At 54.2% G+C, this 115,343-nt stretch carries 106 protein-coding genes, 2 tRNA genes, 1 pseudogene and 1 riboswitch (1 of these 110 only partly in view); of the genes and pseudogenes, 37 read left to right on the plus strand and 72 right to left on the minus strand.

Going from position 1 to position 115,343, the window contains the following annotated elements:
- From QWY30_RS04225 to QWY30_RS04250, 6 genes are all read right to left on the minus strand, one after another.
- On the minus strand, window positions 1-1,649 hold the 5' portion of the coding sequence (locus tag QWY30_RS04225) for a type III restriction-modification system endonuclease (protein WP_290238480.1). 1,387 nt of this gene lie to the left of the window's left edge; the window shows 1,649 of its 3,036 coding nt (coding positions 1-1,649); it begins with the start codon at window positions 1,647-1,649; its stop codon lies off the left edge, out of view.
- Window positions 1,650-1,782: 133 nt separating this feature from the next.
- Window positions 1,783-2,898, minus strand: a complete 1,116-nt coding sequence (locus QWY30_RS04230; protein ID WP_290238481.1) for a Fic family protein — start codon at window positions 2,896-2,898, stop codon at window positions 1,783-1,785.
- Window positions 2,899-2,907: 9 nt separating this feature from the next.
- Complete coding sequence (locus QWY30_RS04235) at window positions 2,908-4,851, minus strand: site-specific DNA-methyltransferase (protein WP_290238482.1); 1,944 nt, start codon at window positions 4,849-4,851, stop codon at window positions 2,908-2,910.
- 50 nt (window positions 4,852-4,901) lie between these two features.
- The gene (locus QWY30_RS04240; protein WP_353958794.1) at window positions 4,902-5,702 is read right to left on the minus strand and encodes a DUF4391 domain-containing protein; all 801 of its coding nucleotides are present in this window, start codon (window positions 5,700-5,702) and stop codon (window positions 4,902-4,904) included.
- Window positions 5,699-8,923, minus strand: coding sequence for a helicase-related protein (locus tag QWY30_RS04245; RefSeq protein ID WP_290238483.1), 3,225 nt, complete (start codon window positions 8,921-8,923; stop codon window positions 5,699-5,701). Before QWY30_RS04245 ends, QWY30_RS04240 begins: the two co-directional genes overlap by 4 nt.
- Window positions 8,920-9,069: a UvrD-helicase domain-containing protein gene (locus QWY30_RS04250; RefSeq protein WP_290238484.1), complete on the minus strand. Its 150-nt coding sequence runs from the start codon at window positions 9,067-9,069 to the stop codon at window positions 8,920-8,922. The genes QWY30_RS04245 and QWY30_RS04250 overlap by 4 nt, the downstream gene beginning before the upstream one ends.
- 1,114 nt (window positions 9,070-10,183) lie before the next feature.
- Here QWY30_RS04250 and QWY30_RS04255 point away from each other — a divergent pair.
- The gene (locus QWY30_RS04255; protein WP_290238485.1) at window positions 10,184-10,426 is read left to right on the plus strand and encodes a helix-turn-helix domain-containing protein; all 243 of its coding nucleotides are present in this window, start codon (window positions 10,184-10,186) and stop codon (window positions 10,424-10,426) included.
- Window positions 10,427-10,603: 177 nt separating this feature from the next.
- Here QWY30_RS04255 and QWY30_RS04260 read toward each other — a convergent pair.
- From QWY30_RS04260 to tyrS, 6 genes are all read right to left on the minus strand, one after another.
- Window positions 10,604-10,694, minus strand: a tRNA-Ser gene (locus QWY30_RS04260).
- A gap of 46 nt (window positions 10,695-10,740) precedes the next feature.
- The gene (locus tag QWY30_RS04265; RefSeq protein ID WP_290238486.1) at window positions 10,741-11,358 is read right to left on the minus strand and encodes a riboflavin synthase; all 618 of its coding nucleotides are present in this window, start codon (window positions 11,356-11,358) and stop codon (window positions 10,741-10,743) included.
- Window positions 11,358-12,563: a bifunctional diaminohydroxyphosphoribosylaminopyrimidine deaminase/5-amino-6-(5-phosphoribosylamino)uracil reductase RibD gene (gene ribD / locus QWY30_RS04270; RefSeq protein ID WP_290238487.1), complete on the minus strand. Its 1,206-nt coding sequence runs from the start codon at window positions 12,561-12,563 to the stop codon at window positions 11,358-11,360. Before ribD ends, QWY30_RS04265 begins: the two co-directional genes overlap by 1 nt.
- Before the next feature lie 2 nt (window positions 12,564-12,565).
- On the minus strand, window positions 12,566-13,036 hold the full coding sequence (gene nrdR / locus QWY30_RS04275) for a transcriptional regulator NrdR (protein WP_290238488.1): 471 nt from the start codon (window positions 13,034-13,036) through the stop codon (window positions 12,566-12,568).
- A 51-nt stretch (window positions 13,037-13,087) separates the two neighbouring features.
- Entirely contained in the window at window positions 13,088-14,332 is a 1,245-nt protein-coding gene (glyA, locus tag QWY30_RS04280) for a serine hydroxymethyltransferase (protein WP_290238489.1), read from the minus strand.
- 90 nt (window positions 14,333-14,422) lie between these two features.
- Window positions 14,423-15,649 (minus strand): tyrosine--tRNA ligase, encoded by a 1,227-nt coding sequence (gene tyrS, locus QWY30_RS04285; RefSeq protein WP_290238491.1) that lies wholly within the window; start codon window positions 15,647-15,649, stop codon window positions 14,423-14,425.
- Between the two features lie 236 nt (window positions 15,650-15,885).
- On the opposite strand from tyrS, the gene QWY30_RS04290 reads away from it, so the two are divergent.
- Both QWY30_RS04290 and QWY30_RS04295 read left to right on the plus strand, forming a co-directional pair.
- Complete coding sequence (locus QWY30_RS04290; RefSeq protein ID WP_290238493.1) at window positions 15,886-17,337, plus strand: M23 family metallopeptidase; 1,452 nt, start codon at window positions 15,886-15,888, stop codon at window positions 17,335-17,337.
- 15 nt (window positions 17,338-17,352) lie between these two features.
- Complete coding sequence (locus QWY30_RS04295; protein ID WP_290238495.1) at window positions 17,353-18,489, plus strand: anhydro-N-acetylmuramic acid kinase; 1,137 nt, start codon at window positions 17,353-17,355, stop codon at window positions 18,487-18,489.
- 40 nt (window positions 18,490-18,529) lie between these two features.
- Here QWY30_RS04295 and erpA read toward each other — a convergent pair whose 3' ends face one another.
- The 6 genes from erpA to pmbA form a co-directional block, all read right to left on the minus strand.
- Window positions 18,530-18,898, minus strand: a complete 369-nt coding sequence (gene erpA / locus QWY30_RS04300; protein WP_290193913.1) for an iron-sulfur cluster insertion protein ErpA — start codon at window positions 18,896-18,898, stop codon at window positions 18,530-18,532.
- Window positions 18,899-18,997: 99 nt separating this feature from the next.
- Window positions 18,998-19,738, minus strand: a complete 741-nt coding sequence (locus QWY30_RS04305; protein WP_290238497.1) for a DUF6776 family protein — start codon at window positions 19,736-19,738, stop codon at window positions 18,998-19,000.
- Between the two features lie 10 nt (window positions 19,739-19,748).
- Window positions 19,749-20,810 (minus strand): N-acetyl-gamma-glutamyl-phosphate reductase, encoded by a 1,062-nt coding sequence (gene argC, locus QWY30_RS04310; protein WP_290238498.1) that lies wholly within the window; start codon window positions 20,808-20,810, stop codon window positions 19,749-19,751.
- A gap of 129 nt (window positions 20,811-20,939) precedes the next feature.
- On the minus strand, window positions 20,940-21,332 hold the full coding sequence (gene rpsI / locus QWY30_RS04315; RefSeq protein WP_290193916.1) for a 30S ribosomal protein S9: 393 nt from the start codon (window positions 21,330-21,332) through the stop codon (window positions 20,940-20,942).
- 9 nt (window positions 21,333-21,341) lie between these two features.
- Window positions 21,342-21,770 carry a 50S ribosomal protein L13 gene (gene rplM / locus QWY30_RS04320; RefSeq protein WP_290238500.1) on the minus strand — a complete coding sequence of 143 codons (429 nt, stop codon included), beginning with the start codon at window positions 21,768-21,770 and terminating at the stop codon, window positions 21,342-21,344.
- A 215-nt stretch (window positions 21,771-21,985) separates the two neighbouring features.
- The gene (gene pmbA, locus QWY30_RS04325; RefSeq protein WP_290238502.1) at window positions 21,986-23,353 is read right to left on the minus strand and encodes a metalloprotease PmbA; all 1,368 of its coding nucleotides are present in this window, start codon (window positions 23,351-23,353) and stop codon (window positions 21,986-21,988) included.
- A gap of 35 nt (window positions 23,354-23,388) precedes the next feature.
- Here pmbA and yjgA point away from each other — a divergent pair, with 35 nt between their 5' ends.
- The 3 genes from yjgA to gltX are packed head-to-tail and all read left to right on the plus strand — an operon-like array spanning window position 23,389 to window position 26,036.
- The gene (gene yjgA / locus QWY30_RS04330) at window positions 23,389-23,949 is read left to right on the plus strand and encodes a ribosome biogenesis factor YjgA (protein ID WP_290238504.1); all 561 of its coding nucleotides are present in this window, start codon (window positions 23,389-23,391) and stop codon (window positions 23,947-23,949) included.
- The gene (locus QWY30_RS04335) at window positions 23,946-24,620 is read left to right on the plus strand and encodes an alpha/beta hydrolase (protein ID WP_290238506.1); all 675 of its coding nucleotides are present in this window, start codon (window positions 23,946-23,948) and stop codon (window positions 24,618-24,620) included. The genes yjgA and QWY30_RS04335 overlap by 4 nt, the downstream gene beginning before the upstream one ends.
- 12 nt (window positions 24,621-24,632) lie before the next feature.
- A complete protein-coding gene (gene gltX / locus QWY30_RS04340; protein ID WP_290238508.1) occupies window positions 24,633-26,036 on the plus strand; it encodes a glutamate--tRNA ligase in 1,404 nt (467 codons plus the stop codon).
- Here the strand turns inward: gltX and QWY30_RS04345 are convergent.
- Window positions 26,023-26,526 (minus strand): hypothetical protein, encoded by a 504-nt coding sequence (locus QWY30_RS04345; protein ID WP_290238510.1) that lies wholly within the window; start codon window positions 26,524-26,526, stop codon window positions 26,023-26,025. The two genes, gltX and QWY30_RS04345, sit on opposite strands and share 14 nt — an antisense overlap.
- A 364-nt stretch (window positions 26,527-26,890) precedes the next feature.
- Here QWY30_RS04345 and QWY30_RS04350 point away from each other — a divergent pair, with 364 nt between their 5' ends.
- The 4 genes and pseudogenes from QWY30_RS04350 (at window position 26,891) to QWY30_RS04365 (ending at window position 32,490) form a co-directional block, all read left to right on the plus strand.
- Window positions 26,891-29,812 (plus strand): ribonucleoside-diphosphate reductase subunit alpha, encoded by a 2,922-nt coding sequence (locus QWY30_RS04350; RefSeq protein WP_290238511.1) that lies wholly within the window; start codon window positions 26,891-26,893, stop codon window positions 29,810-29,812.
- Between the two features lie 21 nt (window positions 29,813-29,833).
- On the plus strand, window positions 29,834-31,039 hold the full coding sequence (locus QWY30_RS04355) for a ribonucleotide-diphosphate reductase subunit beta (protein WP_290238513.1): 1,206 nt from the start codon (window positions 29,834-29,836) through the stop codon (window positions 31,037-31,039).
- A gap of 275 nt (window positions 31,040-31,314) precedes the next feature.
- A pseudogene (locus QWY30_RS04360) lies at window positions 31,315-31,775 on the plus strand (histone H1-like DNA-binding protein).
- Between the two features lie 142 nt (window positions 31,776-31,917).
- A complete protein-coding gene (locus tag QWY30_RS04365) occupies window positions 31,918-32,490 on the plus strand; it encodes a YggT family protein (RefSeq protein WP_290238515.1) in 573 nt (190 codons plus the stop codon).
- Window positions 32,491-32,519: 29 nt separating this feature from the next.
- On the opposite strand, the gene QWY30_RS04370 is transcribed toward QWY30_RS04365, so the two are convergent.
- The 8 genes from QWY30_RS04370 to QWY30_RS04405 form a co-directional block, all read right to left on the minus strand.
- Window positions 32,520-33,026, minus strand: coding sequence for an outer membrane lipoprotein (locus tag QWY30_RS04370; protein WP_290238517.1), 507 nt, complete (start codon window positions 33,024-33,026; stop codon window positions 32,520-32,522).
- A gap of 23 nt (window positions 33,027-33,049) precedes the next feature.
- Window positions 33,050-33,991 carry a carbohydrate kinase family protein gene (locus QWY30_RS04375; RefSeq protein ID WP_290238518.1) on the minus strand — a complete coding sequence of 314 codons (942 nt, stop codon included), beginning with the start codon at window positions 33,989-33,991 and terminating at the stop codon, window positions 33,050-33,052.
- A 10-nt stretch (window positions 33,992-34,001) separates the two neighbouring features.
- Window positions 34,002-35,006: a zinc-ribbon and DUF3426 domain-containing protein gene (locus QWY30_RS04380; RefSeq protein WP_290238520.1), complete on the minus strand. Its 1,005-nt coding sequence runs from the start codon at window positions 35,004-35,006 to the stop codon at window positions 34,002-34,004.
- 9 nt (window positions 35,007-35,015) lie between these two features.
- Window positions 35,016-35,918 carry a 50S ribosomal protein L11 methyltransferase gene (gene prmA / locus QWY30_RS04385; protein ID WP_290238523.1) on the minus strand — a complete coding sequence of 301 codons (903 nt, stop codon included), beginning with the start codon at window positions 35,916-35,918 and terminating at the stop codon, window positions 35,016-35,018.
- A gap of 11 nt (window positions 35,919-35,929) precedes the next feature.
- Window positions 35,930-37,279, minus strand: a complete 1,350-nt coding sequence (gene accC, locus QWY30_RS04390) for an acetyl-CoA carboxylase biotin carboxylase subunit (protein ID WP_290238525.1) — start codon at window positions 37,277-37,279, stop codon at window positions 35,930-35,932.
- A gap of 1 nt (window position 37,280) precedes the next feature.
- A complete protein-coding gene (gene accB / locus QWY30_RS04395) occupies window positions 37,281-37,730 on the minus strand; it encodes an acetyl-CoA carboxylase biotin carboxyl carrier protein (RefSeq protein WP_290238527.1) in 450 nt (149 codons plus the stop codon).
- A gap of 17 nt (window positions 37,731-37,747) precedes the next feature.
- Window positions 37,748-38,191 (minus strand): type II 3-dehydroquinate dehydratase, encoded by a 444-nt coding sequence (gene aroQ, locus QWY30_RS04400; protein ID WP_290238529.1) that lies wholly within the window; start codon window positions 38,189-38,191, stop codon window positions 37,748-37,750.
- Window positions 38,192-38,254: 63 nt separating this feature from the next.
- Window positions 38,255-38,953 (minus strand): TlpA family protein disulfide reductase, encoded by a 699-nt coding sequence (locus QWY30_RS04405; RefSeq protein ID WP_290238532.1) that lies wholly within the window; start codon window positions 38,951-38,953, stop codon window positions 38,255-38,257.
- Here QWY30_RS04405 and mpl point away from each other — a divergent pair.
- The 6 genes from mpl to QWY30_RS04435 are packed head-to-tail and all read left to right on the plus strand — an operon-like array spanning window position 38,942 to window position 46,093.
- Window positions 38,942-40,312, plus strand: a complete 1,371-nt coding sequence (gene mpl, locus QWY30_RS04410; RefSeq protein ID WP_290238534.1) for a UDP-N-acetylmuramate:L-alanyl-gamma-D-glutamyl-meso-diaminopimelate ligase — start codon at window positions 38,942-38,944, stop codon at window positions 40,310-40,312. The genes QWY30_RS04405 and mpl overlap by 12 nt on opposite strands.
- Before the next feature lie 36 nt (window positions 40,313-40,348).
- The gene (locus QWY30_RS04415; protein ID WP_290238535.1) at window positions 40,349-42,265 is read left to right on the plus strand and encodes a ribonuclease catalytic domain-containing protein; all 1,917 of its coding nucleotides are present in this window, start codon (window positions 40,349-40,351) and stop codon (window positions 42,263-42,265) included.
- Entirely contained in the window at window positions 42,262-43,164 is a 903-nt protein-coding gene (locus QWY30_RS04420) for a TonB family protein (RefSeq protein WP_290238536.1), read from the plus strand. The genes QWY30_RS04415 and QWY30_RS04420 overlap by 4 nt, the downstream gene beginning before the upstream one ends.
- A gap of 29 nt (window positions 43,165-43,193) precedes the next feature.
- The gene (gene aroE, locus QWY30_RS04425) at window positions 43,194-44,060 is read left to right on the plus strand and encodes a shikimate dehydrogenase (RefSeq protein WP_290238738.1); all 867 of its coding nucleotides are present in this window, start codon (window positions 43,194-43,196) and stop codon (window positions 44,058-44,060) included.
- 21 nt (window positions 44,061-44,081) lie between these two features.
- Window positions 44,082-45,260 carry an LPS export ABC transporter permease LptG gene (gene lptG / locus QWY30_RS04430; RefSeq protein WP_290238537.1) on the plus strand — a complete coding sequence of 393 codons (1,179 nt, stop codon included), beginning with the start codon at window positions 44,082-44,084 and terminating at the stop codon, window positions 45,258-45,260.
- Window positions 45,257-46,093: a symmetrical bis(5'-nucleosyl)-tetraphosphatase gene (locus tag QWY30_RS04435; RefSeq protein WP_290238538.1), complete on the plus strand. Its 837-nt coding sequence runs from the start codon at window positions 45,257-45,259 to the stop codon at window positions 46,091-46,093. The genes lptG and QWY30_RS04435 overlap by 4 nt, the downstream gene beginning before the upstream one ends.
- A 17-nt stretch (window positions 46,094-46,110) precedes the next feature.
- Here QWY30_RS04435 and QWY30_RS04440 read toward each other — a convergent pair whose 3' ends face one another.
- A complete protein-coding gene (locus tag QWY30_RS04440; protein ID WP_290238539.1) occupies window positions 46,111-46,965 on the minus strand; it encodes an alpha/beta fold hydrolase in 855 nt (284 codons plus the stop codon).
- 126 nt (window positions 46,966-47,091) lie between these two features.
- Here QWY30_RS04440 and QWY30_RS04445 point away from each other — a divergent pair, with 126 nt between their 5' ends.
- Window positions 47,092-48,126: an amidohydrolase family protein gene (locus QWY30_RS04445; protein ID WP_290238540.1), complete on the plus strand. Its 1,035-nt coding sequence runs from the start codon at window positions 47,092-47,094 to the stop codon at window positions 48,124-48,126.
- Here QWY30_RS04445 and QWY30_RS04450 read toward each other — a convergent pair whose 3' ends face one another.
- The 6 genes from QWY30_RS04450 to QWY30_RS04475 are packed head-to-tail and all read right to left on the minus strand — an operon-like array spanning window position 48,127 to window position 52,133.
- On the minus strand, window positions 48,127-48,873 hold the full coding sequence (locus QWY30_RS04450; RefSeq protein WP_290238541.1) for a lysophospholipid acyltransferase family protein: 747 nt from the start codon (window positions 48,871-48,873) through the stop codon (window positions 48,127-48,129).
- Window positions 48,870-50,141, minus strand: coding sequence for a dihydroorotase (locus tag QWY30_RS04455; protein ID WP_290238542.1), 1,272 nt, complete (start codon window positions 50,139-50,141; stop codon window positions 48,870-48,872). The genes QWY30_RS04450 and QWY30_RS04455 overlap by 4 nt, the downstream gene beginning before the upstream one ends.
- A complete protein-coding gene (locus tag QWY30_RS04460) occupies window positions 50,138-50,929 on the minus strand; it encodes an aspartate carbamoyltransferase (RefSeq protein ID WP_290238543.1) in 792 nt (263 codons plus the stop codon). Before QWY30_RS04460 ends, QWY30_RS04455 begins: the two co-directional genes overlap by 4 nt.
- 39 nt (window positions 50,930-50,968) lie before the next feature.
- On the minus strand, window positions 50,969-51,361 hold the full coding sequence (gene ruvX, locus QWY30_RS04465) for a Holliday junction resolvase RuvX (RefSeq protein WP_290238545.1): 393 nt from the start codon (window positions 51,359-51,361) through the stop codon (window positions 50,969-50,971).
- Window positions 51,354-51,959: a YqgE/AlgH family protein gene (locus QWY30_RS04470; protein WP_290238547.1), complete on the minus strand. Its 606-nt coding sequence runs from the start codon at window positions 51,957-51,959 to the stop codon at window positions 51,354-51,356. The genes ruvX and QWY30_RS04470 overlap by 8 nt, the downstream gene beginning before the upstream one ends.
- Before the next feature lie 9 nt (window positions 51,960-51,968).
- The gene (locus tag QWY30_RS04475; RefSeq protein ID WP_028816113.1) at window positions 51,969-52,133 is read right to left on the minus strand and encodes a rubredoxin; all 165 of its coding nucleotides are present in this window, start codon (window positions 52,131-52,133) and stop codon (window positions 51,969-51,971) included.
- A gap of 129 nt (window positions 52,134-52,262) precedes the next feature.
- Here QWY30_RS04475 and thiD point away from each other — a divergent pair, with 129 nt between their 5' ends.
- From thiD to hemL, 3 genes are read left to right on the plus strand one after another with little or no spacing between them, the layout of a single operon-like run.
- Window positions 52,263-53,081, plus strand: coding sequence for a bifunctional hydroxymethylpyrimidine kinase/phosphomethylpyrimidine kinase (thiD, locus tag QWY30_RS04480; RefSeq protein WP_290238550.1), 819 nt, complete (start codon window positions 52,263-52,265; stop codon window positions 53,079-53,081).
- 19 nt (window positions 53,082-53,100) lie between these two features.
- Window positions 53,101-53,793: a thiamine phosphate synthase gene (thiE, locus tag QWY30_RS04485; protein WP_290238551.1), complete on the plus strand. Its 693-nt coding sequence runs from the start codon at window positions 53,101-53,103 to the stop codon at window positions 53,791-53,793.
- A gap of 14 nt (window positions 53,794-53,807) precedes the next feature.
- Window positions 53,808-55,094: a glutamate-1-semialdehyde 2,1-aminomutase gene (hemL, locus tag QWY30_RS04490; protein WP_290238553.1), complete on the plus strand. Its 1,287-nt coding sequence runs from the start codon at window positions 53,808-53,810 to the stop codon at window positions 55,092-55,094.
- A gap of 17 nt (window positions 55,095-55,111) precedes the next feature.
- Here hemL and QWY30_RS04495 read toward each other — a convergent pair whose 3' ends face one another.
- From QWY30_RS04495 to QWY30_RS04515, 5 genes are read right to left on the minus strand one after another with little or no spacing between them, the layout of a single operon-like run.
- A complete protein-coding gene (locus tag QWY30_RS04495) occupies window positions 55,112-55,816 on the minus strand; it encodes an ABC transporter ATP-binding protein (RefSeq protein WP_290238554.1) in 705 nt (234 codons plus the stop codon).
- The gene (locus QWY30_RS04500) at window positions 55,816-56,583 is read right to left on the minus strand and encodes an ABC transporter ATP-binding protein (RefSeq protein WP_290238555.1); all 768 of its coding nucleotides are present in this window, start codon (window positions 56,581-56,583) and stop codon (window positions 55,816-55,818) included. The genes QWY30_RS04495 and QWY30_RS04500 overlap by 1 nt, the downstream gene beginning before the upstream one ends.
- On the minus strand, window positions 56,580-57,521 hold the full coding sequence (locus QWY30_RS04505; RefSeq protein WP_290238556.1) for a branched-chain amino acid ABC transporter permease: 942 nt from the start codon (window positions 57,519-57,521) through the stop codon (window positions 56,580-56,582). The genes QWY30_RS04500 and QWY30_RS04505 overlap by 4 nt, the downstream gene beginning before the upstream one ends.
- A 2-nt stretch (window positions 57,522-57,523) precedes the next feature.
- Window positions 57,524-58,444 (minus strand): branched-chain amino acid ABC transporter permease, encoded by a 921-nt coding sequence (locus QWY30_RS04510; RefSeq protein WP_290238557.1) that lies wholly within the window; start codon window positions 58,442-58,444, stop codon window positions 57,524-57,526.
- Between the two features lies 1 nt (window position 58,445).
- Window positions 58,446-59,612, minus strand: a complete 1,167-nt coding sequence (locus tag QWY30_RS04515; protein WP_290238558.1) for an ABC transporter substrate-binding protein — start codon at window positions 59,610-59,612, stop codon at window positions 58,446-58,448.
- A 179-nt stretch (window positions 59,613-59,791) separates the two neighbouring features.
- Between QWY30_RS04515 and argJ the strand changes: the two genes are divergently transcribed.
- Genes argJ through QWY30_RS04530 form a run of 3 tightly spaced genes read left to right on the plus strand, consistent with a single transcriptional unit; the run spans window position 59,792 to window position 62,863 of the window.
- Window positions 59,792-61,018 (plus strand): bifunctional glutamate N-acetyltransferase/amino-acid acetyltransferase ArgJ, encoded by a 1,227-nt coding sequence (gene argJ / locus QWY30_RS04520; RefSeq protein WP_290238559.1) that lies wholly within the window; start codon window positions 59,792-59,794, stop codon window positions 61,016-61,018.
- Window positions 61,018-61,905, plus strand: coding sequence for an ATP-binding protein (locus QWY30_RS04525; protein WP_290238560.1), 888 nt, complete (start codon window positions 61,018-61,020; stop codon window positions 61,903-61,905). Before argJ ends, QWY30_RS04525 begins: the two co-directional genes overlap by 1 nt.
- Complete coding sequence (locus QWY30_RS04530) at window positions 61,898-62,863, plus strand: Nudix family hydrolase (RefSeq protein ID WP_290238561.1); 966 nt, start codon at window positions 61,898-61,900, stop codon at window positions 62,861-62,863. Before QWY30_RS04525 ends, QWY30_RS04530 begins: the two co-directional genes overlap by 8 nt.
- Here QWY30_RS04530 and QWY30_RS04535 read toward each other — a convergent pair.
- Genes QWY30_RS04535 through QWY30_RS04565 form a run of 7 tightly spaced genes read right to left on the minus strand, consistent with a single transcriptional unit; the run spans window position 62,816 to window position 73,935 of the window.
- Window positions 62,816-64,303: an efflux transporter outer membrane subunit gene (locus QWY30_RS04535; protein WP_435433361.1), complete on the minus strand. Its 1,488-nt coding sequence runs from the start codon at window positions 64,301-64,303 to the stop codon at window positions 62,816-62,818. The two genes, QWY30_RS04530 and QWY30_RS04535, sit on opposite strands and share 48 nt — an antisense overlap.
- A gap of 8 nt (window positions 64,304-64,311) precedes the next feature.
- Window positions 64,312-67,428 carry an efflux RND transporter permease subunit gene (locus tag QWY30_RS04540; RefSeq protein ID WP_290238563.1) on the minus strand — a complete coding sequence of 1,039 codons (3,117 nt, stop codon included), beginning with the start codon at window positions 67,426-67,428 and terminating at the stop codon, window positions 64,312-64,314.
- Window positions 67,425-70,517, minus strand: coding sequence for a multidrug efflux RND transporter permease subunit (locus tag QWY30_RS04545; RefSeq protein ID WP_290238565.1), 3,093 nt, complete (start codon window positions 70,515-70,517; stop codon window positions 67,425-67,427). Before QWY30_RS04545 ends, QWY30_RS04540 begins: the two co-directional genes overlap by 4 nt.
- A gap of 12 nt (window positions 70,518-70,529) precedes the next feature.
- Entirely contained in the window at window positions 70,530-71,756 is a 1,227-nt protein-coding gene (locus QWY30_RS04550) for an MdtA/MuxA family multidrug efflux RND transporter periplasmic adaptor subunit (RefSeq protein WP_290238567.1), read from the minus strand.
- Window positions 71,757-71,774: 18 nt separating this feature from the next.
- On the minus strand, window positions 71,775-72,527 hold the full coding sequence (gene zapD, locus QWY30_RS04555) for a cell division protein ZapD (RefSeq protein WP_290238569.1): 753 nt from the start codon (window positions 72,525-72,527) through the stop codon (window positions 71,775-71,777).
- A 57-nt stretch (window positions 72,528-72,584) separates the two neighbouring features.
- Window positions 72,585-73,184, minus strand: a complete 600-nt coding sequence (gene coaE / locus QWY30_RS04560) for a dephospho-CoA kinase (RefSeq protein WP_290238571.1) — start codon at window positions 73,182-73,184, stop codon at window positions 72,585-72,587.
- A gap of 10 nt (window positions 73,185-73,194) precedes the next feature.
- Entirely contained in the window at window positions 73,195-73,935 is a 741-nt protein-coding gene (locus QWY30_RS04565; RefSeq protein ID WP_290238573.1) for a prepilin peptidase, read from the minus strand.
- Between the two features lie 55 nt (window positions 73,936-73,990).
- On the opposite strand from QWY30_RS04565, the gene QWY30_RS04570 reads away from it, so the two are divergent.
- Complete coding sequence (locus QWY30_RS04570) at window positions 73,991-74,755, plus strand: copper resistance protein NlpE N-terminal domain-containing protein (RefSeq protein WP_290238575.1); 765 nt, start codon at window positions 73,991-73,993, stop codon at window positions 74,753-74,755.
- Between the two features lie 10 nt (window positions 74,756-74,765).
- On the opposite strand, the gene QWY30_RS04575 is transcribed toward QWY30_RS04570, so the two are convergent.
- The 4 genes from QWY30_RS04575 to QWY30_RS04590 form a co-directional block, all read right to left on the minus strand.
- Window positions 74,766-74,996, minus strand: a complete 231-nt coding sequence (locus QWY30_RS04575) for a response regulator transcription factor (RefSeq protein ID WP_290238578.1) — start codon at window positions 74,994-74,996, stop codon at window positions 74,766-74,768.
- Between the two features lie 128 nt (window positions 74,997-75,124).
- A complete protein-coding gene (panC, locus tag QWY30_RS04580) occupies window positions 75,125-75,967 on the minus strand; it encodes a pantoate--beta-alanine ligase (protein ID WP_290238580.1) in 843 nt (280 codons plus the stop codon).
- 30 nt (window positions 75,968-75,997) lie between these two features.
- A complete protein-coding gene (locus QWY30_RS04585; RefSeq protein WP_290238582.1) occupies window positions 75,998-76,876 on the minus strand; it encodes a segregation and condensation protein A in 879 nt (292 codons plus the stop codon).
- A gap of 5 nt (window positions 76,877-76,881) precedes the next feature.
- Window positions 76,882-77,070 (minus strand): DUF3460 family protein, encoded by a 189-nt coding sequence (locus QWY30_RS04590; protein ID WP_290238584.1) that lies wholly within the window; start codon window positions 77,068-77,070, stop codon window positions 76,882-76,884.
- A 51-nt stretch (window positions 77,071-77,121) separates the two neighbouring features.
- On the opposite strand from QWY30_RS04590, the gene QWY30_RS04595 reads away from it, so the two are divergent.
- Window positions 77,122-78,531, plus strand: a complete 1,410-nt coding sequence (locus tag QWY30_RS04595) for a DHA2 family efflux MFS transporter permease subunit (RefSeq protein WP_290238586.1) — start codon at window positions 77,122-77,124, stop codon at window positions 78,529-78,531.
- Here QWY30_RS04595 and QWY30_RS04600 read toward each other — a convergent pair.
- The 5 genes from QWY30_RS04600 to QWY30_RS04620 are packed head-to-tail and all read right to left on the minus strand — an operon-like array spanning window position 78,528 to window position 83,690.
- Entirely contained in the window at window positions 78,528-79,538 is a 1,011-nt protein-coding gene (locus QWY30_RS04600; protein WP_290238587.1) for a Bug family tripartite tricarboxylate transporter substrate binding protein, read from the minus strand. The two genes, QWY30_RS04595 and QWY30_RS04600, sit on opposite strands and share 4 nt — an antisense overlap.
- An 11-nt stretch (window positions 79,539-79,549) precedes the next feature.
- Window positions 79,550-80,290, minus strand: coding sequence for an amino acid ABC transporter ATP-binding protein (locus QWY30_RS04605; RefSeq protein WP_290238590.1), 741 nt, complete (start codon window positions 80,288-80,290; stop codon window positions 79,550-79,552).
- Window positions 80,291-80,337: 47 nt separating this feature from the next.
- Window positions 80,338-81,435, minus strand: a complete 1,098-nt coding sequence (locus tag QWY30_RS04610) for an amino acid ABC transporter permease (protein ID WP_290238592.1) — start codon at window positions 81,433-81,435, stop codon at window positions 80,338-80,340.
- 1 nt (window position 81,436) lies between these two features.
- A complete protein-coding gene (locus QWY30_RS04615) occupies window positions 81,437-82,627 on the minus strand; it encodes an amino acid ABC transporter permease (RefSeq protein ID WP_290238594.1) in 1,191 nt (396 codons plus the stop codon).
- Window positions 82,628-82,673: 46 nt separating this feature from the next.
- The gene (locus QWY30_RS04620) at window positions 82,674-83,690 is read right to left on the minus strand and encodes an amino acid ABC transporter substrate-binding protein (protein ID WP_290238597.1); all 1,017 of its coding nucleotides are present in this window, start codon (window positions 83,688-83,690) and stop codon (window positions 82,674-82,676) included.
- Window positions 83,691-83,889: 199 nt separating this feature from the next.
- On the opposite strand from QWY30_RS04620, the gene QWY30_RS04625 reads away from it, so the two are divergent.
- The 3 genes from QWY30_RS04625 to mutY are packed head-to-tail and all read left to right on the plus strand — an operon-like array spanning window position 83,890 to window position 86,630.
- Window positions 83,890-84,630, plus strand: a complete 741-nt coding sequence (locus tag QWY30_RS04625) for a cell division ATP-binding protein FtsE (RefSeq protein ID WP_290238600.1) — start codon at window positions 83,890-83,892, stop codon at window positions 84,628-84,630.
- Window positions 84,627-85,535, plus strand: coding sequence for a cell division protein FtsX (locus QWY30_RS04630; RefSeq protein WP_290238602.1), 909 nt, complete (start codon window positions 84,627-84,629; stop codon window positions 85,533-85,535). The genes QWY30_RS04625 and QWY30_RS04630 overlap by 4 nt, the downstream gene beginning before the upstream one ends.
- Before the next feature lie 18 nt (window positions 85,536-85,553).
- Window positions 85,554-86,630 carry an A/G-specific adenine glycosylase gene (gene mutY / locus QWY30_RS04635; protein WP_290238603.1) on the plus strand — a complete coding sequence of 359 codons (1,077 nt, stop codon included), beginning with the start codon at window positions 85,554-85,556 and terminating at the stop codon, window positions 86,628-86,630.
- Between the two features lie 31 nt (window positions 86,631-86,661).
- Here mutY and rodA read toward each other — a convergent pair whose 3' ends face one another.
- Genes rodA through QWY30_RS04660 form a run of 5 tightly spaced genes read right to left on the minus strand, consistent with a single transcriptional unit; the run spans window position 86,662 to window position 92,221 of the window.
- A complete protein-coding gene (gene rodA / locus QWY30_RS04640; RefSeq protein WP_290238604.1) occupies window positions 86,662-87,801 on the minus strand; it encodes a rod shape-determining protein RodA in 1,140 nt (379 codons plus the stop codon).
- On the minus strand, window positions 87,798-89,666 hold the full coding sequence (gene mrdA, locus QWY30_RS04645) for a penicillin-binding protein 2 (protein ID WP_290238605.1): 1,869 nt from the start codon (window positions 89,664-89,666) through the stop codon (window positions 87,798-87,800). Before mrdA ends, rodA begins: the two co-directional genes overlap by 4 nt.
- A 12-nt stretch (window positions 89,667-89,678) precedes the next feature.
- Window positions 89,679-90,203 carry a rod shape-determining protein MreD gene (mreD, locus tag QWY30_RS04650; protein WP_435433367.1) on the minus strand — a complete coding sequence of 175 codons (525 nt, stop codon included), beginning with the start codon at window positions 90,201-90,203 and terminating at the stop codon, window positions 89,679-89,681.
- Between the two features lie 10 nt (window positions 90,204-90,213).
- Window positions 90,214-91,131, minus strand: a complete 918-nt coding sequence (gene mreC / locus QWY30_RS04655) for a rod shape-determining protein MreC (protein ID WP_290238608.1) — start codon at window positions 91,129-91,131, stop codon at window positions 90,214-90,216.
- Window positions 91,132-91,177: 46 nt separating this feature from the next.
- Entirely contained in the window at window positions 91,178-92,221 is a 1,044-nt protein-coding gene (locus QWY30_RS04660; protein ID WP_028816863.1) for a rod shape-determining protein, read from the minus strand.
- 149 nt (window positions 92,222-92,370) lie between these two features.
- On the opposite strand from QWY30_RS04660, the gene gatC reads away from it, so the two are divergent.
- Genes gatC through gatB form a run of 3 tightly spaced genes read left to right on the plus strand, consistent with a single transcriptional unit; the run spans window position 92,371 to window position 95,670 of the window.
- Window positions 92,371-92,679, plus strand: coding sequence for an Asp-tRNA(Asn)/Glu-tRNA(Gln) amidotransferase subunit GatC (gene gatC, locus QWY30_RS04665; RefSeq protein WP_290238611.1), 309 nt, complete (start codon window positions 92,371-92,373; stop codon window positions 92,677-92,679).
- A 1-nt stretch (window position 92,680) separates the two neighbouring features.
- Window positions 92,681-94,213 (plus strand): Asp-tRNA(Asn)/Glu-tRNA(Gln) amidotransferase subunit GatA, encoded by a 1,533-nt coding sequence (gatA, locus tag QWY30_RS04670; RefSeq protein WP_290238613.1) that lies wholly within the window; start codon window positions 92,681-92,683, stop codon window positions 94,211-94,213.
- Window positions 94,213-95,670, plus strand: a complete 1,458-nt coding sequence (gene gatB, locus QWY30_RS04675) for an Asp-tRNA(Asn)/Glu-tRNA(Gln) amidotransferase subunit GatB (protein WP_290238615.1) — start codon at window positions 94,213-94,215, stop codon at window positions 95,668-95,670. The genes gatA and gatB overlap by 1 nt, the downstream gene beginning before the upstream one ends.
- A gap of 31 nt (window positions 95,671-95,701) precedes the next feature.
- Here gatB and pyrE read toward each other — a convergent pair whose 3' ends face one another.
- The gene (gene pyrE, locus QWY30_RS04680; protein ID WP_290238617.1) at window positions 95,702-96,373 is read right to left on the minus strand and encodes an orotate phosphoribosyltransferase; all 672 of its coding nucleotides are present in this window, start codon (window positions 96,371-96,373) and stop codon (window positions 95,702-95,704) included.
- Between the two features lie 67 nt (window positions 96,374-96,440).
- Here pyrE and QWY30_RS04685 point away from each other — a divergent pair, with 67 nt between their 5' ends.
- On the plus strand, window positions 96,441-97,235 hold the full coding sequence (locus QWY30_RS04685) for an exodeoxyribonuclease III (RefSeq protein ID WP_290238619.1): 795 nt from the start codon (window positions 96,441-96,443) through the stop codon (window positions 97,233-97,235).
- Window positions 97,236-97,252: 17 nt separating this feature from the next.
- Here QWY30_RS04685 and QWY30_RS04690 read toward each other — a convergent pair whose 3' ends face one another.
- From QWY30_RS04690 to metX, 3 genes are all read right to left on the minus strand, one after another.
- Window positions 97,253-98,539: a muropeptide transporter gene (locus QWY30_RS04690; RefSeq protein WP_290238622.1), complete on the minus strand. Its 1,287-nt coding sequence runs from the start codon at window positions 98,537-98,539 to the stop codon at window positions 97,253-97,255.
- The gene (gene metW / locus QWY30_RS04695) at window positions 98,536-99,168 is read right to left on the minus strand and encodes a methionine biosynthesis protein MetW (RefSeq protein WP_290238623.1); all 633 of its coding nucleotides are present in this window, start codon (window positions 99,166-99,168) and stop codon (window positions 98,536-98,538) included. The genes QWY30_RS04690 and metW overlap by 4 nt, the downstream gene beginning before the upstream one ends.
- Window positions 99,165-100,403: a homoserine O-succinyltransferase MetX gene (metX, locus tag QWY30_RS04700; RefSeq protein ID WP_290238624.1), complete on the minus strand. Its 1,239-nt coding sequence runs from the start codon at window positions 100,401-100,403 to the stop codon at window positions 99,165-99,167. The genes metW and metX overlap by 4 nt, the downstream gene beginning before the upstream one ends.
- Window positions 100,393-100,472: riboswitch (SAM riboswitch) on the minus strand. It overlaps the preceding gene by 11 nt.
- 196 nt (window positions 100,473-100,668) lie before the next feature.
- Here metX and QWY30_RS04705 point away from each other — a divergent pair.
- A complete protein-coding gene (locus tag QWY30_RS04705; protein ID WP_290238627.1) occupies window positions 100,669-100,959 on the plus strand; it encodes a helix-turn-helix domain-containing protein in 291 nt (96 codons plus the stop codon).
- Here QWY30_RS04705 and QWY30_RS04710 read toward each other — a convergent pair.
- Window positions 100,878-101,396 carry a hypothetical protein gene (locus QWY30_RS04710; RefSeq protein ID WP_290238629.1) on the minus strand — a complete coding sequence of 173 codons (519 nt, stop codon included), beginning with the start codon at window positions 101,394-101,396 and terminating at the stop codon, window positions 100,878-100,880. The genes QWY30_RS04705 and QWY30_RS04710 overlap by 82 nt on opposite strands.
- A gap of 132 nt (window positions 101,397-101,528) precedes the next feature.
- Here QWY30_RS04710 and gshA point away from each other — a divergent pair, with 132 nt between their 5' ends.
- On the plus strand, window positions 101,529-103,094 hold the full coding sequence (gene gshA / locus QWY30_RS04715; protein WP_290238632.1) for a glutamate--cysteine ligase: 1,566 nt from the start codon (window positions 101,529-101,531) through the stop codon (window positions 103,092-103,094).
- An 18-nt stretch (window positions 103,095-103,112) separates the two neighbouring features.
- Here the strand turns inward: gshA and QWY30_RS04720 are convergent.
- Window positions 103,113-103,187: transfer RNA gene (locus tag QWY30_RS04720), tRNA-Arg, on the minus strand.
- Between the two features lie 209 nt (window positions 103,188-103,396).
- Here QWY30_RS04720 and QWY30_RS04725 point away from each other — a divergent pair.
- Window positions 103,397-104,278 carry a c-type cytochrome gene (locus tag QWY30_RS04725; RefSeq protein WP_290238633.1) on the plus strand — a complete coding sequence of 294 codons (882 nt, stop codon included), beginning with the start codon at window positions 103,397-103,399 and terminating at the stop codon, window positions 104,276-104,278.
- A gap of 121 nt (window positions 104,279-104,399) precedes the next feature.
- On the opposite strand, the gene QWY30_RS04730 is transcribed toward QWY30_RS04725, so the two are convergent.
- Window positions 104,400-105,920, minus strand: coding sequence for a 3-hydroxyacyl-CoA dehydrogenase (locus QWY30_RS04730; protein ID WP_290238635.1), 1,521 nt, complete (start codon window positions 105,918-105,920; stop codon window positions 104,400-104,402).
- Window positions 105,921-106,043: 123 nt separating this feature from the next.
- On the opposite strand from QWY30_RS04730, the gene QWY30_RS04735 reads away from it, so the two are divergent.
- A complete protein-coding gene (locus tag QWY30_RS04735) occupies window positions 106,044-106,922 on the plus strand; it encodes an NAD(P)H-hydrate dehydratase (protein WP_290238636.1) in 879 nt (292 codons plus the stop codon).
- A 21-nt stretch (window positions 106,923-106,943) separates the two neighbouring features.
- The gene (locus tag QWY30_RS04740) at window positions 106,944-108,107 is read left to right on the plus strand and encodes a M20 family metallopeptidase (protein WP_435433362.1); all 1,164 of its coding nucleotides are present in this window, start codon (window positions 106,944-106,946) and stop codon (window positions 108,105-108,107) included.
- Between the two features lie 9 nt (window positions 108,108-108,116).
- Here QWY30_RS04740 and QWY30_RS04745 read toward each other — a convergent pair whose 3' ends face one another.
- The 5 genes from QWY30_RS04745 to QWY30_RS04765 all read right to left on the minus strand — a co-directional run bounded on the left by QWY30_RS04745 (window position 108,117) and on the right by QWY30_RS04765 (window position 115,343).
- The gene (locus QWY30_RS04745; RefSeq protein WP_290238639.1) at window positions 108,117-110,171 is read right to left on the minus strand and encodes a UvrD-helicase domain-containing protein; all 2,055 of its coding nucleotides are present in this window, start codon (window positions 110,169-110,171) and stop codon (window positions 108,117-108,119) included.
- Between the two features lie 8 nt (window positions 110,172-110,179).
- Window positions 110,180-112,273 (minus strand): primosomal protein N', encoded by a 2,094-nt coding sequence (locus QWY30_RS04750; RefSeq protein ID WP_290238641.1) that lies wholly within the window; start codon window positions 112,271-112,273, stop codon window positions 110,180-110,182.
- 317 nt (window positions 112,274-112,590) lie between these two features.
- Window positions 112,591-113,679 (minus strand): uroporphyrinogen decarboxylase, encoded by a 1,089-nt coding sequence (hemE, locus tag QWY30_RS04755; RefSeq protein WP_290238643.1) that lies wholly within the window; start codon window positions 113,677-113,679, stop codon window positions 112,591-112,593.
- Window positions 113,680-113,781: 102 nt separating this feature from the next.
- Complete coding sequence (locus QWY30_RS04760; protein WP_290238645.1) at window positions 113,782-114,639, minus strand: helix-turn-helix domain-containing protein; 858 nt, start codon at window positions 114,637-114,639, stop codon at window positions 113,782-113,784.
- Window positions 114,640-114,917: 278 nt separating this feature from the next.
- Window positions 114,918-115,343 (minus strand): F0F1 ATP synthase subunit epsilon, encoded by a 426-nt coding sequence (locus QWY30_RS04765; protein WP_290238647.1) that lies wholly within the window; start codon window positions 115,341-115,343, stop codon window positions 114,918-114,920.

Here is a 115,343-nt window from a genome sequence, read left to right on the forward strand (position 1 = left end):
AACGTACAAATTTGGAAAACATTGGGGTTGTCCCAGCCTTCCTTTAGCGCAGAATGCGAAAAGATGAATTTCAGTGGCGTATCAGAGGAGAGCAGCTTTTCTTTCTCCTTCATGATCAGGCTGTACGCGCGTTCGGCATTCTCGCGATTGGCAGCATTGTTTTCGGCTGTATCCGTCCAGCCTCCCTTTTTGTCTATAGAAAAGTAGCCATCGTGTACTTGCTCGGCAGCCGTTTCCAAGTCAATCTCAGCAAAAAGGCACTGATACGCCGGCAACTTCGCGGCCCTTTTATATTCCTCTTCAAAAATATGAGCGTACTCACCTTTGACCGAGTTACCGTTTGCATCGTACTGACGGTACTTATCCACAGCATCAATGAAAAATAAAGACAACACCTTGATGCCTAATGGCCGAAGGCGTTTCTCTTTGTCCAAATGCTCCCGAATTGTGCGACGAATCATTTGCCGTTGTACAGCTAGCGCATCCACATCGCCATGAGCCTGGCCCGGTTTTAGAAAAACCTCACCGCCTGGGTAACGTAACTCCATGAACTCATCACCCTTGGCAGTGTTGATTTCACCAACCCGAAAATCTGCATAGATGGGGCGCTTAGCAGCCTGTTCGAGATCATCACCATCTGAGGCGACCATTTCTTGTCGCCTCACACCAGAAGCCGTGTGCACATCTAGCTCGACCTTAGCGCTGATAGTCCCTCGCTTGTTGCTAAGAGAAACTAGCCGAACGAAAGGTTTGTTGTGCGCATCCTCGACCGTGGCTGAGGCCACCTCGATCTGCTTGACCAACTTACGCTCATACGCGTCGACTGCATCGAGGCGATACACCATGTGGTGCTTATTTACGTGCGTCGCAGAATAGCGGAGTGTGCATAGTGGGTTCATGGCATCTAGAGCCTCTTTACCCCGCCCATCGAGGCCCCCGTCAACGCTTTGAGGCTCATCCACAATCACAATCGGTCGGGTAGCTTTTATCAAGTCGATAGGCTTTTCCCCGCCAGTCTTCTCGCTGTCCTTGTATAGATTGTTCACGTCCTTTTTATTGATGGCACCAACAGTCACCACCATAATCTGGATGTTGGAGCTAGTCGCGAAATTGCGCACCTGCCCAAGCTTGCTTGAGTCATAAAGGAAATAGTCGAATGGAACGCCCGCATACAGCCCTTTGAAGTGATCCTCGGTAATCTGAAGGGTTTTATAGACGCCCTCCTTGATCGCGACTGACGGCACCACAATCACAAACTTGGTGAAACCGTAACGCTTGTTTAACTCCAGAATAGTGCGCAGGTAGACATAAGTCTTACCTGTGCCAGTCTCCATCTCAACCGTGAAGTCACCAGACGCCAAACTACCGGACGGTGGAAGGCCATGACGTAACTGAATTTCGGCAAGATTTTTTTCCAGTTCATCATCCAACAGGGTCAAACGGTTGCCAACCCCTAAGTCAGACTCAGCCATCCCCAAGATCAGTTGCTCTGACTTCGTGCCGGGGAAGAGGTCTGAGCTTTCATGCACCGGTGCTCTCATCGTCACGGTAAATTCAGTGCGACAGACCTCCTGACCCCGAAACAAGTCACACACAGCCTCAATGGCCTGCATCTGATGGTCAAGGTTTGGTTCAAAATGTAGTTTCATGAGGCTGTCCCGCTATTGATAGTCTTTCAGACCGTTGTGGAGTTTGTGCATTCCACAAATAGACTAGTGGAGTCTAAATCATAAAATGGACTCCACAAATAATCTAGTGGAGTACAACCGTTCCTTAAAAATTTCATAGTATTTCCCGGCCCTCGGCCAGGTTGATCAATCTCGGAAAGCACAGGGTGGCAGCGCGGCGGCCGCTCCCCGAGCGCAACTCTCGCAGGATCCCAGCGTCACGTAGTTGTCTTAGCAATGCTGGCGCGGTCTTTTCATGAATACCGAAGTCAGTAACAAGTTTGTGCGCTAGATCCGAGGTGCGAAAAATGGGCTTGAAAAAAATAGCATCCAACAAATGAACCGAATATTGCGAGCGCGTAGTTTCCTGGATGGAAAGCTTCATTTCATCGTACAGAGACTTTATTGCCTCAACCCGCGCTATGTTCTGACCCGCCTGCTCAATAATGGCTCGCAAAAAGAACGCGATCCAACCGTCCCAATCACGAATAGCCGAGATTGCCTTAAGCCTTTGGTAATACTCATCTCGATGATTCTCTAGGTACTCTGACAAGTAAAACATGGGCTGTGACAGTACCCGCTTCTGATATAGGAACAACGGAATCAAAATTCGTCCTATCCGCCCGTTCCCGTCTTTGAAAGGGTGCAGCAACTCGAACTGCGCATGAACGATTGCAGCCTGGACTAAGAAGTCAATGTCGTCGCCGTTGAGGTACTCCTCCCATGCCCCCAGATAATCAGGCAGTTGAACAGGATTCGGCGGCACAAACGTAGCTTGTTCTAATGTGCAACCTTGGCGCCCGATCCAATTTTGATCACGCCGGAATTCGCCGGGGGTTTTGTCTTGACCACGCACACTGTCCATCAAAATCCGATGAAGCTCCCGCACAAAACCGAGTCGGATAGGATACGTCTCCAATTGTTCTCGTGCTTTGAATAGGGCTTGTCGATAATTGGAAATCTCTTGTATGTCCTTGTACTTTTCGCCCTCTTTAAGCAAGCCGGCTTCTTGCTCTAGCACTTCATCTACCGTCGCTTGTGTGCCTTCAATTCGAGAGGAAAGTACGGCTTCCTGAGTAGTCAGTGGTGAGAGCATGACAGCTGGATTGGGAATGGCGGCAAGCAAACCATCGTAGCGGGCTAGAGCCGCATTGGCTTGGCCGACTAGCGGCAAAAGCGAACGGTAGTCGAGCTCGTCCAAAGGTAAGTCGTCAGGTACGTAAGGCTGCATGTTTTGAACTCACAAACTACGAATATTTTGGATACCGTTCTGTTCAAGAATGGCGGCTAGGTTGGTCTTGGCTACATCGTCAGCGAATGCACTATCGCGAAATACACAAGTCGTGTCACCAACTGGTGTCAACTCTTTGTGCCACTCAATAATGCCTTGAGCCAAAGACTCTACCGCATCCCGAGAAATTTGTTGACTCAAACACGCCATTAACACACCACCGCCTACGGAATGCACGTTGAAACCTGCAATGACTCGCCGCTCAATCGGCACGCAAAGGTCTAGACCAAGCTTTAAGAGCAATTCGTAAAGAACGTCAGTTTCAGATCGACCTTCAACTAGATGATCCTGGTGCTCAAATAGCGTAACCTCCAGGTCAGCCGGGTTTGGATTCCACGCGCGAATGTTGGAATGGTCAAGTTTGAAGACACGAAAGCCAGTATCTCCAGAGAATAATGGATTGTCCACTTTCACCTTTGCAGCTGCACGACGAAGGCGTTCTTTGGTTAGTTCGGCGATCGTGCGTGGCTTACCTAGCTTGTCGCAAAAATCAGCTGCAGCCTTTTGATCATTATTGGTAGGATCAAGCAGCTCCGGCAATTGGGCAAGAATGAAGCGCCGACTACCATTGTCGAGAGCGTTTTGGGACATAACCGCATGAGCAGTCGTTCCGGAACCTGCAAAGAAATCGAGAATTATCGCGGACTTGTCGTTTGCGGCCATTTCGATAATGTGACGAATTAGACCTACCGGTTTTGGAAAGCTAAACACCTTTTCACCGTCAAAAAGCGTTTTCAACTCTCTGGTTGCCTTTTTGTTGCCTTCGAGCTCTGACCACAAGTTCGAGGGCTGTTTTAGTCTTCCTTCGAGATAGAACTTCTGATACACCTGCCAAACTTCTCGACCATCCCTAGTCACTTTCTGCCACTCAATAAGTCCGGCTGAAACCATCTCCTTGTATCGCTCTTTCCCGCAAATCCACCGACTATCGTATCCAGCGGGTGATACCGGAAAAATTTGTTGCCCATCGGGTGCTGTTAAGGCGTAGTACATACTAGGACGATCCTCACGCCTATCCTCCCCTCCAGTTCGACGTAACGACCTCGTGAGATATTTGCCGTTCGCATCTTCCTTGTCATAGATGGCAGCATCTTCGTCTGTGAATTCAACTCCATGTATTTCAACGTCTGGATGGCGAAGATAGATCAATATGTTGTCAGTCTCATTGACCAATGCGCGGAAACCACCACCCGTAGGGGTTCCAGTAACCCTTGCAACACATCCTGCGTAACACTCCTGACCGAAGATATCGTCGCAGATCGCTTTGAGGTTTGCTAGTTCGTTATCGTCGATTGAAATAAAAATTGCGCCGAGCGGGCACATGAGGTTTCTCACTAATTTCAATCTCGGATACATCATATTGAGCCAGTCGGTATGAAACCGCCCACTGGCCTCTGTGTTGCTGCTGACCTTCTGCCCGCCTTCTACCTGCCCAGTCACCTCAAGATAATTCTTGATGTTGTCTTGAAAGTTATCTGGATACACGAAATCCTTGCCCGTGTTGTACGGGGGATCAATGTAGATCAGCTTGACCTTCCCGGCATAACTTTTCTGCAACAGCTTCAGGACCTCAAGATTGTCACCTTCAATCATCAAGTTCTGTGTAGTCTCCCAGTCTACGCTCTCCTCTGGGAAAGGCCGCAACGTACCTGTGCTTGGGGTGAGTGCTAGCTGACGCGCTCGCCTTTTGCCATGCCAGGCAAGACCGTATTTCTCGTCCGCATCCGTAACAGTGAAATCACCCACCAGCGTTTTGAGAACATCAACGTTCACTGAGGTCCCATTTGGACCCTCAGTAATCAGTTCTGGGAATAAGGCTTTCAACTGATCAATATTACCTGCCACTAGATCCGCTGATTTTGCTTCAGGGCTACTTTTACTGATTTTTTTCATTGTCTTTTCCATCTATCGTTCGTATGTCCGAATTTCATGTCTAGAATGAATCAAAGCTGTTGTTGCGCGGCGAAAAGCTCAGCTCTTATGCATTTGATCGTCAGGTTCAATTCAACCTGTCTTGATAGTTGCTTTTCTTTCGCAGCCTGTTTCTGCAGACGGTTGATCTCGGCGCTGATGCGTTCGCAATCAAGCAACGCCTGCCGTCGCGCCACAGCCTGCTCGCGGGACAATGGGATACGGTAGCTTCCCGTGAGACGGGCAGCAGTAAGAGTCAGCAGCCGATCGATCCAACCTTGATACAGCTCATGCAAATTAGTTTGAGGCTGACGCGATACAGCCATTGACTCAATAAATGCAGCCTCGATCTCAGCCGTATCAGCAAGTTTTTGATCAGTGACGCTTCCCGACTCTTCCGCGAGAAGAGAGACACTAGTTACGGCATCATCGAGCACAACTTTGCCAGCCTCATTCTGTGCCCAACGCTTGTGAGCAACGGATAGCATGAGTGTTTGACCGTCAACCATTAACAAAAGCAGTGGATACGGTACAGCCCGATGGACCAGCTCGGCCAAACGGGATTTGCCGGCTATCTTGATGGTACCCCGTAACGTGATCGACAAGACTGTAATTTCAAGATATTCACGCACTGGGTCCCGATACTCTGGCACGCCGATGGTGGTGGGCTTAAGTGCAGCGACCCATTGAATCTCTTGAACCGCGTCAGTTAATAATCGTTTATCGGCTGCGGTTGGTGCGCCATTCTCTATAAATAACTTCTTTGGGACGCGCTGCTCCACTCGAGCACTGACAGGAACAGATAAGGCATCAATAACATCCTGCGTATTCATGACCCGTATTCCGATAGTCCCGACTCATCAGGAAGCACGGCTATAAATGCCACCACCTCAAAATCATTACTACCGGCGAACTCACCTTTGATCGCATGTGTACCGCCGGGCGAGAATAGGCTTTGGACAGCTCGTTCTTCATTTTTGCCTGCAACCGAGGCCACTGCTGCAGCAAGCAACTTTTGAGCACTACGCATATCCTCGCCCTGCTTAGTCATCCTGTCGAATCGATTGCAGGCTCCCAGGTCTGGGGCTTCCCGTCCTAGCGATAGTCGCTTCAGTCGATCTAGTGCACGCTTTGCTTGCGGATAAGGTAACAACACGGCGCCATCATCGCCAACATGCACTAGGTAATGAGGCGCTAATGGGTAATCGGCCTCTTGGCCTTTGAGAGCAGCAGGGCCACAAGCCTGGAGACAAAAAATAATGCCCGGTGGGATATCAGCATCCAAGGTTGTCGTAACAGCAAAGGTGCCAAGTGGCTGAGCGTCGATTTTGCCGGGGTTTGCCTTTACATATTGGGCCAGGTCAATGCGGAAATCAGTCAGAGTTAAATCCGTGATCGAGACCCCCGTGGAAAGATCCTCCATGTCGATCACTGTATCTTGCAATTTAAGCAGTTGCTTTCGGCGATACTCCAGATCATTCATCGGGTTTCCTGATTGCTGCTCAATCAGGTTTTCTTCACCGGTCGCCGAAATATCCAGAAGCACCATCCGGCCGCTTACCCGCTGCTCGAGGTTGATGTATTCCTCTAACTGCATGTTGGGCCAAAAATTGACCAGTTGAATACACTGGTTTGGTGACCCGATTCGGTCGATTCGACCAAACCGCTGAATGATCCTCACCGGGTTCCAATGAATGTCGTAGTTGATTAACCAGTCACAATCCTGGAGGTTCTGACCTTCAGAAATACAATCTGTGGCGATCAACAAATTAATCTCACCTTCCGCTGCGAGCTCTTCGGGACGCTCCTTAGCGCGGGGTGCAAATGCCGACAAAACGCTGCCCATGTTCTTACGCAAACCAGACAAAGTTGTCTGTATGCCAGCGCTGCCAGTCACTAAAGCGGCGTCGATTCCCAGTATGCTTTTCGCCCAGGGTGCAAGCTGTGTATAAAGATAATGTGCTGTATCCGAGAAGGCGGTGAAAACAATTATTTTCCGATTGCCGCTGTTGATAGGACGATGGCATTTATCTTCGATCATCTGACGAAGGGCAGCTAGTTTTGCGTCACGGCTAGCGTCAACCTGTTTTGCGGCCGCGAGCAATGTTGCGAGCCTATTACGGTCTTCGATTAGATCCTGTTTCCAGCGAATTAGGTCTACATCACTGAGCAACACTTTGACTTTGCGGCCTACGAGCAAGGCCTCGAAAGCGGGGTCGTCTATGTCAATATCGGCGATATCAATTTCTTCCAGCTGGTTGCTGTGTGACTCGATATGCGCCAATGTAGCTTCCACATCTTTAAGCTGCCTTTGCACGGTCAATGTAAATGACGAAACTGCACTTTCCATGCGCTTGAGAACATTGACGCGCAGCAGGTGAATGAGACTTTCTTCACGGTCTACTTGGCGAAAAAATCCCTCACCACCTCTGACCTGCATACTGTATTTCTCATCGTAGGCCGACTGCTTGTGTGGCAGGACGTAACGCAGCGGTGCATAACTGGCCAAAGTTAAGCGGCGAATTTCCAAGTTAATTTCACGGATGGCGCGAAACTGACCGGCTAGGTCCACGTCTGCTTTGATATTGATGGGAGGTAACCGGTCGGGGAAGCGCCCAGTTTCACTGGTTCCGTAATATTTCTCGACGTGTCGCCGAGATCGCGCGATTGTCAGATGATCCAGCAGCGTGAAATAGTCAAAACCGAGCATTTCAACCAATTTTGACGGCGTCTTCTCGGACTCGTCTATCGCTAACCAGCGATTGAACTGGGCTTGAGCCTTGCGAGTAGTAGCATCAATACTGGCGATGCCATGCTCTGCCAACGCAGTGTCATCACCTTCGGTGACAAAGGCTATTTGGTTGCGTAAATCAGCCAGTCGATTATTGACTGGGGTGGCCGAAAGCATTAGCACTCGGGTCTTGACCCCCTCCTTGATGATGCGACGCATCAGCCGGTCATAGCGTGATTCCTTGCCTTTGTGCGTTGCCTTGTTGCGAAAGTTGTGTGACTCGTCGATAACCACCAGATCATAGTTACCCCAGTTAACGTGTGACAGATCAATATCGCCTGAGGTACCACCGTCTCGTGATAGGTCGGTGTGGTTTAGTACGTCGTAGTTAAACCGGTCTGCCGCGAGAATATTGCGCTTATCGTTTGCCTTATACAGCGTCCAGTTATCTCTAAGACGCTTGGGTGCGAGTACAAGAACACGATCGTTACGAAGTTCGTGATATTTGATGATCGCCAGCGCCTCAAAGGTTTTTCCTAGACCAACGCTGTCGGCAATGATGCAACCTCCAAATCGGTTGAGCTTATCAATGGCGCCAACCACCCCGTCACGCTGAAACTTAAACAGCTTTTTCCAAACAACCGTTTTCCGGATACCAGTCGCGGATTTGACGATCTGATCCTCATCCATATCGTCACTGTTATCACGGAAAAGATTGTGCAATATCAAGGCATAGACTGAGTAGGGATCACGATGTTCACCAATGGCTTGCAAATCCTTGACCAGAGGCTCAATTGCACTGCCCAAATTCTTGCTACTGCCTTCTAAGCTCGCCCACTGTATATCAAACCACTGCGCGAGTTGAACAGCCTCTTCACCAGACTCGGACGCCTGGATCAAGCTCAACGGATTCCCTGGAGCAATCCCCAGGCCAGCCGTACTAAAAGCAAGTGACCCTAGAATGACTTGCTTCGGATTCCCGTCAGAAGTACGTGTCACCACCGCACCTTGCGGCACCGGCCCGAGCGCACGTCGAATGTCTACTTTTTCAGTCAACCATTTTGAACACTGATTGGCCAACCAACGAGCCTGCAACCGGTTACGAGCAGCACGGTCCCCGTCGCTACCCAGAAGCTCGAGCGACCCTCCGTCCGACGGCAGGATCAACTGGGTGCGACTCAAATCAACCAAGGAACTACGCAATTGCTCAAACGCAAATAACGAAAACGTCGGCGTAATTAATTCGAGCTGGTTCCCTGGCCCCAGGTGCGGCTTGATTAGATCGATAACTCGGTCTGTCCCAGTATTGCGGATCAGCTTCATAAATGACAATCCTGTGTCAGCGATTCCGAAGCTACACCTTGGTGAGTAATTAGGTACACAATTCTTTCGACGAGGGTGAATGTTCTGCCAGAGCCTGGGCGTGCAATGATCAATAGGGGATCTTCAGTTGCAAGTACTGCTTGCATCTGGCTTGGATTTGCTCTCTTGTTGATAGCAGGAGTCTTCAAAGAATTGTGGCTAATTTATATTTAATCTGGAGTTGCCCTCACGTTACCAGATGTAAGCAAAAAAATGAATCATCGCTATGTGCAAGGGATATAAAAACAGCACCGTGACAGCGTTGTGAGTAAATCAGTGGATGAATTTTTTGCTCTCAGGGCTAATTTTTATATTGGCGCTTGAAATGTTGCCAAAGAAGTGAAAAAAATTGTAAACAAAGTTCTTGCTGAGAAAGTTTTCAAACACTGTTCTTTCATATAACCATTGCTAATCAGCTCATCAGCTCATCAGCTCACTTTATTCTCGACGTAGAGCCCTTCAAGTTTCTATCCTTAAAGGGTGTTGCGCTGTTGCGGATGGTTCGTTAAACCACAATAGAAAATTACTGCAGCACGCTAAGGGGGATTTCTTAAATCTTCGCCTCTGAAGTTAAGTGACTATTTAGTATTCATTTTTCAATTTGAAAAAGACCCATACTCCTGCGCGCATCCTGTGCCAGGTTTCTTTAAAGTCATTTAAAAGACTGTCGAGATCCGCTCTTAAAACATTTATTAACTCAGCGCTTCATTAAAGCGCTTAAGTATTACGTTCCAAAGATCATGGGCCTGTATTCAAAAGTTAAAAATCCCTTGAAAATGAACTGGGTGCAATTCATTTTCCGGCCTAAGAGCAAAGTAATGATTCGGACAGTTGAGAGGCATCAACAATTAAACCTTGACTGTTAACGTGCAAACCTCTCCGACACGTGGCTCGACTTGGCGCATTAGCTGAGCCATATTGCTCTTCCCAAACATATATCGTTATGCCGTCAGGTAACCTTACGGTTCGACTTGGCGGGCCATATGTAGAAATAGCTTGGCTAATGTTTTTGCCTTGCCATCGTGCTGAAACTGTCTGGCTGTTTGGGACAGAACAGCCGCTGATTCCCCATGTGATTGCGAGAAGTGCTGAAAAGATCTTGATGTGGTGAACAGGTTTCAACTCAGAGTCCTTTTGTTTTTACTCAAGGCATAGAACTAATTGTCATTTTGTAGACTATAGTACGTGGACTGTCAATCCACATCGACCGATAGTTGTCGGGTGAAAAGACAGTTCCAATCCATCAAATCAACTCTTGCTAATCGCGTACGTGATCGGCGGAAAGAACTCGGCTTGTCTCAAGAAGCGATGGCGGATCTGACTGGGATCGATCGCACTTATGCGAGTCAAATTGAGCGAGCAGTTGCGAACCCTTCACTTGAAGTTCTCGTCAACATAGGCAACGCATTAGATCTTGATGTCGTTGACTTGCTGCTTGACCAAGCCCGCGGGCGAAACAGTTAGTACTGGAGTCCTCATACCCCGGGGGTACGTATCTGATAGTCCCGTGGGGGGGAGCGCCTCATAAGCCAATCTTTGCATACGGCCAACACTTGAGGCCGGTATCAAATACGACATGAGGGAACGATTGAGGGAACCAAAAACAAAACCCCCAGCAAATGCACTAGGGGCTTGACAATTTGGCGGACAGAGGGGGATTCGAACCCCCGATACGCTTTGAACGTATACACGCTTTCCAGGCGTGCGCCTTCAACCACTCGGCCACCTGTCCGTTTTACTTCAAGCCCGCTATTCTAGCATTAACGGCATCAATGCCATTACCGGGGAAAAGACAGCATCCTTTGGACATACCGTGCGATGGTGTCAACCTCCAGGTTAACCTTCTGACCAACCTTCAAGTACTGCAGGGTGGTGACAGCGATTGTATGGGGGATAAGATTGATACTGAACTGCGTCCCGCCCGCCAAATCTTCGACTCGGTTCACCGTCAAGCTCACACCGTTCACTGTGATGGAGCCTTTATAGGCTAAAAATGGTCCCAGAGACGCGGGCGCCTGCACGATCAGCTCCCAGGACTCACCGACGGGTTCGAACTTGACGACCTCGCCCAGACCATCCACGTGACCGGACACGATATGGCCACCGATCTGGTCGCCCACGCGCAGGGACTTTTCCAGATTGACTGGACCAGGCACATCCAGCCCCATCGTCAAGCGCAAACTTTCCCTTGAAACATCTACGGCAAAACCCTCGGCATGCTTGGACACCACCGTCATGCAGGCACCTTGAATCGCGATCGAATCACCCAGCCCCACATCGCTCAGATCCAATCCTCCCGCGTGAATGACCAAATGCACACCCGCATCGGCCTGACCGCCTGCGAGAGGCTCAATTTTTTCAATGCGACCTACGGCCGCGACAATTCCTGTAAACATTAAAGTGCCTGTCCTGTGGTGTATTCGGTCAGATGAATTTTTTGCATGAGCTCGCGCCAATGTTCGGGCAAACGCGCCCGTAATCGAACATCGGCACCGAGCTGCTTGAGATCGGTGAATTCAAAGCGCTGCACGCCCTCGAGCTTGGTCAAGGCAGGTAATTGCGCCATCCCCATGCCTTCACCCAGCAACACAGGCGCAAGATAGACCAATAATTCATCGACACAATCCGCGTTGAGCAAGGCACCGTTCAACCCGGAGCCCGCCTCGATATGAACCTCGTTGGTGTCATGCTCGCCAAGCCATTTCATCATGGCGCGCATGTCGACGCGTCGTCGCACTCGTCCCGCGACAGGCGCAGACTCTTCGGGCACGTACACGACCTGCACGCCGCGATCCGTCAGACGGGCATATTTTTCGGCGTTTTGATCACCCGTAAAAATAATCGCGCCTTCGCCCTTCAGAATAGCGGCGTCTTCGCTGATTTCAAACCCGGGATCAATGACGGCGCGACGCGGTTGACGAACTGTTGCGACATGTCGGACGTTCATTTGCGGATCATCTGCGCGAACGGTCCCGATGCCAGTCAACACGACGCAACTGCGCGCGCGCCAGTGGTGGCCATCCGCACGGGCCTCGAGTCCAGTGATCCACTGTGATACGCCATTGGACAGCGCAGTACGACCATCGAGCGAGGCGGCGATTTTCATCCATACATACGGAACGCCACGCGTCATACGAGAAACAAAACCCGGATTGACAGCGAGCGCAAGATCCGCACAAACACCGACATTCACCTCGATGCCTGCTTCGCGTAATAAACGCATGCCACGACCTGCGACATGGGGATTGGGATCAAAATGAGCAAAGACCACGCGTTCGGGTCGAGCCATGATCAAGGCATCGACACAGGGTGGCGTGCGGCCATGATGGCTGCACGGCTCGAGTGTGATGTAGACCGTCGCACCCTCGGCATTCAACCCGCGTGCCTGCATATCGTGCAGTGCCATGATCTCGGCGTGATGCGAACCAACCGCCTGAGTGGCGCCACGACCAATGACCTGCGCATTACGCACGATCACGCAACCCACTCGCGGATTAGGTGACGGCACATAAAGCGCCTCCTCTGCGAGTGCGAGCGCCTGACGCATGAAAAAGACATCTTGGTCGGGATTACGCAATTCGAGAGACTGGGAAGATTTCATATTCAAGTTTTGCGCTGCGCGGGCGGACCCTGCATTTCGCGTATTGCCTCGACAAACTCACCGATGTCTTCGAAACTTTTGTAAACGGAGGCAAAGCGCACGTAAGCAACCTTGTCGAGCTTTTTTAATTCGTTCATGACCAGCTCACCCAGGAACTCGGTCGAGACTTCTCTTTGCCCACTCGTCAAGAGTCGCTCCTCAATTCGAGCAACGACTGCATCGACCTCTTCAGTGCTGACAGGTCTTTTGCGTAGCGCAAGTGACAAGCTCGCACGCAACTTGGACGCTTCATAATCATTACGGCTGCCGTTGCGCTTAACGATCGTTGGCATCTCGAGCTCAGCACGCTCGTAAGTCGTAAAACGTCGATCGCAAGAAGGACAGCGCCGACGCCGACGGATGAAATCACCCTCATCCGCACCTCTGGAGTCGACTACCTGCGTATCGGCATGCCCACAAAAGGGACACTTCATAGGGTCGCCTTGATCAAAACACTCGGGGCAACGCTCTGCGTTGCCCGAAGATTAACGGTAGACCGGAAACGCAGCTGTCAACGCATTGACGCGCTCGCGCACAGATGCGATGTTCGCTGGATCCCTTGGATTGTCCAGCACGTCAGCAATCAAATTGCCTGTCAGCTGAGCTTCGGTTTCTTTGAATCCACGTGTCGTCATCGCAGGTGTGCCTAAACGAATGCCACTCGTCACAAAGGGCTTTTCCGGGTCGTTTGGAATCGCATTTTTATTAACAGTGATATGTGCTTCGCCCAAAACAGCTTCGGCTTCCTTGCCCGTAATGCCCTTGGCACGCAGGTCGACCAGCATGACATGGCTTTCAGTTCGGCCAGAGACGATCCGCAAACCGCGCTTGACCAATGTCTCGGCCAATACTTGAGCATTTTTGACGACCTGGGCGGCATAAGCCTTGAACTCAGGCGTCGCAGCTTCACGGAACGCGACAGCTTTGGCGGCAATCACATGCATCAGCGGACCACCCTGAATGCCCGGGAAAATAGCGGAGTTGATCGCCTTTTCATATTCAGCTTTCATCATGATCACGCCACCGCGGGGACCGCGCAAGGACTTGTGCGTCGTAGAGGTGACGAAATCAGCGTGAGGAACAGGGTTGGGATAGGCACCGCCTGCCACCAATCCCGAATAATGGGCCACATCAACCAGGAGGAGTGCGCCGTTGTCCTTGGCAATGCGCGCCAGACGCTCGAAGTCCATACGCAACGAATAAGCCGAAGCACCCGCCACGATCAATTTGGGTTTTTGCGTTTTGGCGAGCTGCTCCACCTTGTCGTAGTCCAGGACCTCGTTGGCATCCAGACCGTACTGATGGAAATTGTAGAGTTTGCCCGAAGCATTGACAGATGCGCCGTGCGTCAAATGGCCGCCCTCTGCCAGACTCATACCCAATACAGAGTCGCCGGGCTTGAGTACGGCCAGATAAACAGCCTGATTGGCCTGGGAGCCAGAGTTGGGTTGCACGTTCGCCGCCTCGGCACCGAACAGTGACTTGAGACGATCGATCGCGAGTTGCTCGACGATATCCACATATTCGCAGCCACCGTAGTAACGCTTGCCTGGGTAGCCTTCGGCATATTTATTGGTGAGTTGTGTCCCCTGTGCTTGCATGACCGCAGGGCTGGCGTAGTTTTCTGACGCGATCAGCTCGATATGCTGCTCTTGCCGCGTATCTTCTTTCTGAATGGCTGCCCAGACATCGGGGTCAACACGGTCTAGAGTGAGTTTGCGATCAAACATAGGAATCCTGGCTAAATTAAAGGCGAATATTGAATACCATTAGTGTACTGCGCCTCGCCCATGTAAAAGGGGGAGTGCGCAGAAGGGGGATTAAGCGACAGTGACGCGGGCGAACTTGCGCTTGCCAACCTGAATCACATAAGTACCCGGGACAACTTGCAAACCTTTGTCTTCCACCCGGTTGCCATCGATCCGGACGCCGCCTTGCTCAACGTTACGTTGCGCTTCAGCACCGGACGCAACGAGCCCGGCCTCGCGCAAGAGCTTCAAAATCCCGACAGGGGCACCCGCAACGGTGACTTCAGGCATATTTTCCGGAATGGCACCATCCCGGAAGCGTGCCTCAAAGGCGGAAAGTGCCGACTCGGCAGCCGATTGCGAATGGAAACGCGCGACAATTTCCTGTCCCAGCATCACTTTAGCATCGCGGGGATTACGCCCAGCTTCAATCTCGGCACGAAGTGCGGCAACTTCCTCAATGCTTCTGAACGATAGCAAATCAAAATATTTCCACATCATCGTGTCTGAAATCGACATGATTTTGCCAAAAATGGACTCGGGGGCCTCGCCAATACCAATGTAGTTGTTCTTGGACTTCGACATCTTTTCGACGCCATCCGTCCCCTCGAGCAAGGGCATCGTCAAAATACACTGAGGCTCTTGCCCATACTCTTTTTGAAGCTCTCGGCCGACCAACAGGTTGAACTTCTGGTCCGTACCGCCCAGTTCAAGGTCGGATTTCAACGCAACCGAGTCGTAGCCCTGCATCAAGGGGTACAAAAACTCGTGGACAGATATCGGCACACCAGCCTTGAAACGCTTGGTGAAATCATCGCGCTCCATCATGCGGGCAACGGTATAGCGTGAAGCCAACTGAATCATTCCGCGGGCGCCCAGCGGATCGCACCACTCGGAGTTGTAACGGATCTCGGTTCGAGCCGGATCAAGCACCAGGCTCGCCTGTGCGTAATAGGTACGGGCGTTTTCCTCGATCTGCTCACGTGTGAGCGGCGGACGTGTCGAATTACGCCCCGAGGGATCACCGATCATGGACGTAAAGTCGCCAATCAGAAAAATCACGGTATGACCAAGATTCTGCAATTGCCGCATTTTGTTGAGCACGACAGTATGCCCAAGGTGGATGTCCGGAGCCGTAGGATCCAGACCTAGCTTGACTCTGAGGGGAACACCGGTTGCCTGGCTACGCGCCATTTTTTGGGCAAACTCTGTTTTAACCAGCAGCTCGTCGCAGCCGCGCTCAACTATTCGTAAGTTAGCTTCAACTTCTGGTGTAATCGCGTATTTTGAGGGCAACATAAAAGAAGTAAGCCAATTTGATCGGTGAAAGTGACAAAAAAAGCTGTTGGATCGCTCGAAATCGGCTAACATACTTTTTTACAAGACTGACATCATACGCAAACTAATGTTGCTCTGCCACGCAAAAGCCGGCTTGAGTGTGGCGTATAAGCATCGTTTTCCAAAAACGATGCCCTGAATGATGGGGTCTTGCGTAATGAATCTACGACTAAAGTTGTACACAGGATATTGACTTGATGCAATTTAAAAACCAAACCACTCCGCCGCACGCTTTCAACACCTCGGCTCAGGTGCCGACTGGTCAACAAGAAAGTCGTTCAGGCATGGTACGTGGTTTGGTTTTTAGCGCCATCCTGATCCTTGGCCTGGGCGCCGTTGCCTTTGGAGTGATTCAGCCCTCCCAGGTTGACGCAGCCGACGGTAAAACTTCGTCTGCAAACGCAACCCCGCCGGAACAAAAACTCGTTCTCAATGTCGTGGAAGTCCCAACGCCGGCTGAAACACCCGTTGTCGAACAGGCTCCCGAAGAGAACCCCTACATCACCGAAACCCGGATTCGCTCAGGCGATACCCTTGCGACCGTCCTCAAACGGCTTGAAGTCACCGATTCCGCGCTATTGAATTTTCTGACTCGCGAGCCCAAGGCACGCTCTTTTTACAGGTTGAATGTGGGTCGCTCCGTACAAGCCGCCACCAATGACAACGGTGACTTGCTGTGGGTTCGTTATTACCATACTCCCAACTCCGATTCGAACGGAAAAGGGATCGCCAAGACGCTCCAGATCACCGCGACCAAGTCTGGATATGTGGCCGAAGAGCTTTTACAACCTCTTGAGACACACGTAGAAGTCGCAGTTGGAACGATCCGGTCCTCGCTCTTCGCGGCAACAGATATCGCAGGCATTCCTGATCCCATCACCTCTCAAATGGCTGAAATTCTCAGCAGCAAGGTCGATTTCCTCCGAGGTCTTCGCCCCGGCGATCAGTTCCGCGTGGTGTACGAAACGAGAACGATTGGCGGACGTCCAGCCGGTTCTGGTCGAGTGTTAGCCCTTGAGTTCGTCAATGGCGGAAAAACGCATAACGCAGTCTGGTTTAGCCCCGATGGTCAAACAGGCAGCTATTACAACCTCGAAGGTGAAAGCCTGAAGGGCGCGTTTCTGCGCAGCGCGCTCAAATTCTCCCGTATCAGCTCGACTTTCGGCATGCGCAAATTACCGGGACTTCAAGCCTGGTCTGGCCACCATCCAGGCGTCGACTACGCCGCGCCAATGGGTACGCCCATTTATGCCACGGCAGATGGAACTGTCGAGTTTGTGGGCTGGAGAAATGGCTATGGAAACACTGTCATTCTCAAGCACCACAGCAAAATCACCACGCTGTATGCGCACCAAAGCCGCTTTGCTGACGGTCTCAAAGCCGGCAGTAAAGTTTCACAGGGCGATCTGATCGGTTATGTCGGTTCGACTGGCTGGTCCACTGGACCTCATCTGCACTACGAATTCCGTGTCGCTGAAAAACCCATCGACCCTTTGACTGCCACAGCAAACATGCCAACAGCCCAACCGCTGGCTGAAGAGCACCGGGAAAAGTTCGCCCAGGCAGTGGCGCCCTACAAGCAACAGTTGCAAGTCCTTGCAAAGTTCCAGGATGCTGTTCCTGAAATGAGCAACGTTGCAAGCCGCTAAAGCATCGCTGCTTCTTTGACAAAGCCTGATCTATATATTGGACTCATGTCAGGCACCAGCCTGGATGGTGTGGATGCTGTTCTTGCCCGCTTCGATGCAAACGGCTCACCCTCCCTGCTGGCACGCGCTTCTGTCGACTTCCCATCGACCCTTCATGACGAGCTTCTCGCTCTGAATATAGCCGGTGCCAATGAGCTCGAACGCTCCGCGCTTGCAGCCAACAGTCTTGCACGACTGTATGCACAGGCCGTGGAAGCATTACTCGGTCAGGCACGTATTTCACCCAAGCAAGTCGCCGCACTCGGCGCGCACGGACAAACTGTCAGACACAGACCAGACCTTGGCTTTACAGTCCAACTCAACTCTCCTGCTTTGTTAGCCGAACTCACCGGAATTAGCGTCATTGCAGACTTTCGCAGCCGCGATGTCGCGGCAGGTGGTCAGGGCGCCCCTCTTGTTCCGATTTTTCATGCCGGTGTCTTCAAAGCGCCCCACACGCGCGTGATTCTGAATCTTGGGGGAATTGCCAACATCACGATTCTGCGCCCCAATGAGGCACCCAAGGGCTTTGATACCGGTCCCGCAAATATGCTGATGGATCTTTGGTGCGCGAAACACACGGGATGTGCCTTCGACGAGGATGGCGCCTGGGGTGCCCAGGGCGAACATGACGCTTCGTTGCTAGCGTTTCTACTGAACTCTGAGCCTTGGTTCGCCATGCCTGCACCAAAATCAACCGGAAGAGACTTGTTCAGTCAGGAATGGCTAGAAACGCGCCTGACAGAATACAGAATGAACGCCGGGCTGAACAAACAGTTACTGACTCAACGTGAAGCACAAAATATCCAGGCTACGCTCAGGCGTCTCACAGCTGAAACCATTGCTCAGTCTGTTCGCGCTTATGCAGCCGATGCGGAGGAAGTTCTCGTGTGCGGTGGGGGCGCGCGTAATGCGGCATTGATGCTTGATCTACAAAAGATCATGCCCTCACCCGTGAGAACCACGGAAAGCGAGGGCATCGGTACTCAGGATGTAGAGGCGCTAGCGTTTGCCTGGCTTGCATGGGCGCACCAGCAAGGCATCACAGCCGGACATCCCGACGTGACAGGAGCCCGCGGGCATCGCATACTGGGTGCTTGCTGGCCAGCTTGATCGGAGAGCCTGACAGCTTGAGCCGCAGGCATCAGGAAAATCAGACTGAGAACGAAGAACCGCAGCCACAGGTTGTCGTCGCATTTGGATTGCGAATGACAAATTGCGAACCCTCGATGTCTTCTTTGTAATCGATTTCCGCACCAACCAAGTATTGAAAACTCATTGGGTCAACCAGCAATGCCACGCCGTTTTTTTCAAGTGTGGTGTCATCTTCATTGACGTCCTCGTCAAAAGTGAAACCGTACTGAAAACCCGAACAACCACCGCCTTGCACAAAGACACGCAGCTTGAGATTGGCGTTACCTTCCTCAATCAGCAAATCTTTGACCTTTGCGGCAGCAGAGTCGGTAAAAAGGATAGGCGTGGGTGGTGCCTGAAGATCGACGGTTTGGCTCAATGTGCTCATGTTTAGCTCCTGCCCTGCTTAAGGGCGACTATCGCAGTAAAACTGGTGTCAGGGATACCCGACTAAGTTGCTCAACTATAACGCAACTTGCAGGTGAAACTAAAGATCAACCTTGCGCGAAGCAAGGACAATTTCACCCGACAAAATACTCACCACCACGGAAGTTGGCTGAAAATCCGTGGGCAAAGCCAACACGCCCTGACTGCGCTGAAACTGGTCAAAACTCAATTTGAGACTGTCCTCACCCTGCGTCGCAGCGCCAAGCGTATTAAGCGGGGATTTTGATGCGCCAGCATTGGCGACCCGCTGAGAGGGCTGCAACACGGCACTTACCTCTTGTCCATCCTTGATTCCACTGGCCACGAATTGCAATCGACCGTTGAAGCGCTCCCCGGGCTTGCCACTGCGCATTAAAAGCACTCTGAACGCCAAGGTCTGATCTTGTCTCTCCAGCTCGACTGCGCGTAAAGCAATCGCACCTTGAGGACCAGGTGGCAGGAGCTGCTCGTAAAAAGCCAGATGATCCTGAGTGCGACCCAGCTCCTCCTGAAGGCCTGCCAAACTTTTCTCGAGCTCGGCGCGTGCGGCTTTCTCTATCGTCAACTCATTGCGCAGCTGCTGCGTGGCAGCGTTGGCCGCCGTGACCTGCCCCTCGAACTCGAGGCGCATCTGCGCCTGAGCAGCCTGTTGCGTTCGCAGCTCAATCTCAAGCGAATCCGGGCCCGAACGCTGGGTCAAAAAAAGACCCGCCCCCAACCCGGAAGCAATCAACGCGATGGCTCCCAACACCCAAAAAACCAAGGTTTTGAAGGGAAACTTGCCGCCAGAAAGTCCGCTCAAAAGAAAATCCTCAAGGCAAAATCGCAACCTGATTCAGACCGACCGTATCGGGCAAGCCAAACATCAGATTCATATTTTGAATTGCCTGACCCGCTGCACCTTTAACGAGGTTGTCCTGCACGACCAGAATGATTAAACGATCCCCATTGCCCGGACGATGCAAAGCGATACGCAATGCATTGGAGGCACGGACCGAACGTGTATCAGGCAGGCTGCCAGCCGGCATGACATCCACAAACGCTTCGTTGGCGTAGCGCTTTTCAAACAAGGCCTGAAAATCAGTATCGCGCGCCTCAGGCAAAATCCGGACATAAATGGTACTCAACATACCGCGAATCATCGGCACAAGGTGGGGCACAAAAGTCAGGCCAACTGAAGTGCCGGCCATGCGATCGAGCTGGGCTTTAATTTCCGGATGATGACGATGTCCGGCAACACCATAGGCTTTGAAATTATCCCCCGCTTCGGAAAACAGCATCCCGACCTCGGCCTTGCGACCTGCTCCGCTCACGCCGGACTTGGAGTCGGAGATGATGTCTGTCGTATCAATCAACGGCTTGCCGCCTAGCAAGGGGGCCAAGCCTAGCAAGATCGTCGTCGGGTAGCATCCGGGATTGCCAATCACACGGGCACGTGAAATCGCTTCGCGGTTGAGCTCAACCAAACCATAAACGGCTTCATCGAGCACTTCTGGGCAGGTGTGCGGTATCTTGTACCAATGCTCAAAGGTCGCAATATCTTTGAGACGAAAATCAGAGGCCAAGTCGATGATGCGCACGCCAGCCTCGAGAAGCTCTTTGGCCTGACTCATCGCCACACCGTGAGGCGTCGCGAAAAACACCACATCGCAACCGGTCAACGGTGCTTTTTCAGGTGAAGAAAAAGCCAAATTCACATGTCCCCTCAAATTGGGAAACATCTCGGCGACAGGCATGCCGTCTTCTTTGCGAGAGGTGATCGCATGGAGATCGACCTGGGGGTGCTGCGACAAAATACGCAGGAGTTCGACACCGGTATAACCAGTGCCGCCAACAATACCGACTTTGATGCGTTTGGATGAGTTTTGTGTCATGTATGTGCTCCTGAGAATGATGCCTGCATTATCCCATGCGGGGAAGAAACTATCAGCCCGCTTTCAAGACCAAAGCCTGCAAAACAAACAGGCCGCTTGCGCGGCCTGTCGTGTCGTCTGCATGCGTGATTAACGCTTGCTGAACTGTTTCCGGCGACGTGCTTTGTGGAAACCGACTTTCTTACGTTCGACTTCACGTGCATCGCGTGTGACAAAGCCGGCTTTCGACAGCGCGGACTTGAGCGTTGCATCATAGTCAATCAGCGCACGGGTAATGCCATGACGCACTGCGCCGGCTTGACCGCTTTCGCCGCCGCCATGCACATTGATATGGAAGTCAAAAGAAGCAGTATGACCTGTCAGCTCAAGAGGCTGACGAACCACCATGCGACCTGTTTCACGGGCGAAGTACTCGTCAACGGGTTTGCCGTTCACGACGATCTTGCCTGCACCTTTTTTCATGAAGACGCGAGCCACCGAAGTCTTGCGGCGGCCGGTTCCGTAATTCCAATTACCGATCATGGCCTGTCCTTAAAATTCGAGGGGCTGTGGCTGTTGGGCAGAGTGCGGATGCTCGGCACCAGCATAAACCTTCAGCTTTTTGATCATCGCGTAACCCAAAGGACCCTTGGGCAACATGCCCTTGACGGCCTTCTGGACTGCACGACCCGGAAAACGCTCTTGCATTTTTGCAAAATTCGTTTCGCGAATACCACCTGGGTATGTCGTGTGACGGAAATACTTTTTGTCTTGCGACTTATTACCGGTTACGACGATCTCAGCGGCGTTGATGATGACGATGTAATCGCCAGTATCAACGTGGGGCGTGAATTCTGGTTTGTGTTTACCGCGCAAACGACGTGCGACTTCGCTGGCCACACGACCGAGGACTTTGCCCTTCGCGTCAATCACGAACCAGTCACGCTTGACTTCATGCGGCTTGGCCACAAATGTCTTCATGATTGGATCCTAATAATTTTCCTTCCGGGACCATCCCGGAAAGACTTCCCTGATTTTTAAAAAAGCGATTTGCCAAAACGTTATTTGCCAAAGCGTTGTTACCCGCCCGTGCAAAAACCAGCAAACACCCATAAAAATCAAAGTTTCGACCCCAAAAAGGAGGCGTTACTCGGGGAAAGCCTTTGATTCTACAACAAAATCCGGCCAGAAGCCAACTAGGTGCCTGCAATCGCCATGCGCTCAATCAGAATGGAGCCCGTGGTTTTACTGCCTCGGGTGATCGCATCCGCGCCGACAGCGACGATTTGAGCAAACATATCCTTCAGGTTGCCGGCAATGGTGATTTCCTCGACAGCATGCTGAATCTGTCCATTTTGCACCCAATAGCCAAACGCTCCCCGGGAGTAGTCGCCTGTCACGTAGTTGACGCCCTGACCGATCAGCTCCGTCACTAAAAGACCTGTCCCCATTTTGCGCAACATCGCCTCGAAGTCGTCTTTGCGTTTCGTCTGCGAAGATCTCAACACCAGATTATGAGAGCCGCCAGCATTGCCAGTGGTCTGCATGCCTAGTTTGCGGGCTGTATAAGACGATAAAAAGTAACCCTGCAACACTCCCGCGCTCACGACCTCACGGGCCTGAGTTTTGACACCCTCCTCGTCAAAAGGCGAGCTGCCCATCGCGCCTTTGATGTGCGGATCTTCCAACACGTTGATGTGGCTCGGAAAAAGCTGGCGACCCAGCGAATCAAGCAGAAAACTCGTCTGGCGGTACAGCGCGCCGCCGCTGGTCGCGTGTGTCAACGCACCAAGCAAGCCTAGTGCGAGTGGTGCCTCAAACAATACAGGAAAGTGGCCGGTAGGAATTCTTTTGGCCGACAAGCGCGAAAGCGCACGCTCTGCGGCGTAGCGACCCACTGCAGCCGGATCCGCCAAACGATCCGCCCGACGATCGCTCGTGTACCAATAGTCACGCTGCATGGATTGACCTCGTCCCGCAATCGGCGAGACCGATAAACCATGTCTTGAATACGCATATCCATCTAGAAATCCGCGCGTATTTCCCAGCACAAAGTGGCCCTCGTGCGTATCCACCCCTGCGCCTTCGGTATTCGTGATGCGCTTGTCGGTCGCCAAGGCGGCACGCTCTGCTTCTACCGCGATTTCGGTGGCTTGCTCGACAGAGATCGCCCAGGGATGATGGAGCTGAAGGTTGTTTTTGACACCAATGGCCAGTTGGTCCGCGTCGGGAAGCCCCGCGGCCGGATCCTCAGCCGTATAGCGGGCAATATGCCAGGCAGCCTCGACCGTCTCGCGCAACGCTTGAGCTGAAAAGTCAGAGGTCGAGGCGGATCCGCGGCGCTGACCGGCAAAGACCGTCACATCCAGAGAACGATCACGAGTCTGCTCGACCGTCTCGACTTTGCCCTTACGGACCGAAACTGCCAGGCCACGACCCTCGGAAACCTCGGCGGCAGCGTCGCTGGCACCCAAACTTTGGGCATGTTTAAGCGCCTGAGTCACTAAATCTTCGAAAATCGGTCGATTTTCAGCAACTGGAAGAAAAGAAATTGATGTAGCCATATTAGTCCGTTAGCGTGAGGCTTTATGATAGCTCTATGACACAAGAATTACCTCAAACACCTGACGGGACCGATGAGTCCCCATATGACGGCCCAAGCAAGTCGCAACTTAAACGCGAAATGCATGCTTTGGTCGACCTTGGACGCGACCTGGTGGACTTGTCCCCGGAGCGTCTTAAACAATTGCCTTTATCTGAACGTCTTTACGATGCGATTCGTCTGGCTCAGCGCACAACGAGTCGCGAAGGCCTGCGCCGACAGATTCACTATGTTGGCAAGCTCATGCGCGATGCGCCGGCAGACGAAATCCGCACGCTGCTCGATACGTGGAAAAACGGCTCGCGCGAACAAACCCAGGCCATGCACCGGCTCGAAGCCCTGCGAGACCGTTTGCTCAAAGACGACAACGCATTCACCGCGTTTCTACAAAAATATCCGCATGCGGATATTCAGCACATTCGCACACTCATTCGCGAAGGGCGCAAAGAAGCCGCCGCGAACGAGTCTTTGCGCCAAGGCCAGGAGCCGCAACGTAAACATTATCGTGCGCTGTTTCAGGCGCTCAAAGCCCTTCAGGATCCGGATACAGAAGCATGACCACACACGCTTTGCTTGAATGCGTCGAACACATCACTGGGACACAACCCACACACTCTGTGATCTGGCTGCACGGCCTGGGCGCAGACGGTCACGACTTCGCGCCGATCGTGCCTGAGCTGCGTTTGCCGAACTCCCTTTCGGTACGCTTTGTTTTCCCGCATGCCACTATTCAACCTGTCACCATTAATGGTGGCATGGCGATGCGCGCTTGGTACGACATCCTGACACCGAGTCTCGTCAAGCGCGAGGATGAGCAAGGGATTCGCGCCTCCGAGCGCGCCATCCAGGCCTTGATCGCGCGAGAAAATGCGCGTGGTATTCCCAGCGAGCGCATTGTGCTGGCTGGCTTTTCCCAGGGCTGCGCCATGACCCTCCACACAGGCTTGCGCCTGCCTGAAAAACTGGCAGGTCTGATGGGACTGTCAGGCTATTTACCTTTGCTTGATATAGCCGATCACGAACGTCACTCGGCCAATGCCAATACGCCCATCTTTTTGGCGCACGGCACCCACGATCCCGTGGTCACGCTTGAACGCGCCGAAGCGTCCAGAGCCAAACTCGCAGCGCTTGGCTACTCCGTTGAGTGGCACACCTATCCGATGCAGCACTCCGTGTGCGCACAGGAAATTCACGATATTTCTCGCTTTTTACAAAGCGTGCTGATTTAAAAGGTTTGATTCATGTCCCCCGCTTCAACACCCGTTCGCACTCGTTTTGCGCCCTCGCCTACAGGCTTTCTGCACCTGGGCGGCGCGCGTACTGCCTTGTTTTCCTGGGCCTACGCCAGACACTTCGGCGGCACGTTCATTTTGCGTGTCGAGGACACCGATCTGGAACGCTCAACGCCAGAGGCTGTACAGGCTATTTTGGACGGTATGGCCTGGTTGGGGCTGACGCCCGACGAAGGCCCCTTCTACCAAATGCAGCATATGGATCGCTACCGCGAGGTGGTTGCCAACATGCTGGCCGACGGAACTGCATACTACTGCTACAGCTCGCCTGCCGAGGTGGACGAAATGCGCGAACGCGCGCGGGCCAAAGGTCAGAAGCCACGCTACGACGGAACCTGGCGACCTGAGCCAGGAAAAACCTTGCCACCCATCCCATCGGATCGCAAACCTGTCGTGCGTTTCAAAAGCCCACAAGAGGGCACCACTGGCTGGGTGGATATGGTCAAAGGTCCGATCACATTCGACAATAGCGAACTTGATGATCTGGTCATCGCCCGTCCCGACGGTACGCCCACTTACAATTTTTGCGTAGTCGTCGATGACTGGGATATGCGTATCACGCATGTCTTGCGTGGCGACGACCATGTCAACAACACCCCTCGCCAGATCACGATTTTGCGTGCGCTCGGCGCACCCGTTCCCGAGTACGGTCACGTTCCAATGATTCTGGGGCCGGATGGAGAAAAACTCTCCAAGCGACATGGCGCCGTGAGCGTGATGGAGTATGACCGGGATGGTTATCTGCCGGAGGCGATGGTTAATTATCTGGCTCGTTTGGGTTGGAGTCACGGCGATGACGAGCTATTTTCACGCGAGCAACTCGTCGCATGGTTTGATTCGCAACATCTATCAAAGTCGGCGGCGCAATGGGACCCCAAAAAACTAAACTGGGTCAATGCCCACTACATCAAGCATAGTGACGACGCCGCACTTGCCAGGGCAGTCGCGCCGCGCATCGCGGCGCGTGGCGGAGACACGGAAAAAGTGGATCTGACCCAGGTTGTGGCTTTACTCAAAGACCGTGCCGAAACGCTTGAGCAACTCGCCGATGGCGCCATGTTGTTTTGTGGCGCACACACACCTGCCTCGCCCGAACTCGCCACACAGCACCTGACAGATGCCGCACGAACTGTTCTTAAAGACTTTGCCACGCAGGCCGCGGGGCTCGAATGGAACCGCGCGGCGCTGAGCGGTTTGATCAAAGCCACACTGGCCGCGCACGGACTCAAAATGCCACAGCTTGCCATCCCGTTGCGTGTAGCCGTCGCGGGCGCCACGCAAACGCCCGCGATCGATGCGGTTCTGGAAATTCTCGGCAAGCAAACGGTGCTAGAACGACTTACATCAATCTAAAACTGTCCTGGACGCGCTGACCGGTGATCGGTCGGCTGTCAGGCTTGTCCTCACGAAACACGACCCGACGGTTGTCCACACGCTCGATTAGATAGGTGAGTGTGTACATCGATTCGCGGTAGTCGATTTTTTCACCGTTGGAACGACCAATTCGCAACACAAGTTTTCCTTGAGGCGCATCCCAGCAACCTGTTTCTCTGAGCTCAGATCGAACATTGCGCCCCTGTTTGACACGGATCTGCTGCCGCATTTTGCCGTCCGGAGATAACGTCAAAAGCGTCTGAACCTCGCCGGCCACGCCTGGTTGTTTACGCACGACATACCAGACGCCAGTCAAAGGCTGTCCGGCAGAAGGCGCCTGACAGACCAGTTCGGGCAAGTTTTCAGGCGCAATCACAAGCGGAGAATCGGATGGACGCGGAATCCCGCAGCCAGCCAGAACCAGACAGGCCGCGACAGTACTCCAGCGAAAAAGACCACTTTTGGACATGAGTCCCCCTGGACAACTATTAAGAATATTCAAAGTGGAATAGTGCTACATATTTAGGGCAAATCACGCACCCAATCGCGCTATTTAGCAAAAACACCCTGTCCGCCACCCAACGGCTTTGCGTTTACACCACACTTTTCAAATGCATAGGGTTAACGATAGTAAAAAAAGGTGAAATTTATCTATTGCCTAGTGGTGCCACAAACACTAGAATTAGTATCCAACTATGTACAAAACACTACATGTAGTGGTCACTTGCCAAGATGCCAAACAGCTCAACGCACATGTCACCTGATTGTCTACATGCTTGGCCATGACCGAATTCGAGTGGGGCGTGTGCCCCATTCACCTTGCAGGAGCCCATATGCAAACTTCCACCAGCTCAGTGTCGCACCGCGAAGCCGCACCGCAGTTTTCTCATACAGACGCGCCCATTACCGAGGCCACCTGGACTCAATATCACATCATTCGCCGCAACGGCGCGGTGGTCAATTTCGAGCCGAGCAAAATCGGCATCGCCATGACCAAGGCATTCTTAGCTGTCAATGGCGGTCAGGGTGCCGCATCGGCCCGCGTACGCGAGCTTGTTGACTCCCTGACTCGCCAAGTTGTTCAAGCCTTGGTGCGCAGCCGTCCCAATGGCGGCACCTTTCATATAGAAGACGTCCAGGATGCCGTCGAGCTCGCACTGATGCGCTCAGGCGAGCACGATGTCGCCAGATCCTACGTGTTGTATCGCGAACGTCGCGCCCAAGAGCGTGCCAAGTCCAATATTGAACAGGCTCCCGCCGAAGCCTCCACGCTGCACGTCGTAGACGGCGGCGTACGCAAGCCTCTGGATCTGGCCAAGCTGCAAGCCACGATCGAGTCTGCCTGCTTTGGTTTAGGCGATTTCGTTGACACGGCCGCCATTCAAAAAGAAACGCTCAAGAACCTGTATGACGGTGTACCCGTCGACGAGGTCTACAAATCAGCGATCCTCGCCGCGCGCGCCATGGTTGAAAACGATCCTGCCTACAGCAAGGTCACTGCGCGCCTGCTGTTGCATACGATCCGCAAAGAAGTCCTATCTGACGAAACGTCCCAAGAAGACATGGCGACGCGCTATGCGACGTACTTCCCGACCTTCATCAAGCGCGGCGTCGAAGCTGGACTGCTGAACTCCGAGCTTTCCCGCTACGACTTGCCCCGACTGGCCGCAGCGCTGGATTCCAGCCGGGATATGCAGTTTGATTACCTGGGCCTGCAGACGCTGTATGACCGCTACTTCCTGCACATTCGGGGTCAGCGCATTGAGCTCCCACAAGTCTTTTTCATGCGCGTCGCAATGGGACTGGCAATCGGTGAAGTCGATCGCGAAACGCGCGCCATCGAGTTCTACCAGATCCTGTCGTCCTTTGATTTCATGAGTTCGACGCCCACACTGTTCAATGCCGGCACACTGCATTCACAGCTGTCATCCTGCTATCTCACGACCGTATCAGACGATCTGGACGGCATCTACGAAGCCATCAAAGAAAACGCCTTGCTGGCGAAATATGCGGGCGGCCTGGGCAACGACTGGACACCTGTGCGCGCCATGCGTAGCCACATTAAAGGCACCAACGGCGAAAGCCAGGGTGTGGTGCCTTTCCTGAAAGTCGTCAACGACACTGCAGTCGCCGTCAACCAGGGTGGCAAGCGCAAAGGCGCTGTTTGTTGCTACCTCGAGTCCTGGCACCTGGATATTGAAGAATTTCTGGAGTTGCGCAAGAACACCGGTGACGAGCGTCGCCGCACGCACGACATGAATACAGCCAACTGGATTCCAGACTTGTTCATGAAGCGCGTGATCGAAGGCGGTGATTGGACTTTGTTCTCTCCCTCCGACTGCCCTGACTTGCACGACAAAGTCGGCGTCGCGTTCGAAAAAGCCTACGTTGGTTACGAAGAAAAAGCGGCTCGCGGCGAATTGACCTTGTTCAAGAAAATGCCCGCGATCAATTTGTGGCGCAAGATGCTCTCAATGCTGTTTGAAACGGGTCACCCATGGATCACGTTCAAAGATCCTTGCAACATCCGCTCACCACAGCAACACGTTGGCGTGGTTCACAGCTCGAACCTGTGCACAGAGATCACGCTCAACACGAATGACTCCGAAATCGCTGTCTGCAATCTGGGTTCCGTGAACTTGCCTGCGCACCTCAAGCAAAACGCCGATGGGTCCATGACTCTCGACCACGACAAACTGCAGCGCACGATCAAAATCGCGATGCGCATGCTCGACAACGTGATCGACATCAATTACTACGCCGTCGCGAAAGCCCGCAACTCCAACGTTCGTCATCGTCCAGTCGGTCTTGGCATGATGGGCTTCCAGGATTGCCTGCACTTGATGCGCGTCCCTTACGCATCACAAGCTGCGATCGAATTCGCCGATCGTTCGATGGAAGCTGTTTGCTATTACGCGTACAGTGCGTCCAGCGATCTCGCGGCAGAGCGTGGTCGTTACGCAAGCTTCGAAGGTTCATTGTGGTCGCGTGGCATCTTGCCGCATGACTCCATCGCACTGCTTCGTGAACATCGCGGTGGCTATGTTGAAGTCGATGAGTCGATGACGATGGATTGGGATTCGTTGCGTGAACGCATCAAACGACAGGGCATGCGCAATTCAAATTGCGTTGCAATTGCCCCAACTGCAACAATTTCGAATATTATTGGCGTGTCTGCGTGCATTGAACCAACATATCAAAACTTGTACGTTAAATCGAACCTCTCCGGCGAGTTCACTGTTGTCAACGAACACCTTGTTCGTGACCTCAAGAAACTGGGCCTCTGGGATGAAGTGATGGTCGCCGATCTTAAATATTTCGATGGCAGCTTGTCCCGCATAGATCGCGTTCCGGCCGATTTGCGCACCCTATACGCTACAGCTTTTGAAGTCGAACCCACCTGGATCGTCGAGTGCGCCGCACGCCGCCAGAAATGGATCGATCAAGCGCAGTCACTGAACATCTATATGGCCGGTGCCTCCGGCAAGAAACTCGATGACACATACAAGCTTGCCTGGTTGCGTGGCCTCAAGACCACTTACTACCTCCGTACGCTTGGTGCCACGAGCGCTGAAAAATCAACTGGACGTGGCGGTGAGCTCAACGCAGTGAACGTTTCTGGCGCTGGTTCGACCAGCGGCACATTCGCCTCTGCAGCGGCAACTCCCGCTTTGCCCGACCCTGAAATTCTCGGGGCGGCCTGCACCATGAGACCTGGCGATCCAGGTTTCGAAGAGTGCGAAGCCTGCCAATAAACCGCCACCGGAAAAAATATTATGCTTAGCTGGAACGACGAACCTACAACCACTACCGCCCCGCCAGTTGGCTCGGGTGGAGCACTTTCCTCGGTGCTACCCGCATCGCTCGCTGCCACCATGTCTGCGCGCGCAGCCACTGGAGTATTTGGCGATGCAGCTTTACCAACACCCGGACTGACGCAGTCACCTGTGGCCACCAACCCAGCCACACGTGTCAACGTTGCCGACAAGCGCATCATCAACGGACAGACCGACGTCAACCAACTCGTGCCCTTTAAATACAAGTGGGCCTGGGAAAAGTACATCGCGACCTGCGCCAACCACTGGATGCCACAAGAGATCAATATGTCGCGCGACATCGCTCTTTGGAAAAATCCAAACGGATTGACTGAAGACGAGCGTCGCATTATCAAGCGCAACCTTGGTTTCTTTGTGACTGCCGACTCGCTGGCGGCCAACAACATCGTCCTGGGCACCTATCGCCACATCACGGCACCCGAGTGCCGTCAGTTCTTGTTGCGCCAGGCTTTCGAAGAAGCGATCCACACGCACGCTTATCAGTACATCGTCGAGAGCCTGGATCTCGACGAATCAGAAATTTTCAACGCATACAACGAAGTTCCCTCGATTCGCGCCAAGGATCAGTTCCTGATTCCGTTTATTGACGCCATCGCAGACCCGAATTTCAAAACCGGCACACTCGAAGCGGATCAGAAGCTGTTGAAGTCCCTGATTGTGTTTGCCTGCCTGATGGAAGGCCTGTTCTTTTATGTTGGTTTTACCCAGATTCTCGCTTTGGGTCGCCAAAACAAAATGACTGGCGCCGCTGAACAGTACATGTACATCCTGCGTGATGAATCCATGCACTGCAATTTCGGCATTGATCTGATCAACACCATCAAGCTCGAAAATCCTCAACTCTGGACACCAGCCTTCCGCGAAGAAATTCGCGCGCTGTTCGCCAAAGCGGTTGATCTTGAATACGCTTACGCCGAAGACACCATGCCCCGTGGCGTGTTGGGTCTGAATGCGCCCATGTTCAAGTCTTACCTGCGCTTTATCGCTAATCGCCGCTGCCAGCAGATCGGCATCGAGCCCCTGTTCGCCCAGGAGGAGAATCCATTCCCCTGGATGGCAGAAATGATTGACTTAAAAAAGGAACGGAATTTCTTTGAAACACGTGTGATTGAATATCAGACTGGTGGCGCCCTCAATTGGGAATAAGCCAATTGGAAATCAGCCCCTAGTCAGAGTTTCAGTCTCACTTTGTACTTGCCAGTCGGCGGCTTCGGTCGCCAACTGGTGCCATTTGAATTGGTTCGCGTCCGAACGAGAGGCAGTTCAAATGGCTGTGCCGGATTCATCAGCACAAATCAACATGCTATCGATGTCTGGTAGTGGCTTGTGACGATGAATAACTCGGGCGAAACATCCTCCCATGGTGGGCGGAGTCGAGCACGGGTTTTAATGTTTGGGACCCTGAACTAAGGAGTATTACCATGGCAACAGCCAAAAAAGCAGCAAAAAAGGCAGTAAAAAAAGCAGCAGCTAAGAAGCCCGCAGCAGCAGCCAAGAAAGTCGCTGCTAAGAAGCCTGCAGTGAAGAAAGTTGCTGCTAAGAAGCCTGCAGCAAAGAAAGTAGCAAAGAAGGCAGTCAAGAAAGTAGCGAAAAAAGCCGCGGCCAAAAAGCCAGCAGCTAAAAAAGTCGCTGCCAAAAAGCCTGCTGCTAAAAAAGTAGCAAAGAAAGCAGTCAAGAAAGTTGCAGCTAAGAAGCCAGCGGCCAAAAAAGCCGCCGCTAAAAAGCCAGCAGCTACCAAAGTTGCTGCAAAAAAAAAATAGTTAAAAAACCCGCCGCTAAAAAGCCGGCAGCCGCTGCCCCCTCGACAGCCGCAGCTCCAGGTGCAAAAACTGCCCTGAATCCTGCAGCGTCTTGGCCCTTCCCTACGGGTGGCCGTCCCTGAGCTTTTAGCTGAGGTCAGTTAGACCTAGCCGCCTGGTTCGCCAGGCGGCTTTTTCGTTTTTGAGTTGTTGTTCTTTATGTCACGCGCAGATCATCGCATGAGACAATAACGCTCTCGTTTCTATATTCGGAGCAGATTTCTTATGATTGGTGAAATACTCCGCTTCCTGCTTGATGTTGGCTTTACGCTGATCGGCGCTGTGCTTTTGGCGCGCGCCTGGTTGCAAGCGGTCAAGCTCCATCCATTCAACCCGATTGCACAAGCGGTGTATCAGGCCACGAACTGGTTAGTCACGCCACTGCGACGGATCGTACCCACAGGTGGCGGCACCGACTGGGCGAGCCTACTCGGGGCGCTTCTCGTCGCGATCCTCTATCTTGTGCTGATATGGCTTGTCTCCACCGCGAGCATGCTCCCGGTCAAACTGATACCGGGCGTGATTGGCGCGGGCCTGGCGACTGTCGGGCGCTGGGCGCTCAACCTGATCATCTGGCTCACTTTGATTCAGGCCGTCTTGTCCTGGATCAACCCGATGGCGACGATCATGCCGGTATTGCGTATTTTGACAGCGCCATTGCTGGAGCCGATCCGACGCATCATGCCTAGCTTGGGCGGACTGGATCTCTCTGCGCTTGTTTTGTTGATACTGGCCCAGATCGCCATCATGGTGTTGAACCGGATTACGTATCAACTATTTCCAGTTTTCGTACTATAAATCTGTCGCCTTCTGCAGACCTGTCAGCCTTAATTTTGTGACAGCGGGACCACGCGCGAGGGACCCGCACCACTGACGACTTGCACGCGCTGATTCATCATGATCGGTAGATCAGCCTCTTGGGCGATCACGCGTGTTTCACCGTTATCGAGGCGAACGGTAATCTCAAGACCGTCTTTTTTACCCATCTGGTCCTCGACAGCATTACCCGCCAAGGCACCCAGAATGGCACCGCCAATAATTGCCAGGGTGCGCCCTGTCCCGCCACCGACCGCACTGCCCGCGACACCGCCCACAGCACCACCTGCGATGGCACCGGCACCTGAAGTTTGATCACGCTCGATCGTGATGGGTCGCACGTTGATGACCGTGCCATTGCGCACGATTTGATCGCGCTGGGTCTGGTTGTAGTTATAGACGTTCGCGGAGGCAGAGGGCTTGGCGCAGCCAGAAATCAAGACGACAGCGGAGAGACCTGCGGTGACGAGCAACATGCGCGCACCGAACATGGAACTGCGAAAAAATGTTTTTCTCATCACGAAACTCCCTTCAAACGCGCTCACGCAGGCAATTGCAAATTGAAATGCCCTTTGAGCATCGCACTGATTTCAGCGCGGGTCGGCGCATGATTTTGCGGACCACGCGAAGCGATCTTGATCGAACCCATCAAGTTGCCAAGTTTACAGGCATCCGCCCAGGTCCATCCTTGCGTTAAACCATACAACAAACCAGCGCGATGGGCATCTCCACAGCCTGTGGGGTCTACCATGCCCTGTGGTTTAACGGGATCAATGTGATGCTCTTGACCTTCGGTGTAAAGCGTCGCGCCTTCAGCGCCTCGTGTCACAACGACCGCACGCAAATTCTTGGCCAACTCGGCGATGCTTTTTCCAGTGCGCTGCTCAACCACACTGGCTTCGTAATCATTCACTGTCAATGCCTGTGCGAGGCTCAGCATTACTGTGATGTCTGCGCCATCAAACAGAGGCATCGCCTGACCCAGATCAAAAATAAAAGGCGTACCTTGGGCATGCAGCCGCTTGGCATGGGTCATCATGCCTGCTTTTGAATCGGGCGCAACAATCGCCCAGGCGGCCTGATGACCAGACAAATCATTTTCTGAAGAACGATCCATGGCACCGGGGTGGAAGGCAGTGATTTGATTATCATCCAGGTCGGTGGTGATGAAACACTGAGCCGTCAAGGTGTCTGGCAAACTACGGATCATCTTGACCTCGATCCCGAGCTGCTTGAAGCGCTGCAAATAATCGGAGGCATCTTCGCCAACTGTTGCCACGGGAATCGGATGACCACCGAGGAGCTTGAGGTTATAGGCGATATTTCCCGCACAGCCGCCGAACTCGCGACGCATGCGAGGCACCAGGAAAGACACACTCAGCGCATGGATGCGATCGGGCAAGATGTGCTCTTTGAATTGCCCTTCAAAGACTGCGATCGTATCGAAAGCGACGGAACCACAAATCAAAACTGACGCTGTCATGCTGAATGCCTCAAGGAAAAAATGGTTTAAGCGTATAGCCGTTGATCTGCAACCCAGTCACAGTCACGGGCAAAACAAGATTGACTTCCTGACTCGCAGCGAAAGGCTTGTCGACCAGTGCGGCGGGCAGGTACTCGTTCGGCCTGAGTCTCTTACGCAAGACGACAGTGCCAGAGGCGTCCGTCAGCTCCAAAGATAAATCAGGCCAAGGTTGTGCTTGGTTAAAGCGATTGCGCAAAGAAAATCTCAAGGTCATCTCGACTGCTTTGCCTTCTTGACTACCCCCGGATTGTCTTTCAAACGAAACCACGGAGACTGAAATACGCTCAAGATGACGGCGCAAACTGACTTCACACTTCAGTTTTCCACAAAGAGATTCCAGCGCAGGACGAAGAGAAGGAAAGTGTGTTGCCAGGTCGTTTCGATAAATATACGCAAGCTGCACAACGACTAATGCGAGTGCCAGGACACTCGCGAGACTCCATAGCAACATCATGAGTCTGGGAGTGTCGACCTCATCGACCAGGAACTCAGGCTGCGTGCGTCCGACAGAAGGGCCTTCGCCCCGCAGTCGGGCCTCGCCGGCAATCATCACCGGTGAGGTTTCGGGGGCCGAACGCAATGAAAATGCAGTCGGCCCGAATGGTTCGGACAAACCGCGCGGCTCAGGTGTTTTAAGTGGCTCGGTGCGCTCGCCGCGCTCGGCACGATGCCTCAATACTGAAGGCTGTGCAGCCAGGCTCGGTGGTGTAGAGGGCGTGGAGGCAGATACGGATGTAGATGGGTATGTAGATGCGTATGTAGGAGCAGAGGTGGTGGCAGGCGCGGATGAGCTTGCAGAAACACCCATACCGGGACGTTGAGTCAGCGTCGGCAATTGGCTTTGCAAAGCCTCAAAACCATTGAATATATGCGTGCATTCGCCGCAACGCACCAGGCCATCAAGCGCTTGCAATTGCTCAAGCTTGACAACAAAGTCACTGTGGCACTTTGGGCAGCGCGTCACAAGACTCATTTTGACACCTTAGGGCTTGCGACCCGCCAGGCACACCCAACCATCGCGGGCCTGCCAGACAGCCATCTGCAACCAGGGCGCATAAGCCTGCGCAACCTCCAAAGCCTGCCGCTCCAGGACTCCCGATAACACCAGGTGACCACCTGATTTCACGCGCGTTGACAGCATGGGCGCAAGGACTTTGAGCGGATTGGACAAAATGTTTGCGACAACCACATCGAATTGTCCATCTTTCAAACCTTCGGGTAACAGGGCATCAACCTCGGTATGATTTGCCAAAGCATTCGACGCGGTCGCCGAAACTGCCTGCTCGTCGATGTCCACGCCAATCACTTTGGCGGCACCCAGCATTTTCGCGGCGATCGCCAAAATGCCGGAGCCGCAGCCATAATCAAGAACAGTTGAGCCCGCGGGTAATTCTTGGGCCAACCACTCCAGACAAAGATGCGTGGTCGAATGACTACCGGTGCCAAAAGCAAGTCCTGGATCAAGCTGAATCGCGATTCGACCGGCGACTGGCGCAACCGGCATCTGGTCGGCATGCCAGCTCGGGACGATCAGAATGTGTTCGCCCACGGAAATCGGACCGAACTGTGACTGAGTGAGTCGAACCCAATCTGCATCCGGAACCTGTCGCAAATGCCAGGGCAAATCTGTCTCAGTATCTAGATCTTCTCTCGCACTCGCCAGCAACTGCTCAGGATCGGTTCCGTCCGCTAAAAGCACGACTAATCGGTTGCGCGCCCATGCCTGCGTATTTGGCTCGCTGCCGGGTTCACCGAAGAGAGGCTGCTCCTCGTCGGTATCGAGGTCTGCGTCTTCGACAGACACAGACAATGCCCCCGACTCCAGCAAGCCATCGGAGAGGGGTTCTGCAAGAAACCCTGGGCACAACAAAACCAATTCACGCATCGTGATTTCCGTTACTCGGGCTGGGAAGCGAGTTTATGCTCGAGGTAATGAATACTGGTGCCCCCCTCCACGAATTTTGCATCGGCCATCAATTCGCGGTGCAGAGGTATGTTGGTTTTAATCCCCTCGACGACCATTTCCGACAGCGCGATCGACATGCGTGCGACAGCTTGAGCGCGCGTGTCTCCATAGGTGATCACTTTGGCGATCATGGAGTCGTAGTTGGGTGGCACGAAATAACCATTGAACACATGCGAATCAATACGCACCCCTGGACCACCTGGCGTGTGCCAATTGGTGATGCGCCCGGGGCTTGGCATGAAGGTGTAGGGATCTTCAGCGTTGATTCGACACTCGACAGCATGGCCTCGGAACGTGATGTCCTTTTGCCGCAAGAGGAACTTCTCTCCAGCGGCGACGCGAATCTGCTGTTGCACCAAGTCGATACCCGTGATGAGCTCGGTCACAGGATGTTCAACCTGGATGCGGGTATTCATTTCAATAAAATAAAACTCGCCGTTTTCATATAAAAACTCAAACGTGCCGGCGCCTCGATACTCAATCTTGCGGCAAGCCTCGGCACAACGCTCACCGATTTTTTCAATCAGTTTGCGATCGATACCGGGCGCGGGCGCCTCTTCGATGACCTTTTGGTGACGTCGTTGCATGGAGCAATCGCGCTCACCGAGCCAGACGGCATTTTTACCGCCATCGGCCAAAACCTGAATTTCGATATGTCGCGGGTTTTCCAAGAACTTCTCGAGGTAAACCTCGGGGTTGTTGAAGGCGGCGCCCGCTTCTGACTTAGTCATCGTGACGGCATTGAGCAAGGCGGCTTCGGTGTGCACCACGCGCATGCCTCGTCCACCCCCGCCCCCTGCGGCCTTAATGATGACGGGATAACCAACTTCCCTGGCGATACGCAAAATTTCGTTGGAATCATCCGGCAACGCGCCCGCCGAGCCAGGTACAACAGGTACGCCTGCTTCGATCATGGCTTGTTTCGCGCTGACCTTGTCTCCCATCAACCGAATCGATTCGGGTCGGGGGCCGATGAAAACAAAACCACTCTTTTCCACACGATCCGCGAAGTCGGCGTTCTCGGACAAGAAACCATAGCCGGGATGAATCGCCTCGGCATCCGTCACTTCGGCAGCCGCGATAATCGCTGGCATATTCAAGTAACTGTCGCGCGAAGCGGGTGGACCAATACAAACAGACTCGTCAGCCAGACGCACATACTTGGCATCACGATCAGCCTCGGAGTGGACCACGACGGTTTTAATGCCCATTTCGCGGCATGCGCGTTGAATGCGCAGTGCGATTTCGCCTCGATTGGCGATCAGAATCTTTTCAAACATATCAGGCGATCACAAAAAGTGGCTGGCCGTATTCGACTGGCTCACCGTTTTGAACCAAGATCTCTTTGATCACACCGGACTTGTCCGCTTCGATTTCATTCAAAAGCTTCATCGCCTCAATAATGCACAAGGGCTCGCCTTCTTTGACTGTCTGACCGACCTCGACAAACGCGGGTGAGTTCGGATTGGGCGCGCGGTAAAAGGTTCCAACCATCGGCGCTTTGACAGTGTGGCCTACGGCGGCAGCGGGCACAACCGCTGCGGGGGCCGCGGCGGGAGCGGCTTCGGCAGCGGCAGGGGCATACTGAGGAGCCGGCGCATAGGCAACTGGCTGCACAGCCTGCGAAAACTTGACAATACGGACCTTGCCTTCGCCCTCGGTAATTTCGAGTTCGGCGATGCCGGACTCGGCGACTAAGTCAATCAAGGTTTTCAGTTTTCTCAGATCCATAGTATTTCCGTAAGGTTCTAGATGAGCTCGTATTGAGCGGCAAAACGAACAGCTGCCTCGTACCCTGCCGGGCCGAGACCTGCCACCACACCCACTGCCAAATCGGACAGATAGGAGTGATGACGAAATTCTTCACGTTTGTAGACGTTGGAAAGATGAACCTCTACAAATGCGATCTTGACACCGGCCAGCGCATCGCGGATCGCAACGCTCGTATGCGTATAGGCGCCCGCATTCAAGATAATGAAGTCGGTGCCGTCGGTACGTGCCTCTTGGATGCGGTCGACAAGCGCCCCCTCATGATTGCTCTGGAATGTGGACAAGTTGACGCCTAGTGTCTTGGCCAACGTCATCAGCCCTGCCTCGAGTTCGGGCAAAGTCGTGTGCCCGTAGAGGTGCGGCTCTCTCAACCCGAGCAAATTCAAGTTGGGGCCATTCAAAACGAGGAGGTGATGTGCCATGCCGTATCGCCAAAAGCAATGATCAGGTGCGCATTTTTACGCCAATTCACGCCATTTGTCTATCTACGTCTTTGATTTTGCTACTAAGCGCTCAATACGCAAACTTAAATCTTCGGGGGAGACCTGACCAAGTATTGTGTCGAAAATGCGGCCTTCTGCATCCAACAGTACGGTAAAAGGCAGCCCACCTGCGGCATTACCTAACTCCCTGACCAGGCCAATCCCGGCATGACCTGCAACATAAAGCGGATAAGAAACAGGTATTTTAGTGATGAATTGAGAGATATTAGCAGCAGTATCGATACCAATACCAACAAATTGAATATTGGGTAAAGATTTTGACAAGGCATCGAGATGCGGCATCTCCTCGACACAGGGCGCACACCATGTTGCCCAGAAATTCGCGACGATCGGACGCCCTTTGAGCTGACGCAAGGCCACCTGCTGTCCTGCAAGGTCAGGGAAGGCGGCCTCGTAAAAGGCCTCGGGATTAGGGTCGGATTTGCGCGTGGCCGCACCAGGCAAACCCACCGCACGATTGGCGGCGGGCGCACGCCGCGAGGTGGATTGCCAGGCCAGCCAGGCGGTTGTGCCAATGGCAAACAATCCCGCGGCTCCAAAGATGACGGTTCTTCTCTTCATACGTACATCATAGCGCTCCGGTGGCCGAAACGTTGCACCTGTCACGGTCGTGCATTCGCTGCGGAACTTGTCGATTTCTGCCTCTACAATGCCGGACGGAGGTTGTTCATGCATCTGCATATATTGGGTATCTGCGGCACATTCATGGGTGGACTCGCGCTGATCGCGCGGGCCGCCGGGCACCGTGTGACCGGTTGTGACGCAGGCGTCTACCCGCCCATGAGTACCCAGCTTCAAGAGCAGGGCATCGATCTGATCGAAGGATTTGAGCCCGACCAGCTTGCGCTGAGGCCGGATTTATTCGTGATCGGCAACGTGGTGTCGCGTGGCAACCCGCTCATGGAAGCCATTCTGGATGCGGGTCTGCCTTACACATCAGGTCCCCAGTGGCTGGGAGAGTTCGTCTTGCAAGGACAGCATGTCATGGCTGTGGCTGGTACGCACGGTAAAACCACGACGAGCTCAATGCTGGCCTGGATTTTGCAATCGGTCGGAAAAAATCCTAATTTTCTGATTGGTGGTGTTGCGCCGGGCCTGGAAGTTTCCGCGCGTTTTAATGACAAACAACATTTATTTGTCATTGAGGCAGATGAATATGACACTGCCTTTTTCGACAAACGCTCAAAATTCGTTCATTACCGTCCCCGCACGGCTATTCTGAACAATCTTGAATATGATCACGCAGATATTTTTCCCGATCTCGCCGCGATCGAAACCCAATTCCATCACCTGCTGCGCACCGTTGCGCGCAGCGGCCTGGTCATCACACCCGCCCGGGACGAAGCGCTAGCACGGGTCATCGCGCGGGGCTGCTGGGCCTCCCACAGCAATATCAACACACCTGAAGGTTGGCATACTCGCACAATCGATGCACTGTCTTTCGACGTGTGCATGGGCGAAAAAAATCTGGGAACCATTGCCTGGACCCATACTGGCGCCCACAATCAACACAATGCGCTCGCGGCCATCGTCGCCGCCGCGCATGTCGGCGTCTCTCCCGAAACAAGTATCGCTGCGCTTTGTCGTTTCAGTGGCGTCAAAAGACGGATGGAGATCCGGGGCACCGTTCGCGGTATCACTGTCTATGATGACTTTGCGCATCATCCTACAGCGATCGCGACAACATTGGCGGGTTTACGCGCGAGTATCGGTCCTCAACGTCTCATCGCCATACTGGAGCCGCGCTCAAACACGATGAAACTCGGCACGATGGCTGCGCGTCTTCCTGCGGCACTATCCGACGCAGACCTGGTTTTTTGTTATGGACAACGCGATGGCAAGCAGGCGCTCGGCTGGGATCCCGCCGAAGTTCTGGCTTCGCTGGGTTCACGCATGCAGGCGCACCACGAAATCGACACCCTCGTCCAGGCCGTGAGTCGTTGCGCGCGACCCGGCGATCACATCGTCATCATGAGCAATGGCGGCTTTGCCGGCGTGCATGATCGGCTTCTTGAGACGCTCGCCTCTTCGCCGGCCTGAAGGGCCCTTGACTGATTCACCGGAATACCCAAACCCATGTACGTTTTATATGAAGAAGATGGCGCTTTTAAAACAGGCCACATCATGACTGAGGCCGACGCCACGCTTCAAATCGAGTCGGAGTCCGGCAAGCGAAGCAAGGTCAAGCGCGCGAACTGCATTTTCACCTTCGCGAGTCCATCGCCTGATATTTTGATTTCCCAAGCTGAGAATCTTGCCGCAGAAATCGATTTGCCTTTTTTGTGGGAATGCGCGCCCGCCGATGAGTTTGATATCGACACGATGGGGGCTGAGTACTTCGGTCATCCGCCAGACACCCTCGAAAAAACAACGCTTTTGTTCAGACTGCACAGTGCGCCGATTTATTTTCATCGGCGCGGTCGCGGCCGTTATCGTGCCGCGCCACCAGACATCCTGAGTGCGGCGCTCGCCGCACAAGAAAAGAAACAACGTGCGGCAGCGCAAACAGAAGAATGGGCGCAGGCAATCGCTGCGGGACAACTACCCGATGAGGTCGCGCAAGCCGCGATGAGCCTGGTGACCAAACCAGATAAGAATTCCCAAGCATGGAAAGCACTCGAGGCAGCCTGCGCGATGCGCCAAACAACGCCCGAGAGGCTGCTTCTGGATTCCGGTGCGTGGCCGCATGCGCTGGCGCTGCACAAAGGCCGTTTCCTGGCGACGCATTTTCCTCGCGGTACGGCCTTCGCACCCTGCGAAGTACCCGGCATCGGGCGTGAACTGCCTCTCGCAGAGGTCGATGCCTATTCTGTCGACGACATCAGTACAACAGAGATCGATGACGCACTGTCCGTCACCCGACTCCCGGATGGCAACTTGCGCGTGGGTATCCATATCGCCGCCCCCGGTCTATCAGTGACCAAAGACAGCATGCTCGACAAGCTCGCACGCGCGCGAATGTCAACTGTTTACATGCCCGGGGACAAGATCCCGATGCAACCCGATGAGGTGATTGCAGCATTTTCTCTGGATGAAGGACGACCTGTTCCCGCCCTTTCGCTGTATGTCGTGGCCAACCCTGAAACAGGCGAAATCCTCTCGCATGAGAGTCGGCTTGAGCGCGTGGTCGTGCGCGCCAACTTGCGCCATAACTCGCTTGACGCACTGATCACGGAAGAGTCGCTCGCGGATTCGAGCATCGAACTGCCACACAATGACTGGATCCGGCCTCTCTGGCAACTTGCGCTCGCGCTTTGCAAGCAAAGAGAAACTGTGCGGGGTAAGCCTGAAAACAATAATCGGGTCGAATACAGCTTCTACGTCGAAGGCGACCCAGACAATCCGGATTCGACTGTCCGTATCGTGCCGCGTTTGCGCAATGCGCCCCTGGACAGACTCGTTGCCGAGTACATGATTCTGGCCAACAGTACCTGGGGTGGCTTACTCGCGACACATGGTTTGCCGGGCATTTACCGCTCGCAGCAAACTGGACGCGTGCGCATGAGCACACACGCGCTCCCCCACGAAGCAATTGGGGTTCCGCAGTACGCCTGGTGCACTTCTCCGTTGAGACGGTACGTCGACTTGGTCAACCAGTGGCAATTGATCGCTGCCATCGAACATGGCGTGTCCGCACCTTTGGTTGCACCTTTCAAGCCGCGCGATGCTGATTTATTCGCCATCATTGGCGGGTTTGAGTCACAATATGTCGCATGGCATGATTTCCAGAACAACATGGAACGCTTCTGGTGCATGCGCTGGCTCCAGCAGCAGCAAATCACCGAGTGCGAGGCTACTGTCCTGAAAGAAGATCTTGTGCGCCTGAGCCATGCGCCAATGATCGTGCGACTCAATGGACTCCCCTCTCTCGACAGAGGACAGCGCATCAAGCTACAAATCAATCGCTTCGATGAGCTGGCACTCGAGATGGACTGCCAGTACCTCTCGAGTATTGAAAACGAGCAACCCGAGGACCCTATAGAAGCAACGTGAACGACACACACTCCGTCCCAGCGAAGGCGCATTCGCCAGGTATTGCAAACTGGCTAGTCGCTCAGCAGCGTTTTTTTCGCTGGGGCTTGTTGCTGTCTGTTGCCTTGCACCTGGGATTGCTTGCGTGGCATAGAGCCTCACCTCCTGTGGCTCTACCCAAACCATCTGAACTTGAAATCGTGATGGTCAATGCGGCAACTGAGAGCGAACCCAGCCAAGCGAAGCTGCTCGCCCAGAATAACGTCGACGGCGGCGGGCAAGCAGACGATGGGTATATGACCACGCTTGTGCCCTACTCAGGTAACGCCGCTGACCCCGTCATGCTCGAAACACTGATTCAACAACGGCAACAGCTCGAAACACAGCAACAACAATTGCTGACACAACTGATTGCGCAACAAAAAACGGCACAGGGTCGTCCCGCACGCAAACCGGCCGAATCAAGCGATTTAGCCGGCGAAGATGAAGTCGATCAAGAAAGTATTGTGTTGAATGGAAAAATTGCCGCACTGACACAAAAGATTGAGCGAGAGAATGCCAAACCCCGTCAGTACTTTGACTCGCCTTCGACACGTAAAACAGCCTTTGCCCCTTACATCGACCAATGGCGACAACGAATCGAACAAGTCGGCACTCAACACTATCCGACAGGTGTGGGGGGAAAGTCTTATGGAAGCGTTCAAGCCACGCTCACCATACGTTCGGATGGAACGATCGCCGACATCACCATTAATCGTCCGTCCAACCAAGCCATATTGAACCAAGCAGTGAGGCGTATTGCGCAACTCTCTGCCCCTTTCGCCCCTTTCCCACCCGACATGGCCAGACAAATTGATCAGATTGTCCTCACTCGGACCTGGCATTTCGTCAATGGCGCACTGGAGACCCGATCACCATGACACTGACCGTCAAAATCAGACCGACCCCCATTTCCTCTAGTCGCGCACCTGCGCGCTTTGCCGTGATCGGTAACCCGGTCAAGCACAGCCGATCCCCTTCTATTCATGAACAATTTGCGGCGCAAACACACATTTCTCTTTCATATGAGCGTCTGGAAGCGCCGCTCGATGGTTTCAAAGAAACCGTCACACAATTCTTTGCAAGTGGTGGACGAGGTTTGAATGTCACCGTGCCCTTCAAGCTGGAGGCCTGGGAACTGGCACGCGAACATCTCAGCGCGCGAGCTCGCCAAGCACAAGCGGTCAACACCCTTTGGATGCATCAGGGCGCCTTGCACGGTTGCAATACCGACGGCGTGGGCCTGGTCTCCGACCTCAAACGCTTGGGTGTATCCGGTGAGGGTGCGAGGATCCTGATCGTTGGCGCGGGTGGCGCCGCACGTGGGGTGATGGGCCCCCTGCTTGAGACAGGGTGTCGTCAGCTCCATATTGTTAATCGCACAGCTGAACGTGCGCATCAGCTGATCGCGGAGTGGAAGGCCAGCAACTCCAGTAACACCCCGCATCAGATACTCACTTCGGGTGGTCTGAACGATGCTGCCAGCCCTGCAGGGTGGGATGTTGTCATCAACGCCACCGCAAGCAGTCTGGGCGGTCAGGCACCCGAATTACCTTCAGGCCTCTATGCACCGGGTGCCTGGGCATACGACATGATGTATGCCGCGCAGCCAACGCCCTTTATGGAACAAGCGCGGGCCGATGGCGCCGCACACACCAGCGATGGACTCGGGATGCTGGTTGGTCAGGCCGCCGAAAGTTTTTTCCTCTGGCACGGAAAAAGACCGGATATCCTGCCCGTTCTGGCCTCTTTACGCGCGGAACTCAATGGTTCGTAATTGGGCATTACACTTGAGACTATGAGAACTGCCCGACGTTACCTCGCCCGAGAGATTTACCGCTCCACTTCCGTGGTGTTGATCGCTTTGCTCGGCCTCTTTACTTTTTTCACCTTGGTCGACGAGCTTGATACGGTCGGTGACAAATTTCCGCTTGCCGCGCTGTTCTATCTGCAGGTGTTGTCGATTCCAACGCGACTCTACGATTTGCTGCCGATTGGGGTGCTAATCGGTGCAATTTTGGCGCTCTCCAGCCTTGCTCAACGTAATGAGCTTGTGATTTTGCGAGTGTCGGGGGTCAGTGGTTTTGGTCTGTTGAAGATGCTCTGGACCGTCTCCCTTCCGATCATTTTCGGCGCTCTCGTCCTCTCCGAATTTCTTACGCCCATCGCTGAAATCAAAAGCAGTGAAACGAACTTGCTGATGCGAGGAAAAGTCGAGGGCGGCCGGCTGGCCAGTGGTTACTGGTTCAAGGAACCAATCGCTCAGGGCGGCACCCGTATCATCAACGTGGGAAATCTGCTTTCCTCGGGCAACGTCGCCAACCTGCGCGTCTATGAGTATCCGGATGGCCTGACACTTTCACTTGTCGCGCAATCCGAAGGCGGACGCTTTTCAGACGGCAAACTGGTGATGCAAAAAGTCACGGAAAATCACATTGCGCCATCGATCGAGCAAACCCTGTCAGACGCCAAGGTATCAAAAACGCCTTCTGTGACAGTCACGCATTCAGCTGAGCGCAGCTTTGATACCTCGCTGACAGCAGAGCGCCTGGTGGCCCGGATTTTGACCCCAGAACGCATGTCCTTGCTCGCTCTGCACGACTACATTGACTACCTCAACCGAAACCAGCTGCAAGCCGATCGTCAAGTCGTCGCCATCTGGCGCAAACTTGCTTACCCGTTCACTCTTTTGGTGATGCTGACCATTGCGGCGCCGATTAGTTTTATGCAGACCAGGCGTGGGGGTGTTGGCGCCAAAGTTTTCCTCGGCATTCTCCTCGGCACTGGATTTTTTATGATTAACCAGCTGGCGCTCAACGTGAGTCTGCTCTATAACTGGTCGCCCATCGTCACTGCGCTATTACCGAATATTGGAGCGATGATTCTCGCCTTGTCGGCGGTATTCACGATGGAAAATCGTAACGCCATCGCCAACCGCAATCGCACGCGTTCATTTTGGAAAAAATCACCCATATGAGTATGCCTAGCATCTGGATGATTGGTGATATTCAAGGTTGCTGCGGCTCTCTTGAGACCTTGTTGTCACAGCCTGATATTCAAGAGGACCCCGACGCACACTTCTGGTTTGCCGGCGACCTGGTAAACCGGGGCCCACAATCGCTGGCCACCCTGCGACGCATCATGTCTTTGGGCGACCGTGCGACGGTCGTATTGGGTAATCACGATCTGCATTTATTAGCCATGGCTGCGGGTGTGCGCAAAACGGGTAAAAAAGACACCCTGGACGAAATACTCGCTGCAGACGATGCGCAAGACATCATCGACTGGCTGCGTTTTCAACCGCTCGCTCACTACGAGTTCGGTCACTTGCTCGTGCATGCGGGCGTGCTTCCACAGTGGGATGCCGAACAAACGATCGAGCTCGCCTGCGAAGTTGAAGATGCGCTCCAAAGTCCCGACTGGAAAAAACACCTGCAACTCATGTACGGTAATTCTCCGGATCAATGGGATGAACGCCTGAAAGGTCCCGACCGTTTGCGGGTGATCATCAATGCCCTGACACGCGTGCGCTTTTGCGACAAACAGGGTCGCATGCTGTTGAACGTCAAGACCGAACCTTCACCAGAGGATAAGTCACTCATTCCCTGGTTCAATCTGTCCAAACGCGCGACTCGTGATGTCACGGTGGTGTTCGGTCATTGGTCAACACTCGGACTCAAACTCGACAACGATGTGATTTGCCTGGATAGCGGTTGCCTGTGGGGCGGCCATCTCACTGCGGTGCGCCTGCAAGATCACGCCGTCGTTCAGGTGCCTTGCGCGCAGACACTGGATCCACGAGAGGACTGAGCACGGCAGGCAGGAGATTAAAGCCCTACCCGCCCTTCTTTAAACCAGTTTTTCAGTAAAGCGTTGACAGGCTCAGACGCTTCGTAATTCACCCAATGCCCGACATCAGGCAGTATCACGCCCTGACGTCCGGAATGTCCCTCAATCATATGCGTCATCAGATACTCGGGGGTACATGTGATGTCATGTTCACCCCAAATGATCATGGTCTCTCCGCTGTAGTCATCCAGAGCAGGACCGAGCAACCCCCTGCCTGAAATCCCTCTGCTACGAAAGCGTGTGTGGATGCAGGAATAGGTATGAATACCCATCGCGAAAGGGTCGATCTGCTCATCGGCGTAAATCATATGCGCCCAGAGATTGAATCGCATGGCTTCGATCAGTGCTTCCTCCGTCTCGGCACGTTTCCAGTTGATGAGCTTGCCGCGCTCGCGACGTGGACCGCCATGACCACCTGGACCCAGTAAAGCCAATCGACGCACAGGCAAACCTTTGGCGGCAACGTTGGCCGACACCAAACCGCCAAAAGAAAAACCGGCCAGGTCAAAAGACGAACCGGTGCCGAATAATTGCGTCAGACACTCGGCCGTGACATCCACCATCGTGGGAAAATCGTCGAACCGCGGGTCGCTGGAGTCGCCATAACCCGCGAGATTCGGAATCCACAAAGAAAAATCCTTGGAAAGCGCTTCGATATTGCGTGCCCAATGGAGCCAGCTGCCATGACCGCCATGGATCAACACCAGTGGCGAACCCGAACCGAACTGCCGCCAAACCACCTGGTGCTCGCCGACCGTGACCACGTGGCGACTGCCGCTTTTCTCGCGCTCAGCCATCCATTCCAGGGTTTGCTGATTCACGGGGCTGGACATAACGGGTTTCCTGTTTGATGAGAAAAAAGAATAATCAACCCGCAAGATAATATCCCAAGGGACAACGCCGTCAAACTCAGGAAAATTGTGTAAAGTGCTCATTTTCATCGTTTACAGAGCCTAAACATGATTATCGATTGCCACGGTCACTTCACCACCACACCGCCTCAGGTCGCCAAATTCCGGGCGGAGCAGATCGCCGAGTTTCAACGCACAGGCAAGGCGCCTACTACGCCTCCACCGGCCGTCTCCGACGATGAGATCCGTCACGGCATCGACAATAATCAGCTGCGCATCATGAAAGAGCGCGGGATTGACATGACGATTTTCTCGCCTAAAGCGGTGGCCATGGATCACCACATGGGCAATGAAGACACGAACGTCGTCTGGGCTCGCTACAACAACGAGCTCATCAATCGCGTCTGCAAACTTTACCCGGATCACTTTATCGGCGTGTGCCAGCTGCCTCAGGCGGCAGGTGTTCAGCCCGGCAAGCGCGTCATCGAAGAACTTGAGCGTTGCGTCAAAGAGTTCGGTTTTATCGGCGCCAACCTTAATCCCGATCCGACAGGTGGGCGCTGGACCGACCCACCGCTCTGGGATAAAAAATGGTGGTACCCCCTGTACGAAAAAATGGTCGAGCTCGATGTGCCAGCGATGATCCATGTGAGTGGTTCATGCAATCCGCATTTCAACGCCGTGGCGACCCATTACATCAATGGCGACACCACAGCCTTTGTGCAGTTCATGACCTCGGATATTTTCAAAGACTTTCCAACACTCAAATTCATCATCCCGCACGGTGGCGGCGCAGCACCCTATCACTGGGGCCGCTATCGCGGCATGGCGCTCGATATGGGTATCCCCTCGCTCGAGGAAAAAGTTCTGAACAACGTGTTTTTCGATACGTGCGTCTATCACCAACCCGGTATCGACTTGCTGCTGCGAGTCGTGCCCAATAAAAATATATTGTTTGCGTCGGAAACTGTTGGTGCAGTCCAAGGCATTGATCCGCTCACGAACTTTTATTTTGACGACACACGCCGCTACATCGAAGCCTCACCCTCGGCTGACGCATCACAGAAAAAGAAGATCTTTGCCAACAATGCGCTCGGCGTCTATCCTCGCCTGCGCGCGCATCCACGCTGCCAGAGTTGCTAGCTATCGCTTTTGGACGACTTGCCTAAGCATTTGATGGGCTTGTCGTCCAAGCTCGGCTCGCGTCGGGGCCGGCGTGGTTTCGGGCGTCCATACCGGCGGTAAAAACTCGACCTCGATGAGAACACCCTTGCCTCCCAATACTCTCCACAGGTTTTGCATCAGATTTTCCTCGCCCACAAAAGCGGCGAAATCACTGCGGACGCCATGATGGAAAAACAAAAGTGCGACAGGTTGAATCGGGACTCCTGCACGCCGAGCAGGTTCAAAGAGATTGGCATAAAAGGGTAACAAGTCGTAACCCTGAGAGGTTGTCCCCTCGGGAAACAACCCCACCACCTGACCTCGCTCAAATGTATCCTGCATTGCCCGACCAACTTTCTGCACAGCATGCCGCGATGCACGCTCGATAAAAATCGTGTCCGCTCCTGCGACGAGCCAACCCAGCAAGGGCCAGCGGCGGATTTCACTTTTTGCGATAAAAACTGCTGCGCGCACGTGATTGATAGCAAAAATATCCAGCCACGAGACATGATTGATGACCCAAAGAGCCGGCCCTTGAGAAATCGGCAAACCTGAATGCGAAACTTCCACGCCACAAAGCGTTAAAAGGACACCAGACCAGCGTCTCTTGATTTCAAGCCGGGCGCGCTGACCCACGAATGGAGAGACCAGGATCAAGGTCAGTAAGCCGATCAGTACCCAGGACAATGCGAGGGTGGCTCGAAATGTAAAGCGCAAAACATTCACGTCGTTCGTTCCCAGACGATTTCACCGCGCAAGACAGTGGTTTGAACACGTCCCGGCAACTCCCTGCCTAAAAACGGCGTATGCACACTCTCGCCAACAAGCGTGTCACGCCCCACCAACCAATACGCCTCAGGATCAACAAGACATAAATCCGCCGACTCACCGACAGATAAAGAGCCAGCCTGAGCGCCCAATATCTTTGCAGGGCCACACGTGACCCGACTGAATGCATCGACCCAATCGATACGCGCCTCTTGCGCCCATTTCAGGGTCAGCGACAACAAAAGCTCCAAACCGATCGATCCAGGTACAGCCTGGGCAAACGGCAAGTCCTTGTCACGGTCACTCAACGCGATGTGGTCTGAGCACACTGCATCAATCGTGCCATCCAGCAGACCACCGCGCAACGCATCGCGATCTCGCTGACCACGCAGTGGCGGATCCAGGCGAAAATGACTGTCGTAAAAGCCGATATCGACATCGGTCAGGTGAAGGTTGTTTGCGGCGACATCACATGTCACCGGAAGTCCTTCTTTTTTTGCGCTGCGAACGATCGCAACGGACTCTAAGCAGGACAAGCGGCAAAAATGCATGCGCACACCGGTCGCGCGCTGCAACGCGAGTAGTGTGTGTAATCCGATCGTTTCCGCCTCCGCGGGGATACCCTGCAGACCCAAACGCGTCGCGTAAGCTCCACTCGCGATTACGCCACCTTGAGACAACCAAAAATCCTGAGGGCGAAACCACATCGCATAGTCAAAGGTTTTTGAATATTGCAGCGCGCGTAAAAGCACCGAGGTGTCTTGCACCGGCACAAGACCTTGAGAAAAAGCCACACACCCCGCCAGCTTGAGCGCCACCATTTCGGTGAATGCACGGCCATTCAAACCAGAAGTCATCGCACCCAAAGGATGCAATCTGAGTCCGTGACTCTGACGCAGAAGGGATTGAACACGCGCGACCGTATCCAGTACAGGCACGGTGTCAGGTGGAACCACCACACTGGTCACCCCACCGGCAAATGCAGCCCGTATTTCTGCTGGAATGGTCGCGTTGGTGGGCACGCTAGACGGACTCAGGCGCGCGGCAAGATCGACCAAACCGGGCAAAACAAGTTTTCCTGTCGCATCAAGCACCCGGTCTGCGACAAACCCCTGCGGTATCGTCCCGACCGCGACCACCACACCATCCGCGATACACACCTGCGCAAGTCGGTCGATCCGGTTCACCGGATCAAGCACGCGTCCATGCTGGATCAAAAGTTTCACGACTTCGCCTCCGCGACGATGCTCATCGCCGCCTGCTGAACGGCAAGACGCAAAACCTCTCGGCTCTCTTGACGATGGATGACTAGACAAGCTGATTGAGCGCAAGCAAGATTGATCGCAGTCAGTCCATAACACTGCAAATACTCATTCTCGGAGGGTAGCTCAGCGCCACGCATCTCGTCTGGTTCAAACCCAAGCATGATGATGACATCAGCTTCTCCGAGACCCTGTTTCATTTCCGTGAATGCTTGCACTCCGAGTTGCGCAAGCCCCTCGGGTAACAGCGTCAGTGGCCCCACTACGCGCACTTGCGCCGTCCCCAGAGTAGTGAGCGCATGAATGTTGGAGCGTGCGACAGGGGAGTGCAAAATATCACCCACGATCGCGACGGTCAGATTGGAAAAATCTTTTTTAACCTGGCGGATCGTCAACATGTCCATCAACGCGTCGATGGGAGCGGCATGGCAACCATCTCTTTCGTTCATGACATGCACTCGGGGACCGACCTGCTGCGCGACCCAGTAGGGCAGACCACTCACCGAGGATTTCACCATCAAAATATCAGCCTCACGCGCAAGGCGATGGATATCGCTTAACGGCGCATGGTCAGTATCGAAAGTCAGTACCCTCTTGCCATGCAACGCGGAAACTTTTTCACACCCAGCATCAGCCTGGGAGAGAAACATCTCCGCCGTGTCGAGAAGTCGCGTCAACATGACACGCGACAGTCCTTCAGTCGTGATCAGATGCGTGAGCTCTCCGCGCGAGTTGAGTTGAGGATGACGCATGTCTTGCTTGAGCTCGTGTCCGTTTAAGTCAGTGCATGTTTAAGTCAGCGCATCAAAATATCGCTGCAAGATGATAGCTGCCGCGACGGCATCATCAGGTTCATGACCCGTTATTTTTTGGGCTTCGACGCTTGAGCCCCTTTCGTCGACCAAAACAACGGGCACCCCAAAGCGCCCCTCAAGCTGACGCGCAAAACGTCGGCAATGCTGACTGGCGTATTGTTCGCCACCATCAGTCGCGAGCGCCAGACCCACTACCAGTCTTTCCGGCTGCCAGCGCTTGAGCAAAGCTTCGATTCTGGCAAACCGTCCATCGCGCGTGGCTTCTAAAATGATTTCCAGGGGCCGCGCCTGTTTGAGCAGGGTGTTACCCATGGCGACGCCCAATTTCTTGGCGCCGTAATCAAAAGCAAGAAGGGTTTCCTCAGGCATGCCCCGCCGCGCCGGTCAGCATGACCGGATCAATCCCGAGAAGCTTGAGTGCCGCGGGGTAACGCTCCTGAGGCGGAATGTCAAAAATGATATTTTCTTGCGCAGGAACGCTCAGCCAGGCGTTTTGAGCCAGTTCGTTTTCGAGCTGACCCGCCCCCCAGCCTGCGAAACCCAAGGTCACCAACAAGTGTTCCGGACCGTTACCATGCGCGACAGCCTCCAGTACATCCCGGGAGGTGGTCAGTGCCATTCGACCAAGTTTGATGCTGGAACTGTAATCACCGGCCGGCGAATGCAACACGAAACCGCGATCAGTCTGAACCGGACCACCGAAAAAAACTGCGGGTTGATGAGCGGGATGCTGATCAGCGGTTTGTCCTGGGGCGATTTCGAGCTTGAGTTCAAGCTTTTCCAGCAATCCAGCCAAACTCAAGTCGGTTGGACGGTTGATCACAAGGCCTAACGCGCCCTTAGGGCTGTGTTCGCACAAGTAAATCACAGTACCCGCCAAATCACCGGTCACCATACCCGGCATCGCCATCAAAAATTGATTGGAGAGGTCTGTCACTGTCTCGGGGGTGGGCTGCGATGAATCCATATGCGCAGTTCAGATCTCCATCAGTTCAAAGTCTTCTTTGCGGGCACCGCACTCAGGGCAGACCCAGTTAGGGGGTACGTCTTCCCAGCGCGTACCAGCGGGAATGCCCTCTTCGGGTACGCCGGTTTCTTCGTCATAAATCCAACCACAAATCAAACACATCCAAGTACGCATCATTCTCTCTTCTGGTGGAACCCGTCTGGCCTAAAGGAAAAGGACAGCTAAAACAGGTCATCTCTTACAATGGGGTCAATCTTACCGAAACCAACCCATGCGTGCCTACACATCGCTTGTCGTTTTGACATGAATCAACAGATTTCAACACCTGTCACCCTTATTTTTGGCCCGTTTGACCCCACCGGATCAGACGGATTGCCTGCGGACGCGATTACCTGCGCGGCTTTAGGCGGTCATGCCATCTCCGCTCTGACAGCCATTACCATTCAGGACAGCGCCAAAAGCGAATCGGTTTTGCCTTGCTCGGCAGAGCAAATCGATGATCAAGCCAGATGCCTTCTTGAAGACATCCCTGTCCAGGCAATCAAAGTCGGGGCGCTTTCCTCGGTCGAATCAGTGAGCGCAGTCGCTCAAATCGCCGCCGATTACAGCCAGATCCCTCTTGTCTTGCATCTCGGCGCCCAGGAAATCGATACCGAAACCGGCGCTGAAGAGGAAGACGAGGTCGATGATCTCGTAGGTGCCGTCATCGAATTGCTCGTTCCTCAGGCTCACATTGTCGTCATCGAAGCGCGCCGACTCACGCAATGGATCACAGAAGAGGTGATGGAAGCCTCGGGACATGCAGGCGGTGCCCAAGCGCTCCAAGCGATTGGCGCGCAATGGGTGCTGATCACGGGCGTCAAACAACGCCCCGGGCATCAAGCCAACGTTCTGACCGGACCCGAAAGTGAAACCATTGCCTGGCCAAGCCCGTTGTCACCGGAGCGTACCCGTGACTCCGGCGGGCTGGTGGCCACCGCACTCGCCAGTTTGCTTGCGCGGGGGCTCAGTGTGCCCAAAGCCGCCGAGCAGGCCTGCGCCCACGCAAGTCAAGCCCTGTTACAGTCCTTTCAGCCAGGCATGGGTCAGATGATTGCCCGACGCATTCCGATCGCCCCTTAACCCGAGACTCCAGCAGCTCATGGACAACACGCTCAAATTCCCCGTCGGCCTATATGGTGTGACCCCTGACTGGGATGATGCCGCGCGACTCGAGCACGCCGTGCGCGCGGCGGCGCGAGGCGGCATGAAAGCACTGCAGCTGCGCCACAAAACTGCCGCGCCTGCGCTTCGCCGCCATCTTGCGCAAACTCTTCTGGACGTCTGCAACGAGCTTGGTATTGTTTTTTTAATCAACGATGACTGGCGTCTCGCGCTTGAAATCGGCGCGCATGGCGTGCATGTGGGACAGCACGACGATGATCCCGAGCGCGTGCGTCGCGAAATCGGATCGCAGATGTTGCTGGGCGTATCCTGTTATGCCGATCCGCAACGCGCCCAGAAACTGCTTGCGCATCAAGTCGCCTACATTGCCTTTGGCGCCATGTATGCCTCCTCGACCAAACCGCATGCCCCGACCGCACCGCTCGAGGTACTGGGCGCCGGTCAGGCGCTTTGCCAGGCGCTTGCCGCGCCACGTCCCGCAGTAGTGGCGATCGGTGGCATCGGCGTGACGCAAGCAGCCATACTCGCCAAGGCGGGCGCGGACAGCATCGCCGTGGTCGGGAGTCTGTTTCTGGCACCCGACATCGAAGCCGCGGCGCGCGCGCTCTCCGCACCGTTTGCAGACGCTCCGCCTGCTCAACCCTTTTCCACACTATCCTCTCCTGTCTGAACGGAGTATTTTTTATGTCACGCAACGTAGAACTTTTCGAACGCGCCTGTCGCAGCATTCCCGGTGGCGTTAACTCTCCTGTTCGGGCCTTTCGCTCAGTCGGCGGCACGCCCCGCTTTGTCGCGCGCGCCCAAGGCCCCTACTTCTGGGACGCCGATGACAAGCGCTATATCGACTATATCGGCTCCTGGGGTCCAGCCATCCTCGGACATGCGCATCCAGAAGTGGTCAAAGCCGTCCAGGAAGCAGCCGTGCATGGTTTGTCATACGGCGCCCCGACAGAAACGGAAATCGTCATCGCCGAAATGCTGATCGAGCGCATGCCCTCCATCGAGCAGGTTCGTTTGGTGAGCTCCGGCACCGAAGCCACCATGACAGCAATTCGTCTGGCACGAGGCGCGACGGGTCGCAACAAAATCATCAAATTTGAAGGCTGCTACCACGGCCATGCCGACAGCTTGCTGGTGAAAGCGGGCTCAGGCTTGTTAACCTTTGGCAACCCAACTTCGGCGGGCGTCCCGCCAGAATTTGTCGCGCACACCATCGTGCTCGACTACAACGATATCGCGGGTGTCAAGGCGGCTTTTGCCCAACACGGCAAAGAAATCGCCTGTGTCATCGTCGAGCCGATTGCCGGCAACATGAACATGGTTAAACCGATTGCGGGCTTTCTTGAAACGCTGCGCAGCGAATGCACCGCGCACGGTTCATTGCTGATTTTCGATGAGGTGATGACAGGTTTTCGTGTGGGTCCTCAAGGCGTCCAAGGTCTGAGCGGAATCAAACCCGACATCACCACACTCGCCAAAGTGATCGGTGGCGGCATGCCAATCGGTGCATTTGGTGGCAGCGCCGAAGTCATGAAAAATATCGCGCCATTGGGTGGCGTTTATCAGGCAGGTACTCTCTCAGGCAACCCCGTTGCAGTCGCTGCCGGCATCACCACACTCAAACTGTTGTCCAAACCGGGCTTTTACGAAGCACTGGACAAACAAACACGCGCACTGACCAAGGGTCTCACCGAGCGCGCGCATGCGCACGGCATCCCGTTCAGCGCGGACAGCGAGGGCGGCATGTTCGGTTTGTATTTCTCGAACAAGATCCCGACCACACTGGCCGAAGTGTCCGCCAGCAATATCGAGATGTTCAAGGTGTTTTTCCATGCGATGCTGGATGAGGGCGTGTATTTTGCGCCATCGGCTTACGAGGCGGGCTTCGTGTCTTCCACGCACGATGACAGTGTGATTGCCGCGACAGTCGCTGCAGCTGACAAAGTGTTTGCTCGACTCGCGAAAGGCTAAGCGCTAAACGCTAAACGCTAAACGCCCAAGTATCGTGTCCACAGGCTCCGCTGCGCATCCAGCTCGGCGGAGCTTCCCTGCCACACCACTGCGCCCCGCTCCAGAATCACATGGCGATCAGCGAGCTTCATCAGACGTTCAACATATTTGTCGATCACCAGAATAGTCTGACCGCTTTCGCGCAATCGCGCGATACATTGCCATATTTCTTCGCGCACCAGAGGTGCAAGTCCCTCGGTCGCCTCATCCAGCACCAGTAACTTGGGATTGGTCACGAGCGCCCGACCAATCGCGAGCATTTGCTGCTCGCCACCCGATAACTGATTGCCCATATTGCGCGCCCGCTCGCGCAAGCGAGGAAACATCTCGAATACCCGCTCGACATCCCAAGGCGTCCTGATTTCAGGATTGCGATGGGCAGCGAACGCCGTGAGATGCTCTCTCACGGTGAGATTGGGAAAACATTGACGACCTTCGGGGACAATCGCCAAACCCAAACGTGCGATACGGTCCGAATCCCAGCCCGCAATGCTTTGCCCTTCAAAAGTCAGCGTGCCAGCCGTGAGCGGAATCTGGCCAAACAACGTTTTGATCAACGTGCTTTTGCCCATACCATTGCGCCCCAGCAGAGCGACGACTTCGCCTCGCTGAATATCAAGCGAGACATTGAATAGCACCTGACTGAGGCCATAACCGCTCTGTAGTTGATGTGCATGCAGCATCAGGCCTGCTCCTCACCCAGATAAGCTTCTCGCACGCCGGCATGATTGCGGATTTCCTCGGGTGAACCCGTCGCAATGATGCGACCATAAACCAGGACAGAGATGCGGTCTGCCAGCCTGAACACCGCCTGCATATCATGCTCCACCAGCAACATCGTGGTGCGTCCGCGCATTGAGGCAATCAGTTCTGTCAGCTTGAGTGTCTCATCCGGACCCATTCCCGCCATGGGCTCATCGAGCAACAGCACGGAGGGTTTAGAGGCCAACGCCAGCGCAAACTCCAGCTTGCGTTGCTCGCCATGCGGCAACGTACCTGCAGTGACATGCCAGACCTCCGCGGCGATGGCACAGTCCCGCGCCAAATTCTCCGCAGCTTCGTATAAAACCCTGTCCTGCGAACGCGAACGCCAGAAGCTGAAACTACTCCCAGCGCCTGCTTGCACCGCAAGCAGCAAATTTTCAAACACACTGAATTGTTTAAAAATATTGGTGATTTGATATGAACGCGATAGCCCGGCTTTCACGCGCTGATGAAGACCCTCGCGTGTCACATCACGGCCTTCCAGCACCAGTCGGCCGCTGTCGGCCGCCACCGAACCCGAAAGCAAATGAATCAAGGTGGACTTGCCTGCACCATTCGGTCCGATCAACGCATGAATTTCACCAGGCAAGAGCCCAAGCGACACCTGATCACACGCCACCAATGCGCCATAGCGCTTGGTCAGCTGATGCGCCTCTAAGATGGGATGACTTTGGAGAGCATTCATCGTGTCACGCTCTGCTTAAACATCCCAGCAAGACCGCGCGGTGCGAACAACACAATCGCAAGCAGCAAGACACCCAACGGCAAGTGCCAATAGTCTGTATATAGACGCAAAATTTCTTCGAGCCACAACATGACCGCAGCACCCACCAGACCGCCATAGCGCAAGCCAATCCCGCCAACAATCACCATGATGATCAGGTTAGCCGAGGCCGTCCAGTGCATGAGACTGGGCGAAACAAACTGATTGTGACTCGCCAGTAATCCGCCTGCCAGACCTGCCATCACACCTGCGATCACAAAGGCGAGCAGCTTGATCCGGAAGACCGGATAACCCAGCGCCTCCATGCGGGACTCGTTTTCGCGAATCCCTTGCAAAGCCTGGCCAAAACGCGCCTGAATGAGACGGTTCAACCACCAGAGACAAGCCACTACCAAAACCAGCACAACGTAATAAAAGGTTTGATTGTCTGCCAGATTGAGACCAGGCAATACTGCGGGAGCTGTCAAATTGATGCCATCCTCACCCCCATACTGGCGCAAGGAGATAAACAAATAAAAAACCATTTGCGCAAAGGCCAAGGTGATCATGATGAAGTACACGCCACGGGTACGCAGCGAGATCATCCCGATCACAAAAGCCAGCACACCCGCCACCACCATCGCAGCTGGCCAGGCGATTAAAGCGTGCGAGATTCCTTGCACGGAAAGGATCGCCACCACATAAGCACCCGCCCCAAAAAACGCGGCATGCCCCAATGCCACCATTCCGCCATAACCCAAAATAAAGTTCAGGCTTGTCGCAGCCAACGCGAAAATCAACACACGACGGACAAAAGAAATATAAAAATCCAGATTGAGTGGGGGCGCCACGAGCGGAAACACGAGCAACAGCGCAAGTCCGAGTACCGATATAGTCGTCGGGTTAAAAAACTTACGCATCGTCAACCACGCGCGGGAAAAAGACCTGACGGCCTGAACACCAGCACCACCGCCATCAGGATATAAATAGAAAGCGCTGCCAGGGTCGGCCCGACGCTTGAAGCCACGGCCGGCGAAAAAAATAGCTTCAGTATCGAGGGTAAAAATGCTCTGCCAGCCGTATCCACGAACCCGACCAACAGTGCTCCGACAAAAGCCCCCCGCATCGAGCCGATTCCGCCGATCACAATGCAGACCAGCACCAAAATCAGAATTTGTTCGCCCATTCCGGTCTGAATCGCCGTCACCGGTCCCAGCAAAGCCCCGGCAAGCGCCGCGAGCATCGCTCCCAGCACGAAGACACCCAGAAACAATAGAGGCACGCGCACACCCATCAGTGTGGCCATTTGTCGGTTGGAAGCGCCGGCACGCACGAGCACTCCGGCCCTTGTTCGCGTCACGAACAGATAGAGCCCCAGTGCTGCGGCCAAACCCACTGCGATGATCAACAATCGATACGCCGGATAGAGCAGATCCGGCAACAGCTGTACCGGTCCTGACAATGCGGGCGGCATGCTCATCATCATCGGAGCAGGCCCCCAGATCATCTTGACCACATCATTGGCGATCAAGATCACCGCAAAGGTTCCGAGGACCTGCGCCAGATGATCACGGATGACAAGCTTTCTGATGAGAACAAGCTCGAGCACCAGCCCAACGAAACCCGTGACAAGGGCCGCAACCACCACAGCCGCAACGAAAGACTGCGTGGCCTGCATCGTTTGGGCCGCGACATAAGCACCCGCCATATATAACGAGCCATGCGCGACATTCAGGATATCGAGAATTCCGAATACCAGCGTCAGGCCCGCCGCGATCAAAAACAGCATCAGGCCGAACTGCAGTCCGTTGAGCAACTGCTCGGCGATCAGCGTCGAACTCATTTTATTTCTTGCATTGACCCACGTAGACATCCTGATAGGAGTCAAAGACCTTGCCAACCAATTTGTTGGTGATCTGACCATCGGGCGCCTTTTCAATCACACGCACGTAATAAGGCTGGATGGGAAAATTGTTGATCCCATAAGTAAAGGGGCCACGCACTGAAGAGAAGTCAGCCTTTTTAAGCGCAGCCAGAACCGCGGCGCGATCAGCCACATTGCCGTTGGTGGCCTTGACCGCCGCATCAATCGCCATGATCACGTCATAGGCTTGCGCAGCGTAAACAGATGGCGTACGGTTCTTGTATTCCTTGCGAAACGCTTCAACGAATTTCTTGTTCTGGGCATTGTCCAGATCATGTGCCCATTGAGCCGTGTTGAACATCCCAAGCATCGGATCACCCACCGCGCGAATCACGTCTTCGTCGGCCGAAAATCCGGGGCCCACCAGCTTGATGCTCTTGTTCAAACCAGCAGAGACAAACTGCTTGATAAAGTTAATCCCCATCCCGCCTGGCAAAAAGATGTACACGGCATCCGGTTTAGCATCGCGCAGTTGTGCTAACTCGGCCGCATAATCGATCTGTCCGAGCTTGGTGTAGACCTCTTGACCGACTGCAGCCTTGTAGCCACGCTTGAAGCCATTGAGCGCGTCCTTCCCGGCCGGATAGTCGGGCGCCATGATCACCATGTTTTTAAAACCGCGATCTGCGGCGACCTTGCCAGCCGCTTCATGAAACGCATCATTCTGGTAGGACACACCAAACCAGTAGTCATTGCATTGTGCGCCCGCAAATTGGCTGGGACCTGGATTATTGGACAGGTAAGGAATCTTGGCGGCAAAAAGCGCGGGGCCGACTGCCAAAGCTACGTTTGAACCGATCGGTCCGGTAAAGAAATCGATCTTGTCGCGCTGAATATAGCGGTTGACCAGTTGACGAGCCTGATCAGGATTGCCGCCCATGTCTGTTTGCAAAAACTCAGCAGGTTTGCCGCCGAGCTTGCCACCGAGCTGCTTGATCGCCAGATTGAAGCCATCGCGCGCCTCCGCGCCCAATGCGGCAAATGGTCCTGACAAATCATTCGCGATACCGACTTTGATCGGTGCCTGCGCGAACGCCAAACCAGGCACGAGTGCGGCCAGGGCAAGAAGTTGCTTGATCAAACGCATAAGAAGTCTCCTGAGCGATCTGTCGCCCCAATTAGGGCAAAAGGGTGTGCTGCTGCAGCGCAAATAGTAGCAGGTGAAGCACCGGACAAACCTCGATTCACGGGATTTCAGACAGGCTCACAGGGGTGGAAAACAGGTGATAATGACACTTTGCTCAACTCTTCATTAGCAGATCAAACATGGCCGTTAATTTGCACATCCCGTCTGATGACGCGGTATTTCCCGTTGCCGGTGTTGAAATCGGCGTCACTGAAGCCGGTATCCGCAAGGCAAACCGCCGCGATTTGACGGTTTTTCGTCTCAGCGCAGGGTCCAATGTCGCAGGTGTGTTTACCCGAAACCGTTTTTGCGCGGCCCCCGTATTAGTGTGTCAGGAGCACCTGGCCGCATCGGGCCCCATCCGCGCCCTGGTCATTAATACCGGCAATGCCAACGCTGGCACAGGCGAGCCCGGCATGCAAGCCGCGCAAGAAACCTGCCGTGCGCTGGCGACCCTCATGCAGCTCGACAGCAAGCAGATTTTGCCGTTCTCCACAGGGGTGATTCTCGAACCCCTCCCGGTCGACCGAATCAAGGCCGGCTTACCAGGCGCGCTCAAAAACCTCAGCGAAAACAACTGGGTTTCTGCCGCGCACGGCATCATGACCACCGACACCTTGCCAAAGATTCACTCTCAGCGTATCAACCTGGGCGGGCAGACCATCACGATCACTGGCATCAGCAAGGGCGCCGGTATGATTCGTCCCAACATGGCCACAATGCTGAGCTACCTGGCAACCGATGCCGGCATCGCCCAGCCATTGCTCAACCAGCTGGCCAAAGAACTGGCGGATGTATCGTTCAACCGTATCACCATCGACGGCGATACCTCGACCAACGACTCCTTTATTGTCATCGCGACAGGCAAAAGTGGCTTGACGATCGATAGCACCGCGCATCCTCAATACGACGCCCTCAAGGCTACACTGGCTGCGGCCGCGACCGATCTCGCCCAAAAAATCGTGCGCGACGGAGAAGGCGCAACCAAATTCATGACGATTCAGGTCGAGGAAGCGAAAACCACAGAAGAGGCCTTGCAAGTAGCCTACGCTGTGGCCCACTCCCCCTTGGTCAAGACTGCTTTTTTTGCCAGTGATCCAAACTTGGGCCGAATTCTGGCGGCCATCGGCTATGCCGGTATCAACGACCTTGATGTGAGCGGTGTCAAGCTCTGGCTGGGCGATGTGTTGGTCGCCACGAAAGGCGGACGCAACCCGGACTACCAGGAAGCCGATGGGCAACGCGTCATGAAAGAGCCTGAAATCCTCGTGCGTATCGCCCTGGGTCGCGGCAATGTTTCCGAAACCGTTTACACCTGCGACTTTTCGCATGAGTACGTCAGTATCAACGCAGATTACAGATCCTAATGACATCTCCTACACCCACAACAGGCCAGGACATGGCCGACCTGCTTGCACGCGCTACCCGTGTGCTCACTCAACTCGAGGCCTGGTTGCCCCCCGCGCCTCCGGCGACCAACTGGGACGCGCGCGCTTATCGCTGGCGCAAACGCGGAACCTCGCACGGCTGGCTGGATGCGATTGCCAACGTTTCGCTCATCCACACCCAAGATCTGCAGCACATTGAGCGACAAACAGAAATCATTGATCGCAACACCCGCCACTTCATCGAAGGCAAGCCCGCCAACAACGTCCTCATGACCGGGGCACGGGGCACAGGCAAGAGCTCTCTGGTCAAAGCCATGCTGGCCGCTTATGGCGACCGTGGCTTGCGACTCATCGAAGTCGACAAATCCGACCTGGGCGACCTGGCTGATATCGTCGATCTCGTCGCCAAACGCCCTGAAAAATTCATCGTTTTTTGTGACGACTTGTCTTTCGAAGAAGGCGAGTCCGGCTACAAAGCCCTTAAATCGGTGCTGGATGGTTCGGCCGCCTCCACTGGCAACAACGTTCTGATTTACGCGACCTCCAATCGTCGCCACCTCATGCCCGAGTACATGAGTGAAAACCTCCAGGCCAAGCACGGCGCGGACGGCGAGCTCCACCCCGGCGAAACAGTGGAGGAAAAGATTTCCCTTTCCGAACGTTTCGGCTTGTGGTTGTCCTTTTACCCTTTCCGCCAGGACGACTATCTCGATATCGTTTATCACTGGCTGCGTACGCTCGGCTGCTCAGAGACCAGTATCCTCGAGTCCCGCACTGAGGCTTTGCAGTGGGCCCTCGAACGCGGTTCACGCTCAGGTCGTGTCGCCTGGCACTTCGCCCGCGACTGGGCTGCGCGACATGCCTGACAAAATCATTGACGTCGCAGTCGGTGTTTTACTGCGACCAGATGGCACTGTGCTTTTAGGTAACCGACCAGCCGACAAACCCTGGCCTGGCTGGTGGGAACTTCCCGGCGGCAAGCTTGAGCCGGGTGAAACTGTCTTGCAGGCGCTCGCACGAGAACTCAAAGAGGAAATCGGTATCGACTTGACTCAGGCCACACCTTGGGTCACCTACGTTCACCAATACCCGACGACTACAGTTCGTCTGGCATTTTGCCGGGTGACGGGCTGGACAGGTGAGCCAACGGGCCTGGAGGGACAGTTACTTCGCTGGGTACCTATCGACTCAGCCGAGCAAGTTCCCCAGCTACTTCCCGCAACCTATCCGCCCCTGCGCTGGTTGCAACTCCCCACCGTCTATGCCATTTCGTCTGCAGGCTCCCCAGAGCAGTTCCCAGAGTTTTTAAAAAAGCTCGATCAAGGACTTCAGGCTGGAATCAGACTGTTCCAATGGCGTGAACCCGGCTGGCCCGGCGGGCCTGACAACACGGATCTTCATCAAGCCCTCAAAACGGTCATTGCGCGCTGTCATGCGGCCGGTGCTCAAGTCTTGGTCAACAGCATTCATCCCGAGGCCTGGTGGCATGAGGCTGATGGCGTGCATTTACGCACGCATGATGCCGCCATGCTCAGCCGCAGACCAGATCTGGCCAAAGGAAAACGCGTCGGCGTGTCCACGCACACCCTTGCCGAACTTGCGCATGCCCGCGCAATTGAAGCGGATTTTGCCGTGCTTGGACCGGTCCTGCCGACTGCATCGCATCCCGGACATCCCGGTATCGGCTGGGAAGCTTTTGCTGAGCTTAATGCACAAGCTGGTCTTCCGGTCTTTGCGCTCGGTGGCCAATCCGCCGCGACGCTCGCCCAGGCTCAATCAGTTGGTGGGCACGGCTTTGCTGGGATTCGTGGTTGGATTGCCTGAGTCGTCGAGACTCTTGAGATCCTCTGCCGACCAGCCACCACCCAGAGCGGCGACCAGCCTGACACTTGCGGCAAAACGATTACCGACGAGTGTGATGTAGGTCCGCTCATTATTGAGCGCCGTTGTCTCTAAAACAGCCACGCTCAAATAGTCAATCAAACCCTGATCGTACTGATTACGCGCTAAACGCAGCGACTGCTGCGCAGACAGAACGGCCTGCTTTTGCACGACTTCCTCTTGCTCGTACACGCGCATTTGAACCATCGCGTTTTCGACCTCCTGGAGTGCGGTCAAGACGGTTTGCCGATATATCGCGGCCTGCGCGTCAAACTGCGCGCGCGCCTGATTGATCTGCGCCTGTCTGGCACCACCATCGAAGATCAACGCGGCAAGCTGTGGCCCAAGCGCCCAAATTTGCGCTGGCGCACTAAACCACTGGGTGAAGTCATTGCTCCGATAACCACCACTCGCATTGAGCGTCAGATTCGGAAACCAGGCGGCGGTCGCCACACCAATCTGCGCATTGGCAGCCGCTGTTCGACGCTCCGCCGCAGCAATATCCGGACGGCGCTCCAGCAACTCAGAGGGCAAACCCACCGGGACTGCAGGCGGCACCAACGGCACCTTTGCCGCGGCAATCGAAAATGTCGATGGTGGCCGTCCAAGCAAAACAGCGACCGCATTCTCAAACACTGCGCGCTGTTGCTCCAGATCGATCAGTTGCGCACGGGTACTTGCCAGTTGTGTACTCGCCACAGCCACATCACCCTGGCCCGAGATTCCCGCGTTGTAGCGATTTTGAGTCAGCTTGAGTGCGCGCTCGTAAGCCTCTACCGTGGCGGACAATAAACGTCGCTGCTCATCCAACACGCGTACTTGCAGATAAGCCAGCGTCATGGCCGTTTGAGCCGTGAGTCGCGCACCCGAAACGTCGGCGGCCAAGGCGAGTTCAGTCGCATCCGTTGATTCGATATTGCGACGAATACTACCCCAAATGTCCAGCTGCCAAGACGCCTGGGCATTCAACCCATAACCCGTCACAGGGCCACTCGACGCACCCGAAACACTGCCGACGCTGCGCGTGGTGTTGGCGGTTGCGGAAACCGAAGGCAATAACGGCGCACGCGCGCCTTGCGTGATCGCCACAGCCTGCCTGAATCGCGCTTCCGCGAGCGCGATATTTTGGTTTGACGCGTTGAGTTCAGTGATCAATTCGCTTAGAACCGGGTCCTTGTACATGGACCACCAGGGACCTCGGGGATCGTTGGCAGCCGGACGCGCGACCTTCCAGCCTGGCGTTTCCTTGAACTGGGACCCGACATCGATTGCCGGACGCACGTAATCAGGACCCACCATACAGCCGGTGACCACCCACGCAAGACCTAGCGCACCCGCGAGTCGACACGACGCCTTGAAAGTAATGGCCGTTTTGTTCAACAAACTACACTTCATAGATGCGTCGACTCAGGGGTGGAAGAGGAGGCGGAGCGTGCCGCAAGCCACAAGCGAAAGCGATCAAGGTACAGATACACTACAGGCGTAGTGTAGAGGGTGAGCAACTGACTGACCAATAAACCCCCAAGAATCGTGATACCCAGAGGCTGGCGCATCTCCACGCCGGCACCTGTTGCAAACACGAGGGGCAGAGCCCCGAAAATCGCCGCACAGGTCGTCATCAAAATCGGTCTGAACCGTGTCAAACACGCCTGATGGATCGCATCGCGCGGCGACACGCCCAGGCGTCGCTGGGCATCGAGGGCAAAATCAACCATCATGATGGCGTTTTTCTTGACGATCCCGATCAGTAAAAACACACCAATTAACGCAATCAGACTGAACTCTGTTTTCAACAACAACAAAGCCAGCAAAGCGCCAACCCCTGCCGAGGGCAAGGTCGACAAAATAGTCAGCGGATGAATCGTGCTTTCATACAGCATCCCTAAAACCAGATACATCGTAATGAGTGCCGCCAGAATCAGCCAGGGTTGATTCGACAGCGCACTCTGTAAAGCCGCCGCAGTGCCTTGAAAACCCGCCTGAATTCTGTCACTGGGTAAGTTGATGGCTGCGACTGCCTGTTCGATGGCGGCATTGGCTTGACCGAGCGATACGCCAGGCGCCAAATCGAAAGAAATTGTGTCGGCTGCAAGCAACCCCTGATGGCGGACGCTCAAAGGAGCGTTGGTTGTTTCGAACTTGGCAAAAGCGGAAAGCGGCACACGTTGACCCGTTTTACTAAGCACATAAACATCGCTAAGCGACTCCATGCCCTGGGCGTGGCGAGGTGCAACACCCATGACCACGCGGTACTGGTTTCTCGCCCCGTACATGACAGAAATTTGACGCTGACTGAACGAGTTATTCAGAACCGCGGAAATACTTTCCGTGGGGACATTGAGACGCTGCGCAGCGTCCCGATCAATCACAACCGACACCTGCCTGCCCCGATCTTCGACATCCGTATCGACATCGACAAGCTCTGGCAAACTTGCGATCGCCTGCTGCACTTTAGGTAACCACTCTTTGAGATCAGACAATTCGTTCGCCATCAAGGTGTACTGATACTGCGAACTGGTCTGCCTGCCACCGATCCTGATGTCTTGCTGGGGCACTAAAAATAATCTGGCACCCGGAATGCTCGCAAGCTGGGGACGCAAACGATTGATCACCTGCCTGACTGGAATCTTGCGCTCACTGATAGGTTTGAGCTGCACCGCGAGAAAGCTCGAGTTACTACCCCCGCGTCCGCTGGCATAAGCTGTCACCGTATTAATTGCCGGATCTTTCATCACCACCTGGCGAAATTGATCGAGCTTGGGCTTCATCGATTCAAATGACGTCCCGTCATCGGTCGCAAAAAAACCGATCATCATGCCTGTGTCCTGCTGGGGGAAAAATCCTTTTGGTACGACACCGTATAAATAAAAATTGAAACCAACAGTGGCAACCAGCAACACCATCATGAAACGCCCATGCGCAAGCGCCCAGTTGAGCGAACGCGAATAAGCGTTCATGGTCGCGTCCATCCCTTTCACCAACACACGCTCGAGCCATCCCAAACGCGCCTCAGTTTTAGATTCGGCAGTTTCACGCTTGAGCAAACGCGCCGCCATCATGGGTGTGAGCGTCAAAGAGACCAGCATCGAAATCAAAATCGCAGCGGACAAGGTCACTGCAAACTCGCGAAACAGACGACCTGGCAACCCCCCCATCAATAGAATCGGAATAAAAACCGCGATGAGTGAAATACTCATCGAAAGAACCGTAAAACCAACCTCTCGCGTCCCGCGTAAGCTCGCCCGCTTGACTGACTCACCGCGCTCAAGGTGACGCATGATATTTTCCATCACCACAATCGCGTCATCCACCACAAAACCAGTCGCGACAATTAATGCCATCAACGACATCGTATTGAGCGAATAGCCCAGCAAATACATCACGCCAAAAGTACCAATCAAAGAAACTGGAACGGCGACAGTCGGAATCAGCGCGGCACGCCAATTACGCAAGAAAAGCAGCACCACCAGCATCACCAGCGCAATCGCAATCACGAGGGTGTGTTCGGCCTCTTTGACTGAAGCGCGAATACTGGGGGTACGATCCTGGGCAACACTTAAATTGACATCCGCGGGCAACATCGCCCTGAGAGTGGGCAGATCCGCGCGAATCTCATCGACCGTGCGAATAATGTTCGCTTTAGCCTCGCTTCTGACCAATACCAAAATCGCTTGCTGGTCGTTGAAATATCCGATGTTATTCGTGTCTTCGACAGAGTCCTCGACCTTGGCGATATCGGACAGACGGACAGGTGCGTCGTTGCGCCACGCCACAACCAAGGGTCGGTATTGTTCAGCGTTCCAGAGCTGATCATTCGCCGTGATGAGCCAGCGGTTGACATCGTTCTCGAGCATTCCTTTCGGTTTTGTCGAGTTCGCCGAGGCAATGGCCGCCCGAACAGAATCCAGCGACACCCCATATTTCGCGAGCGCATCGGGATTGAGCTCAATCCGAACGGCCGGTAGGGAACTGCCACCAATTTGTACTTCACCAACACCCTGCACTTGAGAAAGTTTTTGCTGAACAGTCGTTGAGGCAATGTCATAGAGTTGCCCCTGCGACAAGGTCGCGGACGTCAGGGCCAGGGTCATGATGGGTGCCGCCGATGGGTTTGCCTTGCGATATGAAGGATTACTCGGCAAACCGCTTGGCATCATCGCTCGCGCAGCATTGATCGCGCCTTGAACGTCAGTGGCCGCGCTGTCGATATCCCTGCTCAAGTCAAACTGTAACGTGATGCGTGTTTGTCCCGTCGTACTACGGGAGGTCATCTCTGTGACCCCGGCGATCGTCCCGAGCGAACGCTCCAAAGGAGTCGCCACCGTTGCAGCCATCACCTCCGGACTCGCACCCGGCATACTGGCGCGCACTGAAATGACTGGCAATTCGATTTGAGGCAATGGCGCAATCGGTAACAAACCGTGCGCCAGCCATCCCGCCAACACCACACCCAGCCAGATCAATGTCGTCGCGACGGGACGGACGATAAAGGGGCCGGAAATATTCATGACGTCACACGCTCGTGTTCCGTTCGCTTCGGATGCGAACGCAAGCGATCAAAAAAGAGATAAATGACGGGCGTCGTGAAAAGCGTCAGCACTTGACTGACCAGCAAACCACCCACCATCACCAAACCGAGTGGCTGGCGCAATTCTGCACCCGTACCCGTCGACAACATCAACGGTATCGCACCGAACAGGGCTGCAAGCGTCGTCATCAAGATTGGCCTGAAGCGCAACAGCGCGGCTTGCTCGATCGCCTCTCTGGGTGACAATCCGAGTTTACGCTCGGCATCCAGGGCAAAATCAATCATCATGATTGCGTTTTTCTTGACGATACCAATCAGCAGGATAATGCCGATCACACCAATCATGTCCAAATCGCGTCCCGTGAGAAGCAGTGCCAACAAAGCGCCAATCGCAGCTGACGGCAAAGTGGACAGAATCGTCACTGGATGAATAAAACTCTCGTACAAAACTCCCAGCACAATGTACATCGTGATAATGGCAGCCAGGATCAATAACAAGGTACTCGAGAGCGAAGCCTCAAAGGCGCGTGCGGCGCCTTGAAAGCGTGTCTGGATCGCTGCGGGTAATCCGATCTCTTGCGTCGCGCGCGTCACGGCATCCACGGCACTGGATAAAGAGGTTCGTGGCGCCAAATTAAAAGAAATTGTCACAGAGGGAAACTGATCCAGACGATTGATGACCAAAGGCGTACGACCCTCGCTCACTCGGACAACCGTACTCAAAGGAATCGGTTTGCCGGTATTGCTTCGTACGTAGACAGAGTTCAATGCAGAGGGATCCCGCCGAAACTGAGCTGGCACCTCGATGACGACCCGATATTGATTGGACTGCGTGAAAATCGTCGAAATCTGGCGCTGGCCGAAAGCATCATAAAGCGCGTCATCGATCGCAGATGCAGACACCCCGAGACGTGCTGCCGCGTCACGATCGATATCGATGAACGTGTTGAGCCCATCCTCTTGCAAGTCGTCTACCACACCCGTTAATTCAGGTTGTGCTTTGAGCTGATCAACAAGTTTGGGTACCCACTGCGCCAGCAAGGCAGGGTCGGCGCTTTCCAAAGTCAGCTGATACTGCGTGCGGCTGACACGATCTTCGACAGTCAGATCCTGAACAGGCTGAAAGTAAAACTGCAATCCCGAAAAGTCGCCAAGCTCCGTTTCCAATCTTTTGATAACCTGCGTGACACCATCGCGACGCTCATTCTGTGCACGCAGTGAAATCTGTATCCGACCCGTGTTGACGGTTTCATTGACCCCATCAATGCCGATGAATGATGCCACGCTTGCCACATTTGGATCCCGCAAAATAATGGCGACTGCCTCCTGCTGGCGGGTGGACATGGCATTAAAAGATAAGTTTTGCGGCGCCTGAGTGACCACCTGCACAAGACCTGTATCTTGCGCCGGGAAAAAGCCTTTTGGTATGACGAGATAAAGCAAAGCCGTCAGAACAAATGTTCCCAAAGCAACAAATAGAGTCAGCGTCTGGTGACGCAAAACTACATTGAGCCCTCGCTCGTACTGACGAATTAATGACTCGATCCAGGCATGCGTCTTGCGTGCCACCCAACCATACTTTTCCTCTTCACCCGCGCGCAATAGTCGTGCACACATCATGGGTGTCAGTGTGAGTGAAATAATCAGCGACAGAAAAATCGCCACAGCCAACGTAATGGCGAACTCCCTGAAGAGCCTTCCAACCACCTCCGTCATAAACAACAGCGGAATCAACACCGCGATCAACGACAATGTGAGGGATACAAGCGTAAAACCAATTTGCGAAGCACCCTTAAGTGCGGCCTGTAAAGGCTTTTCACCACGTTCGAGATAGCGCGCAATATTTTCAATCATGACGATGGCATCGTCGACCACAAACCCTGTTGCAATCGTGAGTGCCATCAGCGTGAGATTGTTGATACTAAATCCCACCAGGTACATGATCCCGAAGGTTCCGATCAAGGACAGTGGCACCACGACGCTAGGAATCAACGTAGCGGTCAACGTACGTAGAAACACAAAAGTCACCAAGACCACCAAACCAATCGCGATGAGCATTTCGACCTGTACATCTTTGACCGATGCGCGAATAGTCTGCGTACGATCAGACATCACCGTCACATCCAGATTGCCAGGCAGCGCTGCTCGCAATTGAGGCAGAATTTTTTGTATGCGATCGACGACTTCGATAACGTTTGCGCCAGGTTGACGTTGAACATTCAAGAGAATGGCGGGTTGCAGATCTGCCCATGCTGCCAGCCGCGCATCCTCGGCTTCGAGGACAACCTGAGCGATGTCGCCCAAGCGCAGAGGCGACTCATTTCGATAGGCGACGATGAGCCCGCGATAATCCGCTGGATTTCTGAGCTGATCATTCGCATCGATCGTTGTGGAACGCACCGGACCATCCAGAGTCCCTTTGGGCTGGTTGACGTTTGCAGACACGACTGCCGCGCGCAAATCAGCGAGAGTCAACCCATAAGCAGCGAGTGCCTGGGGATTCGCCTGGATTCGCATCGCAGGCCGCTGCCCGCCGGCGATCGTGACCAGGCCGACCCCTGTGACTTGCGATATTTTTTGCGCCATGCGTGTATCGACCAGATCCCGCACTTGCGGCAACGGGACCGTGGGCGATGTGATGGCAAGCGTCATGACTGCCGCATCCGCAGGATTCACCTTGTTGTAGACAGGCGGAGCGGGTAAATCTCTTGGCAACAGGTTGCTCGCGGCGTTAATAGCCGCCTGCACTTGCTGTTCGGCGACATCCAGAGGAAGCGAGAGTGCAAATTGCAAGGTGATGGATGAAGCACCCGTGGTACTGCTCGAAGTCATCTGGCGCAAACCTGGCATCTGACCGAACTGCCGCTCGAGCGGCGATGTCACCAGCGCGGCCATCACCTCGGGGCTCGCGCCCGGGTAAAAGGTGGTCGTCTGAATAGTCGGATAGTCCACCTCTGGCAAAGATGAAACCGGCAGCCACCTATACGCGATCAAGCCACACAACAGCAAGGCGATCATCGCGAGCGTTGTCGCGACGGGTCGCAAGATAAATGGACGCGAGATGTTCATCTGTTATGGAGCCTAGGGTCTGACTGAACCTGGTGCACCACTGCGCGGCTGAGCTCGGACCGGCTGGGCATCCGGCCTAGGAGCCCTGCTTGGGTCGATGATGCGAACCTTTGCGCCCTCACGCAGTCGGTCGGTACCCTCCAAAACCACGCGATCCCCCTCTTTTAGACCTTCGAGTATCACGAGTGACTCTGCGGTTCGGTCACCTATTTTCACAGTTCGCACTGCCGCTGTTCCCTCCTCAGTCACGACATACACAAAAGCGCCTCGATTGCCCTGCTGAATCGCTCCGGCAGGAATGGTCAGTGCGTTCTTGATCGTGCGCACTTTCATTCGCACGTTGACGAATTGATTAGGAAACAAAGCGTCATCATCATTTTTGAATTCCGCTTTTAATTTGACCGTACCAGTCGTGATGTCGATCTGATTATCGATCGAGATCAATGTCCCCTGGGCAAGGCGCCTGGTATCAGCCCGATCATACGCATCGACCTCCAGTTTCTGACCGGCCAACATAGGTTGGCGCACAGCCGGCAAATCGTTTTCCGGGAGCGTAAAGACGACCGAAATTGGCTGCGTCTCGGTAATCACCACCATACCAAGTGGATCATTCGCGTTCACCAAATTACCTGCATCCACACGTCTGAGACCCAGCTTGCCTGAAATCGGCGCGGTGATCCGCGTGTAACTCAATTGCAACCGCGCGTTATCGACCGCTGCTTGATCGCTTTTGATTTGACCTTCAAACTTTCGGACAAGCGCGGCTTGTGTATCCAGCAGCTGCGGTGCGATAGAGTCCTGTTTGCGCAAAGTCTGATAGCGCTGTAAATCTCTCTTTGCGTTTTCGTACTGCGCCACGTTTTGTTGCTGGATACCAATCGCCTGATTGAGTGCCACTTCATAAGGACGCGGATCGATCAGTGCAAGCAATGTACCGGCCTTGACTTGCTCTCCTTCCTTGAACAAAACCTCGATCAGCTCACCCTGCACGCGACTTCTGACCGTGACAGTATTCAGGGCGGTGACAGTGCCTAGCCCGCGCAAATAAATATCGAGATCTTGCAAACGCGCGGCCTCTACTTTGACCGGCGTCCCTGAGGACGCTCCAGCCGGAGGCCCTTTAGGAGCCACCTTCTGCGTACCCGACCACCACCAGGCTGCACCACCGAGCGCCAAGGCGATCACTAGCCACGTCAAGGGCGAACGCAACGCCGTCCTTGCTTTCTTGCTCTCAGACATATTGATTCCAACTGGCCCTTAAAGGGCGCAAAGGGTCATTTTGAAGGCCACATCGTGATTGACGGGCTGGGGTCGTTGCTCACCATCCTGCGAGGAATAGCGAATCCAGACCATATATTTGTTGGCACTAATTTCAGGAAAGACGTCGGCTGACTCATCGACCCAAACCCTCAATAACTGATATGTTTTGCCAGCAAGCATCTGTTGATACGCTCCCTGGGGTGCCACGGCATCCGTTGGCTGACCTGTTTCCCGCAGAAGGCGCATCACCATACTGATGCCCGCTTGCAAAGGCATCAACGAAGACATCCATCGCTGCAGATCGGCGCATCGCTGCGCTTCCGATCTGTATTGCCAGGCGTGAAAAGAAGGCATGTCCACTTGGGTACCGCCGCCAGGTACGGCAAGCCGCCCCCTAAGACTACTGAGCCATTCATTTGCCCTGAGTTCCTGACCTGTTTTGCCCGCGGCATTCAGATTGGTGATGACACGCTCAATCTCAACGAGCATCGCAGCCAGGGTTTTCGGATCCACGCTGGGATGATCCCGTAACGACTGCAAAACATTACGCTGGCGCTCCAGGTCCTGGAGAACACTGCCTTTCATGTCTGTTCGTTCAGTCGCATCAAGCAAATCAAACAAGGCCGCAAGCGCGACCTGATGATGCCTGGCATCACCGGGCTTGGCAAAGAACATCATTCGATCGAGCAAGGCCTCCAGGCGCATCAGCGCACGGACTCGCTCATTAAATGGGTATTCAAAAAGAATCACTGGTTCTTATCATCCAAGCTCATGGCATTTGCGCTGCGTTTAACGCTTTTTACCTAACTACGCTAGGTTACACCACGCTTTATGCAAGACCAATACTTGTTTTTCAAGATCACTCAGCGAGGTATTTGCCATATTGCTAATTATATCGTCCGCGGCTGCCAGGCGCTCCCCTCGGCTGACTTGTGCAGCCATGATTCGGCGGATCGTCTCGGCCGGAATCCCGCTTCTGGCCTGCACCCGCGCAATCTGCGTTTCCTCTTCGCAATCCACGACACACAGACGGTCGATTCGATCACGCCAGCGACCTGACTCGATCAGCAGAGGCACGACAAAAACAGCGTAAATGCCAGTAGCTTCTTGCGCCTGCCTAAGCACTTCTTGTGCAATCCGCGGATGCAGAATCCCCTCTAACTGCGCGCGACGACTGGCATCCGAAAACACCAGTTCGCGCATACGCGCCCGATCCAAAGCTCCATTCATGTCAATTAATTCAGGGCCAAACGATTCGCGTATGGCATCGATTGCGGAGCCACCGGGTGCCGTGAGCTGATGAGCGATTAAATCCGTATCAATGACAGTCGCGCCCCAACTGGCCAGAAGGTTGGCGACATGGGTTTTGCCTGAGCCAATCCCACCGGTCAGACCAAGCTTAAACATCCCAATTCTCCTAAAAAAATGACTCAGACCAGTCAAAAAACAGCATCAGGATACCCCCAAGCGCCAAACCCGGCCCAAAAGGCATGGGATTTCTCAGACGACGACCGAAAAAACGGTTTGCAATCAGGGCTACCAACAGACTGAAAGATGAGGCGATTAACCACACGAAAGGTAGGCCAAAGCAACCTAGCCATGCCCCGATGGAAGCGGATAACTTGAAGTCACCATGCCCCATCATCTGCCTGCCCCATACTCTTGCTATCAGGGCACATGGCAACCACAGCGCAATATAGCCCGCTGCGGCGCCCCAAACAGCCTGTTCAAGCGGTAGTTCACCCATGCCGGCCGCATTCCACAGTAGCCCGAGCCAAAGTAAAGGCAGCGTCAATATATCCGGCAATAGGCGTATTCGGGCATCAATCCGGGCAAGAAGCAACAGCACTGCGCAGTAAAAAAAGGCTGTCCAAGCCGTTACGCCTGCCCCCCACTGCATCACCACCCCGATCGCGCACAGGCACACCAACAGAACCAGTAAAGCATCCTGCCAGTGAAGCCCTCGAATCGCCGGATCTGACCACTCGAGAGCAGGCCGCAAATGCGTATCTGCCAAAATTTGCTGAGGTATTTTCCAAGAAAGCCAAATCAGCGGGACTGCGGTCGCCAACCCCATCAAAACAGCCACAAACACCGGGAGTCCATGGTCAATCACTTTAATATTTCCTTTGTAAGGTGTGTGCAGCGTCCATGCCAAGTGCGTAAAATGCGTTCATATTCAGCTCCGTCAGTCTTTAATTGGGAAAGTCATCATGTCAGGTCGAACAGCAGGGCACCTCTCACTGCACGCCACTATTTGCCGTTATCTCGCGATCACCCTGCCCATCGTTCTAGCAGGCTGCGCCCAGATGCAGCAACAAATGCAACAGCCTGGCTACTACAACCCACCGCCTGCCAGCTCCACCACTGACGCAATCGAAAATGCCGAAGGTCCATATGGCACGCAAACAATCCGTGCGCCGAGCCAGATTCAGATTGGCCTGAAAAACAGGGGCTCTGATGCCGCACCCGTGCAGGGCTCGGCCCCGCAAATCGCGACAGGTCAGACGACTTCGACGGCTACACAGGGGGCTTCTGGTGCAGCGGGTGTGGCCACTGGATCAAGCACGACAGCGGATACGCTTCAAGCCTCACTCTTTCCAGAGCCATTAACGTTCGCCGGTACCCTGCCTTGCTTTCATCCCGAAATGAAATGCTCGGCACAAAAAATCACCATCACGCTTGCACCCAATGGTCGTTGGCGGGCACGTGCCGCTTATCTGGAACAAGCCAGCAAGAGTGGTTCAACCCTTGCTGACCAAGGTTGCTGGCGTGTCATTCCACAAGCGGTTCCACGCATCATTTTGCTGAACCCCTCGGGTAACGTGCGTGCCGAAATGGCGCAGACCTCCGGGAACGTTTTACGTTTGATCTCGATCAATGGCGACTCAGTCAACTTGACCTACACACTGACCCGACAGCCTGACCTTGATCCAATCGACGAACTCAATAAGACACCAGCGCCCACTTGCCCCTGAGATCCCGAACCTAAGGTTCAGGATTGGTGCAAACTTCACGCGCGAGCTGGACTGCATTGCGCACGCCCATTTTGTAAAAAATGCGTGCGCGATGCGCTTCGACGGTGCGCATCGAGATGCCCAGTTCAAGTGCTATGAATTTGTTTGATTTGCCTTCGGCGACCGGGTGGATCACGTCGCGTTCTCGGGCGGTTAGCGCTCTCCAGCCAGCGCCACGGGCGTCTTCAAAATGTTTCATCATGCCTCCGTATCATCACGGACTGAAGTCTGGCAGAGTGTTGGCTTGGGGGTAAGCTGTCAAATCTGACAGGCGGAATAACCCTAGGTACGTATTGACAGATGACCGAAATTGAACTGCCGTGAGCCTGGTCAGAGCTCCAGATTGTCAATCAGTCGTGTGGCGCCAAGCTTGGCCGCGGCCAAGGCAACCAGAGGCTCGCCAGCGGCCACTTGTTCAATCGTCGGTTTATGCAAATCCCGGCGTCGTCTGACTGCGATATAGTCAACTTGCCAACCGCGCGCGGTGAGCATGCTCGCCGCCTCGCGCTCAAGTTGCTGTATGTCATGCAAACCCGCATGCAACTTGGCTTGCATCGACTGGAGCAAGGCAAACAACTGGGGAGCTTCTTGACGCTCGGCTTCCTGCAAATAAACGTTACGCGAAGACAGCGCCAATCCATCTTGCGCGCGTACAGTCTCATGCGCCAAAATTTCGACAGGTAATTGAAACTGTCGGCACATATTGCGTATCACCATCAACTGTTGATAGTCTTTTTTGCCGAATACCGCCACGCGAGGCTGTACGCAGGAAAAAAGCTTCAGCACGACAGTGCTGACTCCGCCAAAAAAACCAGGACGATGTTCACCTTCGAGAATATCGCCAAGCTCTTGTGGGGGTTGAACGCGATAGCTTTGCGGCTCCGGATAAAGCTCGCGTTCGTCCGGGGCAAACAATACGTACACATTTCGGTCACGTTCGAGCTTGGCAATATCGTCTTGCAAGGTGCGCGGATACTTTTCAAAATCCTCGTTCGGTCCGAACTGCAGACGATTAACAAAAATACTGGCGACAACAGGATCGCCATGCTGCCTGGCAAGTTTCATCAGGGCCAAATGACCCTCGTGCAAATTACCCATCGTGGGGACAAAAGATACGCGCAGCTGCCCTCGCAACTGATCACGCAACTCTTCAATGGTGTGTACAACCTTCAATACATTCTCCGGATACGGCGGGCTGTCAGCTCAAACTGCCGCGCTGGTATAGGCGAGTCGCACATAGATCGGCGCATAGGGCTCCGCCTGCGTGATTTCAAGCAATGACTCTCGAGAAAGCTCAAGAAGCGCCAGAAAATGCACGACGACAACCGCTACTGCAGCGCCCTCTTGAATGCGCTCCATGAATAGCTCGCCAAATTCGATGAACCGCACATCGGACAACCGGCGCAGTATATGCGTCATATGATCGCGAACAGACAGTTGCTCGCGGGTAATGTGATGGTGTGCATTCAGCTTCGCACGTTTGAGGATATCGATCCAGGCTTGGCGCAAATCCTCGACGCTCACATCGGGAAGGGCACGTTCGACGCGCAAGTCCGCAAAAGCCTGGGCACGCTGAAAGTCTCTCCCCAGTTGGGGCAGCGCATCCAGCCTCTGGGCTGCAAGCTTCATCTGCTCATACTCAAGCAAGCGTCTGACCAACTCGGCTCTCGGATCCTCTGGTTCTTCGCCAGAATCCGTTTTCTTGACGGGCAACAACATGCGCGCCTTAATCTCGATCAGCATCGCGGCCATCAAGAGGTATTCAGCGGCGAGTTCAAGGTTATGCATCCGGATCTGATCGACATACGACAGATACTGCCGTGTCACCTCGGCCATCGGGATATCCAGAACGTTGAAATTCTGTTTGCGGATCAGATAAAGCAGTAAGTCCAACGGTCCCTGAAAAGTTTCCAGGAATACTTCAAGTGCGTCGGGCGGTATGTATAAATCATTGGGTAACGCGAACAACGGCTCTCCGTAGAGCCGAGCAAGCGCGACCGCATCGATGACATCAGGTGTGGTGTCTATCGTAGGATCGACTAACGCACTCAGACTATCGTCTGGAACTTGACTTGAAACCATGCGGTTTAGTTGTTCTGGTAAACGTAAGGATTTTGACGCACGCGCGCTTGTTTGAATCCTTCGGCAAGCTCGGAATCCTGTGGGCGATCCCATAGACGTGCGCGACCATCGCGCTGGCGTTGCTCGATATCAGGGTGCTCCGTCTTGAATTTTTGGAGGAACTGGGTGATTTCGGAGGTGTATTGGTCGGCCATAACTTGTCAACAAAAGGTTAGACTGCTCGCTAGTGTACTGTAGAGCCGCCCATGTCTAGCCCCACCCTCGACCCGCCAACCCCCGCGCAACGCATCCTGCCATTTATAGTCGGCTGCGCGTTACTGATGCAGATGCTGGACTCGACCGTTGTGACGACGGCGCTCCCCGCGATGGCGCGCGATCTGGGCTCCGACCCGATCAGCATGAATATTACGATTACCTCTTATTTGATTGCGGTCGCCATGTTTGTCCCCGTCAGCGGATGGGCAGCAGACCGCTATGGCGCACGCAAAGTATTCATTGCAGCGATTGCACTGTTCACGCTCAGTTCGCTGACTTGCGCGCTCTCAAGCTCCCTCACGCAGCTAGTAATCTCCCGGGTGGTCCAGGGACTCGGGGGGGCCATGATGGTGCCAGTCGGCCGCATCATCTTACTGAGAACAATACCTAAGCATAATTTACTAAAAGCCATGGCATTTCTCTCGATGCCCGCTTTGATCGGACCCATGGCAGGACCACCGCTTGGGGGACTACTCGTCACCTACGCCTCATGGCAATGGATTTTTCTGATCAATATTCCTATCGGTATTCTGGGGATATGGCTCATCATGCGATACGTCCAGGCACTTCCGACGGATACTGAGTCGCCCCGCCTGGACGTCGTGGGCTTTTTATTGAGCGCCGTGTGTATGGCAGCCTTGGTGAGTGGTTTCGAGTCGCTCGGTCATGGCGGCCCGCAGGCATGGGTGTCTGCCACCCTGATTGCGACGGGACTGATCACAGGCTATCTATACGTGTTGCATTCCCGCCGACACCCCAACCCTATTCTAGATTTAACCCTTTTACGCACGCCCACTTTCCGGGCCGCGGTCTTGGCGGGCAATCTTTGCCGTTTCGCCGTGGGTGCGACGCCTTACCTGCTCGCACTGCTGCTGCAAATTGGCTTTGGCATGAGTGCCCTCTCAGCCGGACTCATTACTTTTGTGGGTGCGGTCGGCTCCCTGCTGATGAAGATGGCCGCCCCCCGCATTCTGAACCGCTGGGGCTATCGGTACGTCCTGACAGTCAATGCCGTGCTCACTGGGCTGAGTCTGGCTGCCTGCGCGAGCTTTACACCTGAAATGCCCTCAGTACTCATGTTGGGCATTCTGTTGATCGGTGGATTTTTCCGCTCATTGCAGTTCACTGCGGTCAATACCCTGGCTTATGCAGATATTTCTCACGCTGGTATGAGCCGAGCCAGCAGCTTCGCAGCGATGGCCCAGCAACTCGGTGTCAGTCTGGGTGTCGGGGTCGCCGCCGAATCACTGAGCCTGAGCATGGCCTGGCGTGGCAGCAACAATCTGATCGCAGCCGATGTCATGGTCGGTTTTATCGTGATCGGCACACTGTGCGCGCTTGCCAGTCTGGCGTTCTGGAAACTTTCGCCTCACGCTGGCGAATCGTTACGACAACGTTAGTCGACTTTCGCCCCGGAAAGCTTGACGAGTTCCTGGTATTTTTGGCGCTCCTGCACAACCATTTCCGTAAATTGCGCAGGGGTCAGGGACGAGGCATTCGAACCCATCTGCTTGAGACGTGCCTGCACAGCAGGATCGGCAAGCGCTGCTGCATAAGCATGGTGCAGCTTGGTCACCACAGTCGCAGGCGTACCGGCAGTTGTGAATACGCCGAACCATGTGCCGATATCAAAGGGTTTGATCCCCGCTTCCTGGACGGTTGGGACGTCAGGCAGGATATCCGACCGCTTATCCGTGGTCACAGCCAAGGCGACAACTTTGTCGTCTTTGATTAAGCTCACCGCGGAGGCCAAGTTGTCGAACATGAAATCAGACTGACCTGATAGCAGTGCAAGCTTGGCGGGCGCGGCCCCCTGGTAAGGGATGTGGACGGCCTTCAGCTTGGTCCGCTCCGACAACAGCTCTCCTGCCAGATGGCCGGCACTACCGGAGCCGCCCGAACCATAATTCAGTTTGCCCGGATTGGCCAAGGCGTATTTCACGAGATCCTGCATCGTGCGTATACCGTGCTTGTCCGCAAACTCCTTGTTGACGATCAGTACGTTGGGCACAGAAGCCACGAGGGCCACCGGCGCAAAGTCACGCACGGCGTCGTAAGGGATTTTGCTGTAAAGCGCAGGATTGATCGCATGTGTGGCCACAGCACCCATCACGAGAGAGTAGCCATCGGGCTGGGCTTTGGCGATGAGATCCGCGCCAATATTTCCGCCCGCTCCGGGACGGTTTTCAACAATCACTGGCTGACCGAGTGCGGGCTTGACCTGCTCTGCAAGCACGCGCGCAATCGTGTCTAGCGGTCCGCCGGGGGGATATGGCACCACGAAACGGATAGGTTTAGTCGGCCAGTCGCCTGCAGTTTGTGCATGAGACGTCCAAGAAACAGTCACAGCGCTCAGACAAAGCGCGAGCAATGAAATCCTGCGAAGCTTGCTGTGTACTGTCTGCATGATCGAATGACTCAATGAAGAATTTGACTGAGAAAGAGCTTGGTTCGTTCGTTCTGAGGATCATCAAAAAACGCATCCGGCGTATTCTGCTCGATGATCTCACCTCGATCCATGAAAATCACGCGATCGGCGACTTTACGCGCAAAACCCATTTCGTGTGTGACACATAACATCGTCATGCCAGACTCTTCGGCGAGTCCGATCATGACATCCAGCACCTCTTTCACCATTTCAGGATCAAGGGCAGAGGTGGGCTCATCAAACAGCATGATTTTTGGATCCATGCACAGGGAGCGCGCAATGGCCACGCGCTGCTGCTGTCCGCCAGACAATTGGCCCGGGAACTTGAGCGCTTGCTCGCTGATACGGACACGCTCCAGGTATTTCATCGCGCGGGCCTCTGCTTCAGCCTTGGGTGTTTTAAGGACCCAGATCGGACCAATTGTGAGGTTTTCCAACACAGTCAGATGAGGAAACAAATTAAAGTGCTGAAATACCATGCCGACTTCACGGCGAATCGCTTCGACATCCCGCAAATCATTCGTGATTTCAGTACCGTCAACGATAATCTGACCTTTCTGATGCTCTTCGAGCCGGTTGATACAACGAATCAGAGTGGACTTGCCGGAGCCGGAAGGTCCGCACACGACGATTCGCTCACCCTGAGCCACATCAAGATTGATATTGCGCAACACGTGGAATTTACCGTACCACTTGTTAACGTCTTTCATGCGAATGATGGCGTCAGCCATACATGTTCTCCAGAGATCGGGCGCGCCCAGAGTTTGGCGCTTGGCCCCTAACGCTCATGTCCCGTTGACAGCCGTTTTTCAAGAGACTGGCTGTACTTGGACATCGAGTAACAAAATACGAAGTAAATCGCGGAAATAAAGATATAGACTTCGACGCTGAAACCACGCCACGCTTGATCAGTCAGCGCGACTTTCGCCGCCTGCGTCAGATCAAAAATACCGATAATAACGACCAGCGAGGTGTCTTTAAACAAAGCGATGAACAGACCCACCAAAGGGGGGATCACTATTTTGAGGGCCTGCGGCAAGACAATCAGTCGCATCTGCTGCCAGTAACTCAGGCCTAGCGAATCCGCCCCCTCGAACTGACCTTTGGGAATGGCCTGCAATCCACCGCGAATGGTTTCAGCCATGTAGGCTGCCGCAAATAAAATGATTGCGATCTGGGCGCGCAGCAATTTGTCGATGTTCATCCCCTCAGGTAGAAACAACGGCAACATGACCGCGGACATGAACAATAAGCTGATCAGCGGCACACCGCGCACAAGCTCGATGTACACCACGCAAATCGACTTGATCGCCGGCATGTTGGATCGACGCCCGAGCGCCAACACGATACCCAATGGAAAGGCCAGCGCAATACCAAATGTCGACAAGATGAGTGTCAATGGCAAGCCGCCCCACTGACTGTTTTCAACATATGTCAGGCCGAAAACGCCTCCCCACATCAACACCGCCACCGCGGCGAGCGAAACAGTCCATAGAGCGAGCAGCCACATGTTCCAAAGCTTTCTCCAGCCGCTCAGGATGATCGAAGCAACCAAAATGCCTGTCGCGATCAAAGGGCGCCACTGCTCGTCATAGGGGTACAAGCCAAACAAAATCAGGCGATGTTTTTCGACAATCATGGCCCAGCAAGCACCTGTCGACTTGCGGCACTCATCGGCCGTGGAGGCGGTGGCATTCGCATTGATTAAAAACCAGTCCACCATTGCAGGGACGGTTGCAAGCAATAACCACACCGAAAGAATCGTCAGCAAGCTGTTGATCGGCGATGAAAAAAGCTGCGAACGTATCCATGCGAACACGCCAACGGCGCTTGCGGGCGCTTTCTCAGTTGAAACTGCGGTAGTTGGTGTAGTCATTTCAACGCTCCACCAACGCAATGCGTTTGTTGTACCAGTTCATGAAAACAGAAATCGACAAGCTCACCGTCAGATAAGCCGCCATGATCATCATGATGCCCTCAATCGCCTGCCCCGTTTGGTTGAGGGTCGTATTGATCACAGAGACGATGTCCGGGTAGCCAATGGCCACCGCCAGCGAACTATTTTTAGTGATGTTCAAATACTGGCTTGTCATCGGAGGGATGATCACACGCAAGGCCTGCGGCAATACGATCAAACGCAACACTTGACCGCGCTTGAGCCCAAGGGCCTCGGCCGCCTCCCATTGACCGCGATTGACCGACTGAATACCAGAACGCACAACCTCTGCAATAAAGGCAGCGGTGTAAATCACTAGGCCAATCAGCAGCGCGGCGAACTCGGGAGAAAGCGTCATTCCACCGGCAAAGTTAAACCCCTTGAGCTCTGGCACATCCAGCGTCATGGAAGTTCCACTGAAGAACCACATCACGACAGGTAACACCAAGAGCAACAACATTGACCATCTTCCCGTGGGGAAAATCTGACCAGTCTTTTCCTGATTTTTACGCGCCCATTTAGCCATGATGATCGAGAGAATCACGGCAACCAGAAAACCCACCAACAACCACAGCAATCCGTCACCGTGAACAGTTGGCATCTGTACCCCGCGATTCGAGACGAACACCCCTGGCAAGGGATGCAGCGCCTGGCGGGGACCGGGTAGCGTTTCTGAAATGATGGCGTACCAGAAAAACAACTGGAGCAGCAACGGGACGTTGCGCATCACTTCAACGTAAATGCTTGAAATCTTGCGGATCAGCCAGTTGCTCGACAGCCGGGCGATACCGATCAATGTACCGAGTAAAGTCGCGAGAACGATGCCAATCAAGGCAACCCGCAGTGTGTTGAGCAAACCGACCGTGATCGCCCGGCCGTAAGTACTCGCTGGACTATAAGCAATTGGTGTTTCGCCAATGGCGAAACCAGCTTCTTTGCTTAGAAAATCGAAACCTGTCGAGATATTGCGCGCCGACAAGTTACTCAATGTGTTGTGAACCAAAAACCAGACTGCTCCACCTACGGCGAGCAATGCAAGAATTTGATAAATGATCGAGCGCGTGCCTGGATCATTCCAAGACAAGCGTCTTCGAGCAGGGGGTGCTAGAGGTGATTCTTTAGGCTTCGTCATAACTTAGGGCGACCGCAACGCGGTCGCCCCTATGTATCAAGTGAGATTAGCGAATGGGCCAGGCGTACATCAGGCCGCCTTTGGTCCACTGGGCATTGAGACCACGCTCAAGCTTGAGTGGAGTGTTGGGACCGATGTTGCGATCAAAGCTCTCGCCGTAGTTACCGACTTGCTTGATGATGTCGTAGGCCCACTTTTCTGACACACCCAGGTTTTTACCCATGCCAGGTGTCACGCCCAAAATACGCTGAACGTTTGGATTCGTGCTCTTGAGCATTTCATCGACGTTCTTAGAGGTGATGCCGTACTCTTCAGCTTCAAGCATTGCGTAGAGTGCCCAACGGACAACGTTCAGCCACTGTTCGTCACCTTGACGAACCTGTGGGCCGAGTGGCTCCTTGGACAAGTTTTCAGGCAGGATGATGTTGTTGTCTGGATTTTTCAGTGTCGTACGTGACGAAGCCAGTCCCGACTTGTCAGTCGTATATGCATCGCAGCGACCGGAATCATAGGCGCGAACAACTTCATCAACCTTTTCGATCACGACGGGCTTGAAGGTCAGATTGTTAGCGCGGAACCAGTCAGCCAGGTTGAGTTCAGTGGTTGTGCCGGGCTGAACGCAGATCGTGGCGCCGTTCAATTCTTTGGCGCTCTTGATGTTCAAGTCCTTGCGAACCATCAAACCCTGGCTGTCGTAAAAGTTGACGCCAGCACCCAACAAACCGAGCGAGGTATCGCGCGTCATTGTCTGGGTCGTGTTACGTGTCAGCACGTCGATTTCACCGGACTGCAATGCGGTAAAGCGTTGCTGAGCGGTCAAAGGTGTGAATTTGACTTTCGAGGCATCGCCAAACATGACGGCGGCGATGGCGCGGCACATATCGATGTCCAGACCTGACCAGACACCCTTGCTGTCAGGCGCCGAAAAACCAGCCAAACCTGTGTTCGTGCCGCACTGGACGAAGCCTTTCTTTTTGACGTTATCGAACGTTGGACCTGCCTGCGCGACGGTGTTGGCCGCGAGCATCGCTGCGCCGACTACTGCTAGTTTCAAGAATTTCATTACTCGATCTCCGAAATACTAAAGGGTACGGCAGCCATTCGGGCAAGCCGCAGGTCTAGTTGTGCAAGGCACCAATGGTAGCCTTACCCACACCCGGACTGTATGGGGGAAATCCCTCGCCGTCAATAATTCCTCTGTCATATGCTTATTAAATTGTGAGTGAGCAGGGTTATTATTAGGGAATAACCTATGTGACAACATGATCGAATTCCAGCACGTATTCAAATCTTATGGCCAAGGACGCAATATCTTGGCCGATATTACTTTTCGCGTCGCCGCTGGTGAGTTTGTTTACGTGGCGGGACCTTCCGGCGCAGGCAAATCCACGCTGCTCAAACTGATTGGCGGTTTAGAAGCCCCCAGCCGCGGTTCGATTCAGGTCAATGGACAGCGGCTCGAACAGCTCTCTGCCCGCGCAAGACCTTACCTGAGACGATCGGTGGGCGTCATATTGCAAGATACGCACCTTCTTTACGACCGAAGCGCGATCGAAAATGTCCTTTTACCCCTCACCGTGACAGGCCTGCCAAATGACGTTGCCCGGGCGCGCGCCCGAGCCGCGCTCGACAAAGTCGGACTGAACAACAAAGAAAACACCCCTCCGATCGAACTGTCCGGTGGCGAGCAACAACGCCTGGCCATCGCCCGCGCCATCGTGAACCGCCCTGCCATCCTGATCGCAGACGAGCCCACCGCAAGCCTGGACAAAGACACTGCCCGACGCATCATGTCCGTATTCAAGGACTTTAATCGCGTAGGCGTCACCACACTGATCGCCTCGCATGATGACGACCTGATGGCCGAATACGCCACGCGAGCATTCAAAATCGAGCCCGGCAAGTTTGCAGACTCCGCAAACAGACGACCTGCCCATACTGAGCCGGTGCAACATGCGGAATCAGGTCATATCGAACCACACATTGGCGGAGCCTCGAGATGAAAAGTCTGCTCCGACAACATCGCTACGCCTTAACCGTGACGGTCAGAAGGCTTCTTTCACAACCGATTTCCTCACTGACCAATCTACTGGTGATCGCTCTGGCATTGGCACTCCCTCTGCTGGGTGCCTCTTTGCTGACGTCGATTGAGCCAGTTGCCAAGCAAGTCTCGGTGACTCCCGAGCTCACTATTTTTCTCAAAACAGATGCCGCGGCCGGGACTGCCGACAAACTCGCCCGCCAGGTTCGTGAAGAATATGCAGAGCAAACCGTCAAGGTCCGCGTCATCCCCAAACAGCGGGCATTAGAAGAGCTTCGTGCGAATCCAGCATGGGAGCAGGCACTCAAAGTACTTCCGGTGAATCCGCTTCCTGACGCGATCGTCGTAGAGCTTGCCCCGGGAGATGACCTGGCCAAGCGCGCTGACCAGCTCGCCAACACATTGAGAAAATGGCCAGGCGTTGATCTGGTTCAACTCGACAGCGCCTGGGTACAACGTCTCGAAGCACTTCTTCGTTTTGGCAAGGTGGGACTCATTTTGTTGGCACTCAGCGTGATGTTAGTTGTGCTGGCAACGGTGTTTAATACTGTCCGGATGCAGGCCTTGTCCCAACGCGAAGAAATTGGAGTGGCACGGCTGGTTGGAGCAACCGAATCATTTGTCCGAAGACCATTCCTTTATCTGGGCGCACTCACCTGCAGCTTGGCTGCGCTCATCAGCCTGGGCATCGCCCGCTTGACGCTGACACCCTTGAACGATGCGCTCGCCTCGCTCGCCCGTACCTATGACGCGGAGTTCGCTCTGAGTCTGCCATCCACGCCTGTTCTTGTTGCCTGCGTGCTGCTTGTAGCCGCTCTGGGCGCGCTCTCGGCCAGATGGTCTGTACAACGCAACACTCGCTTTTAACTCTTCACGGTCGGTGCGATGAAACTTGCCAATAAAATAATCGCCTGGCAACGCACCCATGGCCGACACGACCTGCCTTGGCAGAACACACGAGATCCCTACCGAGTCTGGCTCTCGGAGATCATGCTGCAACAAACACAAGTCAGCGCAGTGATCGAATACTATCAGCGGTTTTTGAGTCACTTTCCCGATGTCGCCCGCCTCGCGCAAGCAACTCATGAAGCCGTCATGGCTCAGTGGGCGGGCTTGGGATACTATGCGCGCGCACGCAATTTGCACGCCTGCGCGCAGCGCATCATGACCGATTGGAATGGGCACTTTCCTACCGATGCCGCAGGACTTGCCACTTTGCCAGGCATAGGACCTTCAACGGCGGCCGCGATCGCTGCCTTTTGCTACGGTGAACGTGCGGCGATACTGGACGGCAACGTCAAGCGTGTTTTTGCAAGATACTTTGCCGTCGAGGGTGATCCCACCCAGCGGGCCACTGAAGTACGACTTTGGCAACTTGCCCGTGATGAACTCCCCACGTCAAAAACATGCGAAAAAGATCCGGAGGCAATGGCGCGCTATACCCAGGGTCAAATGGATCTCGGCGCCACACTCTGCACCCGCAGTCGTCCGAGATGTATTGAATGCCCGCTTTCCAAAGGATGTATGGCATTCAACACGGGTCGCACAGAAGAACTTCCGTGGCCACGTCAGCGAAAAGTTCTGCCAGAACGCTCCACTGGAATGCTAGTGGCGTTTCGGGACGACCACCTCTTGCTGGAGCAGCGACCCAATACCGGCATCTGGGGTGGCTTGTGGAGTCTGCCAGAATTCGAAGTCACCCAAACACCCACTCAAGTCTGCGAAAAATTAGGCCTCAAAGTTCGACAAATACAGACACTCGCACCCTTTCTGCATGTGTTTACACATTATCGGCTGACGATTGCCCCGCTCCTGGCTCACGTGTCGACTGACAGCATTTTGATCAACGCTCAAACAGAAGTCGATCGGTGCTGGATTCGTTATGAAGAAATCGAAAAACTAGGCTTGCCGGCACCCGTTCGAAAACTGATTATGAGCCTTCGCACAGATCAGCTTTTGTGAAATCTCGAGTAAGTCGCGCAAATCCACAGCATCAAGACTCGTTTCCAGGGATGTAGTGACTGATACTCATCAGGATCCCGCAAGCAATACCGATCGTCAGCAATGCCGTTCCACCATAACTCAGCAGCGGCAGTGGCACCCCGACAACAGGCAAGATACCCGTTACCATGCCAATGTTGACGAACACATATACGAATAACACCATGGTCAGTGCGCCAGCCAATAATCGACTCGCGTGAGTCGGTGCGCGAATAGCGATGGCAAGACCTCTGAAGACTAACAACAAGTACAAAATCAATAGCGTGACGCCGCCATAGAGGCCAAACTCCTCGGCGAACACCGCAAAAATAAAATCGGTTGTACGCTCCGGAATAAAGTCCAGATGCGTCTGCGTACCACTCATATATCCCTTTCCGTACACGCCCCCTGATCCTACCGCGATCGTTGACTGAATCGTATGGAAACCCTTGCCCAATGGATCATTGTTCGGATCAAGCAAGGTACACACACGATGTTTCTGATAATCGTGCAGGACGACCCAGTCAGTCCCCTCCTTGCAAAGGTCTTCCTGATAGGCAATGATGCCGCCGATACCGACGATTGCGGCAATCAAGATTGGAATGAGCAGTTTGAAGGACAGGCCGGCGAAGTAAATCACACAGAAACCGGCTCCAAATACCAATAGTGCCGTACCCAGGTCTGGCTGTTTGACGATCAACATAAACGGAACGACAAGCAGTGCGCCCGCAACAAAAAAATCGTAAAACTTCAACGTACTTTCACGCTTGTGAAAGTACCAAGCCAGCATTAGAGGGACTGCGATCTTGAGCATTTCAGAGGGCTGGATCCGAATGAAACCCAGATTTAACCAACGGGTCGCACCCTTGCTCGTGGAGCCGAAAAACTCGACGCCCAACAACAGCACCACACCCAATACATAAAAAGGGACGGCTAATTTCAAAATATAGGGAAAGGGCACCATAGCCACTACCCACATCACGCCCAAGCCGATCAACAAGTTGCGCAAGTGATCTGCATAACGCCAGTCTGTTCCGCCCACAGCAGAGTGCATCACCAACAAGCCAGTCGCCCCCAAAAGCAACAAGACGATCATCAGGGGCCAGTCAAAAGCAGTCACACTGCGCAGAAAAATTTTGAAGAGCAGTTTCATTTCGCCGCTGCGCCTCCCTTAGGATTGCGCAGTAACCACTCATCGAAAACTTTGCGTGCAATCGGTGCGGCAACGCTGCCACCCCAGCCTGCATTTTCGACCAAGACCGCAATCGCGATCTTGGGATCCTTCACGGGCGCGAAAGCCATGAACAACGCATGATCACGCAAGCGTTCATCAATCGCATTACTTTGATACTTACCACCCTTCAAACTGTAAACTTGCGCGGTTCCTGTTTTACCAGCAGTCTGATAAGGCGCCCCCACAAAGGCTTGACGGGCGGTACCCGTAACAGTCACATCAGCCAGGGCGCGCTTGACGGCCTGAATATTTTCAGACTTGAGTGGAATGCGGTGTGAAGCCTCGGCCACGTTCAGCCGTTCCTCACCAGAGGTTGGATTTTTAATCGCACGCACCAAGTGAGGGCGCATGTATGTCCCGTCGTTCGCCAACACCGCAGTCGCCTGGGCAAGTTGCATCAAGGTGAAGGCGTTATAACCTTGTCCCACGGCCACAGAAATTGTCTCGCCTGCATACCAGCGTTGTTGCTCTCGCTTTTTATACGCGTTACGTTTCCACTCCGTCGAAGGCAGCACACCCTTTCGTTCACCCTCAATATCGATGCCAGTGATCTGGCCAAACCCAAAAGGTTTCATGAAATCATGCAGCGCATTGACACCAATTTCAGGCGCAAGCGAATAAAAATAAGTATCCGAGGAAACCACCAACGCCTGGTGCATATCAATCGAACCAAAATATGCCGAACCCGCATTTCGGAAACGTTGCCCGCCAAACTCAAAATAGCCAGGATCATTGATCCGATCCGTGGCACGCCGTTTGTTCAGTTCAAGCGCCGCCAGCGCGACGAAAGGTTTGTATGTGGAGCCTATCGGATAGGTCCCGTAGACAGGACGGTTGATCAGCGGATGGTCAGGTGATTCGTTCAGACGACGCCAACTTTCCACATCGATCCCGTCAATAAACAAATTGGGATCGTAGGAGGGTTGTGAAACAAACGCTAAAACATCACCCGTCGCAGGCTCGATCGCGACTAAAGCACCTCGATAATCTTTGAAGGCCTCTTCAGCGATACGCTGCAGCTCGAGGTCCAGCGACAACACGAGATTGGAACCAGGTATGGGATCCAACTTACGCAAGCGTCGAACAGGTTTTCCGCGAGCCGTGACCTCAACTTCCTCGAATCCAGTCTTACCGTGTAAAACTGACTCATACGTTTTTTCGATGCCTTTTTTGCCGATGATGTCCGTGCCGCGGTAGTTACCAAGTTCGCCCTGATCTTCAAGCATGGCGACATCAGACTCTGCAATCCGACCGACATACCCGACAACATGACCTGCGACTTTACCTTGAGGATATTCACGCACCCAACGTGCGCGGAGCTCGACACCGGGAAAGCGCAGAGAATGCGCGGAAAACCAGGCGGCTTCGGTCTCGTTGAGGTTGTTGCGCAAAACGATGCTGGCATAACGCCCGGATTCATTGACTCTGCGCTTGAAACGACGTTGATCCGCGCTGCTGACATACACAATGGGGGTCAATCGGCTCAGCATATCGTCAATATTGCCTGCGCGCCCGGGAACAACCTCGAGTGTGAAGCTTAGGTAATTACGCGCCAATACTTCACCGTTGCGATCCACAATATCGCCACGGCGAGGTGGAATCGGCAACACGGCGATACGATTGTTTTCTGCGCGAGCAGCCAGGCTTTCATGCCGCTCCACTTGCAACACCCAGAAACGCCAGCCCAGCAAACCGAAGCACGCAATTGCAAAAACGCCCGCAACGATCGCGCGCAACATGAAGCGTCGCTTTTGATGCTGGTCTGTTTGCTTGAAATCAAACATGTTCAGTCGGACTCAAGCTGAACCGCCTTCGGCATCATCCAGACGATGCTGAGGCAGAAGGAGCAACCAACTTACCAATGGCCAGAGCGCCGCCGTCAAAAGCGCACTCAATAGCCAGGACCAACCTGGCCATGCACTGACCAAAAAAGCACCAATCAACACCATGACCAGTTTTGCGCCAACAAAAACCGGTAACAAGTGGATGCCCTGCTGAACCAGATTGAAGCGCAAGACGCGACGCTGCATGGCCTGTGCACCATAAACCGTCAAGGTGAACATGAGTGCTTGCAAACCGAGCGGCCCGACATCATGAACATCGAGCGTCAGACCGAAAAAGAACGCGACCACCATCCCCACGTGGCGGGAATCCCGGAGTGACCAGAATGTAATCACTAGCAGCAACAAATCCGGTGCCGCATGCCAGACTCTCCAGGGCAACAGGGAAAGCACCCACACCAGAAGCATCGTCGCCCAAACATAGCCAGCACCCATCGTGGCCTCGACGGACTCGGGGCCGACGGCGTGAGCCATTGGCATGGGTGGTTTTTTACTTGGTCTTGTCTGTCGCACCTGCAAGCTCCGTCGATGATGTGGCAGCCGCTGTAGGCAAAGACGTCAAGCCATCGCCAACCGGTACTTGTAAGACCAGGAAATGCCGATAACGTTCCGGATGAGAAGCAGGTTTTGCCTCTGCGCGCGCAAAACCCGAGGCGGGGTTACGTTCGACATGGTCAATCTGGCCGACTGCGAGCCCTGCAGGAAACACACCGCCGACTCCGCTCGTCACCAGTTGATCCCCTTCGCGTATGTCTGCGTCAGAGGAAAAGTAGCGAACCTCCACCTTGCCGGGTGAGCTCGAGCCAAAAGCAATCAGCCTCAGACCGTTACGTAACACTTGCACTGGGATGGAAACAATCTCGTCTGTCAGCATCGCCGCCTCAGAGGTCATCGGCGTCACACGCGTGATCTGCCCGACGACTCCGCTTTCGTCGATGACCGGCATGCCCTGAGCGATACCGGCTCGGCTTCCTTTGTTGAAAACAATCCGTCTGGTAAAGGCATTGACAGGCTCGTACAGAACCTCAACGACCACGGTGGGTCGGTCGACTGCCGTTTCAAGCACCCCCAATAATCGGCGGAGCTGGGTATTTTCAGCGGAGAGCAGTGCAGCGTTTGCGGATACCTGAGCCAGTGCGATCCTCTGGCGCTGAAGAGCTTCGTTTTCGGACTTAATCAGTGCTGCGGCGTTGATCCACTCGTTGAACATCGTCAACATGTCACGGGGAAACAAAACCGCACGCTGAAAAGGATAAAGCGTTGTCGCGATTGCCTGGCGGACAGGATTTGTTTTGCTCCATGTCGCATCCGTGAAAAGCAGGACAATAGAGAACAAAACCAAAAAGGTCAGGATGACTTCGGCGGCAGGGCCGCGCCGAAAAAGACGAAGGGTGACGTGTCGTTGCATCTGAGCTCAGTACCAAGCCACCCGAACCTCAAAAAGGCCAGGCGGATTAGTCGTTAATGAAGATTGCGCCTAACTTTTCAAGATGCTCAAGCGCATCGCCACAACCACGCACGACGCACGTTAAAGGATCCTCGGCAACGATCACTGGCAAACCGGTCTCCTCTTGCAGCAAGCGATCGAGATCTCGCAACAATGCGCCACCGCCTGTCAAGGCAATGCCCTTGTCGGTGATATCGGCGCCTAGCTCTGGAGGTGTATTTTCCAGGGCGATCTTGACAGCAGAAACGATCTGATTGAGCGGATCCGTCAATGACTCCAAGATTTCGTTGGAAGAGACCGTAAAACTGCGGGGCACACCCTCGGCCAGATTACGACCTTTCACTTCGATCTCACGCACTTCCGAACCCGGGAATGCCGAACCGATTTCTTTTTTGATCAGCTCCGCAGTAGGTTCGCCAATCAGCATGCCGTAATTGCGACGGATGTAGTTGACGATCGCCTCGTCAAACTTGTCACCGCCCACGCGCACTGAACCCTTGTAAACCATACCGCCCAGGGAAATGACGGCCACCTCGGTGGTGCCGCCGCCGATATCGACCACCATCGAGCCGCTCGCGTCGGAGACGTTCAAACCCGCGCCAATCGCAGCGGCCATCGGCTCCTCGATCAGATAGACACGGCTCGCACCCGCGCCCAGCGCCGATTCGCGGATCGCGCGACGCTCAACCTGGGTCGAACCGCAGGGAACGCACACGATGATTCGCGGGCTTGGGGCCAGCATGTTTCGGGGGTGGACCATGCGAATGAACTGTTTGAGCATTTGCTCGGTCACGGTAAAGTCGGCGATCACACCATCTTTCATCGGGCGAATCGCCTCGATGTTGCCTGGTACACGACCCAGCATTTGCTTGGCTTCGCGACCAACCGCCTGAATAATTTTTTTACCTCCGGGACCACCGTCGTGGCGAATCGCGACAACGGAAGGCTCGTCAAGAACGATTCCTTTGCCTCGGACGTAAATAAGTGTGTTGGCGGTACCGAGATCGATCGCCATGTCACTAGAGAAATAACTGCGCAGGAATCCGAACATGAGAACCCAGCCAAAGGGAAAATTGACGCACGCAAGATGCTGCGAATAGCCCTCTATCATAACTTATAATTCAATAACAACGGCAAGATTTGCTCTCGTCAAGCCCGGGAAGTCACGGGCAGACTCCCTCATTGGATTAAACAAGTCTTATGGCTCTCACAGACCAAGAAGTTGCCCGAATTGCACGCCTGGCAAGGCTCCATCTGACCCCGGAACAGCAGGATCAGGCTCAGACTGACCTCAATAAAATCCTTGGCATCATCGAAACGCTCCAGTCCGTCGACACCACTGGTATAGAGCCTTTGGCACACCCCCTGGCCTCTGTGACCGATATCCATCTTCGCCTGCGGGAGGACGTTGTCACAGAAGTCTCGTCGACCGAAAGGCGCGAGGCACTGATGGCAAACGCCCCCGGCGCCTCCAAAGGCTTGTTCCTGGTTCCAAAGGTCATTGAATAAGATGTCTAACGCACTTAAGCTCCACCCCACCATCACATCCCTGAGTCAAGCACTGGCCAAGCGAGAGCTCAGTGCGACCGAACTTGCCCAGGATTGCCTAAGACAAATTGAGGCAAAAGCGGAGCTGAACGCATTTGTCCATGTTGACGCGGACTTGACGCTGGCGCAAGCCCGCGAGGCGGATGCGATGCTGGCAGCAGGTCGCGGCAACATTCTGACTGGACTTCCTATCGCACACAAGGATGTCTTTGTGACGCAGGGCTGGCGCAGCACTGCTGGCAGTAACATGCTCAAGCATTACACCAGCCCGTTTGACGCAACCGTCGTCCATCAGCTTCGCGCCGCGGGTTGCGTCACCCTTGGCAAACTCAACTGCGACGAGTTCGCGATGGGTTCGGGAAATAAACATTCGGCCTTTGGACCCACGCACAACCCTTGGGACACGACCGCGGTTCCGGGCGGCTCTTCAGGTGCGTCGGCAGCCGCCGTGGCAGCCAAGCTTGTCATCGCGGCAACTGGCACTGATACAGGCGGCTCTGTCCGGCAGCCTGCCGCCTTGTGCGGAGTGAGCGGCATCAAACCCACGTATGGCGCAGTATCGCGCTATGGAATGATCGCCTACGGCTCCAGTCTCGATCAAGCGGGACCGATCGCCGCAAGCGCCCTGGACCTCGTGGATTTGCTCGATGTCATGAGCGGCTTCGACAATAAAGACTCCACCAGTGCGGAACATTGCAAAGGCGTCCCCAACGCACCTGGGCGCATTCGTGCCGAATTCAACAGCGCCACCGCGAACTTCAGCAGCGATATTGCTCAGCCTCTAAAGGGCTTGCGCATCGGCGTACCCAAAGAATTTTTTGGTGAGGGACTTTCCAGCGACGTCGCCCTTGCGATCGAAGCCGCCTTGAAGCAATTCGAAAAGCTTGGCGCGCAACGTGTGGATATTTCTTTGCCGCGAACCAACTTGTCCATCCCGGCTTACTACGTCATTGCGCCGGCCGAAGCATCGAGCAACCTGTCCCGCTACGATGGCGTACGCTACGGGCACCGCAGCGACTCCTATTCGGATCTGGCCGACATGACCGCACGCTCACGCGCCGAGGGATTCGGTGCGGAGGTCAAACGTCGCATCCTGATCGGGACGTATGTTCTCTCGCATGGTTACTACGACGCGTATTACCTGCAAGCCCAGCGTTTACGCCGCATGATCGTCGATGATTTTCAAGCAGCACTCACCCAGCACTGCGATGTCATCATGGGACCTGTGACACCAACTGTCGCACAACCCATCCATCAAAATCAAAACGATCCAACCGCAGACTGGCTTGCTGACATTTACACGCTTGGACTTAATCTGGCGGGCTTGCCCGGCATGTCCGTCCCTTGCGGTTTTGGTAAAGGTGCCTCTGGCAAACCATTACCCATCGGGTTACAGATCATCGGCAACTATTTTGAAGAAGGGCGACTGCTCGCGGTTGCCCACCAATATCAGCAAGTCACGGACTGGCATCAACGCGTTGCGGGGCAAGCATAATGGCATGGGAAATCGTGATCGGACTGGAAACACACACCCAGCTCTCGACTCAAACCAAAATCTTTTCTGGCAGCTCCACGCGCTATGGCGCTCTGCCCAACACGCAAGCCAACGAAGTGGACTTGGCACTCCCCGGCTCACTTCCCGTGATGAACAAAGCCGCCGTGGATCGCGCCATCCGCTTCGGTCTGGCGGTGGGTGCCACCATCGCTCCACGGTCGATCTTCGCCCGCAAAAATTACTTTTATCCTGATTCACCCAAAAACTATCAAATCAGTCAATTTGAAATCCCGGTTGTTCAAGGCGGATCAATCAGTTTTTTCATCGGTGACCAAGAGAAAACAGTCAATCTGACTCGCGCGCATCTCGAAGAAGACGCTGGCAAATCCATGCACGACGACTTTGTCGGTCCGCATGGTGAGGCCTCCTCCGGGATCGATCTCAACCGCGCGGGCACTCCCCTTCTGGAAATTGTCTCCGAACCTGAAATGCGATCGGCCGCCGAAGCAGTTGCCTACGCAAAAGCGCTTCACAGCCTCGTCATGTGGCTTGGCATTTGCGATGGCAACATGCAAGAAGGTTCATTCCGGGTCGACGCAAACGTTTCCGTTCGTCCTGTCGGACAAAAAGAATTCGGCACCCGTTGCGAAATCAAAAACGTCAACTCCTTCAGGTTTCTCGAGCGGGCGATTCAATACGAAGTCAGACGTCAGATCGAATTGATCGAAGACGGTGGCCGCGTGGTTCAGGAAACTCGCCTATACGATTCCGAACGCGATGAAACACGCAGCATGCGCAGCAAAGAAGACGCGCACGACTACCGTTACTTTCCAGACCCCGATCTGCCACCACTCGTGATTGCCCATGACTGGATTGAATCCGTGCGTCAAACCATGCCTGAGTTGCCGGCGGCGTTACGCTCAAGGTTTGTTTCAGATTTCGGTTTGGCGCCCGTAGATGCCGCTCAACTGTCCAGCAGCCGCGAGCTCGCAGGTTATTTTGAAAGCGTGAATGCCGCACTACCTGCAGGTCAAGCCAAACTTGCCGCGAACTGGATCATGGGTGAAGTCTCCGCCACACTCAATCGTGAAGAAAAAGACATCACTCAATGCCCCGTATCGGCAGCTGCGCTCGGGGCACTTTTGACACGTATTATTGATGGCACCGTTTCCAACAAAATTGCCCGGGACGTTTTCGCCGCCATGTGGGCGGGCGAGCATGACGGCAATCCCGATGCCATTATTCAAGCGAAGGGGCTGACTCAAATCAGTGACACTGGAGCCATCGCAGCGATGGTGGATGCCGTGATCGCGGACAACCCTGCCATCGTGGCGGAATATCGTGCCGGCAAACAAAAAGCATTCAATTCGCTCGTCGGCCAGATTATGAAAGCGGCAAAGGGTAAAGCCAACCCTCAGCAGGTCAATGATCTACTGAAGGCCAAGCTGGAAGGTTAAGTCAGGCGCCGTGGCGACATATGCCCTCACGTTAGATACCGTAACGCGCTCGATATGCGAGCACTGACTCACGGTATTGAGCAAACTCGGCATTGTGCTCAAGCAGCGCGAGAATATCCGTCAGAGACGCAATGCTGACCACGGGCAATCCATAACGCTGCTGGACTTCCTGAACCGCTGAATGAGGGGATAGCGCGCCATCAGGCCCTGCGCGCTCCATCCGGTCCATTGCAATCAACACTGCACAGGGTTCTGCACCCGCGGCGCGAATGATTTCGACCGACTCTTTCACCGAGGTACCGGCCGTGATCACATCATCGATGATGACAACCTTGCCCTTGAGAGGCGCGCCGACCAGGACCCCGCCCTCACCGTGATCCTTGGCCTCTTTGCGGTTGTAGGCGAAAGGCACGTCGCGGCCTGTTAATTCAGCATGGGAAGCGAGGGCGACCGAAGTCGCCGTCGCGAGCGGGATCCCCTTGTAAGCAGGCCCGAACAACATATCGAACGGCAACTTGGAATCTATCAGTGCCTGCGCATAAAATTGCGCAAGCTTGCCGACTGACGCACCCGTGTTAAAAAGACCCGCATTGAAGAAATATGGGCTTGTTCGACCGGACTTTGTCACAAAACTACCAAAACGCAGTACACCCTCTTTCAAGGCAAACTGTACAAACTCACGACGATCAGTACCCTGCGCCATATTATTTCTCTCCGTTTCAACTTAATCCGTCATACCCGCCATTATCTCACCGACCAGGAGTCTCGCCTTGCTGCGCATCACCTCACTGAATCTGAACGGCATACGCTCGGCCTACAACAAGGGCCTGCTCGAATGGCTGAAATCACATCAGGCAGATATCCTATGTCTGCAGGAGCTCAAGGCACACCTGACCGATATCCAGCATGATTATCAACATCCTCTAGACTATACCGGGCATTTCTGCGCAGCCGAAAAAAAAGGCTATAGCGGCGTTGGTATCTACTTGAGACAACAACCCGAGCGAGTGCTCACAGGCATCGGCTGCCCTGAATTTGATCAGGAAGGACGCGTGATCCGCGCGGACTGGCCGAATCTGACCGTGGTCAGCGCCTATCTCCCCTCTGGCTCAAGTGGTCCGGAGCGTCAAGAAGCAAAATTCCGTTTTCTAGATAAGTTTGGTCCCTGGCTGCAGGACCTGATGGATGATCACAAAAAGACCAAACGCGAATATGTGATCTGTGCGGACTGGAATATCGCACACAAAGAAATCGATTTGAAAAACTGGAAATCCAATCAGAAAAACTCAGGCTTTACACCTGAGGAACGGGCATGGATGACTCACACAATTGACGAGATTGGTTTCATCGATGTGTTCAGAACACTCGATCCTCGTCCCGAACAATACACTTGGTGGAGTAACCGTGGTCAAGCCTGGGCCAAGAACGTGGGCTGGCGTCTGGACTATCAGCTCGCAACGCCCGGGATCGCGGCCAAAGCGAAAGCAACCAGTATTTACAAAGAAGAGCGTTTTTCTGATCACGCGCCCTTCACAATTGATTACGACTTCAAACTCGGGGCGTGAGCTCGACGGCCTCTGTTTCAAACACCTGCGGCATCGATACGTTCAATATCCCGGCGCCTCCAGCGCAATAGCAACAGGCCTGGAAGCGCGATTGCAACCGTCATCAAAAAGAAGGAAGGCCAACCGGCAAACTCCACTAGCGGCGGGGTAAAAGGCCCCGCCAAGTAGGTCCGACCCACTGCAGACAACGCAGACAGCAACGCAAACTGTGTAGCAGAGAATTCCCGGTTGCAAAGCCCCATCAGCAACGCAACGAAAGCGGCCGTCCCCATTCCGCCACACAAATTTTCAAGCCCCACACCGGCAGCCATCAACCAGACACTATGGGGTCCGACGGAAATCACCCAGAACCCAAGGTTGGACAAGGCCTGAAGCAAACCAAACAGCATCAACGAACGGTACAGACCTAACTTGGCCATCAACGCGCCGCCCGTCAACGCGCCCACGATGGTGGCGGTCAGGCCGAGCAACTTATTGACTGTTCCGACCTCTGTCGCCGTGTAACCGGCAGCACGTAACAAGAAAGTCGTTGATAGTGCGCCCGCAAAGGCATCTCCCAGCTTGTAGAGCACGATCAGTAGCAACACTGTGATGGCTTCAGGGCGACCGAAAAACTCTTTGAATGGTTCAAACACCGCACGCGATAGCGATCGAGGTGTCTGCGCAGGCAACTCCGGCTCTGGCGCCCAGAGGGTCGCAAGCGCGACGACCAACATCAGCGCCCCCATCAAGATGTAAGTATGCCCCCAGCCTAGCCATTGATCTGCCAAGATCAATGCCAACCCTCCCGAGGTGAGCATCGCCAACCTGTAGCCGAGCACAGACAAGGCCGCCCCGGCACCTCTTTCTTCTTTGCGTAACACGTCGCTACGATAGGCATCAAAGGCAATATCCTGCGTCGCGGAACAAAAAGCCACTGCGACTGCCAACAATGCAAGCGGCAACAAACTCTGTCCGGGCGACATCAAACCCATCGCCATGATGCCGAGTGCGAGTAATAGCTGCATGACCAGCATCCAGCCTCGCCTGCGTCCCAAAAACGGGGGCACATAACGATCAATCAAGGGCGCCCATAAAAACTTGAGTGTGTAAGCCGTCCCGACAAGCGTCAGGAAGCCGATTTCCTGCAAAGAAACTTGTTCGATTGTGGCCCAGGCCTGTAAGGTTCCACCCGTTAACGCGAGGGGCAAGCCACTCGCGAAACCCAAGGCCAGCAAAGGGGCAACCCGCCTGCTGGTATAGAGCTTTGACGCCGGAATCGTCTGCGGCTCCGCTTCTGGCAATGGGTTGCTCGTGGCGGTCATGCGTGACGCCTGGCACTGAAACGGTACGCGGCAAGCGTACTGCGCCATCCTGCCAGCACCTTCACTTCACGCTCATCGTTGAAGGTGGCACGCTCTAAAATCGTAAATCCCAGCTTGGCAGCCAGACGTTCAAAATCTTTCAGCGTGCAGAGATGAATGTTGGGTGTGTTGTACCAGTCATAAGGCATTTGACCGGTGACGGGCATCCGTCCACGCAAAATCGACCAGCCATGTGGCCAATATCCAAAATTGGGAAAGGAAACGATTCCCTCGCGCGCCACACGCGCCATCTCTCGCAAAATATGCTCAGTGTTGTGCATGGATTGAAGCGTTTGAGAGAGCACCACAGTATCGAACTGCTGGTCGTCGAACATCGCCAGTCCGTCTTCGAGGTTTTGCTGAATCACATGCACACCGCGCTTGACGCAGCTTAGCACCCGATCGTCACTGATCTCAACACCCACACCCTGAACATTTTTAGACTGTTTAAGGTGCGCCAGTAACGCACCGTCTCCACACCCTAGATCCAGGACGCGACTATCCGGACGCACCCATTGCGCGATCCGAGCCAAATCACCGCGCAAATCACCATCCATCGTTTGACCACTCAGTTGCAGCTGCTCTTTCATGGACGCACCTCGCTTGAAGCACGCAATGCCTGTGGCACATCCAGTGTGGCGGCGATGCGGAGAAAATAGGCACGCATCAGGCTGTGATATCGGGCATCGTCGAGCAAAAAGGCATCATGCCCGTGTGGAGCGTCGATCTCGGCATAGGTTGCGGGTTGACCGTTTTTAAGAAGAGCCTGCACAATTTCCCGCGAGCGTTCAGGAGGAAATCTCCAGTCCGTCGTGAAGGAAACCAGGAGGAAATCTGCCTGGGCAGGCGCAATCGCACGCGCAAAATCACCACCGGTTTTCTTGGCAGGATCAAAATAATCGAGCGCGCGTGTAATGAGCAAATACGTATTCGCATCGAAATATTTGGAAAATTTCTCGCCTTGGTAACGCAAGTAGGACTCGACCTCAAACTCCACACCGTAACCGTAATGATAGGCACCATTGGCTGCAGGTTCACGCTGCGTCCTGCCAAACTTCTCAGCCATATCATCATCAGACAAATACGTGATGTGGCCAATCATTCTTGCAACCGACAAGCCATGGCGCGGGACGGTATTGTGTGCGTAATAGTCGCCCCCGTGGAACTCAGGGTCCGTGATGATCGCGCGTCGTGCCACCTCGTTAAAACCGATATTTTGAGCAGACAGGCGCGGCGTGCTGGCGACCACTACGCAATGTGCGACCCGCTCGGGCAGCGTAATCGCCCAACTCAAGGCCTGCATCCCGCCCAATGAACCACCCATCACTGCGGCGAAGCGTTTGATCCCCAGACGATCGGCCACGCGGGCCTGGGCCGACACCCAGTCTTCGACGGTGAGCACAGGGAAAGCTGCGCCCCAGGGCTTGCCGGTCTCGGGACGAATACTGGCAGGACCTGTCGAGCCGAAACAGGAACCCAGATTGTTCACACCGATCACGAAAAATACGTTGGTATCGACCGGCTTACCCGGCCCTACCATGTTGTCCCACCAGCCGATGTCATCCGGATTTTCAGCGGAGATCCCCGCCACATGATGTGATGCATTCAAGGCGTGACAAATGAGTACGGCATTGCTGGCGTCAGCATTCAGGGTGCCGTACGTTTCAATCGCCAAGTCGTAAGACGAAAGAGTATGACCACTGGCGAGAGGCAGTGGCTCATCGAAATGCAAAAACTGTGTGTGGACGACACCTACAGAGCCCAAAGGGATCTTGGCGGAAGCTTGTGCGGATGGAGCGCCCTGGATACTGGACGAATTAGGCATACAGACCTTCTTTAGCGGGATTTATGAGGCGCCCGCAAGCGGATCGAGCAAATCGGCGCCAACTAGGATCAAATTCTAACATCGCCCAGACAACAAAAGCGTTAAACAAAGGCGGCAAGCTGAGGAGGGTGGTAACAACTTGGCTACTTCTCAAACACTTTATTACAAATGAGTGTGCCATCACAGGGGTTCTGCGCATTCTAATTAGGAGAATATACGCTCACACTAACTAATTATCATTTGAGTCCACTGGGAGCTTTTTCTCATGACAAATCCACGTCTTTCCGGACGAGAGTTGCAATGCCTGGAGTGGGTGTCCGCTGGCAAGACCAGCTGGGAAATCGGGCTCATTATTGGGCTCTCGGAACGAACGGTCAATTTTCATTTACTCAATGCATGCCGCAAACTGAAAGTTTATGGCCGACAAGCAGGGGTCGCCCAAGCACTCAGACTTGGCCTGCTCACCGGTCACCCTCACTTCAATCTGAGTGAGCGGACAAACTCAAGCGCATTTTCATTTGAAAGCGATTGTTTCGGTCCCGAGACGACGACTTGAATCAACATCCCACGATGGATCACCACACGGGCCATCATCAGTGAGGGTTTATTTGCCACAACCGTTTCCAGCGTAAAAATCTCACCAGTCAGCGCATTTTCAGGGGCTTGTTTCCCGGCCCGCGCAGCGAGCGCAGACACCACGGTCTTGACCAAAGCCGTGCTTTTTTCCTGACCAAGCGTCTCTGGGAGAGGAATAAAACCTACAGAAAACACCGCCTGGTCCACCGCTGCCGTAGTCAGAGAAAAGGTCGTTTGAATACCTTCGACATCGATGGGTCGCTGTTCGGTCTGCGTGCGCGAAGGAAACATGATGACGGCACGGTCCTCGGCAACCATCGTCTCCCGCCAGTTGTACTCAGGCGTGCAGCCAGTGAGTAAACCAACAGACAAACCAACTGATAACCACATCACTAGTAGGGAAAAAATTTTGCGCACAACACGTCTCGATCAAGATCTATTAGAAAGTACTGACAGCACTGTTACAAATTGTCCTCTATTTTCTTCATCCGCGGGTAAAATGAAGCATCCCTTAAAATGAACTGATTCGCCTCAGCTATAGGTTTACCCGTGTCCACATTGATTCAACGTCTTGCCATCCTAAATTCCCACCCAGAGGTTTTGGGAAAGTCGCTACGCGGCATTGAAAAAGAGGGCCTGCGCGTGGATTCCCACGGGTCGCTCTCCAGGCGGCCCCACCCGGCAGCCCTGGGCTCTGCGCTGACTCACCCGCGGATCACAACCGATTACTCCGAAGCGCTGCTTGAACTGATTACCGGCACACATACCAACGTCGACAGCCTCATGGCTGAACTCGACGAAGTGCACCGCGTGGTTGCCACGACCTTGAGCGACGAACTCATGTGGAACCACTCGATGCCCGCACACTTGCCAGCGGACAACGAAATCCCCATTGGCTGGTACGGCACCTCTAATACCGGCATGATCAAACACGTCTATCGCAGGGGCCTGGCAGAACGGTATGGACGCACGATGCAGTGCATTGCAGGACTGCACTACAACTTTTCTTTTGATGAATCGCTATGGGAGTTGCTCAATCTCCCGCAGGCCACAGCGCAGGACCGCCGCTCCGCAGGTTACATTTCCTTGATTCGCAACTTCACCCGCTACAGCTGGTTGCTGATGTACCTGTTTGGCGCATCACCGGCTCTTTCAAAAGAGTTCCTGCGTGGGAAAACGGGAGACTTGCTTGAGCTCGATCAGCAAACCATGTATCTGCCCCACGCAACCAGCCTGCGCATGAGCGACCTGGGTTATCAAAACAAAGCTCAATCAGGTCTCAAGCTTTGTTACAACGACCTCAAAACATTCCTGTCGCGCCTCTACGATGCCGTCACAACGCCCTGGCCCGATTATGAAGCGATCGGGACGCACCGCAACGGGGAGTGGATACAGCTCAATACCAATGTGCTGCAGATTGAAAACGAGTTTTATTCGAGTATTCGGCCCAAGCGTACGACGGGTCCCTGCGAACGGCCGATCACGGCGCTGGCGGAACGTGGCATCCAGTACATTGAGGTGCGGTGCCTGGATATCGATCCGACCCAGGCGACTGGTATTTCTGCCCAAACGGCTAGATTTGTCGATGCGTTCCTGCTTTTTTGCGCCCTGCAGGAAAGTCCGCCCTTCGCCGACAGCGGCTGGTGCTCCGAAAGCACGTCCAACTTTGCTACGGTCGTTAAAAAAGGGCGTCAACCAGGCCTGATGCTCTCCAGACTCGGTCGAGAAATTTCCCTCAAACAGTGGGCCGATGAACTGCTGGACGAGATCGCGCGATGCGCGGAGACGCTCGATCAGACTTTGGGCGAAAAAAGCTATAGAAATTCGGTACTTGCGCAGCGTGAAAAAGTGGCTGATGCAGCCCGCACACCCTCCGCACAGTTTCTCGAACAGCTCACTTCGCACAAGGTTTCCTTTCACGACTGGACACTCGAACAGAGCCGGGTGCACGCCCTCAAGCTCAAGCAAGCCGGTCTGAGCCCGGCCGAGCTCGCCGCAACCCAGGCGCAGGCCACCCAGTCCCTCATGGAACAACAGCAGATCGAAGCGAGTGATCAGGAAAGTTTTGACGATTATGTCGCGCGCTTTCACAAGGCACTGAAAAAGCCTGTTTAGACAGACTTTAGGGGTATTTGGCGCGCCCGACAGGAATCGAACCTGTATCGAGAGCTTCGGAAACTCTTATTCTATCCATTGAACTACGGGCGCCAGCGGGCGAATTATAGCGGCAGATGCTGAATCACCCCCCTGGCGAAACAGAATTGCTCGTCTCTTTTCGACTTAGCCCGCCCGATGCCGCTATAATCCTTGGGTTATAAGAAAACCGCCTAACTACTATGGCTGGTTACTCGCACGACTGGGGCACTGAACCGCTCCTGCCGTCCAGGTCTCCAGTCGAAGACTCGCAGGATTTGGTCATGAGCAATACGCAGCCACACGAAGAGCATCAATCGCCTATCAAGACACCTAAACAACTGATCGTCACGATCGTGTTGTCCTTTGTCTTGCCAATCATCGTCATCCTTCTCCTGGTCAAGCTCGTCACCGCTGGTGATCAGGTTGGCGCAGGCTCCAACACCCTCAGTCCAGAAGCCACACAAAAGCGTATCGCGCCCGTGGCAAAACTTGATCTGGTGGATGCTAGCGGTCCGAAAGTTTTCAAGACTGGCGAACAGGTTTACAAAGCAGTCTGTGCAGGCTGTCACGATGCTGGCGCAGCGGGCGCCCCCAAATTTGCCGATGCGGCAGCATGGTCCGCTCCGATCGCCACAGGTCTGCAATCCATGATTGCGAGCGTCGTCAAGGGTAAAGGCGCCATGCCTGCCAAAGGCGGCAATCCTGCTCTGGACGATTTTGAAATTGCCCGTGCAGTGGTGTACATGGCCAACAGCGCTGGCGGCAAATTTGCCGAGCCTGCTGAACCCAAACCTGCCGAGGCAGCTGCTGCTCCGGCACCCGCCGCACCTATGGCTGCCGCACCTGCACCAGCAGCACCCAAGGCCATGGCTGCAACTGCTACAGCAGCCACACCTGCCGCCGCAGCCGCACCGGCCACAAACGACGTGGGTGAAAAGCTGTACAAACAAGCCTGTGCAGCCTGCCACGTCGCAGGTGTTGCGGGAGCTCCCAAATTCGCTGACAAAGCTGCCTGGGCACCACGTATTGCCACTGGCATGGATGCACTTGTGGCTGCGGTGATTGCCGGCAAGGGCATCATGCCTGCCAAGGGGGGCGCTGCGGGCGCGAGCGATGCAGATCTCCGCGCTGCGACACAGTACATGGTCGACGCGGCCAAGTAATCATCAATCGTCCTGAATGCTGGCGTCAATCGCTTCTGCATTGAAACAAATGGTCTAAGTAAAAAAGCCCTCAATCGAGGGCTTTTTTACGTTTAAAAATATCCTTTCTCAATACCCTTTGCTAAACACGGGTGGTCAGCAAAGACATACCAAGCTGCACTCTGCGTTGCAACCACAAGCTTGGACGATAGCGCGGGTCACCCGAGACGCTTTGCATGTTGCGCAAAATCTCCAGAATATTTTCCGCGCCCAACGCATCGCCGAGGCTCAAAGGTCCCTTGGGATAACCCAAGCCAAGATTCACGGCAAGATCGATGTCTTGAGGCGAGGCGATATCTTGTTGCGCAATATCGCACGCCACGTTCACGATCATCGCGACGATTCGCTGCGCCACAAAACCGGCCGAGTCCTGAATCACGCTGACACGCACGTGATCCACACCAAAGATGGCATGCGCCATCTCTCGGTATTCGGCACGCGTAGCTGGCGAGACCATCAACGTGCGTCTGCGCGAATGTTCAAAATCATGAAGCGTGTCAAGACCGACAGTGCGTGCGGCATCAAGCTTTTGTTTGGATACCGTTGTGGAGACATCCTCACCGTAAGGTGTCACCACAATCAGACTGTCCACGTCGGGTGTGTGTCCGGCTTGCACCGTGGCGCCCAGACGCTTGAGGAGCTCCACCGTACGGGCATGACCCAAGTGATGCAGTGGACTGACCCATACCTTGGCGGGTCCGGTTAAAGCGGGGGCTGGCGCCTCAATCACAGGTTGTTTCTGACCTTCTTCATAGGCATAAAATCCACCCTGACTCTTACGACCATACAAGCCACCTGCTACGCGAATCGTCCCGATTGGAGAGGGCTTGAAGCGCGGCTCTTCGTAAAATTGGTGATAAATGGACTCCATCACGGCGTGCGAGACATCAAGTCCTGTCAGATCCATCAGCTCAAAAGGTCCCATCTTGAACCCGGCTTGCTCGCGCATGATGCCATCGACTGTCGCAAAATCCGTGACACTTTCCTGCACGACGCGCAGACCCTCGGTATTCATCCCCCGGCCTGCATGATTCACAATAAAGCCAGGCATATCTTTGGCACGCACAGGCTTGTGTCCCATGCGAACAGTGAGTGCCATCAAGGCATCACCCACAGCGGGATCCGTACGCAAACCATCAATGACCTCGACCACTTTCATCAAGGGAACTGGATTAAAAAAGTGATAGCCCGCAACGCGCTCCGGGCGTGCGCAGACCGCTGCAATCGCCGTGATGGACAAGGAAGACGTATTAGAGACAAGAATGCAATCAGGCGATACCACTGACTCGAGTTGTTTGAAAAATGGCTGCTTGATGTCCAGCCGCTCAATGATGGCCTCGATCACCAGATCACAATCAGAGAGGTCTTTGATCTCATCAATCAGATAGAGCTTGCCCAAGGCCTCGTGAACCTGTTCGTCCGTCATTTTGTCCTTGCTGGCAAGCATCGTCCATGTGTTCGTGAGGGCGTCTCGCGCCGAATTCAGCGCAGCCGGATTCGTATCGAACAACTTGACCCGCAGACCAGCCTGAGCCGCAATTTGCGCAATACCTCGCCCCATGGCTCCGGCGCCAGCCACACCTACTGTATGAATCGCTTTCATGTGATTTCCTGAAATCTAATTAGCTCTAACTATAGCTGTTGCATAATAGTCATATTCAAGGTCGTCGTCATATCCGCACGTGGCACGATCCGGCCTCTACACCCCTAACAGATGCCTGCCCATATGACTCTTTCCCACCTGAGTGGAAGTTCCGTGGTGGAACAGCAGTTTCCACTGGTCTTTGCAGTCCGTGACCCTGAGGGACACAAAGGCACCTTTGGATCTGTCGGGATTCTGGGTGGCGCCCCGGGAATGACGGGAGCAGTCATTCTGGCAGGCCGCGCAGCGCTCAAAAGCGGTGTCGGTAAAACCTATCTGGCGCTCGCACAGACACCCCTCCCGGTTGCCTATGACAGCAATTACCCCGAACTCATGCTCCACGAGGCCTCTGGCTTGATCGAATCTGCCTCCAGCATGACAGCCTGGGTAGCAGGTTGCGGTCTCGGTCAGGCACCCGCTGCTTTGGCTTTGCTCAGGCGCCTCTTTGCTGTTCGCGCTGAACTTCCTCTCGTGCTGGACGCTGATGCACTCAATGCGCTCGCACAGGGAGAGATTTCAAACACATGGGGCAAAGGGTTGGTGGTGCTGACACCCCACCCCACTGAAGCCGCGAGACTTTTACAAACAGATACCCGCACGATCCAATCTGATAGAGCCCAAGCGGCACAAACTCTTGCCCATCGCTATCGCGCGTGGGTTGTTCTGAAAGGTGCCGGAACCATCATCTGCTCACCCGAGGGACAATGGCAAATCAACACGACAGGAAATGTCAGTCTCGCAACAGGTGGGACTGGAGATGTACTGAGTGGTTTGCTGGGTAGCCTGCTTGCGCAGGGTATCCCTGCCGAGCAAGCGATCCCTGCGGGGGTTTGGTTACACGGAGCAGCCGCCGATGCATTGGTCTCTCAAGGTAAGGGACCCATCGGCCTGACTGCCGGAGAACTGCCTGACGCCATTCGAGACCTCAGAAATCGAGTATCTTTTAAAGAAAATCACAAATAGTTACTTCAGACGAGGATCCCAATGAATACCGCGACAACGCCCGCTCTCGATCGTCCAGCCATCACCCCTGAAGCGCACGCGCTTGCACAAGGCATCCGCACCTGGATCGAATGCGAGTCGCCCTCCAGCGATCCTGCTGCAGTCCATCGCATGGCGCAAATCGTTTTAGCCAAGGCGCGGGACGCCGGTCTGAAAGTGGCACTGAGCGAAATCGGACCCACTCGACTCCCCATGATACATGCGACGAATCGGGCGGATGGGGACACACGTCCCGGTTTGCTGTTGCTCGCACATATCGACACCGTTCATCCTCACGGGACACTTGAAACCAACCCATGTCGTATCGAAGATGACAAACTCTATGGGCCCGGGAGCTTTGATATGAAGGGAGGCACGTTCCTGGCCTTGACAGCCCTTGGTGAATATTCCAAACCCGGCTCCACACCCATGCCAGTCGATTTTCTCCTGGTTCCCGATGAGGAAGTAGGCAGTCATGCCTCACGTGAACACATCGAAGCCTTTGCCAAACGCGCGGTCTACACCCTCGTTCCAGAACCCGCACGCCCAAACGGTGGACGTTGCGTGACAGGACGCAAAGGCACCGGCATGTTAAAGCTTGTCGTGACAGGCAGACCTTCTCACGCCGGAATGGCACACGAGAAAGGACGCAGCGCGATTCGTGAAATGGCGCATCAAATCCTGGCCCTCGAGGCCATGACTGACTACAGTCGAGGGATCACTGTAAGCGTAGGCACCATCTCCGGCGGCACAGTGACCAATACCGTACCCTCTCACTGCGAAGTCATGGTGGATTTCCGGATTCCCGACGAGGCAACGGGTCAAGAAATTTTGGCGCGCATGCAGGCACTCAAACCGGTGGATCCAGATGTGACCCTCGATATCGATGTTGAACTCAACCGCCCGGCGATGGTCAAGTCCGCTGCAGCAGAGAAACTGCTGGAGACACTTAAACCCTTTGCCAAGCAAGCGGGATTTGAACTCGAAGAGGCACCCGTATCGGGAGGTGGCAGCGACGCAAATTTCACAGCCGCGATTGGTTGTCCATCGATCGACGGGCTCGGCGCCGAAGGGGATGGCGCCCACACGTTGCGCGAACATATTTTCGTCTCGACACTTCCAAGACGTCTTCAGTTCTGGCGAAATACGCTGGCCAATCTTAGATAATTTTTTATATCAGTTTTTTTTGTTCAACATCGCCTTGAGCATCTCAAGGCGGTTTTTCGGGCTCATCGTATCAGGCTGCAACTGGAGCGCCGTCGCGGACAAACCCATCTCTTCGATAAAACGCGAGGGCTCCCTCACCAGATCCTCACGGGCCCGGCGACGTTTCTGACACCAGCTCAGATGCAAACTCCGCTGCGCACGGGTAATGCCCACGTACATCAGACGACGTTCCTCCTGGATGCGTGACACAAGCGCATCCGCCGCCTTACTCGGGTCCACGTCTTCGTCATCCCGTCCCATGTGCGGTAGTAAACCCTCTTCGACACCAAGCAGATAAACGTGGGGGTATTCCAAACCTTTGGAAGCATGGAGCGTCGATAGTTTGACCGCATCCGGCTCGTCCTCTTCGCCGCGCTCGAGCATTGTGACCAGGGCAACGTGCTGGACCAGGTCGATCAAGCCCATGCTGTCGGCCTCAGCCTTGCGCTTGAGCCAGCCAATGAGCTCAAGCACATTTTGCCAACGAGATTGCGCGGGTTTTTCATCCAAAATATCGTAGAGGTAGCGCTCGTACTGAATCGCGCTCAGTAAATCATCCAAGATGACCCCTGCAGGCTCAGCAGCATGCACAGGTTGGCCGGATTCGACGCGACCTGCGCGATACTGAATGCGGGAGATAAACTCGCCAAAAGTTCTGAGCGGCTCAAGCTGGCGTGCATTCAGTCGGGGCTCGATCCCTTGTTCAAACAATGCTTCAAACAGGGAAATCTGTCTTTCACCGGCATATTGTCCCAGGGTCTGGAGCGTCGCTTGTCCGATCCCCCGTTTAGGCGTTGTTGCAGCACGAATAAAGGCTGGATCATCATCCTCATTAGCGATCAACCTCAAGTAGGCGAGAACGTCGCGTACCTCGGCCTTGTCAAAAAAACTCTGACCACCCGAAATCGTATAGGGAATATGCAAATTCCTCATCGCTTGTTCCACGATGCGTGACTGGTGATTACCGCGATACAAAATCGCGAAATCCTTCCATGACGCTTGCTTTTCGAAACGTGCGGCTGAAATTTTCATCGCCACATTTTCAGCCTCTACCTCGTCGCTTGCCATCGCGGTCACACTAATCGCATCGCCCAGACCGTGCTCGGACCATAACTTCTTTTCGAAAAGCTTTGGATTTTTAGTGATCACATTATTTGCCGCAGCAAGAATGCTTTGACTGGAGCGGTAGTTCTGCTCGAGTTTGACCAGCTTGATCTGAGGATAATCTGTCGTGAGTTTGGCGAGATTTTCGATGGTCGCACCACGCCATGCATAAATAGCCTGATCATCGTCGCCCACTGCCGTGAACATGGCACGCGGTCCCGTCAGCCACTGCACCAACCGATACTGACAAACGTTAGTATCCTGATACTCATCCACTAAAAGATAACGCACCTTTTTTTGCCACTTTTCCCGCGCCTCGGCGCTTCGCTCGAAAATCTGCGCAGGGATGGCGATCAGGTCATCAAAATCAACGGCCTGATACGCAGCGAGTGTTGCGTTATAGCTTCTGTAAACACGCGCAGCTTCGATCTCACTGGGTGTCGCGGCGATGTTTGCCGCGGCGTCAGGATCCAGCATGGCATTTTTCCAAAGGGAAATAGTCTGCTGGACAGAGCGTAAACGTCCCCGGTCCGTGGTAGCCAACAGATCCTGGATGATGGCCAACGCATCATCCGAATCAAAAATCGAAAATTGAGGCTTAAGCCCCGCATGCTGAGCTTCTTCGCGCAATATCTTGACACCAAGCGAATGAAAAGTACTGATCGTCAGGCCCTTTGCGATCGAAGGATCCACCAAGCGTTTCACCCGATCCTCCATCTCGCGCGCAGCCTTGTTGGTAAACGTCAAGGCCAGCACATTGCGAGCGGGATATCCACAGTCGCACAATAAATAAGCAATTTTCTGAGTGATGACCCTTGTCTTGCCCGAACCCGCTCCCGCCAGCACGAGGCAAGGACCGTCAAGATACAGCACAGCTTCGCGCTGGGCGGCATTCAGACCATGAGTGAAAGACGTGGACATAGGGAGAATCAAATTTCGAGCGGATCAACTTCAAGCTGCCATCGTACTCGACGCAGATCAGGGTGCTCGTTCAGCGCGCTCATCCAGTGACGTAACAGGGACTGGAGCGCTGGACGATGCGTTGCCTCAACGAGCAACTGTGCACGGCACATGTTGTCAACCCGGACGATGCGAAGTGGGACAGGATCGTACAAAGTGATCACCGCCTCTGTTTGCTGCGCTACTAATAAAGTGTGTGCCGCATCACGAGCAGCTTGCAAAAAATCAAGAGCAACGTTGAGTTCACGCGCTTCTGCGCTCAATAAAGCTTGATGCGAAAACGGAGGCAGCATCGCAGCCTCGCGCTCATTCATCGTGTGACGCGCAAACCCGGAATAATCATGTTTAAGTAAAGCCTGATAGACGGACTGTTCCGGATAGCCTGTCTGGACAATCACTTCACCATGCCCTGTATGGCGACCCGCACGACCCGCCACTTGCATCAGTTGCGCAAAGAGTCGTTCAGGTGCGCGAAAATCCTGCGAAAAAAGCATGGCATCGGCATTGAGCACGCCCACCAGCCCCAGATTCGCAAAGTCATGGCCTTTGGCGACCATCTGCGTGCCGACAAGAATATCCACTTCCCCCGCATGCACACTTGCAAACAGTGCCTGCGCGCTTCCTTTTTTACGCGTGCTATCCGCATCAATGCGTGCCACACGCGCCTCTGGAAATAGCATGCCCAGGTGCTCCTCGATGCGCTGGGTACCGCGACCGATCGGTTGCATATCCTGATCACCGCAATCCGGACAGGCCTGAGGAACGCGCTGCTGGAAACCGCAATGATGACAATGCAACTGATGGCGTCCGGGAGTCATGCGGTGCAACACAGTAAACGTCGTGCACCGAGGGCACTGACTCACCCAGCCACAGGAGGTGCAATGTAAGGCAGGCGCATAGCCTCGGCGATTTAAAAATATCAGTACTTGCTCTCGATTAGCCAGACGCGTGCGCATCGCGTCCAGTAACTGCACGGACAAGCCATGCTCCATCTTGAGGCGACGAGTATCGACTAACCGCACTGAAGGCAAGTTGACCTCTCGGGCGCGCGCCGGCAAATCCAGCCTTTTGTAATTTCCCTTTTCCGCATGCACCCAACTCTCCAGCGAGGGCGTCGCAGAACCCAGCACCACAGGGATCCCCAAATCATGTCCTCGCCAAACAGCGAGGTCACGCGCCGAGTACCTCAAACCATCTTGTTGCTTGTAGGAAGGATCATGCTCCTCGTCGACTACGATCAGCCCGATGTCGTCCATTGGCGCAAAGATGGACAACCGCGTGCCTAAAACCACTCTGGCCTCGCCACGCTGCGCACGCAACCAGGCTCTGAGCCTTTCACCATCGGACAAGGCGCTGTGCAGAACGGCCACACCACCCACACCAGCGACGGGCTCAAGGCGTGCGCGCAGGGATTGCTCAAATTGTGGCGTGAGATTGATTTCAGGTACGAGCATCAGGACACGCTTGCCCCGAGCCAGAGTTTGAGCTGCAGCGTGCAAATACACCTCGGTCTTGCCACTCCCGGTGACGCCATACAAAAGAAAAGCCTGAAAACCCAGGCTGTCTCCGATGACCTGGACAGCATGCTGCTGAGCATCATTCAAAGAGGGGGGGGCCGAAGGCTCTGTGGGTTTAAGTTTGGGCGCACGGCGCTGATCCAGACGTGCGACAGGCCCTCCTGCAGAACGCTTGCCCTGATAGGCGCTCAGACTGCGCAAAGCCACAGGGAGCGCCGGCATGACTACTTCACCCAAAGGACGCTGATAATAGTCCGCAGCAAACCTCGCAAACTTTAACCAGCTTGCAGACAGCGCGGGAATATCTTTGAGAACTGACTCAACGTGTTTGACAAGACTCGGATCACAACCGGGCGTCGAAGGCAGCTCCACCACCAGCCCGATCATTTTTCGGCGACCAAAGGAAACAATCACCCGGTCGCCAACCACAACATCTTGGGGACCACGGTAGTCAAAAGGCCCCTCTACTGGCACGTCCAGCGCCACGCGGATCCAGACCTCAGTAGAGGTCTCACTATCCGACGAAAAATGACGCGAATCTGACATGTACTTAATGTTGTTTCTTGATTTTGAGTCTAAAAGACTGACAGATCATGGCTTCAAAAAAATCATGCTGCCGCTTGTGGATAACTTTGGGGAAAACCGTGTACCCATCATGCATCAATTAGGACATTGATACTAAAGAAAATGTCAATTTAACAATAGTTGACGTATTTTATTATTAATAATCAAATACTTACAAAGCTATCATAGAATTGACTTTCTAAATGTAGGGCTTTCCCCAAGGTTTTTAGTGCTGTGCACAACTGCTTCAGTCTGGTGCAGGATTACAGGTATTTTTCTTTTAAAAGGCGCATGGTTGCTCACTTTATGGTGCTCGATCCATGTAACTTCGGGCTATACGCTCTAACCTCATCCACAAGGACACCCACCGCCTCTGGGGGTGTGAATTGAGAGATCCCATGACCCAGATTAAACACATGACCGCCACTGCCAACCGGACCATAATTATCCAGCACTCGACGCACCTCTTGGCGTATCGCAGGCTCACCACCAAACAAGGCGATGGGATCAAGATTACCTTGAAAAGCAACTGAGTCTTGGACTCTGCGACGCGCAGCAGCAAGATCGACCGTCCAATCGAGTCCGACAGCATCGGCGCCACAATCTGCGATCGACTCTAGCCATTGCCCGCCACCTTTGGTAAAAACGATCACCGGGACTTGGCGGCCCTCATTTTCTCGCTTGAGCGCGCTGACAACCTGCTTGGTGTAGTGAAGCGAAAACTGCTGAAACAGACTGTCCGCCAAAACACCGCCCCAGCTGTCAAAAATCATCACGGCTTGCGCCCCGGCATCAATCTGGGCATTCAAGTACTGGGCGGTGGTTTCGGCATTAATCTTTAAGATGCTATGCAACAAATCAGGGCGTGCGTACAACATGCTTTTGATCAAGCGATAGTCATCACTCCCCTTGCCTTCGACCATATAGCACGCAACGGTAAAAGGGCTGCCTGAGAAACCGATGAGCGGCACGCGTCCATCGAGCTGTTTGCGTATGACGCGAACAGCGTCGAACACGTACTGAAGCTTGCTAAGATCTGGCACAGATAATTTCGCGACATCTTGTTCATCGCGAATAGGATGCGCAAATCGAGGCCCCTCACCTTGAGCAAAGGACAGTCCAAGACCCATCGCATCAGGCACAGTCAAAATATCTGAAAAAAGTATTGCCGCATCCAATGGAAAGCGATCCAGCGGCTGAAGAGTGACCTCGGCCGCGTAGTCTGGATTTTGAGCTAATCCCATGAACGAACCCGCGCGGGCGCGGGTAGCGTTGTACTCGGGCAAATAGCGACCCGCTTGGCGCATCAACCAAGTCGGCGTGTAAGGTACGGGCTGGCGCAACAAGGCCCGCAGCAATAAATCATTTTTCAAAGGGGCTACAGACACAACATTCCTTTATCCGGACAGCGAGCTGCAAAAGCGGCAATACGCCATGACAATTGCACCATTTTAACCCTCCCAAACATCTCAACGCAGAACACTTTGGGTTTAATACTTGAAATCCCCCGCGGCAATTTCGTACTTTTGCATGAGCGCCCAGAAGGCTCGTCGATGCTTACCTGAATATCGGGCAGCCGTGGCGATATTTCCATTGTTAGATTCAAGCGCATCAATAATGTAAGCACGTTCAAAATCCTCTACGAGCTTAGCTTTCAATACCTTCAAATGATGCCCTTTATGACCTATCTGAAACGACTCAAGCTCTTCATTGTCTTCAAAAATGCTCGAGCTTTCCGATTCAACATCTAATCGATCGTTTTGTTCAAACTCCTCTTGAACATCCAATGCTTTTTCGTATTCGATTTTTAATCTTTCATTTTTTTCAAATTCAGTTTCAGGTTTATTGGGTAATCTCCCCATCAATACGTTTTGAAGTTGCTTAGAAGAAGGAACTTGGATTTTCAAACTTTTTGTCTTTGTCAGTTCGAGCCACTCCTGCAAGGATGACTCACTCATCCTTGGCACCACCCCTCTTGCGAAGGCGATATTTTGCTGATAGTTGAGTGTGGGCTCTCTTAAGCTTCCGAATCTTGGCGTTGAAGATACAGCATGCAACAACCTAGCCCTGAACTCCTCTGCACACAGAGGCAACCTGACAAAGTCAGAGATCCCCATTTCCAATAAATCTTGTATCGCTGCGGAACGCAAATCTTTGGTGATTCCCAGCAATGGGATAAAAGGGCCTCTCGGAATCGCAGCAAGTGCCTGACGGGTCCATCCGAGCGTTTCCATTGATACTGGCACAAGAACAATGTCATAACGTCGCAGACTAATGCTCGCCTGTGCAAGGGTTTCAACAGGCAAACTGACCGGCGCTACTTTTTCAAGACTTGAAGAAGCATCCAACACATTCCCTGCCTCCCACTCAAGCGGGAACAGTTTGATACGGTTTAAACCAGGCTCTGCGGAAGAAAGCACCTGGGGCATCCATGACTGATGCGCAGATAGGACTAGAACAGCGCAATCTATTTGCTGACGCATGGAAATTCACTCCGGCAAAATCTCTGAGAGTAGAGAGTTGGAGTGATTGGGGAAATTCGGAATCCACGCAATCGTAGATATACGTAGAATAAAAAAACACGCCCGTAGGCGTGTTTATGATACTGCTCAGATGCTAGAGAAGATTACTGCTTGTTCGTCAATTCGCGAATACGACGTGCAGCATTTGCTTGCGCAGCCAACATGTCGAGTTCGGCTTGCATGACATCCATGCTCGCCTTGTCTTTCGCATTCGCCAAGGCCTCTTGAGCGGCCAAGCGAGCAGCTTCTGCTTTTTCGGCATCCAGATCACCGCCACGGATAGCGGTATCTGACAAGACCGTCACATGGCCGGGCTGAATCTCAAGGAGACCGCCAGCCACGAAAATTGTCTCTTCAGAGTCGTCTTCGAGGACGATACGCACCAATCCGGGACGGATGCGGGAGATGAGAGGGGTATGACCAGGCAAAATACCCAGTTCACCCGACTCACCAGGCAAAACTACAAATTTTGCGACACCAGAATACAGAGACTTCTCTGCACTGACGACGTCAACTTTGACGGTAGCCAT

Source organism: Zwartia panacis (genome assembly GCF_030410395.1).
GTDB classification, from domain to species: Bacteria; Pseudomonadota; Gammaproteobacteria; order Burkholderiales; family Burkholderiaceae_B; genus Zwartia; species Zwartia panacis.

Coding starts and splice junctions, on each gene's coding strand:
- QWY30_RS04575 (WP_290238578.1), bottom strand. CDS start 74,996: ATGATGAAACATTTTGAAGACGCCCGTGGCGCTGGCTGGAGAGCGCTA.
- QWY30_RS04570 (WP_290238575.1), top strand. CDS start 73,991: ATGTCAGGTCGAACAGCAGGGCACCTCTCACTGCACGCCACTATTTGC.
- QWY30_RS04510 (WP_290238557.1), bottom strand. CDS start 58,444: ATGAGTTCGACGCTGATCGCCGAGCAGTTGCTCAACGGACTGCAGTTC.
- coaE (WP_290238571.1), bottom strand. CDS start 73,184: ATGTTTAAGCTTGGTCTGACCGGTGGGATTGGCTCAGGCAAAACCCAT.
- QWY30_RS04610 (WP_290238592.1), bottom strand. CDS start 81,435: ATGACTACACCAACTACCGCAGTTTCAACTGAGAAAGCGCCCGCAAGC.
- tyrS (WP_290238491.1), bottom strand. CDS start 15,649: ATGTTGCCCTCAAAATACGCGATTACACCAGAAGTTGAAGCTAACTTA.
- QWY30_RS04590 (WP_290238584.1), bottom strand. CDS start 77,070: ATGGCCGACCAATACACCTCCGAAATCACCCAGTTCCTCCAAAAATTC.
- pyrE (WP_290238617.1), bottom strand. CDS start 96,373: ATGGCGCAGGGTACTGATCGTCGTGAGTTTGTACAGTTTGCCTTGAAA.
- QWY30_RS04435 (WP_290238538.1), top strand. CDS start 45,257: ATGAGTATGCCTAGCATCTGGATGATTGGTGATATTCAAGGTTGCTGC.
- QWY30_RS04600 (WP_290238587.1), bottom strand. CDS start 79,538: ATGCAGACAGTACACAGCAAGCTTCGCAGGATTTCATTGCTCGCGCTT.
- QWY30_RS04705 (WP_290238627.1), top strand. CDS start 100,669: ATGACAAATCCACGTCTTTCCGGACGAGAGTTGCAATGCCTGGAGTGG.
- QWY30_RS04445 (WP_290238540.1), top strand. CDS start 47,092: ATGATTATCGATTGCCACGGTCACTTCACCACCACACCGCCTCAGGTC.
- QWY30_RS04515 (WP_290238558.1), bottom strand. CDS start 59,612: ATGCGTTTGATCAAGCAACTTCTTGCCCTGGCCGCACTCGTGCCTGGT.
- QWY30_RS04625 (WP_290238600.1), top strand. CDS start 83,890: ATGATCGAATTCCAGCACGTATTCAAATCTTATGGCCAAGGACGCAAT.
- mpl (WP_290238534.1), top strand. CDS start 38,942: ATGCATCTGCATATATTGGGTATCTGCGGCACATTCATGGGTGGACTC.
- QWY30_RS04460 (WP_290238543.1), bottom strand. CDS start 50,929: ATGCGTCATCCTCAACTCAACTCGCGCGGAGAGCTCACGCATCTGATC.
- QWY30_RS04740 (WP_435433362.1), top strand. CDS start 106,944: ATGAATACCGCGACAACGCCCGCTCTCGATCGTCCAGCCATCACCCCT.
- QWY30_RS04505 (WP_290238556.1), bottom strand. CDS start 57,521: ATGCGTAAGTTTTTTAACCCGACGACTATATCGGTACTCGGACTTGCG.
- QWY30_RS04595 (WP_290238586.1), top strand. CDS start 77,122: ATGTCTAGCCCCACCCTCGACCCGCCAACCCCCGCGCAACGCATCCTG.
- QWY30_RS04235 (WP_290238482.1), bottom strand. CDS start 4,851: ATGAAAAAAATCAGTAAAAGTAGCCCTGAAGCAAAATCAGCGGATCTA.
- QWY30_RS04550 (WP_290238567.1), bottom strand. CDS start 71,756: ATGTCTGAGAGCAAGAAAGCAAGGACGGCGTTGCGTTCGCCCTTGACG.
- QWY30_RS04495 (WP_290238554.1), bottom strand. CDS start 55,816: ATGCTGCATGCACATCAACTACAGAGCGGTTATGGCCTCAGTCAGGTG.
- yjgA (WP_290238504.1), top strand. CDS start 23,389: ATGACACAAGAATTACCTCAAACACCTGACGGGACCGATGAGTCCCCA.
- erpA (WP_290193913.1), bottom strand. CDS start 18,898: ATGAGCACATTGAGCCAAACCGTCGATCTTCAGGCACCACCCACGCCT.
- argC (WP_290238498.1), bottom strand. CDS start 20,810: ATGACACAAAACTCATCCAAACGCATCAAAGTCGGTATTGTTGGCGGC.
- rplM (WP_290238500.1), bottom strand. CDS start 21,770: ATGAAGACATTTGTGGCCAAGCCGCATGAAGTCAAGCGTGACTGGTTC.
- QWY30_RS04375 (WP_290238518.1), bottom strand. CDS start 33,991: ATGACAGCGTCAGTTTTGATTTGTGGTTCCGTCGCTTTCGATACGATC.
- gltX (WP_290238508.1), top strand. CDS start 24,633: ATGTCCCCCGCTTCAACACCCGTTCGCACTCGTTTTGCGCCCTCGCCT.
- QWY30_RS04735 (WP_290238636.1), top strand. CDS start 106,044: ATGACTCTTTCCCACCTGAGTGGAAGTTCCGTGGTGGAACAGCAGTTT.
- pmbA (WP_290238502.1), bottom strand. CDS start 23,353: ATGGCTACATCAATTTCTTTTCTTCCAGTTGCTGAAAATCGACCGATT.
- thiE (WP_290238551.1), top strand. CDS start 53,101: ATGGACAACACGCTCAAATTCCCCGTCGGCCTATATGGTGTGACCCCT.
- QWY30_RS04265 (WP_290238486.1), bottom strand. CDS start 11,358: ATGTTTACAGGAATTGTCGCGGCCGTAGGTCGCATTGAAAAAATTGAG.
- QWY30_RS04230 (WP_290238481.1), bottom strand. CDS start 2,898: ATGCAGCCTTACGTACCTGACGACTTACCTTTGGACGAGCTCGACTAC.
- QWY30_RS04355 (WP_290238513.1), top strand. CDS start 29,834: ATGCTTAGCTGGAACGACGAACCTACAACCACTACCGCCCCGCCAGTT.
- gatB (WP_290238615.1), top strand. CDS start 94,213: ATGGCATGGGAAATCGTGATCGGACTGGAAACACACACCCAGCTCTCG.
- mutY (WP_290238603.1), top strand. CDS start 85,554: ATGAAACTTGCCAATAAAATAATCGCCTGGCAACGCACCCATGGCCGA.
- QWY30_RS04500 (WP_290238555.1), bottom strand. CDS start 56,583: ATGAATGCTCTCCAAAGTCATCCCATCTTAGAGGCGCATCAGCTGACC.
- gatC (WP_290238611.1), top strand. CDS start 92,371: ATGGCTCTCACAGACCAAGAAGTTGCCCGAATTGCACGCCTGGCAAGG.
- QWY30_RS04730 (WP_290238635.1), bottom strand. CDS start 105,920: ATGAAAGCGATTCATACAGTAGGTGTGGCTGGCGCCGGAGCCATGGGG.
- aroQ (WP_290238529.1), bottom strand. CDS start 38,191: ATGGCACATCACCTCCTCGTTTTGAATGGCCCCAACTTGAATTTGCTC.
- QWY30_RS04335 (WP_290238506.1), top strand. CDS start 23,946: ATGACCACACACGCTTTGCTTGAATGCGTCGAACACATCACTGGGACA.
- QWY30_RS04290 (WP_290238493.1), top strand. CDS start 15,886: ATGCAATTTAAAAACCAAACCACTCCGCCGCACGCTTTCAACACCTCG.
- QWY30_RS04405 (WP_290238532.1), bottom strand. CDS start 38,953: ATGCAGATGCATGAACAACCTCCGTCCGGCATTGTAGAGGCAGAAATC.
- QWY30_RS04690 (WP_290238622.1), bottom strand. CDS start 98,539: ATGACCGCCACGAGCAACCCATTGCCAGAAGCGGAGCCGCAGACGATT.
- QWY30_RS04380 (WP_290238520.1), bottom strand. CDS start 35,006: ATGAGTCTTGTGACGCGCTGCCCAAAGTGCCACAGTGACTTTGTTGTC.
- rodA (WP_290238604.1), bottom strand. CDS start 87,801: ATGAAACTGCTCTTCAAAATTTTTCTGCGCAGTGTGACTGCTTTTGAC.
- thiD (WP_290238550.1), top strand. CDS start 52,263: ATGAATCAACAGATTTCAACACCTGTCACCCTTATTTTTGGCCCGTTT.
- QWY30_RS04530 (WP_290238561.1), top strand. CDS start 61,898: ATGCCTGACAAAATCATTGACGTCGCAGTCGGTGTTTTACTGCGACCA.
- QWY30_RS04525 (WP_290238560.1), top strand. CDS start 61,018: ATGACATCTCCTACACCCACAACAGGCCAGGACATGGCCGACCTGCTT.
- QWY30_RS04725 (WP_290238633.1), top strand. CDS start 103,397: ATGAGCAATACGCAGCCACACGAAGAGCATCAATCGCCTATCAAGACA.
- prmA (WP_290238523.1), bottom strand. CDS start 35,918: ATGCGTGAATTGGTTTTGTTGTGCCCAGGGTTTCTTGCAGAACCCCTC.
- QWY30_RS04585 (WP_290238582.1), bottom strand. CDS start 76,876: ATGGTTTCAAGTCAAGTTCCAGACGATAGTCTGAGTGCGTTAGTCGAT.
- QWY30_RS04365 (WP_290238515.1), top strand. CDS start 31,918: ATGATTGGTGAAATACTCCGCTTCCTGCTTGATGTTGGCTTTACGCTG.
- ruvX (WP_290238545.1), bottom strand. CDS start 51,361: ATGCCTGAGGAAACCCTTCTTGCTTTTGATTACGGCGCCAAGAAATTG.
- hemL (WP_290238553.1), top strand. CDS start 53,808: ATGTCACGCAACGTAGAACTTTTCGAACGCGCCTGTCGCAGCATTCCC.
- QWY30_RS04370 (WP_290238517.1), bottom strand. CDS start 33,026: ATGAGAAAAACATTTTTTCGCAGTTCCATGTTCGGTGCGCGCATGTTG.
- QWY30_RS04240 (WP_353958794.1), bottom strand. CDS start 5,702: ATGAATACGCAGGATGTTATTGATGCCTTATCTGTTCCTGTCAGTGCT.
- glyA (WP_290238489.1), bottom strand. CDS start 14,332: ATGTTTGATCGCAAACTCACTCTAGACCGTGTTGACCCCGATGTCTGG.
- QWY30_RS04620 (WP_290238597.1), bottom strand. CDS start 83,690: ATGAAATTCTTGAAACTAGCAGTAGTCGGCGCAGCGATGCTCGCGGCC.
- mreC (WP_290238608.1), bottom strand. CDS start 91,131: ATGCAACGACACGTCACCCTTCGTCTTTTTCGGCGCGGCCCTGCCGCC.
- QWY30_RS04765 (WP_290238647.1), bottom strand. CDS start 115,343: ATGGCTACCGTCAAAGTTGACGTCGTCAGTGCAGAGAAGTCTCTGTAT.
- rpsI (WP_290193916.1), bottom strand. CDS start 21,332: ATGATCGGTAATTGGAATTACGGAACCGGCCGCCGCAAGACTTCGGTG.
- mrdA (WP_290238605.1), bottom strand. CDS start 89,666: ATGTTTGATTTCAAGCAAACAGACCAGCATCAAAAGCGACGCTTCATG.
- metW (WP_290238623.1), bottom strand. CDS start 99,168: ATGAAAGAGCAGCTGCAACTGAGTGGTCAAACGATGGATGGTGATTTG.
- gatA (WP_290238613.1), top strand. CDS start 92,681: ATGTCTAACGCACTTAAGCTCCACCCCACCATCACATCCCTGAGTCAA.
- nrdR (WP_290238488.1), bottom strand. CDS start 13,036: ATGAAGTGTCCCTTTTGTGGGCATGCCGATACGCAGGTAGTCGACTCC.
- QWY30_RS04345 (WP_290238510.1), bottom strand. CDS start 26,526: ATGTCCAAAAGTGGTCTTTTTCGCTGGAGTACTGTCGCGGCCTGTCTG.
- ribD (WP_290238487.1), bottom strand. CDS start 12,563: ATGAAATCTTCCCAGTCTCTCGAATTGCGTAATCCCGACCAAGATGTC.
- QWY30_RS04350 (WP_290238511.1), top strand. CDS start 26,891: ATGCAAACTTCCACCAGCTCAGTGTCGCACCGCGAAGCCGCACCGCAG.
- lptG (WP_290238537.1), top strand. CDS start 44,082: ATGAGAACTGCCCGACGTTACCTCGCCCGAGAGATTTACCGCTCCACT.
- QWY30_RS04605 (WP_290238590.1), bottom strand. CDS start 80,290: ATGGCTGACGCCATCATTCGCATGAAAGACGTTAACAAGTGGTACGGT.
- QWY30_RS04475 (WP_028816113.1), bottom strand. CDS start 52,133: ATGCGTACTTGGATGTGTTTGATTTGTGGTTGGATTTATGACGAAGAA.
- QWY30_RS04540 (WP_290238563.1), bottom strand. CDS start 67,428: ATGAATATTTCCGGCCCCTTTATCGTCCGTCCCGTCGCGACGACATTG.
- accC (WP_290238525.1), bottom strand. CDS start 37,279: ATGTTTGAAAAGATTCTGATCGCCAATCGAGGCGAAATCGCACTGCGC.
- QWY30_RS04440 (WP_290238539.1), bottom strand. CDS start 46,965: ATGTCCAGCCCCGTGAATCAGCAAACCCTGGAATGGATGGCTGAGCGC.
- QWY30_RS04415 (WP_290238535.1), top strand. CDS start 40,349: ATGTACGTTTTATATGAAGAAGATGGCGCTTTTAAAACAGGCCACATC.
- argJ (WP_290238559.1), top strand. CDS start 59,792: ATGGCCGTTAATTTGCACATCCCGTCTGATGACGCGGTATTTCCCGTT.
- QWY30_RS04250 (WP_290238484.1), bottom strand. CDS start 9,069: ATGCAAGCAGTACTTGCAACTGAAGATCCCCTATTGATCATTGCACGC.
- QWY30_RS04660 (WP_028816863.1), bottom strand. CDS start 92,221: ATGTTCGGATTCCTGCGCAGTTATTTCTCTAGTGACATGGCGATCGAT.
- mreD (WP_435433367.1), bottom strand. CDS start 90,203: ATGCCAATGGCTCACGCCGTCGGCCCCGAGTCCGTCGAGGCCACGATG.
- metX (WP_290238624.1), bottom strand. CDS start 100,403: ATGCCTAATTCGTCCAGTATCCAGGGCGCTCCATCCGCACAAGCTTCC.
- QWY30_RS04615 (WP_290238594.1), bottom strand. CDS start 82,627: ATGACGAAGCCTAAAGAATCACCTCTAGCACCCCCTGCTCGAAGACGC.
- QWY30_RS04745 (WP_290238639.1), bottom strand. CDS start 110,171: ATGTCCACGTCTTTCACTCATGGTCTGAATGCCGCCCAGCGCGAAGCT.
- QWY30_RS04630 (WP_290238602.1), top strand. CDS start 84,627: ATGAAAAGTCTGCTCCGACAACATCGCTACGCCTTAACCGTGACGGTC.
- QWY30_RS04245 (WP_290238483.1), bottom strand. CDS start 8,923: ATGAAGCTGATCCGCAATACTGGGACAGACCGAGTTATCGATCTAATC.
- QWY30_RS04545 (WP_290238565.1), bottom strand. CDS start 70,517: ATGAACATCTCGCGTCCATTTATCTTGCGACCCGTCGCGACAACGCTC.
- QWY30_RS04750 (WP_290238641.1), bottom strand. CDS start 112,273: ATGTCAGATTCGCGTCATTTTTCGTCGGATAGTGAGACCTCTACTGAG.
- QWY30_RS04470 (WP_290238547.1), bottom strand. CDS start 51,959: ATGGATTCATCGCAGCCCACCCCCGAGACAGTGACAGACCTCTCCAAT.
- accB (WP_290238527.1), bottom strand. CDS start 37,730: ATGGATCTGAGAAAACTGAAAACCTTGATTGACTTAGTCGCCGAGTCC.